Raw genomic sequence first — 113,474 nt, forward strand, 5'->3', positions numbered from 1 at the left:
TGGCGTCGTGGGCCAGGCCGATCGCGGCGAGGTACTCGCTGATCGCGTCCTGCGCGCTGCGCAGCGCGAACACGGCGTGCTCGGCGTGCTCGGTGGCGTTGGCCAGCTGCGGCACGCCCATCGGCTGGGAGGACGCCTGGCGGACCCAGACCAGCAGCTCGGACGCGACCCGCAGGCGCTCCAGCGCGGCGAGGACCAGCCCGACCGGGAGTTCGTCGTTGGTCGCGCGGATGCGCGCGCCCAGCTCTTCGAGCAGCGACATGGCGTCGGTGCTACAGCGTCGCCGTGTAGGTCTGCGCCTGTTCCACCGCGGCGAGCGTGGCGGTGTAGCAGTTCTCCAGATCCACGGTGGCCTGCTGCAACGACGCGTACGCCGCCTGGGTGGCCTGGTGGCCGGAGCCGTCCCATGCCGAAGCCAGACTCATCTGCGCCTCCGAGAGTTTCTCGTTGGCCGCGCTGATCGCCACCTGGGACTCGGTCACCTGCTGGATCGCGGCCTCGATGGCGGCGCGGACCTCAGCGACACTGGCCACTCGAACCCCTCCCCAACTTCTGCGGGAAGATCCTAACGGAGGCGGGTGTCCTCCGTGGAGCGCCCCGGCGTCTCGTAGGGACAATCGCCGGCGAATGTCGTGTATCGGGATAGCGCGACACTGCGTCTCCGTACCGTAACCACTCGTCACTTCGCTGCGCCACTCGAAACACGGCGAATAGTTGCTCACGCCGTCTTTCATTCATCGCACGGATCGTGAAACCTCAGCTTTGAGGCCTCATCGGACGGATCGCGGGCCGAGCACGCCCGCGCCCAGCGCGGTCACCCGCTCGCGCAGGCCACGGTCGGCGGTCACCACCACCACGGCCGGGTCCCCGGCGTCGCGCACCAGGTCGACGATGGTGTCGTCGCCGGAGCCGGGCGCGTCCACCACGGACACCCCGGGCGCGGCGCCGATGCCCTTCGCACGGCCCTCCACCACGAGCACCACATCCAGCGGCGGCGGCAGGCCGGGCAGTCCGGCGGCGGCGATCGGGCGCAGCCGCTCGCGCAGCCGCACGGCGGCCCCGGCGCGGTCGCGCCACCACCCGTCCGGCACCGAACCGACCACGTTCGCCCCGTCCACCACCAGCAACGTCATGCCAACGAGACTAGGCGCTCGTCGGCGCGCGCCGGGCCGTTGCCGCCCTGCACGCCGAGTCTCGGCTTGCCCGCCACCCACTCCAGGTACCGCGTGTTCCGCGCGACCGACTCCTGGTACGACGCCGTGGCCAGCTCCACCACCCGGTGCGCGAACCCGGCCGCGCCGCTCTCCGGGTGCCAGCCGACCAGGTGCCGCCAGCGCAGCGGCGTGCCGGCCAGCGGCACGGTCACCAGGCCCGGCGGCGGCCGGAACGTGGGCTGGCAGATGCCGATCGCGGCGCCGGACTCGACCATGTCGATCGCGGCCCGCACGTCGATCTCGAACACCTGGCGTGGCGTGAACCCGGCCCGTGCGCACGCCGCCGCGAAGCAGTCCGCGAAGCAGCCGTCGCCGGGCGCGGCCACCCAGTTGTCGTCCGCCAGGTCGCCGAGGGCCACCTCGTCCGCGCCGGCCGCCTTGTGGCTCTCCGGCAGCATCACGCACACGCCGTCCACCGCGACCGCGGCCCAGGCCAGCCCGTACTCCGCGGACGGCGACGAGTCGCCGCACATGCCGAGCAGCGCGAAGTCCAGCCGGCCGCCGGCCAGTTTCTCGTACAGCTCGTCCCGCAACCACGACGAGTACGTGGTGATCTGCGCCTGCGGCTGGTCCTCCGCGAGCCGGCGCAGCAACCCGCCCACGATCGGGCCCATCGTGGAGCCGATCCGGTACCGCGTCATGGCGCTGCCGTTGCCCGCCAGCCGCGCCGCCTCGTCCTGCAGCCCCTTCATCGCCGGCAGCAGCACCCGCGCGCGGGCCAGCACCAGCTCGCCGAGCGCGGTCGGCCGCGCCCCGCGCCGGTCCCGGTCGAACAGCGGGCCGCCGAGCGCGCGCTCGATGCGTTGCAGCTGCGCCGTCAGCGCGGGCTGGGCGAGCCCCAAGGTCGAGGCCGCCTTAGTGACACTCCCCGTTTCCGCAATCGTGCAGACCACCTTGAGATGCCGCAGCTCCAGGTTCATAGCGTGACGGTAGGACGCGCGGGGGAGTAAGCGAAAGAGTTTCAGGCAATGAAGTCCGGCCGAAAATATGAGCCGGAGTTCGCGGGCGCCCGTCGATCAGTTCACCGCCGCCTTGTGCTGCGGTAACCCGCCGGTACCGCGCGTCCCGGGGGCACCCTACGGTGCAGAACAAGGGAAACCCCGATCCCACCTGCTGATCCACTCAGGCCTTCGGGGTGCGCCGCCGCCTGCGGCTTTGTGGGTGATCGTCACCCGATCGGGGGCTTCCCACCGGCGCCGGGCGTACCCATTCGGATCGACTCGCACCGTTGCCGCGACAACCTCCGATGGCGCCGATCCGTTCACCATTTCTTCTCATCGCAATTCGGAGGGTTCAATAGTTGAAACAATCCCGTGCTGCCCCAAGGTCAACGCCTGCCGGGCGAGAATCCCACAGCTGGTGATCTTCGGTGACCCGCCACGGATCCGACCGGGAGGCCGGCCACGGCCGACCGGTGCCCGCTCCCGGCTTGCGGGCAGCGGCCACGCCGGAAGCGGGACGATCAAAAGGGTTCAGGAGTCCTTGAGGTCCGACGGGTACGTCGGCCGGCCGGTGACCGCGTCGAGGACCTTGTCGACGACGGCGACCGCGGGGTCGACGACCTTGTTCCACGGCGGCGTGGCCGGGGTGCCCGGGTGCGGGCGCGTGGGCGCGGCCTCCTCGGCGATCTGCACGCGGTTGCCGAGGCGGATCAGGTCGGCCTCGCTGGCGGCGTCCGCGAGGCCGGGGAGGAGCCGGCCGGTGGCGGTCTCCGCATGCCGGGCGAGTTGCCCGCAGATGGTGCCGGCGATGCGGTCGAAGTCCGGGTCGGCGGGCTTGATGGAGGAGAGCGACCGGAGCGTGAGCAGGATCTCGCGGTCCTCGGCGATCTCCCGCTCGGCCAGCGTGCGGCCGTCGTCCAGGGTGCCGGCGACGGCGGGGTAGAGGTACTGCTCCTCGGCGGAGAGGTGCCGGGTGACGGTGGCGATGACGACCTCGGCCACCCGGGCGCGCTCGTCCTCGGGCACGGACTCGTCGGTCAGCCGGGAGCAGAGCTCGGCGATGCGGCGGTGCTCGTCCGCGAGGACCTTGACGACCTCCTCACCGGCCGGCTTCCACGTCTCGTCGCCGGGGGTGCTGGGGAGCGGGGGAAGGGGGAGAGCCACGGAGTCCTCCTAGAGACGGGCTGGCGGACGCGTGATTCCCGGGGCGCTCGACCGGCAAACGCCCGCGCGGTCACGCGGCGAGCGCCGCGCCGTCAACGGGGGATGGTAAGAAAGGCGGATGAGCGACGCGGGTGAGGTTGTCGGGATCTGCCGGGACCTGCTGCGGATGGACACCAGCAACACGGGTGATCCGGAGACCAGCAAGGGTGAGCGGGTGGCCGCGGAGTACGTGGCGGAGAAGCTCTCGGCGGCCGGCATCGAGCCGGTCGTGCACGAGACGCTGCCCGGCCGGACCTCACTGGTGGCGCGCATCCCCGGCGCCGACCCCGGCCGCGGCGGCCTGCTGGTGCACGGGCACCTGGACGTGGTGCCGGCGGACGCGAGCGAGTGGTCGGTGGATCCGTTCGCGGGCGAGATCCGGGACGGCTACCTCTGGGGCCGCGGCGCGGTGGACATGAAGGACTTCGACGCGATGGTGCTGGCCGTGGTCGGGCAGTGGCATCGGGAGGGGTACGTGCCGCCGCGCGACATCGTGCTCGCGTTCACCGCGGACGAGGAGGCGGGCGGCCGGTACGGCGCGAAGGCGCTGGTCGAGGAGCGCGCGGAGCTGTTCGAGGGGGTGACCGAGGGGATCGGCGAGGTCGGCGGCTACTCCTTCACGGTCCACGACGACCTGCGCCTCTACCTGATCGAGACCGCGCAGAAGGGCATGGACTGGCTGCGCCTGCACGCCAAGGGCCGTCCGGGGCACGGCTCGATGGTGCACGACGACAACGCGGTGACCGCGCTCGCGGCGGCGGTGGCCCGGGTCGGCGCGCACAAGTTCCCGCTGACCGTGACTCCCACGGTGCGCACGTTCCTGGAGCAGACGACCGAACTGCTCGGCATCGAGCTGGACCTGGACGACCCGGAGAAGGCGATCGCGAAGCTCGGCCCGATCGCGAACATCATCGGCGCGACCGTGCGGAACACGGCGAACCCGACGCGCCTGGACGCGGGCTACAAGGACAACGTGATCCCGGGCCGGGCGTCGGCGACCATCGACTGCCGGACGCTGCCGGGCCAGCAGGAGCTGTTCTACGAGCAACTCCGCGAGCTGGTCGGGCCGGACATCGAGATCGAGTCGCGGGACCCGCAGGGGGCGCTGGAGACCTCGTTCGACGGCGCGCTGGTGGACGCGATGGCGTCCGCGCTGAAGGCGGAGGACCCGGGCGCCCGCGCCGTGCCGTACATGCTGTCCGCGGGCACCGACGCGAAGCACTTCAACCGGCTCGGCATCCGCTGTTTCGGCTTCGCGCCGCTGCGGTTGCCGGCCGACCTGAACTTCTCCGCGCTGTTCCACGGCATCGACGAGCGCGTTCCGGTGGAGGGTCTAGAGTTCGGCACGCGAGTGCTGGACCGATTCCTGCGCGGTTGCTGAGTACACCCCTAGATCTGAGGAACCTTCCATGACTGATGTGCAATCGACCGACCTCGACGCCGCGCTGGAGCGCGTGTTCGAGGCGGCGCGGGCCCACCTCGCGGCCGTCAAGGCGAGCGGCGGCGCGGTCGAGGACGACAACGTCGGCAAGGCGTACGTCGCGCTGAACAACGCCTCGTTCGAGTACGACGAGCTGCTGCTCGACGCGTTCAACGAGGTCACGCCGTGGGACGTCAAGCCGATCGACGAGGACGAGGCGGCGCACGACCACGAGCACGAGCACGAGCTCCCGACCGACCCGTACCCGAACGCGATCGCGGTCCGCCAACGCCGGGACTACCGGGTGCCGAGCGTCGCCGCGCTGATCCGGGTCGCCGAGTCCGCCCGCCGCGCCGCCGCCGGCCCGGACGCGGACGACAAGGAGCTGGGCGAGCCGATCACCTCGGTCGGCGAGGCCGTGCTGGAGCTGCTGCAGAGCGGCGACGGCTCGCTCGGCGAGCTGGACATCCCGGAGCTGGAGCCGCTCGACGGCCTGGTCACCGTGACCGAGGTCGCGGCGCCGCTGGACCTCGACGCGTTCGAGGAGGAGGACGGCGACGGCCCGTTCGCCCCCGGCCCGGAGGACCGGCTGCTGGGCCGGCTGGACGAGCACCCGTTCCTGGAGCTGCCCGAAGAGGAGCGCTAGGAGCGCTAGATCGACAGGCCCGGTTGCGGTTGCTCCCGGACCCGGCGGCGCAGCATCACCTGCCGCGTGCCGTCCCGGTAGAGCCGCACCCGGGCCAGCTCCCAGCCCGAGAACTCGGCCTGGATCGCCAGCTGCGCCGTGGCGGTCATCCGGTCGACATTCGGGGGCAACCGCAGCGGCGCGTATTCGTAGTCCATGGCGTATATCCTGCGCCGGTCGAGCGCCGAATTGCTAGTCGTCGCGCTCGGGGTAGCCGTAGCCGATGGCGGAGACGTCGTCGAGCGCGAGCGTTATCTCCGCGGGCAGCTCCACGTACTCGGACTGGAGCGCGCCGAGCAGCTGGCCCACCGTGCGTGCGCCCAGGATCGGCGCCACCACGCCGGGCTGGTCGCGGACCCAGGCGAGCGCCACCTCCAGCGGGGACACGCCGAGCCCGCCGGCCGCGGTGACGACCGCCTCCACGATGCTGGAGCTGCGCGGGTCGAGGTAGCTCTCCACGAACGCGGCGAAGTGCGGCGAGACCGCGCGCGAGTCGGCGGGGCGGCCGTTGCGGTACTTCCCGGTGAGCACGCCGCGGCCGAGCGGCGACCAGGGCAGCAGGCCCAGGCCGAGCGCCGCGCAGGCCGGGAGCACCTCGCGCTCGACGCCGCGCTCCAGCAGCGAGTACTCCATCTGGGTGGCGACCACCGGCGCGCGGCCCGGGTAGGCGGCCTGCCAGGTGGCGGCGCGCGCGGTCTGCCAGCCGGAGTAGTTGGACAGTCCGACGTAGCGCACCCGGCCGCTGTCCACGGCGTGGTCGAGCGCGGCCATGGTCTCCTCCAGCGGCGTGGCCGGGTCGTACCCGTGCACCTGGAAGAGGTCGACGTAGTCGGTGCCGAGCCGGCGCAGCGACGCGTCCAGGCTGCGCAGCAGGTGCCCGCGCGAGCAGTCGCGGCGGCGGCCGCTGCCCGGCCGTACCCCCGCCTTGGTGGCGATGAGCAGGTCCTCGCGCGGGACGAGGCCGCCCAGCAGAGAGCCGATCACCGCCTCGGCGTCGCCGTCGCCGTAGACGTCCGCGGTGTCGACCAGGTTGCCGCCGGCGTCCAGGTAACTCTTCAGCTGCGCGGCCGCGTCGTCGGCGTCGGTGTCCCGGCCCCACGTCATGGTGCCGAGCGCGAGCCGCGAAACCGCTAGCCCGCTTCGGCCGAGCGGTCGCTGTTGCATGGGTGAACCTTATTAAGAACAGCGCCGTACGGATATCCTCGTCGGCACTCTGACGTTACTCGTGGGTATCGAAAACCGGCTAAAGGGGTTGAACGCGTGAAACTCGGACTCAGCCTGGGGTATCAGACCGCGTGGAGCACGCCCGCGGACCACCTCGCGCTCGCGCAGGAGGCGGACCGGCTCGGCTACTCCGTCGTGTGGGCGGCCGAGGCGTACGGCTCGGACTCGGTCAGCATCCTGTCCTGGATCGCCGGGCAGACCTCGCGCATCGACGTCGGGTCCGCGGTCATGCAGATCCCCGCGCGCACGCCGGCCGCCACCGCGATGACCGCGGCCACCATCGACACGTTCTCCGGCGGCCGGTTCCGGCTCGGCCTCGGCGTCTCCGGCCCGCAGGTCTCCGAGGGCTGGCACGGCGTGCGGTTCGGCGCGCCGCTCGGCCGCACCCGGGAGTACGTGGACATCGTGCGGATGGCGCTGAGCCGCTCCCGGGTGGAGTACCGCGGCGAGCACTACACGCTGCCGCTGCCGGACGGGCCGGGCAAGGCGCTCAAGCTCAGCTTCCGGCCGCCGCGCGCGGACATCCCGATCTACCTGGCCGCGGTCGGCCCGAAGAACCTGGAACTGGCCGGCGAGATCACGGACGGCTGGCTGGCCATCTTCTACGCGCCCGACCTCGCGGACGGCTACCTCGCCTCGGTCGCGGCCGGGCGGGCGCGGGCCGGCCGCGAGCTCGCCGGTTTCGACGTGGTGGCCTCCGTGCCGGTGGCGACCGGCGACGACGAGGCCGCCTGCGCGGACCGGATCCGCCCGCACGCGGCGCTCTACGTCGGCGGCATGGGCAGCCGGAAGCAGAACTTCTACCACCAGATCGCGGTACGCATGGGGTACCCGGCGGAGGCCGCCGAGGTGCAGGAGCTCTACCTCACCGGGCGGCAGCGGGACGCGGCCGCGGCCGTACCGCACGACTTCATCGACCGCACCTCGCTGATCGGGCCGAAGAGCAAGATCAAGGACGGCATCCAGCGGTACGCCGAGAGCGGCGTCACCACGCTGTCGGCGCACCTGTTCACGCCCGACCTGCCCTCGTCCGTCGCCACGCTGCGCACGCTGGCCGAGGCCTACGAGGCGGCCGGGGTCGGGTGAGCGGCCCTGTAGTGTGAACCGCTGTGGCAACCGTCCTTCTCCTCCGGCACGGGCGGACCACCGCCAACGCCTCCGGCACGCTCGCCGGCCGACAGCCCGTCGAGCTGGACGACGCCGGCCGTGGCCAGGCCGCCGCGGTCGGCGCCCGGCTCGTCGGGCTGCCGCTGGCCGCGGTGGTCTCCAGTCCGCTGCTGCGCTGCCGGCAGACGGTCTCGCTCGCGCTGCCGGACGTGCTGCCGCAGCTGGAGGACGGCATCGTGGAGTGCGACTACGGCGCCTGGGAGGGCCAGCCGCTGAAGAAGCTGGCCAAGGACCCGCTCTGGCCGGTGGTGCAGCAGCACCCGAGCGCGGCCGTCTTCCCCGGCGGTGAGGGGATGGCCGCGATGGCGTCCCGGGCCGTGGCCGCGGTCCGCCGCTGGGACGAGAAGATCACGGCGGAGCACGGGCCGGAGGCGGTCTGGCTGGCGTGCAGCCACGGCGACGTGATCAAGGCGATCGCCGCGGACGCGCTCGGCCTGCACCTGGACCAGTTCCAGCGGATCGTGGCGGACCCGGCCTCGGTGACCGCGATCCGCTACACCGCGACCCGCCCGTTCGTGCTGCGCTCCAACGACACCGGCGGCGACCTGGCCTCGCTGGTCCCGCCGCCGGTCAAGAAGCACCGGGGCCGCCGCGCGACCGCGCCCGCGGAGTCGGACGCGGCCGTCGGCGGCGGTGCCGGTGGCGGCCAGTTGCCGTGACGTGATCCGCTGACGTTGTCAACGGCGTGATGATCAACACCTGGCATGTCCTGTGTGCCCGGAATCCGCCGATCGGTTCGGTCTCATTCGGCCCTGTGCGCTACGCGCGTGACCGTTCGGGCGGATAGGGTTCTCCGTATGACCCACCAGGTGCATGCGTTCGAGCCGCCGGACCGGTTCGTCGCCGGGACCGTGGGGACGCCCGGCGACCGGACGTTCTTCCTCCAGGCCCGGGGTGGCGGCCGAGTGGTCAGCGTGGCGCTGGAGAAGGTCCAGGTGTCCCTGCTCGCGGAGAAGCTTGAGGAATTGCTCGCCGAGGCGCACCGCCGCTTCGGCGTCGACCTGCCCGTGCTCGCCGCCGGCGCCGACCCCGACAACGACCCGCTCGACACCCCCGTCGACGAGGAGTTCCGGGTCGGCACGCTGGGCCTCGCGTTCGACGTGGACACCGCCACCGTCATCATCGAGGCGATCGCGGCCGGTGAGGGCGAGCAGGAGCTGATCGGCGACGACGACGACGCCGACGACGAGGCCGAGGAGCCCGACGACGACCTCGACCGGCTGCGCGTCCGGCTGACCCCGGAGGCCACCCGCGCGTTCATCGACCGGGCCCGCCGCGTGCTCTCCGCCGGCCGCCCGCCGTGCCCGCTCTGCGGCCAGCCGCTCGACCCGCGCGGCCACCTCTGCCCGCGCCACAACGGCTACCATCGCTGATCATGACCTGCGTACCGGGGGCCGCGTGACGTCCACCGAGACCGAGCGCGTGCTGGACGAGCCGGACGCGCTCCAACTGCTGCGCCGCGGCGAGCTCGAGCTGGAGGGCCGGCTCGTCGACGCGTCCAACACCACGCTGCGTGCGTTCGTGACGCTCGACGGGATCACCCGCCGGTGCGTCTACAAGCCGGTGCGCGGCGAGCGCCCGCTCTGGGACTTCCCGGACGGCACGCTCGCCGGGCGCGAGGTCTCCGCCTACCTGGTCTCGTCCTGGCTGGGCGAGCGGGACCCGGGCTTCGCGCTGATCCCGCCGACCATATTGCGCGACGGGCCGCTCGGCCCCGGCGCCTGCCAGCTCTGGATCGACGAGCCGGACGACGCCGAACAGGTGGTCGGCTTCGTCCCGGTCTGGGAGCTGCCGCCCGGCTGGTTCCGGGTCGCGTCCGCGGAGGACGAGGACGGTGAGCGATACGCGCTGGCCCACGCGGACGACGAGCGGCTGGCCCGGCTCGCCGTGCTGGACGCGGTGCTCAACAACGCGGACCGCAAGGGCGGGCACGTGCTGCTCGGCCCCGGCGGCCGGATCTACGGCGTCGACCACGGCATCTGCTTCCACACGGAGGAGAAGCTGCGGACCGTGCTGTGGGGCTGGTCCGGCAAGCGGCTGCCCGACTGGGCGCTGGCCGCGCTGGAGCAGTTGCGGGCCGGGCTGCGTGGCGACCTCGGCGAGGCGCTGGACGAGCACCTGACCACGGCCGAGGTCGACGCGGCGCGACGGCGGGTGGCGCGGCTCTACGCGCGCCGCAAGTTCCCCGACCCGCCGGAGGGCTGGCCGGCCGTACCGTGGCCGCCGATCTGATGCTTCCCGCGCCGCTCGGGTGAGCGCTTGATCACCCGATGGTACGGACCGAAGGCGCGGGCCGGTCGTTAGGCTTGCGCCATGGATGCATGGACCGGGCACGAGGTGCCGGGGCTGCCGGGTGACGGGCGGCCGCTGAGCTTGTACGACGCGTCCCGGCAGGGCGTCTTCCCGGTGACGGCGTCCGCCGGGCCCGCCTCGATGTACGTCTGCGGCATCACGCCATACGACGCGACGCACCTCGGTCACGCCGCCACGATGATCGCGTTCGACCTGGTCAACCGCGTCTGGCGGGACACCGGCCGGGACGTGAACTACGTGCAGAACGTGACCGACATCGATGACCCGCTGCTGGAGCGCGCCGCGCGCGACGGCGAGGACTGGGTCGTGCTCGCGATGCGCGAGACCGCGCTGTTCCGCGAGGACATGGAGGCGCTGCGAATCATCCCGCCGCGGCACTACGTGGGCGCCGTGGAGTCCATCCCGGAGATCGCGAGCCGGGTGGCCGGCCTGCTCGCCGACGGCTCCGCGTACCGCCTCGACGACGGCACCGGCGACGTCTACTTCGACCTCGCGGTCGCGGCACCCCGATTCGGGTACGAGTCCCGCCTGAGCCGCGAGGAGATGCTGCCGCTCTTCGCCGAACGCGGCGGCGACCCGGAACGCGCGGGCAAGAAGGACCCGCTGGACCCGCTGCTCTGGCGCGGCACCCGCGAGGGCGAGCCGGCCTGGGACGGCGGCGCACTCGGCCCCGGCCGCCCCGGCTGGCACATCGAGTGCGCGGTGATCGCGCTCGGCCTGCTCGGCGACCGGATCGACGTACAGGGCGGCGGCAACGACCTGATCTTCCCGCACCACGAGTGCTCCGCCGCGCACGCCGAGCGCCTCACCGGCGTCGCACCGTTCGCCGGCCACTACACGCACGCCGGCATGATCGGCCTCAACGGCGAGAAAATGTCCAAGTCCCGCGGCAACCTCGTCTTCGTGTCCCGCCTGCGCGCCGACCACGTCGACCCGATGGCGATCCGGCTGGCACTCATCGCCGACCACTACCGCGCCGATCGACAATGGACGGACGACCTCCTCAAGACCGCACAACAGCGCCTGTCCCGCTGGCGCGAGGCGATCGCCCGCAACGGCGGCCCATCCGGCACCGCGGTCCTGGAGGCGGTGCGCACCCGGCTGGCCGACGACCTCGACACGACCGGCGCACTGGCCGCCGTGGACGAGTGGGCCGCGGCCACGCTGGCCGGCGACCCGGCCGACCCGGACGCCCCCCGCCTGGTCGCGGACACCGTCGACGCACTCCTCGGCGTGCGCCTCTAACCTTCCCGCCACGGTCCCGGCCCGCCGGGTCCGGTCTGCCGGAATGCGGAATACCGCGGGGTTCCGGCCTGCCAGGGCCCCGGTGCGCCGGGACCTCGGCTGCCGCGGGGACCTCGGCTGCCGCGGGGACCTCGGCTGCCGCGGGGACCTCGGCTGCCGCGGGGACCTCGGCTGCCGCCGGGACCTCGGTCTGCCGCCGGGTTTCGGCCTGCCATGGGTTCGGCCTGCCGTCGCGTCCCGGCCTGCCGGGACGTCGGCTTGCCGCTGGGTCCTGGTCTGCCGCGATCTCGTCTGCCGAGGTTCGGTCTGCCGTGATCCCGGCTTGCTGGGACCTGCTCGGCCGGGACCTCCTCCGCCGGGGTCCCGGCTTGTCGAGACACCAGGTCCGCCGTGTTGGCACCCGGCGATCTCGGCCCCGCAGCGATCCCGGCCCCAGCGATCCTCCCGCTCGCCCCGGCGATGCCGCCCTCCGGGTCCCGGCCTCCCGGGTCCCGGCCTCCCGGGTCCCGGCCTCCCGGGTCCCGGCCTCCCGGGTCCCGGCCTCCCGGGTCCCGGCCTCCCGGGTCCCGGCCTCCCGGGTCCCGGCCTCCCGGGACCCGGTCTGCCGGAGTCCTGAGCGGCCGGGTGCCGATCTGCCGCGATCCCGGCCCGTCGTGACTCCCTGGCGCGTCGATCTAGGGCGGATTCCGGCGCGTCGATCTTCAAACGCGCGAATCCGCCCTAGATCGACGGCAACGCGCGGCGTGTGGTGCGGGCGCGGAGGCGGGAGGAGTGGCGGCGGGTTAGGCGAGGGTGAGGCCCGGGTCGGGGTCGGGGTCGGGTGTGGGGGCGGGGATCGTGTACTGCTCGGTGAGGGTGGTCTGCGGGCCGGGCCAGGTGGCCTGGGAGACCTCGATCGGCTTGTGCGCGGGGTCGAAGGCCACGTGCAGCAGGTGCAGCACGGGCGTGTCCGGGCGGATCTGGAGGATCATCGCCTCCTCGCGGGACGGCTGGCGTGCGCTGATCACGTCGCTGGCGGACGCGTACCGGCGGCCGATGACCTCCTCGGCCTCCTGGTAGAGCGGGCGGCCGAACGCCTCCATCCGCTCCAGGCTGGTGCCGGCGGCGTCCTGCACGCGGAACCACGCGGCGCCGACCTCGACGGGGGAGTCGTCCACCCGGACCAGGTGCCGCCGCACGATCAGGTCGGTGCCGTCCTTCACGCCGAACGCGTCCGCCACCTCGGCCGGCGCGGGCGCGCGGGTGACCTCGATGAGCTGTTGCCGGTAGCGGGCCGCGAGATCCGCGTGGTAGCCGCGGTGCCCGCCGTAGCGCCCCCGGGAGAGGCGGTTGAGCCGGCGGCGGGTGCCTCGCACGTACGTGCCGGAGCCCGGCTTGGTGATCAGCAGCCCTTCCACGCGCAGTTGGTCGATGGCGCGCTGCACGGTCTGCTTCGCCACGCCGTACTGCTCGGCGATGCCCGGGATCGACGGCAGGCGCTCGCCGGGCTGCCAGTCGCCACGGCGGATCTGCGTCCTGAGCTGGTCGGCGATCTGCCGGTGCGGGAACTCGGCGGCGCCGGGATTGATCTGGGCCATGCGCGGTGTGCCCTTCTCTTGCGGCTAGGTTCCTAGGATGCCGTACGGCGGGGGCGGCGCGCCACCGCGACACGCGATATCGTGGGCGGTGATGCTGCCGGAGTGGGAACGTCTGCGGATCCAGCGGGCCGAGGCGGAGTTCGCCTCGGTGCAGAAGCGCGCGCGGGTCGCCGTCGCGCTCTGGGTCGTGATGGGCGTGTTCGGCGGGCACCGGTTCTATCTCGGCGATACCGCGCAGTCCGCGGCCATGCTGTTCACGCTCGGCGGGCTCGGCGTGTGGACGCTGATCGACGGCTTCTTCCTGCTCCGCCGGGTGCGGGTGGTCAACGGCCGCCGGCGTGCCGCGATCATGGCCCGGCACGGCATCATCGAGCAGACCGCCTGACCGGAGCGACCGGTCATCGAAGCCGCGTGGCGACCCGTACCAGCGCGGCGACGTCCCGTGACCGGCTGTGCGCGGGCCAGACCAGGTGCACCGTGAGCGGCGCCGCGTCCGTGACCGGCACCGCCGCGACGCCGCGGGGCAGCGACGGCCGGGCCGACTCGGGCAGCACCGCGCAGGCCCGGCCGAGAGCGATCAGCTGGAACAGCTGCGCGCTGTCCAGGAACGCGGGGCCGGGACCGTCCGGGTAGCTGCCGTCCGTACGGGGCCAGCGCGGCCGCGGAAGGTCGGGCAGCTCGGCCAGGGTCAGTGCGGGCCGGGCCGCGAGCGGGTGCCCACCGGGCAACACCACGATCACGCCCTCGGTGGCGATGTCCTCCCGGTCGAGGCCGGTGGCGGGATCGTCGTCCGGCAGGTGCAGCAGCGCCACGTCGGCCCGGCCGTCGCGCAGCATCCGCTCCGGCTCGCCGATCTGCGCCGGCACCACGTCCACGGGCACCGCGCCCGGCTCCGCGGCGTACGCGTCGAGCAGCGCGGCCAGCAGGTCGACGGAGACGCCGGCCTTCGTCGCCAGCGCGATACCGGGCCGCTCCGCCTCCGCCCGCCCGGCGCGGCGGGTGCGGCGGTCGGCCGCCTCCACCGCGTCGAGCGCGTTGCGGCCCTCGCGCAGCAGCACCGAGCCGGCCGGGGTGAGACTGACCGTGCGGCCGGACCGGACGAACAGCGGGGTGCCGAGGCGGCGCTCCAGCTTCTGCACCGTGCGGGTCAGCGCCGGCTGCGCGATGCCGAGCCGCGCGGCCGCGCGCCCGTAGTGCGACTCCTCGGCGACGGCGACGAAATAGCGCAGTTCACGGGTCTCCACGCGGGGCAACGGTACTCCGGACGATAACGCGCCGGCATCGGTCGGTCCGCACTCGGCATTGGAGCACCGGGCGTGGTGGGCCGCAGGATCGAAGGGTCACCGACGCTCGATGGGAGTAACGCACATGGATCTGGAGCTGACGGGCAAGCGCGTCCTGGTCACCGGCGCCAGCAAGGGGCTCGGCCTGGGGATCGTCAGAGCCTTTCTCGGTGAGGGCGCCGAGGTGGTCGCGGTGGCCCGGCGCGGCACGGCCGAGCTGGACGCCACCGGCGCCACGTTCGTCGCCGCGGACCTGGCCCGGGCGGACGGGCCGCGACGGATGGTGGACGCCGTGCTCGCCGGCGACGGCCGGCTCGACGTCCTGGTCAACAACGCGGGCGGCGGCGAACTGCCGGACGACGCCTTCGGCGACACGTTCGACGGCGACGACGACGTCTGGTCCGAGGTGGTCGCGTTCAACCTCCTCTCGGTGGTACGCGTGACCAGGGCCGCGCTGCCGGCGCTGACCGCGTCGCGCGGGGCCGTGGTCAACATCGGGTCCAACTCGGCCCGGGTGCCCGGCGCCGCGCCGCTGCCGTACGCCGCCGCCAAGGCCGCGCTGGCCATGGTGTCGCGCGGACTGGCGGAACGGCTGGCGGCCTCGGGCGTACGGGTCAACACCGTGTCGCCGGCCGGCGTGCGCTCATACACGCACGAGGGCCCGGACGGCTACACCGCGCGGCTCGCCGCGCACCTCGGCATGGACCACGCCACGCTGCTGGAGGCGCTGCCGCGCCAGGGCGGCATGCTCACCGGACGGCTGGCCGAGCCGGACGAGATCGCCCGCGCCGTCCTGCTCCTCGCCTCCCCCACCCTCCCGAGCGCCATCGGCCAGAACTGGTCCATCGACGCCGGCGCCGTCAAAACCACCTAACCCCACCCCGCCCACCCCCTGCCGCGCCCACCCTTCCTGCCGCGCCCACCCCCTGCCGCGCCCACCCCTGCCGCGTCGAACCCCCTGCCGCGTCGATCTAGGGCGGATTCCGGTGAGTCGATCTCCGATCACGCGAATCCGGCCTAGATCGACGCGGGCGGGCAGCACGCGCGGGCAGGCAGCGCGGGCGGGCAGCGCGGGCGGGCAGCGCGCGCAGGCAGCACGCGCAGGCAGCACGCGCGGGCAGCGCGCGCAGGCAGCACGCGCAGGCAGCACGCGCAGGCAGCACGCGCAGGCAGCACGGCCAGGCAGCGCGCGCGGGCAGCGCGGGCACCGGGCCGGGGCGGCGGGTTACCAGGAGCCGGCGGTGGGGCCGGGGGAGCCGCCGCGGCGGCGCAGGTACTTCTCGAACTCCTTGGCGATCTCGTCGCCGGACAGGGGCTGGATGCCGGCGTCCTGGGAGCGTTCCTCCAGCTCGCGCACGTATTCGCCGAGTTCGGCGTCCTGCTCGGCGGCGGCGCGGACGCGCTCCTCCCACTCGGCGGTCTCCTCCTCCAGGTCGGCGGTGGGGACCGGGATGTCGAGCACGTCCTCGATGCGGTGCAGCAGCGCCAGCGTCGCCTTCGGGCAGGGCGGGTTGTTCGCGTAGTGCGGCACGTGCACCCAGAACGAGACCGCCTCCAGGTCGGCCCGGGTGGCCGCGTCGTGCAGCACGCCCACGATGCCGGTCGGCCCGTCGTAGCGGGTCGGGACCAGCTTGTAGCGCTCGGCCGCGCCGACCTCGGTGGCGCCGCCGCTGATCGGCAGTGGCCGCGAGTACGGCACGTCGGCCAGCAGCGCGCCGAGCAGCACCACCTTGTTGATCTCCATGCTGTGGCAGACCTCGAGGATCTGCTCGCAGAACGTGCGCCAGCGCATGCTCGGCTCGATGCCGCGGATCAGCACCACGTCGCGCTCCGCGCCGGGCGGGCTGGCCACCATGAACTTCGTGCTCGGCCACTCGATGCTGCGCGTCTCGCCCTCGGCCATGGTCACCGTCGGGCGGCTGACCTGGAAGTCGTAGAACTCCTCAGGATCGAGCTCGGTGACCTTGCGTGCGTCCCACACCTGTTCCAGGTGCTCGACGGCGGCCGTCGACGCGTCGGCCGCGTCGTTCCAACCCTCGAACGCCGCGACCGCCACCGGGGATCGCAGCATGGGCAGCCCGTCGAACTCCGTCACGCCATCACCCTTTCCATACTCACCTCAAGCAGCCTACGTCCCGGCGCCGGAACTGGCTTGTCGGCCGCGCCGCCGGGCCGAGTGCTGGGCGCATTGCGTACAATGGGGCTTTTGCCCTTAATGGACCGACGGTACGGGCCAGGTGGCGGCGAGCCGGATCGGGCCGCGGTGCAGCAGGTTCGCCGGGTACGACACCCGGAACCCGTCCGCGGCGCGCAGCCCGGGCAGCCGGGTGGCGAGCGTGCGCAGCGCGATGCGCGCCTCCACCCGGGCGAGCTGAGCCCCCACGCAGTAGTGGATGCCGCGCCCGAAGGCGAGGTGCGGCTCCGCGGACCCGTCGGGATCGTGGTTCGCCGCACCGAGCGCCGCGTAGAGCTGCGCGCCGGCCGGGATCGGCGCGCCGCCGAGCTCCGTGTCCGCCACGGTACGCCGGAACGTGCCCTGCACCGGCGGGTCCGCGCGCAGCGTCCGCTCGATCACGTCGTCCGGGTCGTCCGGCAGCCCCTCGGGCCGGGCGAGCGCGGCCAGCAGCGCGTTGCCGATCAGGTTCGTGGTGGTCTCGTGCCCGCCGAAGATCAGCGTGATCAGCAGGCTGATGATCTCCAGGTCGGTCAGGTCGCCGCGCAGGACGTCGGTGAGCAGGTCGTCGCGGCCGTGGGCGCGCCGCTGGGCGATCAGCGCGGCCAGGTACCGCTCGAACTCCACCGAGCCGTGCGCGGCCGCGACCTGCTCCGCGTCGCTCGCGCCGAACGAGGTCAGCACCTTCAGCTGCTCGATCCACCCGCGCACCCGGGGCGCGTCCGCGCGCGGGATGCCGATCAGTTCGCAGATCACCAGCAGCGGCAGCGGCAGCGCCAGCGACCGGATCAGATCGGCCGCGCCGTCCGCCGCGATCGCGTCCACCAGTTCGCCCGCCAGCCGCTCCACCCGCGGGGTGAGCGCGCGCACCCGGCGCGGCGAGAACGCGGCGGCGACCAGCGCGCGCACCCGGGTGTGCTCCGGCGGGTCCTGGTTGAGCAGCGCGAACACCTCGGGGTGCCCGGTGGCGAGGGTCTCGGCGACGCCCGGCGCCGGCGACATCGGCGTCCGGATCAGGAACTCCGACGAGAACCGGGCGGGGTCGCTGAGCACCGCCTTCACGTCCGCCCGCCGGGTCACCACCCACACGCCGAACGCGTCCGCGAAGAACGGCGGGCCCTCACGCAACCGCGCGTACAGCGGATACGGATCGTCGAGGTGCGGCGGCGCGAAACGGTCGAACTCCGGCATGCGGGCGCTCCTGTGAACCGGGGTACGACGCAGCGTAGGCGATCCCGGGCCGCCCGTGGGGGCGTGGTTCCTCCGGCGACCACCCACGGCTCCGGCAGGGAGGCCGCCCCGCGGCCGACCGGTGCCCGCGGGAGCATGCGGACGGGGACCCGCCGGAAGCGGGCAAATCCAGATCTTAAAGATCCTTCCGCGGTACGAGCAGCGTCGCCAGGTGCGGGACGTCGACGTCGGCGAGGGAACCGCGCAGGTGGATGCCGGTCTCGCCGTGCAGGTGGCTGAGGTCGAGCTCGCACGGGACCGCGAGCACGGTGGCGCCGGCCGCGCGGGCGGACGCGATGCCGGCCGGCGAGTCCTCGATCGCGACACACGCGGTGATGTCGACGCCGAGCGCGTCCGCGGCCGTCCGGTACGGGGCCGGGTCGGGCTTGTTCGCGCTGACCTCGTCGCCGCAGACCACGACGTCGAACGAGTCGCGGCCGAGCGTGTCCAGCGCGACCTCGACCAGCCGGCGGCGGGTGGAGGTGACCAGCGCGGTCGGGATGCCGGCGGCGCGGACCGCGGCCAGCAGCACCATGGCGCCGGGCCGCCAGACCAGGCCGGAGCGGAACAGCTCGACGACGCGGTCCTCCAGCGCCAGGGCGCCGGCGGCCGGGTCGCGCCACGGCTGGCCCAGGTCCCGGTGCATGATCCGCATGGACTCCTCCATCGCGGTGCCGACCATGGCGGCGCGCGCGGCCTCGGAGATCTCGCCGCCGTAGGAGCGGCCCAGCTCCACGATGGCGATCTCCCAGACCTTCTCGCTGTCGATCAGGGTGCCGTCCATGTCGAAGAGCACGGCGGCGGGGCGGAGGACGGCGGGGGACTGGGTCTCGGTACGCAGGTCACTCACCCGGCCCATTGTCCGGATCACCGCGCCCGGCTGCCACGGAGTGTGAGCGGATCCGCTCAGCCGGCGCGGTGCAATGCCGATGAGCGACACGGCCGGTGAAAGCGTTGTGAGCAGGTGACCGCCCCGGGAGGTTCTCCCGGGGCGGACTACTCAGCTGATGTCGCAGACGTCCAGGCCGCGTTCGTAGCCGCTGAAGAACGCGTTGGTCCGCTGCTCGGCGGTGCCGTGCGCGTTCGGCGCGAACCACGGCTGGCTGGGGTCGTCACCGACAGCGAGCAGGCCGGTGCGCAGCTCCTCCATGTCCCCGTCCTCGATCTGGAGCCGGCCGGCCTGGATCGAGCCGCCGAGGTAGGCGCCGGCCATGCAGTCGGCCTGGAGCTCCTGCTCGATCGTGTACTCGTACTGGAGCCCGAACCGGACCTGGACGCCGTGCGCGTACTCGTGGCCGAGCAGGTAGTAGACGAACGCGTCGCCGATCTGCCCGAACGCGCCGAACGCCCACTCGATGTCGTACGCGATGAAGTCGCCGGCCGAGCAGTAGACCGCGTTGCGCGCGGGGATCGGCTGCCGCGCGCAGGCGACCTCGCCGTCCTCCCGGTACGGGACGATCTCCCGAACCGGCTCGAAGGCGAGGCCGCTCTGCCGGAACACGTCGTTCCAGTACTGCTCCGCGACCGTGACCGCGGACTCGATGTCCGTGGCGAACTCGTCCTCGTTGCTGGCCCGGCCCGGGTTGTCGGCGGCGCCGGTCGTCCCGCCGCCGCCGACCCCGTCCCCGACGGCACAGCCGACCGCCAGCACCGCGCCCGCGATCAGCGCGGCCACCACGCGTCTTCTCACATCCTCGAGGGTACGGCCTCCACGGTGGACCCTCGATCACTCGTAGGCGATGGCGTCCAGGACGTTGAGCCGGGACGCCCGCCGGGCGGGCAGCACCGCGGCGAGCACGCCGGCCAGCGCGGCCGCCACCAGCAGGCCGGCGAGCTGCGCGTACGGGATGGTGACCACGGACAGCAGATCCTGCTGGCGCAGGGCCAGCGACGCGGACGCGCCCAGACCGACGCCGAGCGCGATGCCGAGCAGGCAGCCGTAGACCGCGATCAGCAGCGACTCCACCCGCACCATGCCGCGCACCTGGCGCCGCGTGGTACCGATCGCGCGGAGCAGGCCCAGCTCGCGGGTCCGCTCGTAGATGCTGAGCACCAGCGTGTTCACGATGCCGAGGAAGGCCACGATCACGGCCAGGGCCAGCAGCACGTAGAAGATCGCCAGCACGCCGTCGACCAGCGCGTTCTGCTGCGCGATGAACGACTCCTGATCGCCGACCGTCACCAGCGGGTAGTCCGCCATGATCCGTTCGACGCCGGCCACCACCGCGTCGGTGTCCGCGCCCTCGTCCAGCGCCACGAACCCCTGCATCGCCAGCGGCCCGGCGAACGTCTCCACCGCGGACTCCGGCAGCAGCAGCCCGGCCGTCAGCTGACTCTTGTAGATCCCCGCGATCGTGTACGTCCGCGGGCCGCCCTTCGCGCCCTCGACCGTGGCCGTCTCGCCGACCGTCAGCCCGAGCGTGCCGGCCGTGTTCGTGTCGATCAGCGCCTCGGTGGGACCGGACGGCGCGACCGTGCCGGACTCCTCCTCCAGCGCGAACATCGGCCCGGCCCGGCCCAGATCGGTGGCGGAGACGAACTGCTGCGGCTGCCCGTTCACCGTGGCCACGCTGAAGTGGTACGCGATCGACTCGCGCACGCCCGGCAGCGCGTCGACCTCGCGCAGCCGCGCCGGGTCGAAGCCCTCCCGGCCGTCCGGCAGCTGCTGCGAGTTGGTCAGGATCATCACCTCGGCACCGATGTCGTTCTCCACCAGGTCCCGTACGGTGGAGCGCAACGACGAGCCGATCACGGTGACCGTGCTGACCAGCGCCACGCCGATCATCAGCGCGACCGCGGTCACGGACGTGCGCCGCGGGTTGCGCAGCGCGTTGCGGCGGCCCAGGTCACCGGCCGTGCCCCAGGCGACCAGCCGGCCGATCGCGCCGGCCACCGGCCGGGTCAGCGCCGGCGACAGCAGCGCCACCCCGACGATCGACAGCAGCACGCCGGCGCCGATCAGCACCGCGGCCAGCGGCGCGCCGAACAGCGCCGCCGCGATCGCGGCCACGCCCAGCCCGGTGACGACCGAGCCGGCGACGGTCAGGCCGAGCATCGGCTTGTCCGGGCGGGTGACCTCGCGCATCGCCGCGATCGGCGGCACGGACGCGGCCCGGATCGCCGGGATCAGCGCGGCCGTCACCGTCATCAGCACGCCCAGCAGGTACGACACCACGATCGCGGTCACGCCGACGACCAGGTCACCCTCGGGCAGCGGCAGCCCGGCCGCGCCGGCCGCGGCCTGCAGCCCGTACGCCACGCCGATGCCGGCCAGCAGGCCCAGCGTGGAGGCGACGAAGCCGACCACCAGCGCCTCGATCAGCACGGACCCGGTGAGCTGGCCCCACCCGGCGCCGAGCGCGCGGAACAGCGCCAGCTCGCGGGCCCGCTGAGCGATGATGATGTTGAACGTGTTGAAGATCAGGAACATCCCGACCAACAGCGCCACCAGCGCGAACCCGAGGAAGAACCAGTTCACGAAGGTGAGCAGCTGCTTGAACGCGCTGGCCTGCTCCTCCGCGATCTCCGCCCCCGTCACGGCCTCGAACCCGGCCGGCACCACGGCCGCCACCCGGCTCTTGAGGTCGTCGTCGGAGATCGCGTCGGCGGCGGTCAGCGCGGCGCCGCCGTACACGCCGGTCTTGCCGTAGAACAGCCGCTGCGCCTCCGGCATCGTGAACGCGACCATGGTCTCGCCGGACAGCGACGGCCGGCCGCCGGAGTACTCCAGCACGCCGGTCACCGTGTACTCACGGGACTCGTAACGCGGTCCGATGTAGACCTTCAGCCGGTCGCCGACCCCGACGCCGGCCTGCTCGGCCGTGAACCGGGTCAGCGCCACCTCGGTGTCCGCGGCCGGCACCGCGCCCTCGGCCACCTGCAACAGGTCGCCGCCGCCGGCCCAGCCCACGCCGAGCTGCGGCGCGCCGGACGACGGCACCGCCTTGCCGTCCCGCGCCCGGAACGGCACGACGCCCTGCGCGGACGCGTCTCCCGACGCGCTCGCCACGCCGTCCACCTGGCTCAGCCGGGTGACGTCCGCGTCCGTGAGCAGCGGCGGCGACTCGGCGCCCGCCTCGGAGTCGGCCCGCACCTGCACGGCCGTCTCCTGGTTGACGGTCTGGAACAGCCGCTCGAAACGGCCGCCCAGCGAGTCCGTGAGCACGAACGCGCTGGACACGAACATGACGCCGAGCACGATCGCCAGTCCGGAGAGGACCAGGCGCAGCTTCCGGGCCAGCAGGCTCTTGATCGTCGCGCGCAGCATCAGCGCACCGGCTCGGTGTCGGGCTGGTTCTCCGGCAGGTCCAGGTGCTTGAGCTTGTCCAGCACCGCGTCCGCGGTCGGCGCGGACAGCTCGTCCACCATCCGGCCGTCGGCCAGGAAGACCACGTGATCCGCGTACGACGCCGCGACCGGGTCGTGCGTGACCATGATGATCGTCTGCCCGTGGTCGTGCACGCTGTTGCGCAGGAACGCCAGCACGTCCGCGCCCGCCCGGCTGTCCAGGTTGCCGGTCGGCTCGTCCGCGAAGATCACGTCCGGCCGGGCCAGCAGCGCCCGCGCGCACGCCACCCGCTGCTGCTGACCGCCGGACAGCTGCGTCGGCCGGTGGTGCAGCCGGTCCTTCAGCCCCACCGTGGTCACGATCGTCTCGAACCACGCCGGGTCCGCCTTGCGCCCCGCGATGGACAGCGGGAGCAGCATGTTCTCCTCCGCCGTCAGCGTCGGCAGCAGGTTGAACTGCTGGAAGATGAACCCGATCTTGCTACGCCGCAACTTGGTCAGCTGCGTGTCGTTCATGCCGGTCAGCGGCGTCTCCCCGATATGGATCATGCCGCGGGAGACCGTGTCCAGGCCCGCCAGGCAGTGCATCAGCGTCGACTTCCCGCTGCCGGACGGCCCCATGATCGCCGTGAAGCGGCCCTTCTCGAACCGCGTGGTGATCCCGGCCAGGGCGGTCACCTGCGCCTCCCCGCTCCCGTACACCTTCCACACATCCACGGCCGACACCGCCGCCGTGGCGGCCCCCACCGTGCCGATCCCGTCGTCCGACATTCCGACTCCCCGTCTATGCGACTCCCGCAAACCCGCACGGCCTGCCCACCTGACGGTACGGGTCGCATGCCGCCCGGCCGTCCATCGTTCGACTGGTCGTGCGGTCACCCACTGGACGGTCCCCCCGTCCTCCTCAGGTAGGAGACCCCCGCTCTCCGCCCCCCTCGCGTGCCTCCCTCTCCCGCCCCTCCCTCCCTCCCTCCCTCCCTCCCGCGTCGATCTAGGGCGGATTCGCGTGATTGGAGATCAAACCGCCGGAATCCGCCCTAGATCGGCGCGGCAGGGGTTAGGGGCGGGGGCGGACGAGGCCGGACTCGTAGGCGAGGACGACGGCCTGGACGCGGTCGCGGAGGCCGAGTTTGGTGAGGACGTGGCCGACGTGGGTCTTGATGGTGGTTTCGCTGACCGAGAGGGCGCGGGCGATCTCGGCGTTGGAGAGGCCCTTCGCGACCTGGACCAGGACCTCGCGCTCGCGTTCGGTGAGGGAGTCGAGGGTGCGGGGTGGGGTGGCGGCGAGGTCGGGGAGGACGACGGCGAAGCGGTCGAGGAGGCGCTTGAGGATGCGGGGGGCGACCACGGCCTCGCCGGCGGCGACCGTGCGGATGGCGGTGACCAGATCCTCCGCGGGTACGTCCTTGGCGAGGAATCCGCTGGCGCCGGCGCGGAGGGCGCCGACCACGTACTCGTCGAGGTCGAAGGTGGTCAGGATGAGCACCCGGACCGGGAGGCGGGCGTCGACGATGGCCTTGGTGGCGGCCACGCCGTCCAGGCGGGGCATGCGGATGTCCATCAGTACCACGTCGGGCTGGAGCCGCCGGGCCAGGTCGACGGCCTCGGCGCCGTCGCCGGCCTCGCCGACCACGTGCAGGTCGGCCTCGGCGCCGAGCACCATGCGGAAACCGGTCCGCAGCAGTGGCTGGTCGTCGGCGAGCAGGATGCGTACCGGTCGTCCGTCAGTCACGTGATCCCCCTTCAGTCCATGGGGATCTTCGCGTAGACGCGGAAGCCGCCGCCAGGGCGGGGGCCGACGCGCAGCGTGCCGCCGTAGAGCGCGACCCGTTCGCGCATGCCGACCAGGCCGTGGCCGGCGCCGTGCTCGGAGCCGGGGACCGGGCCGCGGCCGGTGTCGAAGACCTCGACGATCAGCCAGTAGACGCCGAAGCTGAGCCGGACCTGGGCGGTGGCGCGGCCGGCGTGCTTGAGCGCGTTGGTCAGCGCCTCCTGGACGATCCGGTAGACGGTGAGCGCCACGCCCGGCTCCAGCTCGGTGGGGGTGCCGTCGATCTTGAGGGTGACCGGGAGGCCGGCGTCGCGGACCTGGACGGCGAGCGCCTCCAGGCCCGCTATCCCGGGCTGGGGGGCCAGTTCGGCGGCGGGCTCGGCCTCGGTACGCAGTACGCCCAGCATGCGGCGCAGCTCGCGCATCGCGGTCCGGGACGTCTCCTCGATCGTGGTCAGCGCCTCGTCGGCGGCGTCCGCGTCGGTGCGCAGGACCCGCCGGGCGCCGGTGGCGAGCACGCCCATCACGCTGACGTTGTGCGCGACCACGTCGTGCAGTTCGCGCGCGATGCGGCGGCGCTCGTCCGCGACGGCCTGCTCGGCCAGCGCGCGCTGGTTGGACTCGGCGGCGAGCGCGCGCTCCTCCAGCGCGCGGGCGGTCACCCGGCGGCCGTGCACGGCGCGGCCGACCAGGAAGACGACCAGGCCGAGCAGCGCGTTGTTGACGGCGAGGTAGACCAGCGGTACGCCGTGCTGGCCGAGCCGGTCCGGGAGGATCAGCGGCGAGACCACCACGGGCAGCCAGATCAGCACCACGGCGATGATCGCGGCGCGCAGCGACAGCCGGGAGCCGGCCGTGTACGTCAGGATCGCGAACGCGATCGGCAGCGTGAGCGGCTGCGGGGTGTCGAGCAGCGGCGTGGCCACGGCCGGCAGCAGCATCAGCAGCGCCGGCCAGAGCAGGACCCGGCGCAGCACGATCGGCACCGCGAACCAGAGCGTCAGCAGCACCACGACGGCCGGGTGGCCGGTCAGCTCCTCCGGGCCGAGCAGCGCCACCAGCACGTCGGCCACCAGCACGGCCAGCGTCAGCGCGCAGTCCCAGGCGAGCGCGTGCCGTGGCCGCCGGCTCCGCCCCGCGGCGAGCCAGCTCCGCAGGGTCCTCATCCGGCGGCGGCCCGGTCGCGCACGATGTTCATCACCTCGGAACCTATCCGCCCGCGGCGCGCCGCGAATCGCCCGCGACGCCGACCCGGCCTCCTCCCACAGCAGGAGAACCGCCTATGACCTCCGGCACAGTGCTAAGGCCCCGGCCCCGGCTGCCGATCACTTCGCCACCGAATCGCACCGATACGGCACCACACCGCGAGCACCGCCGGAGGCGACCGAGATGGCACTGCGACTGCCCTGGAAACGGCGGATGCCGGAGCCCGAGGCCTTCGTCGACCTGCCGGACGACGCCGACCTGGTGACGCTGGTCATCGGCGAGCGGACGTACCGGGACCTCAGCGTCATCCGTACCCCGGACAGGGCCTGGAACTTCCGGCTGCCCGGCGGCCTGGAGGAGGGCGCGACCGTCGAGCTGGTCTGGACCGCGGACGGCCGGGGCGGCGAGGGCACCGGGTGCGTGGTGCGGGCCACGGACGCCACGGTCGGCATCCGGGCGACGCGCGTGCAGACCGGCATCCAGCGCCGGGGCAGCCTGCGGGTGCCGGCCACGGTGCCGCTGTCGCTGACCGGGCCGGACGGCGTCTCCTACTCGCTGACCACGCGGAACCTGTCGCTGGGCGGGGCGCTCGCGTTCGGCCGCGGGCCGGAGCCGGGGGAGCCGCTGCCCGGGCGCCTGGACCTGCCCGGCCAGTTCGTCACCGTGAACGCGCGGGTGCTGCCCGGCCCGGACCCGGTCAACGTGCACCGGCTGCTCTTCGTCGGGCTCACCACGCAGGCCGAGGACCTGATCGCGGACTACGTCGCCGCGCAGGAGCGGCGTCGCGCCTACGCCCGCTGATCCGCGGTCGGCTGCTGCGGCACCGGCTCCGGGTACGGCGGGGGCGTCCCACCGTACGCCGGGCAGAGCGCCTTGTGGTTGCACCAGCCGCACAGCTTGCTCGGCTGCGGCCGGAAGTCGCGGGTGGCCGTGGCCGTCTCGATCGCCTTGGCCAGCGCCAGCACGGTGCGCTCGAACCGCTCCAGCTCCTCCACGTCCGGCGAGTAGTCGCAGACCTCCACGTCCTTGAGGTAGATCAGGCGCAGCACCCGCGGCACCACGCCCCGGGTGCGCCACAGCACCAGCGCGTAGAACTTGAGCTGGAACAGCGCCTTCGCCTCGAACGCCGCACGCGGCGCGCCACCGGTCTTGTAGTCGACCACCCGGATCTGCCCGTCCGGCGAGACGTCCAGCCGGTCGACGAAGCCGCGCAGCCGCAGCCGGTCGTCGATCACCGTGGAGATCAGCTGCTCGCGCTCGGCCGGCTCCAGCCGGCGCGGGTCCTCCAGCGTGAAATAGCCCTTGACCAGGTCACGCGCGGACGCCAGGAAGTCCTCCACCCCGGTCACCGGCGTCTCGCCCGGCTGCACCTCGATCAGCACCTCCGCCCGCGCACCCTCGGGGACGGGTTGCTCGAACAGCGTGGCGAGCGCCGGGTCCTCCTCCAGGAGCCGCTCCCAGGACGGGGCGACCAGGCCGAAGGCGGCATCGGGGGTACGGTCGGCGGCCGGCAGATCGTAGAGACGCTCCAGGACCGCGTGCACCAGCGTGCCCCGCAGCTGATCGGCCGTGGGCTGCTCGGGGATGCGATCGATGGTGCGGAAGCGGAACAGCAGCGGGCAGGTCTTGAAGTCGCCGGCCCGGGAGGGGGAGAGTGACGGGCCGGTCCAGTCCGGCTCGGCCAGCTCGGCGGGCGTGGCGGTGGAACGGCCTGTCGGCAAGTGGGGCGCCTCCGTCTCCGTGGTCATGCCGCAAGGCTACGGGTACGGTATGACGGTTTCGGTGAGCGCACGCGGCCACCACAGTCACAGGCTTCCCACGTAGCATCGGCACGGTGGACAACGAGGCGCCCGAGCCGGGCCGTCGCGCCGGCGTCACGGTGGGGCGGATCTTCGGCGTCCCCGTCCACCTGAACGCGTCGATGCTGCTGCTGGCGCTCGCGGTCACCGTCATCTACGGCGAGTTCGTCCGCGGCACGCTGGAGCTGTCCCGCCCGGCCGGTTACGCGGTCGGTTTCGGTTTCGTCGTCTGCCTGCTCGGCTCCGTGCTGCTGCACGAGCTCGGCCACGCGCTGACCGCCCGCCGGTTCGGCATCGGCGTGCGCGGCATCACGCTGGAACTGCTCGGCGGCTACACCGAGATGGACCGCGACGCCCCCCGCCCGCGGGTCGACCTGCTGGTCTCGCTCGCCGGGCCGGCCGTGTCGCTGGTGCTCGGCGTGCTGGCCACCGTGGCCGCGCTGCTGCTGCGCGACGGCACGCTGGCCGACCAGGTCGCGTTCCAGCTCGCGGTCAGCAACGTGGTGGTGGCCGTCTTCAACTCGCTGCCCGGCCTGCCGCTGGACGGCGGGCGCGCGCTGCGGGCCGCGGTCTGGGCGGTGCACGGCGACCGGCACACCGCCACCGAGATCGCCGGCTGGTCCGGCCGCGCGCTGGCCGGCCTGACCGCGCTGGGCGTGCTCGTCACGTACCTGCTGGGCTGGTTGAGCGTCTTCGGTCTGGTCTTCATGCTGCTGGTCACGCTCACCCTGTGGCAGGGCGCGGGCCAGTCGATCCGGCTGGCGCGGATGAGCCGCCGCTTCCCGATGATCAACCTGTCGCACCTGGCCCGGCCGGTCTTCGCGGTCCCGGCCGGCACGCCGCTGGCCGAGGCGCAGCGGCGCGGCCGGGAGGCCGGCTCCGGCAACGCGGCGCTGGTGGTGGCGGACGCGTCCGGGCGGGTGGTCGCGCTGGTGGACGGCGCCCGCGCCGCCGCGGTCCCGGCCGAACGGCGGCCCTGGGTCAGCGTGGACACGGTCGCGCGCGGCGTCGAGGGGATTCCGGCGATGTCCGTGGACCTCACCGGTGAGCAGGTGGTGCGCGTGGTGCAGACTCACCCGGGCGCGCAGTACCTGGTGACCGCCGGCGAGGACGTGGTCGGCGTGCTGCACCTGATCGATCTGGCCGAGGTGCTCGAGCCACGCCGTGGCCGGGGCAACCCCGCCGTTTGAGCCCCGATACGGTGTTCGCGCCCGTATCAATAGAGATAGCAGGACCGAGGAAGAGGAACACCGTGACCGTACCGTCCACCGCCGTCGTCCCGACCGACCAGCCGGTGCCCGCGCGCCGCGGGCCGTTCCGGGCGGGCGACCGGGTCCAGCTCACCGACCCGAAGGGACGCATGCACACGGTGGTCCTCGAGCCCGGCAAGTCGTTCCACACGCACCGCGGCGCGCTCGACCACGACGACCTGATCGGCCTGCCCGAGGGCAGCGTGATCACCTCCGCGAACGGTACGGCGTACCTGGCGCTGCGCCCGCTGCTCTCCGACTACGTGCTGTCCATGCCCCGCGGCGCCCAGGTCATCTACCCGAAGGACGCCGCCCAGATCGTGCAGATGGGCGACATCTTCCCCGGCGCGAAGGTGCTGGAGGCCGGCGCCGGCTCCGGCGCGCTGAGCTGCTCGCTGCTGCGCGCGGTCGGCGACGGCGGCGAGCTGCACTCGTTCGAGCTGCGCGAGGACTTCGCGGTCATCGCCCGGAAGAACGTGGAGGCGTTCTTCGGCGCGCCGCACCCGGCCTGGCACCTGCACGTCGGCGACGTCGCGGAGAACCGGGAGACCGGGTTCGACCGGATCATCCTGGACATGCTCACGCCGTGGGAGGCGCTGGACATGGTGGAGCGCGCGCTGGTGCCCGGCGGCGTGTTCATCGGCTACGTGGCCACCACGCCGCAGCTGTCCGAGCTGGTGGAGGCGCTGCGCGAGCGCGGCGGCTGGACCGAGCCGCGCGCCTGGGAGTCGCTGGTGCGCGACTGGCACGCGGAGGGCCTCGCGGTCCGCCCCGACCACCGTATGATCGCGCACACCGCGTTCCTGGTCTCCGCGCGCAAGCTCGCGCCCGGCGTCACCGCGCCGCCGCGGCGGCGCAAGCCCTCCAAGGGCGCCGAGGCGTACGCGGTGCGCAAGGCCGCGATGCAGGGCACGGTCGTTCCGGAGCAGCCCGACGACTCCCCGGAGGTCGAGTGAGCCACAGCCTGGGTGGGGGAGGGGACCTGCCCGCGGTCTTCCCGGACTGGTCCCCCTACCACGACCTCGACTCGGCCGCCCGCGCCTACCTGCGCGACCCCGACGTGGCGCTGGAGTCGCTCGGCGGCGTGCTGCGCGGCGCCGACGTGCTGTGCTTCACGCTGGAGCGCTTCGTCAACGAGGTCAACGGCGTGTGGCAGGAGGTCGTCGTCTGCGACGGCAACCGGCTCATACTCTGGCACGGCGAGGACGTCCCGCTGGGCGAGGGCCCGCCCGGCTCGATGACCTCGTCGCTGCGCGTGGTGCCGCTCTCCACCGTCACCGAGGTCGGCTGCCGCCGCCAGCTCACCCGCACCCCCAGCGGTCAGGCCCAGGTCGGCAGCGTCGACGTGTACCTGCTGCTCAGCACCATGGACGAGGCCGCCCCCGGCGGCGGCGCGCTGGAGGACGGCGAGCGCCCGCCGGTCCGCCACGACGCGCTCCGCTTCGGCAAGACCATCGACGACGGCGGCGCCGGCCAGATCGCCCGCCTCGAGGAGTTCGCCCGGGTCATCGCCTCGCTGGTCGGCCGGCCGACGCTGTAGACCCGAAGACCGAACACGCTCCGGTCGATCGCGGACGAGACGGCACATGGCCGGGTGGACAAGGGGTTCCGGGCCGGGTGGAGGGCGGACGGGGTGGACACGGGCGCGTGAATCCGTGAATTGAGGGGTGGGAGGACTCACTCCGTACCGCTGATGTGGGTTGGTGTTCTTCGGGGGTTTTCGCGCCATCCGATGGAAGTTTTCGCACTCCGGGGGCATGTTCCGGCCCTGATGACCGGTTGTGATCGCATGGACACAACTGATCAAGCTTCGGTGACGAGGGTGTTGCGTGGGTTGGAATCCCGGCTTTTGCGGCTAGTGTTATCTCAAGACGTTCGAGCCCCCGGGGAGGTGGGACGTGGCACGTAGCGACGACGCGGACTCGCGCGCCGCACGGTGGGAGAAAGAGGCCCACGATCTCTCCACGCAGGTCGCGTTTCTTCAAGAGGAACTCGCTCTGGTGCGGCGCAAGCTGACCGAAAGCCCCCGTCACGTAAGGCAGCTCGAGGAGCGGCTCGCGGCAACGCAGGCGCAGCTCTCCCGGCTGTCGGAGAACAACGAGCGACTGGTGGCCACCCTCAAGGAGGCCCGCAGCCAGATCGTCACGCTGAAGGAGGAGATCGACCGCCTGGCGCAGCCGCCGAGCGGTTACGGTGTCTTCCTGACCCGCCATGAGGACGGCACCGTCGACGTCTTCACCGGTGGGCGCAAGCTGCGCGTGGCGGTGTCACCCTCTCTGGAGGTGGACGAGCTTCAGCGCGGGCAGGAGGTCCTGCTCAACGACGCGCTGAACGTCGTCGACGCGTTCGGCTTCGAGCGCGTGGGCGAGGTGGTGATGCTCAAGGAGATCCTGGAGTCGCCCACCGGCGGCCCGGGTGACCGTGCGCTCGTCATCTCGCACGCCGACGAGGAGCGCATCGTGCACCTCGCCGACACGCTCATCGGCTCCGCGCTGCGGGCCGGTGACTCGCTCATGATCGAGCCCCGTTCGGCCTACGCGTACGAGCGGATCCCGAAGAGCGAGGTCGAGGAGCTGGTCCTGGAGGAGGTGCCGGACGTCGGTTACTCCGACATCGGTGGCCTGCACTCCCAGATCGAGCAGATCCGCGACGCGGTCGAGCTGCCGTTCCTGCACGCCGACCTGTTCCGGGAGCACCAGTTGCGCCCGCCGAAGGGCATCCTGCTCTACGGCCCGCCCGGCTGCGGCAAGACCCTCATCGCCAAGGCCGTGGCGAACTCGCTGGCGAAGAAGATCGCCGAGCGGCAGGGCAAGGAGAAGCACACCAGCTTCTTCCTGAACATCAAGGGCCCGGAGCTGCTCAACAAGTACGTCGGCGAGACCGAGCGGCACATCCGGCTGATCTTCCAGCGCGCACGGGAGAAGGCCGGCGAGGGCACCCCGGTCATCGTGTTCTTCGACGAGATGGACTCCGTGTTCCGCACCCGCGGCACCGGCGTCTCGTCCGATGTGGAGAACACGATCGTCCCCCAGCTGCTGTCGGAGATCGACGGCGTGGAGGGCCTGGAGAACGTCATCGTCATCGGCGCCTCCAACCGCGAGGACATGATCGACCCGGCCATCCTGCGCCCGGGCCGGCTGGACGTGAAGATCAAGATTGAGCGTCCGGACGCCGAGGCGGCCAAGGACATCTTCAGTAAGTACATCCTCAGCGGCCTGCCGCTGCACGAGGACGACCTGGCCGAGCACGGCAACGACGCGGACGCCACGGTCGCCGCCATGATCGAGTCGGTCGTGCTCCGGATGTACTCGGAGACCGAGGAGAACCGGTTCCTCGAGGTCACCTACGCCAACGGTGACAAGGAGGTCCTGTACTTCAAGGACTTCAACTCCGGCGCCATGATCCAGAACATCGTCGATCGCGGCAAGAAGATGGCGATCAAGGAGTTCCTCTCCTCCGGACGCAAGGGCCTGCGCCTCCAGCACCTGCTGGACGCGTGCGTCGACGAGTTCCGGGAGAACGAGGACCTGCCGAACACGACGAACCCGGACGACTGGGCCCGGATCTCCGGCAAGAAGGGCGAGCGGATCGTCTACATCCGTACGCTCGTCTCCGGCGGCAAGGGCGCCGAGGCCGGCCGGTCCATCGAGACCGCGTCGAACACCGGTCAGTATCTGTAAGTGTCGTTGTGGAACGGGCGGCCCGCGGGGCCGCCCGTTTCTTTTTATCCATGTGCCGACACGTTTCGTCACCCCTCGTAGGGGCTAGGCTTCTCTCGACGGGTGATGGGGAGGTCTCTTTATGTCTGTTCGTCGGATCATGGGTACCGAGGTCGAGTACGGGATCTCCGTGCCCGGCCAGCCCGGCGCCAACCCGATGGTGACCTCCTCACAGGTGGTCAACGCCTACGGTGCACGGCCGGAGCTCAACCGCGGCGGGCGCACCCGCTGGGACTACGAGGAGGAGTCGCCGCTGCGGGACGCGCGCGGCTTCACCTACTCCGGCGCCGCCTACGACCCGGCGGAGGCGCTCGCCGACGAGGATCTGGGCCTGGCCAACGTCATCCTGACCAACGGCGCCCGGCTGTACGTCGACCACGCCCACCCGGAGTACTCCACGCCCGAGGTCACCAACCCGATGGACGTGGTGCGCTGGGACAAGGCCGGCGAGCGTGTGATGGCCGAGGCGGCCCGGCGCGCGGCCACCATCCCGGGCGCGCACCAGATCCACCTGTACAAGAACAACACCGACAACAAGGGCGCGTCGTACGGCGCCCACGAGAACTACCTGATGCGCCGCCAGACGCCGTTCGCGGACATCGTGGCGTACCTGACGCCGTTCTTCGTGACCCGGCAGATCGTCTGCGGCGCCGGCCGGGTCGGCATCGGCCAGGACGGCTCCGGCACCGGTTTCCAGATCTCCCAGCGCGCCGACTTCTTCGAGGTCGAGGTCGGGCTGGAGACCACGCTCAAGCGGCCGATCATCAACACCCGGGACGAGCCGCACGCGGACGCGGACAAGTACCGCCGGCTGCACGTCATCATCGGCGACGCGAACCTGTCCGAGATCTCCACGTACCTGAAGGTCGGCACCACCGCGCTGATCCTGTCCATGATCGAGGAGAAGGCGCTCACCGGCGAGCTCGGCATCGCCGACCCGGTCTCCGAACTGAAGAACATCTCGCACGACCCGTCGCTGCAACACCTGGTCCGGCTGCGCGACGGCCGCAAGCTGACCGCGCTCGACCTGCAGTGGGCCTTCTTCGAGCGGGCCAAGGCCTTCGTGGACGACCGGCTCGGCACCGACGCGGACGAGCCCACCACGGACGTGCTCAACCGCTGGGAGACCATCCTGGACAAGCTCGGCCGCGACCCGATGACCTGCGCGGACGAGCTGGACTGGGTGGCCAAGCTGCGGCTGCTGGAGGGGTACCGGGAGCGCGAGGGGCTCGGCTGGGCCTCGCACAAGCTCCAGCTCGTGGACCTGCAGTACTCGGACGTACGGCCGGAGAAGGGCCTCTACCACCGGCTGGTGGCGCGCGGCTCGATGAAGACGCTGCTCGACGAGCGCGAGACGTGGGACGCGATGGTGAACCCGCCGGAGGACACCCGGGCCTACTTCCGCGGCAAGTGCCTGGCGCAGTACGCGTCCGAGGTGGTCGCGGCCAGCTGGGACTCGGTGATCTTCGACATCGGGCGGGAGTCGCTGGTCCGGGTGCCGATGATGGAGCCCGAGCGCGGCACGAAGAAGCACGTCGGGGCGCTGTTCGAGCGCTGCGAGAGCGCCAAGGACCTGCTCGAGGCGCTGACCGGCGGGCAGAAGCCGACGACGTAGAAGCTCCACGCGTGACGGAAGGGCTCGGCTGAGCGCGAAACACGCGCTTGGGCGAGCCTTTTCGTCATAACGGCGGGGTAGGTTTTAGGTACCTGATGTTGCCGGGGCGGTCGAGCCCCGCGGCACGAGGCGAGGGAGGGACCGGGATGGCTACCAGGGACACCGGCGGACAGTCGCAATCCAGCAGGAGCAGCCAGCAGGACGAGGTCGACGAGGCCACTGTCGAGGCGAACCCGGAGACCGCCGAGCGCGTCGCCGAGCTCACCGAGGAGGTCGACGACCTCCTCGACGAGATCGACTCCGTCCTCGAGGAGAATGCCGAGGAATTCGTCAGGGGCTATGTGCAAAAGGGCGGCGAATAGGTAGCTATGTCCGTTTCGGGGGAGGGTGGAGACACCGGATTACGGCAGTGCCGCGATTGTGGCGCGGTAAAGCCGCTGACGGAGTTCCACGTGAGCCCGAAGGCCGCCCGCATTCCGGGCGGCCACCGGCACTGCCCCGACTGCGACGGGGTGGTTCCGCCGGAGGATTTTCCGCGCGACAAGCGCGGGAGAGCCGGCTACGGCAGCTACCGCAAGCCGTGTCACAACGCTCGCGGCCGCGAAAGCCGCGAGCGTTTGCACGGCGGCAGTCGTGAGTGCCACCTCCGGCGCCGCTACGGCATCGGGCAGGACGGGGTCTGTGCGATCTGTGACGCACCGGACCCCGAACACGTCGATCACGACCATCGCACCGGCGCGGTGCGCGGGATATTGTGCTTCAACTGCAACGGCGGCCTCGGCCAGTTCCGCGACAACATCGCGTACCTGGACAGGGCGATCACATATCTGAAGGGACACACGTGGCAACGGGTTTTGATCCATCCGGGCGTCTACCAGATGCGTTCACCAACCTGGGGACCTCCTCCTTCACCCAGTTCCTGAGTGTCGCCGCCCCCGATCTGCTGCCCGGCCGGCGCCCGCTGCCGCCCGGCCTCCACGCCGGCGAGGTGGCGCCGCACGGCACCACGATCGTGGCGATCTCGTTCGCGGGCGGCGTCGTGCTCGCCGGCGACCGGCGCGCGACCATGGGCAACATGATCGCCAGCCGGGACATCGAGAAGGTGCACCCCGCGGATGCGTACTCGCTGATCGGTATCGCGGGCACCGCCGGCGTCGGCATCGAGCTGATGCGGCTGTTCCAGGTCGAGCTGGAGCACTACGAGAAGATCGAGGGCGTCATGCTCTCCGTCGACGGCAAGGCCAACCGCCTGGCCGCGATGATCCGGCAGAACCTCGGCGCGGCGCTCCAGGGCCTCGCGGTCATCCCGCTGTTCGCCGGCTACGACCAGGCCGCGGCGGACCCGTCCCGGGTCGGCCGGATCTTCAGCTTCGACGTGGCGGGCGGCGTCTACGAGGAGACCGGCTACGACGCGATCGGGTCCGGCTCGCTGTTCGCCAAGGCCGCGCTGAAGAAGCGGTACCGTCCCGGCATCTCCGCCGACGAGGCGGCCCGGCTCGCCGTCGAGGCGCTCTACGACGCCGCGGACGACGACACCGCCACCGGTGGCCCGGACCTCATCCGCAAGATCTACCCGGTGGTCATGACGGCGTCCGCCGAGGGCACCCACCGGCTGACCGAGGAGCAGGTCTCCGCGCTCGCCGAGGCCGTCGTCAACGCCCGCCACGAGAACCCCGGCGGCTGAGAAGCGCTGTCCGTCCGCTTCTGAGCCCTGATTGATCGAAGGAGAGCCGCCGTGGCAATGCAGTTCTACGCCTCACCCGAGCAGATCATGCGCGACCGCTCCGAGCTGGCCCGCAAGGGCATCGCCCGGGGCCGCAGCGCGGTGGTCCTCAGCTACGCCGGTGGGGTCCTCCTCGTCGCGGAGAACGTGACGTCGCTGCGCAAGGTCAGCGAGATCTACGACCGGATCGGCTTCGCCGCCGTCGGCCGCTACAACGAGTTCGAGAACCTGCGCCGCGCCGGCGTGCGCAAGGCCGACATCGACGGCTACAGCTACGACCGCCGCGACGTCACCGGCCGCGCGATCGCCAGTACGTACACGCAGGTCCTCGGCGCGATCTTCACCGAACAGCAGAAGCCGTTCGAGGTCGAGCTGTGCGTGGCCCAGGTCGGCGCCGCCCCCGAGCAGGACGAGATCTACCGCATCATGTACGACGGCTCCGTCCAGGACGAGCCCGGCTTCATGGCGATGGGCGGCCAGGCCGAGGCCATCTCCAGCACGCTCAAGGACGGCCACGAGTTCACGCTGTCGCTCTCCGACGCGCTCAAGCTCGCGGTCAAGTCCCTGGCCAGCGTCGGTGGCGAGAACGGCTCCCCGCGGACCATCACCGCCAAGCAGCTCGAGGTCGCGGTCCTGGACCGCACCCGCAGGGGCCGCACCTTCCGCCGCATCACCGGCGAGGCGCTGACCGCGCTCCTGGAGGGCGGCGACCTCCCGGCCGATCCGGTCGAGAAGCCCGGCGCCCCGGCCACCGGCCCCGACACCCCCACGGTCTCGGCCGCGTCCGCGGACCTGGAGACGGCGGGCGAGTCCACCGCGGTGGACGACGAGGGACCGGCGGACACGTAGGCGTCGCCGTCGGCCGCCGGACCGCTGTCGTTCCGGCGGCCGTTTCGTTCTTTCCCGCTTCCGGCGCCCGGCGGCTGCGGTGGTCTGTGTCGGCGACTAAAGATACGTAGAGCACGTTATGAGGCCCGGATAACGTGCTCTACGTATCTTTAGTCAGTCGATCACGCAGTAGGTCGAGTCCATCGGCAGACCGGTGAGATCCTCCGTGGTCCGCTTTCCGGACATAACGAACCGGAGATCGCGACTAAGAGCGCGACGCGCCTGCCCGGTTCCCTCGGCGAGTTCAGAAGTAACCACGCTGAGACCGCCTCCGGGTGCTGAGACCGGCCGCGCCGGAAGGAATCTCGCGCCGGACCCGCACCCCGCGCGCCCGAACCGCAATGGAGGCCCTAAGAGCGCGCCGCCTTGGCGAGGTCGGCGAAGCCGGGCTCGCTCAGGGCGTGGTCGAGCTGCACCCGCCAGTCCGGCTGTACCGGGATGCCCGCCGCCGCCCACGCGTCATGGCCGAGCACGCTGTACGCCGGTCGCGCCGCCGGCCGGGCGAACGACTCCGCCGTGGTCGGCCGGATCCGGTCCGGGTCGAGGCCGGCCAGGTCGTACAGCGTCCGCGCCAGATCGTGCCAGGAGGCCTGCCCCGACGCGGTGCCGTGGTAGATCCCCGGCGCCGCCGTGCCCGCCAGCGCCGCGGTCCCCAGCTTGACCAGCTGCTCGGCGAGCGCGGCCGTCCAGGTGGGCTGGCCGATCTGGTCCGTGACCACGTCGACGCTCGGGCGGGAGGCGGCCAGCTTCAGCATGGTGGCGATGAAGTTCGGCCCGTGGTCGCCGTAGAGCCAGGCGGTGCGGACGACGTAACCGCCGGTGCGGAGCGCGAGCTGCTCGCCGAGGACCTTGCCGCGGCCGTACGCGTTGATCGGCGCGGTGGGGTGGGTCTCCGCGTACGGCTTCGTGGCCGTGCCGTCGAACACGTAGTCCGTGGAGATCTGGATCAGCTTGGCGCCGTTGACCGTGCAGGCGGCGGCGATGTTGTTCACCGCGCGGCCGTTGATGTCGGTGGCGACGTCCTCGTGGTCCTCGGCGGCGTCGACGTCGGTCCAGGCGGCAGCGTTGATCACGATGTCGTGACCGGCGACGGCGGAGGCGACCGCGGCGGCGTCGGTGACGTCGAGCATGTCGCGGGTGGCGGCGGTGATCTCGACGGGCGTGTCGCTGCGGCGGGCGTGCCGTCCGTACGGCGCGGTCGGCTCGGTCAGTGCGGCGACGAGGTCGCGTCCGAGCATCCCGCCCGCGCCGGTGATCAGCCAACGGGTCATGTGCCGGCCCCCCAGGTAAAACTCTGCGTGTGCTCCGCCCCAGGAGCGCAAGCCACGGTACCAGGGTGGGTACCGGCCACGGTGGTTCCATGGCTCGCGTCGATCACAGGTTGATTGCGAAGTGACTGCCGGTAGTGGTGTCACGTGAGTACTATTCGCCGGTGCGCGGGATCCTTTTAGCAGGTGGGACCGGGTCTCGGCTGTGGCCGATCACCCAGGCGGTGTCGAAGCAGCTGATGCCGGTCTTCGACAAGCCGATGATCTACTACCCGCTGACCACGCTCGTCACGGCGGGCGTGCGCGAGGTTCTGATCATCACGACGCCGGACGACCAGGCGCAGTTCCGCCGGTTGCTCGGTGACGGAGCGCAGTGGGGGCTGTCGCTGTCGTACGCGGTGCAGCCGCGCCCGGAGGGCATCGCGCAGGCCTTCCTGATCGGCGAGGAGTTCCTGGCCGGCGACGACGTGGCGCTGATCCTCGGCGACAACATCTTCCACGGCGGCGACCTGCCCAACCGGCTGAAGGAGAACGCGGCGCACGCCGGCGGGCGGGTCTTCGCGTACCCGGTGGCCGAGCCGTCCGCCTACGGCGTGGTCGAGTTCGACGAGTCCGGCCGGGTCATCTCGATCGAGGAGAAGCCCGAGAAGCCCAAGTCGCGCTACGCCGTCCCCGGCCTCTACTTCTACGACGCCGACGTGGTGCGGATCGCGAAGAGCCTGCGCCCGTCCGCCCGCGGCGAGCTGGAGATCACCGGCATCAACGACGCCTACCTGCGCCGCGGCGACCTCACCGTGACCGTGCTCGACCGCGGCACCGCCTGGCTCGACACCGGCACGTTCGCCGACCTGGTGCACGCCGCCGAGTACGTCCGCGTCATAGAGGCGCGCCAGGGCTTCAAGATCGGCTGCATCGAGGAGGCCGCCTGGCGCGCCGGCCGCATCGACGACGACCAGCTCCGCGCCCTGGCCGCCCCGCTGCGCCGCAGCGGCTACGGCGACTACCTCCTCCGCCTCCTCGACTGGGAACGCTAGCGGTCCTTCGCCCCGTCTCGGGCGGCCTTCCACCGACCAGGACCACGAGATCTCTCTTCCCGCTCCCGGCCCGGTGCGGTCCGCATGCTGCCGCGGGCACCGGTCGTCGCCGGCGCTCCTCCCTGCCGGTCCCGCACCCCGGCCGGGCAACGACCACGCGGCTTCCGCCGTGGGCGAGGATCCGTTGCGGCCCGGAACGGACGCCACGCGCGTCACGTGACGTGAGGGCCGCGCCCGTCGCGTGGGTTTCCCCGGCCGCGCTGGAACAGGCTCCGTCGCCGCGTGCGTAGCGGAGCGCCGGCGGAGTCGGAGCCCGCGGCGAGGTTTGCCCGCGGGAGCATGCGGCACCGGCCACGCCGGAAGCGGGAAAATCGGGGTCCGGGGCTGGGGTGGGAAGAGGAAGGGGCTTGTCCCCCGAAACGGACAAAAGGCTAGCCGGATGCAGGAATTTTTCGCGCATGGTCGCCGGGGCGGGTCACACAGGTGCCACGGAGGGGTCACGTGGGGCTAATGTTCGTTCATGGAGCGGCGAATCTTCGGTCTCGAGACCGAGTACGGCGTCACGTGCACCTATCGAGGTCAACGGCGTTTGTCACCGGACGAGGTGGCGCGCTACCTGTTCCGGCGGGTCGTCTCCTGGGGGCGGTCCAGCAACGTTTTCCTGCGTAACGGCGCCCGGCTCTACCTGGATGTGGGTTCGCACCCGGAGTACGCGACGCCCGAGTGCGACTCGGTGCTCGATCTGGTCGCGCACGACCGGGCCGGCGAGCGGATCCTGGAGGGGCTGCTGGTCGACGCGGAGAAGCGGCTGCACGACGAGGGGATCGCGGGGGAGATCTACCTCTTCAAGAACAATACGGACTCGGCCGGCAACTCCTACGGCTGCCACGAGAACTACCTGGTGTCCCGGCACGGCGAGTTCGGCCGGCTCGCGGACGTGCTCATCCCGTTCCTGGTCACCCGGCAGCTGATCTGCGGCGCGGGCAAGGTGCTGCAGACGCCGCGCGGTGCCGTGTACTGCCTGTCCCAGCGCGCGGAGCACATCTGGGAGGGCGTCTCGTCCGCCACCACGCGGTCGCGGCCGATCATCAACACCCGTGACGAGCCGCACGCGGACGCGGAGCGCTACCGCCGGCTGCACGTCATCGTCGGCGACTCGAACATGAACGAGGTCACCACGCTGCTGAAGGTGGGCAGCGCGGACATCGTGCTCCGCATGATCGAGGCGGGCGTGGTCATGCGCGACCTGTCGCTGGAGAACCCGATCCGGGCGATCCGGGAGGTCTCGCACGACATCACCGGCCGCCGCAAGGTGCGCCTCGCGTCGAACAAGGAGATCTCCGCGCTGGAGATCCAGCAGGAGTACCTGGCGAAGGCCACCGAGTTCGTGGAGCGGCGCGGCGGCGACGACACCGCCAAGCGCGTGGTGGAGCTGTGGGGCCGGGTGCTGGACGCGGTGGAGAGCGGCAACCTCGACCCGGTCTCCCGCGAGATCGACTGGGTCAGCAAGCTCAAGCTGATCGAGCGGTACCAGGCGAAGAACGACCTGCCGCTGTCGCACCCGCGGATCGCGCAGATGGACCTGGCCTACCACGACATCCGCCGGGGGCGCGGGCTGTACGGGCTGATGGAGCGGCGCAAGCAGGTCGACCGGGTCGCCGGTGACCTGGACATCTACGAGGCCAAGGAGACGCCGCCGCAGACCACCCGGGCGCGGCTGCGCGGCGAGTTCATCAAGCACGCGCAGGAGAAGCGGCGCGACTTCACGGTCGACTGGGTGCACCTCAAGCTGAACGACCAGGCGCAGCGCACCGTGCTGTGCAAGGACCCGTTCCGCGCGTACGACGAGCGCGTGGAGCGGCTGATCGCGAGCATGTGACCCGTGCCGGGGTCCCGGGGCGCGTTCCCGGGACCCCGTTTACGCTGGCAGGACTATGACGACTCCAGAGCATGAGCGGCCCGGCCTGAACCGCTTCGAGCGACGCCGGGAGCGGATCGTCGCGGAGGTGCAGGCCAACCGCCGCGGCGAGTACCGCGTGCCGACCTGGGTCTACGCCACCATCCTCGGCCTGATCGTGGCCGGCTGGGTGATCTTCGTCATCGTCGGCTGACGATCCCGTCGGCGATCCGCCGCAGCGCGCGCAGCACCGCCGGCCGGTCCGCCGGGTCGATGTGGTCGAGCACCCATCGGCGCGCGCTCGCCACGTGCGCCGGGTCCGCGCTCTCCGCCTTCTTCAGCCCCACGTCCGTGAGCGCGGCGACGGAGCCGCGCGCGTCGCTGGCGTGCCGCTCGCGGCTGACCATCCCGATCCGCGCGAGATCCCCCACGACGCGGGTGATCCGGCTCGGTGACAGCGCGGTGGCCGCGGCCAGCTCGACCATGCGCAGCCGGTGATCCGGCGCCTCGGAGAGCACGCGGAGGATGGCGAACTCGGTCATCGAGAGGCCCTCGGCGCGGCTCATGTCCTCGTCGAGCACGCGGGGGAGCTGGTGCACCACCTGCGCGAGGGTGCGCCAGACCGCGTCCTCGTCCTGTGTCAGCCGGTCCACCGGCCGATCCTGCCACGGCTTTGTGTGCGTGCGCAAGAAAGGTGCTGAGGGCGACTTTTTGTTGCGCACGCACGTTTCTCGGTGGAGTGTGGGGCTTCGTTCTAAACCGTGAAAGGCGTGATCATGAGTGCTGACCTGGAGCGTCGCGTCCGGCAGATCGAGGACCGGCAGGCGATCAGTGACACCGTCGTCCGGTACGCGGTGGCGATCGATCGCGGAGACTGGGAGCTGTTCGCGGGGTGCCTCACGGAGGTGGTGCACATCGACTTCTCGGACGCGGGGATGCCGGCGGCCGACCTCCCGCGGGAGGCGTTCGTGGCGTTCGCGCGGGAGGCGTTGAGCGGATTCACGGCGCGACAGCATCTCAGCCCCAATCACCTGGTCACGTTCGATCCGGAGGATGCTGACCGGGCGGTCTGCGAGTCGTACATGTACGCGCAGCACCATCTGGCCGGCGCGGAGGGCGGAGATTTCTTCCTGATGCGGGGGTCGTACACGAATCATCTGGTGCGCACGGCCGGCGGGTGGCGGATCGAGCGGCTCGTGCAGCACGTGAGCTGGCCGGAGGGGAACCTGGACCTGCCGAACATGGCGCGGGCACGGGTCGCGTCCTGAGCGGATCGGGTGCTCCGCGCCGGAAATCTCGCCGTATTGCCGTCGGGAACTGATCGTCATCGCGGCTCTGTGAGCCTCAGGCACCTCATTCGCGCGGAATAACGTGCCTGCGGCTCACACCGTGAGGTGATCGCGCGAGGTGCCGGGAATGGGCACGCGGGGTCGGTCATCACGCGGACGCGCGCATCAGCCGTTGAGGGCATGAGCCGTTGCCTGCCCAGGAGGAGAAGGGGCCGGCGGCGCCGATCCGACATCCCGGCCCGCCGTCGCAGATCAAGGACCCGGGACCAGGGAAGCGGCATGGCGGCCGGCGGCCGCGGCGGTGAGGAAGTACGCGTGGTCGGCGTCGAGGTCGCGGCCCATGGTGGACAGTGGCACCGGGCAGGCGCGCAGCGCGGCGTCGAGGCCGTCGGCGGGCACGCGCACGATCCGGTGCCGCCCGGCCAGCGCACGCAGGCCGGACTCGACCTCGTCCGCCACGGACGACGGCAGCGGGTCGGGCACCACCAGGTCGGCGGGCGTCAGGGCGACGCGGCCGTACGCGGTGAGGCTGTGGTGGGAGATGCCGTGGTGGCGGGGGCGCGGGTCGGCGTCGGAGATGCGCAGGGAGCCGACGGCGTGGCCGCCGAGCGTGTTGACGGCGTTGACGGCCTCGCCGACGGAGACGCCGGAGAACCCCCAGCGGGTGCCGGTGCCGAGGTTGCCGGGGCCCTGCGCGACGATCGTGACGTCGGCACCGAGGGCGTGGCGGGCGGCGAGCAGGCCGCTGTGCACGGTGGTCGCCTCGAGGTCGCCGCCGAAGGACTGGCCGGCGGTCACCGTACCGGCGAGGTGGGGTTTGAGGGCCGACAGCGTGCGGGAGAACCAGGCGGGGAGTGCGCCGCCGTCGGTCATCAGGTAGGCGACGCGCGCGCCGGGGCGGTGCGCGACGATGCCGGCCAGGATCGCGGGGAGCGCGGAGTGCAGGTCGGCCAGGACCACGGGCATGCCGTCCAGGTCGTCGGCCTCGGCGAGCACCGCACGGTACGGGGAGGCCTCCTCGTCCGCGCCCATCAGGATCGCCTGCAGCGGCGTGTAACGGGCCTTGACCAGGTGGCCGTGGTCGCGGCCGGACGTGAGGTCCGAGCCGGGGAGGTTGTCCGGCAGCGCGACGACCAGCGCGTACCCGCCGGTGCCGAGGCCCATCTCCAGCGCGCCCACGTTGAGCAGCACCCGGTCGCCGACCGCGGGCTCACCGACCAGCGGGGTGTAGGCCAGGGCCTTGACCGTCTCGCCGTCCACGGTCACGGACAGCTCGCTGGCGCCGTCCCAGGCGCGCCGGAGCGCCGCCACCGTCCCGGACCGCCACCGAATCATGAGGGAAGACCCTATACAGCGCCGCGGGTCGGGTCGAGGAAGACATACGCGATGGTGGGGTATCGCTCGCGGAGGCGGCGTTCGGCCAGGTCGGCGGCGGACTCGAGCTCCGCGCCGGTGGCGGTGTCGGTGAAGTCGACCTTCGCGTTCTCTGGAGGGGCTACGAGGGGCCCGCTTACCCGGATGACGGAAACCTAACCGGATGGGGGATGCCGCGGGGCGCGTCGTCCCGCGCGGCACTGCTACTTTTGCGGGCGTGTCGCGCATCCGCACCGAGCGGTTGGTCAACCTGGTCATCTGCCTCCTGTCCACGCGCCGGTTCCTGACCGCCGCGCAGATCGCCGCGACCGTGCCCGGGTACGAGCACGATCCGGAGGACCCGCGCGAGCACGAGGCGTTCCAGCGCAAGTTCGAGCGGGACAAGGCGGAGCTGCGAGAGCTCGGCGTGCCGCTGGAGACCGGGACGGAGAGCGTGTTCGACGCCGAGCCCGGCTACCGGATCGCCCACCGGGACTACGCGCTGCCGGACATCCCGCTCGAACCGGACGAGGCCGCGGCCGTCGGCATCGCGGGCCGGCTCTGGCAGCATCACGGGCTGGCCGCCGCCGCCTCCTCCGGCCTGGCGAAGCTGCGCGCCGCCGGCATCGACATGGACCCGCAGGCCACGCTGGGTGTGGAGCCGGTCGTCACGGTCGACCCGGCGTTCGCGCCGCTGACCACGGCCGCGCGCGAGCGCCGCGCGGTCGCGTTCGACTACCGGGCGCCCGAGGGCGACGAGCCGGCCACCCGCCGCCTGCAGCCGTGGGGCGTGGTGTGCTGGCGCGGCCGGTGGTACGTGGTCGGTCACGACCTCGACCGCCGCGCGGTGCGCTGCTTCCGGCTGTCCCGGATCGTCGGCAAGGTGCGCCCGTCCGGCCGGCCGGACGCGTTCACGCCGCCCGCGGACCTGGACCTGATCAGCCACGTCTCGCGCTTCTCCGGGCCGGTGGAGTGGACCGGCCGGGCCACGCTGCTGATCACGCCGGGCGTCGGCGCCGGGCTGCGCCGCTGGGCGCGGGTGGTCGAGCCGGGGCGGGGCGACGACCCCAAGGACAAGATCGTCATTCGGTACGCGGACACCGAGCGCCTGGCCGGCACGCTGGTCCGATACGGTCCCGAGGTGCAGGTGCTGGACCCGCCGGAGCTGCGCGACGCGGTCATCCAGCGGCTGAAGGAGTTCGTCGCCCGGACCGAGGAGGTGCCCGCGTGACCACCGCGCCGTCCGCGTCCCGCGCGTCCGCCGACCGGCTCGGCCGCGTGCTCAACCTGGTGCCCTACCTGCTGGCCCGCCCCGGCATCGCGATCGTGGAGGCCGCCGCCGACCTGGGCGTCTCGGAGAAGCAGCTGCGCGAGGACCTGGAGCTGCTCTGGGTCTGCGGCCTGCCCGGCTACGGCCCCGGCGACCTGATCGACATGGCGTTCGACGGCGACAACGTCACGATCACCTACGACGCGGGCATCGGCAAGCCGCTGCGGCTCACGCCGGACGAGGCGCTCGCGCTGGTCGTGGCGCTGCGCATGCTGGCCGAGACGCCGGGCATGGCGAACCGGGACGCGATCGAGCGCGCGCTGGCGAAGATCGAGTCGGCGGCCGGGGCGGACGCGGACGCGCCGGTCGCGGTCCGGATGACCGGCAACTCGAAGAAGGTCGACCGGGTGCGCGGCGCGGTCGAGCGCGGCCGGGCGCTGCGGATCACGTACTACACCGCGTCCCGGGACCAGACCACGGAGCGCGTGGTCGACCCGATCCGGGTGGTGAACGTGGGCGGCTGGGCCTACCTGGAGGCGTGGTGCCGCCGGGCCGAGGCGACGCGGCTGTTCCGGGTGGACCGGATCGACGACTGGACCGAGCTGGACGAGCCCGCCGCGCCGCCGGCCGAGGCGCGCCCGCACGACCTGAGCGCGGGCGTGTTCCGGCCCGGCGCCGAGCTGCCGCTGATCACGCTCCGGGTCGGCCGGTCCGAGCGGTGGATCACCGAGTACTACCCGTGCGAGAACGTGGAGCGCGGCACGTCCGGCGAGGACTGGCTGGTCACCATGCGGGTCACGGACCTGGACTGGGCACGCCGGCTGATCCTGGGCCTGGGCCCGGAGGTGACGGTGGTGAGCCCGCCCGAGCTGATCACCGGCATCCGGGAGCAGGCGGCCGCGGCGCTCGCTGCGTACTCCGTACCCGTTGACTAGGGTTTGGGTCATGGTGTTGTGGATCGTGATCGGTGTGGCGTTGTTCTCGGTGCTGGTGCTGGGGCTGGCCGTGCGCCCGGTGCTGGCGCGCGTGCCGGAGTTGCACCGCGCCGTGCGGCGGCTGCTGCTCAAGCAGGAGGCGCTGGAGCGGCTGCAGGTCCGGGCCGAGGCGCTGCAGGAGCGGACGCTGGCCGTGGCGGAGCAGGCGGGGAAGGCCGCCGACCGGGTCACGGCCATCAAGGCGGGCCTGCCGTAACCGGGCGGCGCTCCGCGATCCTGCCGTCCGGCGGCCTGTTGACGTGCGGTTGCGGGTGGCAGAGACTACGTCCAGCAAAAGGATTCTCACGTCATCCCTGTGCTTGCCCTGTGAAGCGTGCAGGCCTGGTGGCAACGGGCTGATCCGCACGTACGATGGGCACGGCGCCTGATGTCGACGGGCAGCCCTCGACACCGAGTTGGAGTCTGAAATGCAGTTCCTCAAGCCGTGGCACATCATCGTCCTCGTGGTGGTGCTCATCCTCCTCTTCGGCGCGAAGCGGCTGCCCGACGCGGCCCGCTCGCTCGGCCGCTCGATGCGCATCCTGAAGGCGGAGACCAAGAGCATGGTCGACGACGGCAAGGACGCGCCGGACGACCTGGCCGACAAGGCGGACGCGAAGAACGGGCGCGCGCCGCTCCAGGGTGACGTGATCACGCCGCAGACCACGCCCGCGGCCGATCACGTTCGCGACCGCTGATCTGAGCCGTGCGTCTCGCCCTGCCTCGCCGTGACAAGGGGCCGTCCAAGTTCGAGCAGGCGGCCAACGGCGAGATGACCCTGATCGAGCACTTCAGGGAGTTGCGGAGCAGGCTGTTCCGGGCCTCCCTGGCCGTGGTCGTCGGCTTCGGCGTCGGTTTCTGGCTCAGTGACTACGTCTTCGAGCTGCTCAAGCAGCCGTACTGCGACCTGCCCGGCATCCTGGAGCCGGACGGCGGCTGCCCGATGACCCAGCTCGGCCCGGCCGACGGCTTCCTGCTGAAGCTGAAGATCGCGCTCTGGGTCGGACTGATCGTCTCCGGACCGGTGTGGCTCTACCAGCTCTGGGCCTTCATCGCGCCGGGCCTGCACAAGCACGAGCGGGGGTACGCGTACGCGTTCGTCGCGATCGCCGCGCCGCTGTTCACCGGCGGTGCCGTGCTGGCCTACTTCGTGGTGGAGAAGGGCCTGCTGTTCCTGTTGCAGTCCGGCGTCACCGGCCTGGACACGCAGCTCGAGGTCACGCGGTACATCTCGTTCGTCACCAGCCTGATCCTGCTGTTCGGCGTCGCGTTCCTGTTCCCGCTGCTCGCGCTGATGCTGAACGTCGTCGGGATCACCAGCGGCAAGCGGCTGCTGTCCTGGTGGCGCATCGCGGTGTTCGCGTTCTTCCTGTTCGCGGCCGTCGTCACCCCCACGCCGGACCCGTTCGGCATGACCATCCTGGCCCTCGCCCTCTCCGTGCTGTACTTCATGGCGGTCGGCGTGGCCCTGCTCAACGACAAGCGCCGCGGCCGCGGCAAGTCGCTGTACGAGGGCCTCGACGACGACCAGGTGTCACCGCTCGACCTGGGCGACGCCGAGCCGGTCACCGCGGGCAGCCGGGTCGGCGCGAGCGAGCCGGTCACCGCCAGCGGCCCGGTGTCCGCCTCCGGCCCGATCGAGCCGATCGAGCCGGTCCGTCCGACGCCGATCGAACGGCGCTTCGACGACATGACCTGATCCGGCACCTTCCGCACGATGACGCGGCCGGCAGCGTTCCCGCTGCCGGCCGCGTCCGTGTGCGCACCGCGCGGGTCCGGGCCGGCCGGCGGTGAAGGTGTTACCGTCGAGAGAAGCCTCGGGCACACGAGGCGATGACGAAGGCCTCCGAGCCACCCGGCTCGGGGGCCTCCACCGTCTCAGGCGCCGGTCGGCGCGACCAGGTCGGTGAAGCCCAGCCGGGTCACGTTCTCGCGCATCGCGGCGAGCATGCGGGCCGAGATGCCGCCGCCGCGCAGGTCCGGCCGGATCGCGATCTCCAGCGCGGAGACGATCGTGGGCGTGCCGCCCCGGAGGCGGTCGTGGGCCGCGCGCAGGATCGCCCAGTCCCACCCGGTCTCGGGCAGCCCGTCCGCGAGGTCACCGTCGAACGAGAACGGCACGGAGAACCCGTGCGCGACCGGCTCGCCGGTGGCCCGGTCCACCGCGACCAGCGCATGCTCCGGGAACGCGTCCTTGCAGTCGGTGTAGTACAGCGCGGAGACCGGGTCGTGCCGCATGAACTCCGGCCACAGCCCTTCCAGGCGGTCGTCCAGCTCGCGGCGCGCGGGGTCGTCGGCGACGGAGGCGATGTCCAGGTCCAGGCTCATCGGCCGAGGTTAATTCGTCAGCGCCAGCGTGGCCCAGAGGCCGTTGGCGCGGCCCGGCTCGGCGGCCGGGAGGACCAGCGTGGCCAGGCCGGCCTTGACCGCGCCCGCGTCCGCGGCGGAGTCGCCGACCATCAGGGCGCGCTCCGGCGGGACGCCGATCATCTTGCAGGCCTTCTCGAAGATCTGCGGGTCCGGCTTGATCCGGCCGACCTCGTAGGACAGCACGAACGCGTCCACGTACCGGTCGAGGCCCCAGGCGGCGAAGTGCGGGCGGATGTCGAAGCCGATGTTGCTGACCACCGCGATCGGCACGCCGCGCTCGTGCAGCGCGGCCAGCGTGGCGGCGGCGTCCGAGTACGGCGCCCAGCCCGCCGGCACCAGCAGCCGCTCGTAGAGCGCCTCCGCGAAGCCGGCTATCCCGGAGTCCACAGTGTCGGCGAGCCCGGTGTACGCGGCCCGGTGGCAGTGCGCGTACAGGTCGCGCTCGGCCCACACCTCCGCGAGCTGCGGCGGGATGCGCCGGGGGAGCGGCCCGCCGGCCCGGCCCGCGGTGATCAGCCGGTCGGCCAGCGCGGTCGCGCGGCCCGGGTCGAGCGCCGCGCCGCACGCGCCCGCGGCCGCGAGGACCCAGTCGACCGGCGGCTCCACCTGGGCGAGCGTGCCGTGGAAGTCGAAGAGGATGCCCTCGATCGCTCGTGGCGGCTCCACCTCCGCCGGGCTCGTCCCGTTCGAACGCTCGTCGTGATCCGCCACGTCGTGAACCATATCTGGTGGTGCTCCACGGCCCTCCTCACGGTGCGTACCGCCATCGCGCCGCGCCGTGTGACCAGGCCCGCCGGAAAAGAGAAAAGCCAAGATCGTGGGGCCTCGGCTAATGTTGAGCACGTGACATCTCCCGCTGAGCGGTATGCGGCGTCTCGCCGGCGGGCCGCGGAGTCCGCGAAGTTCCCCCGTCTGGATGACTTCTCCACCGACCTGGGCTTCGACCTCGACGACTTCCAGCGGGAGGCGTGCCAGGCGCTGGAGCGCGGCAGCGGCGTGCTGGTCTGCGCCCCGACCGGCGCGGGCAAGACCGTGGTCGGCGAGTTCGCGGTGCACCTGGCGCTGACCGCGGACACCCGCAAGAAGTGCTTCTACACCACGCCGATCAAGGCGCTCTCCAACCAGAAGTACCACGACCTCGTCGACCGGTACGGCGCGGCGAACGTCGGCCTGCTGACCGGCGACAACGTCATCAACGGCGACGCGCAGGTGGTCGTGATGACCACCGAGGTCCTGCGGAACATGCTGTACGCCGGGTCCGCCGCGCTGGACGGCCTGGCGTACGTGGTGATGGACGAGGTGCACTACCTCGCCGACCGGTTCCGCGGCGCGGTCTGGGAAGAGGTGATCATCCACCTGCCCTCGACCGTCACGCTGGTGTCGCTGTCGGCCACCGTGTCCAACGCGGAGGAGTTCGCGGACTGGCTGGTCACCGTGCGGGGCCACACCGAGGTCGTGGTCTCCGAGCACCGCCCGGTCCCGCTCTGGCAGCACATGCTGGTCGGCCGCCGGATGTTCGACCTGTTCCACGACGCGGACGCGGCCCGCAAGCACGACGTGCACCCGGAGCTGCTGCGCTACACGCGTGAGCAACTGCGCCGGCTGGAGATGGGCGACCGTACGCACGGGCCCGGCTGGGGCGGCGGGCGCGGCGGGCGGAACAAGCGGTGGCAGCCGCCGCTGCGCTTCGACGTGATCGAGCGGCTCGAGCGCGCCGACCTGCTGCCCGCGATCATCTTCGTGTTCAGCCGGGCCGGGTGCGCCGCCGCCGTGCAGCAGTGCATGGCCGCCGGGCTGCGCCTGACCACGCCGGACGAGCGCGAGGAGATCCGGGCGATCGTCGAGGAGCGGATCACCGCGATCCCCGGCGAGGACCTGACCGTGCTCGGCTACTGGGAGTGGCTGGACGCGCTGGAGCGGGGCCTGGCAGCGCACCACGCCGGCATGCTGCCCGCGTTCAAGGAGGTCGTGGAGGAGCTGTTCGTCCGCGGCCTGGTCAAGGCGGTCTTCGCCACCGAGACGCTGGCGCTGGGCATCAACATGCCGGCCCGGTGCGTGGTGCTGGAGCGGCTGGTCAAGTACAACGGCGAGGCGCACGTCGACCTCACACCGGGGGAGTACACGCAGCTCACCGGCCGGGCCGGGCGCCGCGGCATCGACGTGGAGGGGCACGCGGTCGTCGTCTGGTCGCCGGAGGTCGACCCGAGGCACGTGGCCGGGCTGGCCTCCACCCGGACGTACCCGCTCAAGAGCTCGTTCCGCCCCTCCTACAACATGGCGGCGAACCTGGTCGGCAGCGTCGGCATCGCCCGGGCCCGCGAGCTGCTGGAGTCGTCGTTCGCGCAGTTCCAGGCGGACCGCTCGGTCGTCGGCCTGGCCCGCCAGGTGCAGAACAACGTCAAGACCATCCAGGGGTACGACGACGAGGTGCGCTGCCACCACGGCGACTTCAACGAGTACTTCGGGCTGCGGGTGGCCATCGCGGACCGGGAGCGCGCGATCGCCCGGCAGGGGCAGGCGCAGCGCCGCGCGGAGACCGCCGCGTCCCTGTCCAAGCTGCGGCCCGGCGACGTCATCCGCATCCCGTCCGGCCGGCGCGCCGGACTGGCCGTGGTGATCGACCCGGGCGTGGGCGGCTTCGGCGAGCCCAAGCCGATGGTGCTCACCCAGGACCGCTGGGCCGGCCGGGTGCCGGCCAGCGACTTCCCCGGCCTGGTCGAGGTGCTGGACCGGGTGCGGGTGCCGAAGAACTTCAACCCGCGCTCGCCCGCCGCCCGCCGCGACCTGGCCGCGGCCGTCACCGCGACCGGCCTGGACCGGCGCGAGGGCCGGCGCAATCGCACCCGCTCCGGCGCGGCCGACGACCACGAGCTGTCGCTGCTGCGCATCCAGATGCGCCAGCACGCCTGCCACCAGTGCCCGGACCGGGAGGAGCACGCGCGCTGGGCCGAGCGCCGGCACCGGCTGGAGCGGGACACCGACGCGCTGCGGGACAAGGTCGCGGGGCGGACCGGCTCGCTGGCCCGGACCTTCGACGCGGTCTGCGGCATGCTCACCGTGCGCGGATACCTCTCCGAGTCCGGCGAGGTCACCGACGCCGGGCGCATGCTGGCCCGGATCTGGACGGAGACGGACCTGCTGGTCGCGGAGTGCCTGCGGCGCGGCACCTGGGAGGGCCTGGCCCCGGCGGAGCTGGCCGCGGCCGTGTCGGTCGCGGTCTACGAGGCGCGGCGCGAGGGTGACGAACGCGCGTCGGTGCCGCGCGGCCCGGTGGCGGACGCGGTGGAGGCGACCACGAAGATCTGGGCCGAGCTGGAGGCCGAGGAGGCGTCCCGCGGTCTGGAGCTGACCCGCGAGCCCGACCTCGGCTTCGTCTGGCCGATCTACCGGTGGGCGCGCGGCGAGTCGCTGGAGCGCGTGCTGGCCAGCGGCCACAACCTGGACGGCGACATGCCGGCCGGCGACTTCGTCCGGTGGGCGCGCATGGTGGTGGACCTGCTCGGGCAGATCTCCCAGGCGGCCGGCGCGTCCGAGGACGTACGCACCACCGCCCGGCAGGCGATCGGCGTGGTCAACCGGGGGGTCCTGGCCTACAACGCGGTGTCCTGAGCGGGCTCGTCCGATCCGCGGGTCACCGTCCGGAGCCGCCGCTTCCGCCAGGTGCGGTGGCTCCGCCGTCACCGGCTTCGCGCCGAAGACCGGGTCGTAACCGGCGGCATCTGAAATCCCGGCCCGGGTTTCTGTACCGCCGTTATATAACGCTGATATTTTCCGGGCATGAGCCCACGGACCGCCGACCCCGCACTCCGCACCCGGCTGATCGAGACCGCCGCCCGGATCATCGCCGAGGAGGGCCCGGCCGCGCTCACCAGCCGCCGGCTCGCGGCCGAGGTCGGCGCCTCCACCATGGCCGTGTTCAGCCGATTCCCGAGCATGGCCGCGCTGCACCGGGCGGTCCGCGAGGAGGGCTTCGGCCGGCTCAACGCGCGGCTGGACGCGCTGCCCGTCTCGGCCGATCCCGTGGCCGACCTGGTCGCGGCCGGCGACGTGCTGTTCACCGACGGCGTGCGCAGTCCACACCTGCACCGCGCGATGTTCGTCGACCGCCCGCCGGAGGACGACGACCTCGGCGTGGGGACCTATCGCCGGCTGGTCGCGCTGGTCCGCCGGTGCGTCGCCGCCGGCCGGTTCCCGGAGGCCGGGCAGCTGCCCGCGGCGGCGGAGATGTGGGCCGCGCAGCTGTGGAGCATGCGGCAGGGCCTGGTCGCGATGGCCGTCGCCGGGCTGCTCCCGCTCGACCAGGTGCGCTTCGTGCTCGACGACATGACGCTGCGGCTGCTGGTCGGCTACGGCGACGATCCGGCCCGTGCGCGGGCATCGATGGCACCGGGAAGGACGAACGATGAGTAACCGATTCGACCAGCTGTGGGAGCGCACCGGTGGCTTCCCCGGCCTCGTGCAGTCGTCCCTGCCGCCGGTCGCGCTGGTCGCGGCCAACGGGCTGTGGGGGCTCTACCCGGCGCTCGCCACCGCGGTCGCCGTGGCCCTGGCGGTCGCGCTGTGGCGCGCGTACCGTGGCCAGTCGCTGCGCCCCGCCGCCGGCGGCCTGATCGGCGTGGCGGTCTCCGGCCTCCTGGCCGCGCGCAGCGGCGAGGCCCGCGACTTCTTCCTCGCCGACATCGCCTGGTACGGCGTGGCCGCACTGCTGCTGACGATCTCGATCCTGATCCGCCGGCCGCTGGTCGGCGTGGTCTGGAGCGCGATCCGCGGCGCCGGGCCGTCCTGGCGCCACGACCCGGCGTCGCTGCGCGGCTACGACCTCGCCACGGCGGTCCTGGCCGTCGTCTTCGCGATCCGGTTCATCGTGCTCCAGCGACTGTACGAACGGGACGAGGTGCTGTGGCTGACGGTCTCGAAGATCGCGATGAACTATCCGCTGTGGGCGCTGGCCCTGGTGGTCGCGGTGTGGGCGGCGCGGCGCTCTGACCGGCGGCTCGCCTATTGCACGGCGGGCTGAGCGGTGCGGGGCCCGGCCCGCCGACGTCTCGCGGCGCGGCCGGGCCTTCGCCGGGCGGCCTTCACCCCACCCGCGGTCGAACGGACTCGCCGGCGTCCGGAATTCCGGCGTTTCGGGTGTCTCCGGCGGGCCGGCGGTCTCGGTGGCGCCGGTCTCAGCGGCGGGTGAGGACGAAGACCGGGATCACGCGGTCGGTCTTGGTCTGGTAGGTGGCGTAGTCGGGCCAGGCGGCGCAGGCCCGTTCCCACCACTCCGCCCGCTCCTGGCCGTGGACCTCGCGGGCGTCGTAGTCGTGCCGGTCCGCGCCGTCCTGGAGTTCGACGTGGGGGTGGGCGATCAGGTTGTGGTACCAGACCGGGTGTTTCGGCGAGCCGCCCATCGAGGCGACCACCGCGTACCGGCCGTCGTGCTCGACGCGCATCAGCGGGGTCTTGCGCAGCTTGCCGGTCCGGGCGCCGACCGAGGTGAGCACGACGATCGGGCGGCCACGCAGGTCATTGCGTTCGGCCCCGGCCGTCGCCTCGAACGTGTCGGCCTGCTCACGTGCGAAACGGGCGGGGCTGGGAGCATAGTCACCGGTCAGAGGCATGATCCGATCGTAGTCAAAGCAGGGGACGGGATGGTTGCATGGAACGGATTCGGGTGCTGGTGTCGGGTCGCGTCCAGGGCGTCTCGTACCGTGACACCTGCCGCCGGGAGGCGGAGCGGCACGGCCTGACCGGCTGGGTCCGCAACCTGCCGGACGGGCGCGTGGAGGCGGTCTTCGAGGGCTCGCCCGACGCGGTGCGCCGCATGGCCGACTGGTGCCGCGGCGGGCCGCCGCACGCCTCGGTCACCGACGTCACCGAGATCGCGGAGGCCCCGGAGCACCTCACCGGCTTCGCGGTGGCCGGGTAGACGCTCACCGGCTTCGGCGTGCGTAGCGCGTCGCCGCCGCGGGTCGCCCGCGGTGCCGTCGCGCGTTCCCGGGCGTCTCCGGTGCTGTGATCGCGTCCGGGGAACGTCGATGACCCACCGGATCGGGTGGTGCGGCCACCACCCGCCCGGGCGGTGCGGTGTCGGGTCTTGGTCGCAGCGGGCCGGGAGCGGGGAGCCGCGGGTCATCGTGAGGGATGCGCACTCTTCGATTCATGATCACGGCGTTGGCCGGGGCGGCACTGCTGGTGCCCGGGTCCGCCGCCACCGGGTCCGAGCGGCCGGCCGCGGGGGCCGCGGCCGCTCAGACGGTCGCGCTGACGTTCGACGACGGACCGCACGCGACGTACACCCCGCAGATCCTCGACGTCCTCGCCGCCGAAGGCGTCACGGCCACGTTCTGCCTGGTCGGAACGCAGGCGCAGCGCAATCCCGCGCTGGTCCGGCGGATCGTGGCCGAGGGGCACCGGCTCTGCAACCACTCGATGCGGCACGACAACCTGTCCACCTGGACGGCCGCGCAGATCGAGGCCGACCTGCTGGCCGCGAACGCGGCGATCCGGGCCGCGGCGCCCGGCGCGCCGATCCCGTACTTCCGCGCGCCCTACGGCGCCTGGGGCCCGTCCGCGACCGTCGCCGCCGGCCTCGGCATGGCCCGGCTCGGCTGGACCGTCGACACCCGCGACTGGAGCCGCCCCGGCACCGACGCGATCGTGGCCGCGGTGCAGACCCAGCTACGCCCCGGCGGCATCGTCCTGATGCACGACGGCGGCGGCGACCGCTCCCACACCGTCCAGGCCCTCACCATCCTCATCCCACTCCTCCGCGACTCCGGCTGGACCTTCACGGTCCCACCGACCCTCGCCACCCTTTAGCGCCCGCCTGCACCCGCGGGTGCGGGTGTCCCGGTCACGGTGCCCGCGGGATTGCACGTTCGCGGTGCCGCTGGTGCTCGGGATTGAGACATGGGCGCTCCGCGCCCGAAATTTCGCTATGTCGCCGACGCGATGATCGTCCACTGTGGCGATGTGAGGCTCAGGCACGTTATTCGGGCCGAATAACGTGCCTGAGCCTCACAAGGTGGGCGATCGGCCCGGTCAGCGGGAAGATCACGACCCCGGCGATGGACACGAGTCCCGGGTCGTGCGGTCGGCGCGCCACGGATCGCGCCGAGTCCGGTCTCCGGTGGTGATTGCGGCGCGTCCCGGTTGCGCCGAGTCCGGCGTCTGATCGCGATCGCGGCGCGCCACGGTGTCGCGAGGGCGCGTCGGGGTTGGGGTGACCAGCGGCGGGACCGGAAGGGAGGAGCGCCAGCGACGACCGGGGCCCGCGGGAGCATGCGGACCGCGGCCACGCCGGAAGCGGGAATATGAAGGTCCTGAAAAAGATCGTCAGGCGCCGACCAGGCGTGCCGTGGGCAGCAGGTTGAGGTCGCGGATGGCGTTGCGCAGGTCGTCGGGCCAGAGCCAGAGGCGGTACTCGGGGGTGACGCGGAAGTAGTCCTCGGGGCCGAAGAGTTCGCGGGTGCGCATGTCGGCGCAGTAGCGTTCGCGCCAGGCGCGGGGGCTGCCGGTCAGGTCGCGGCCCTCGACCAGGGTGCGGGTGATCTGGAAGAGGCGTTCCATCGAGCGGTACTCGTAGGCGAGCAGCGTCTCGGCGGATTCCCAGATGCCGCGTGCGGCGGTGCGGGCCTCGGTGGCGGCCTCGATCAGCAGGGCCAGGTCGGCGGCGCCGGGGATGGAGGGGTGGATCACGAACGGGGCGGCCCAGCCGGCGCGGACCAGGTCGAGGTTGAACGTGGAGCGCTGCTCGCGGGTCATGGTGCGGCGCTCGGCGGCGGAGTAGTCCGGCGCGACGTAGGCGAGCAGCCGGTGGTTGGTGTCGAACGGCGCGTCCGCGGTGCGCACGAACAGGTTGCGCCGGGTGCCGTCCGGCCTGGTCAGACGGGTCATGATGTTGTTCTTGCTGAACTCGGACGCGGCCTTGCCCTGGGTGAAGTGCAGCGTGCCGGCGTGCCCGGTCTCCAGCCGCGGCTTCAGGTGGTCGGCGAGCGCGTCGTCGATCGGCGCGCGGCCCTCGTCCATCCAGGCCGCGAGCTGCTTGAAGTTCTGATCGATCGCGGCGGCCCGGTCCTCCGACCGCGCGGTCACCTCCGGCGTGTCGACGCTGAGCATACGGACCGGCATCCGGAGGTTCGGGGTGTCACCGTCGGTGACGTCGACGAGCGCCTTGGCGCCCAGGTTCGGCATCGAGGCGCCGTCCGGCGCCCAGAGGATCTGCACGGGGTCCATGGTGGGTTCGCCTGCCTGCGGAAGGGATGCTGTCGCCCCAGTGCAGCACCGGCCGCGCTCGCCCGGCAGCCACCTGCCGAAAGCCGACCCGATCGGGTCCCATTTGAAGACATTGTGCATTCCCGCTTCCGGCGGGTCCGGTTCCGCATGCTCCCGCGGGCACCGGTCGTCGCTGGCGCTCCTCCCTTCCGGCTCCGTGGCGGGCCGGGGCGAGCCGCGCGATCCGTGATCACGCAGCGTGAGTGCCGCGGCGCCGGTCCGGCGGCGCGCACGCGAAGGCCCCCTACCGATGCGCCGGAAGGGGGCCTTCGTCGTACGGCGAGAGGGGATCAGTTCTCGCCGACGGGGTTGCCGTTCGCGTCGTACGCGGCGCCCTCGGCATCGGCGTCCTCCGCGGCGGCCTCGTCCTCCGCACCGGCCTCGGCCTCATCCTCGGCACCGGCCTCGCCCTCGGCACCGGCCTCGGCGCCCGCGTCACCGGCGTCCTCGGCGCCGACGCCCGCGGCGGCCTTGGCCTCGGCCAGCGCCAGGCACGCCTCGAAGAAGACGGTCTGCGCGTCCGCGACGGCCTGCTCGGCCGCGGCGGCGTCCTCGGCGGCGGCGTCCTCACCCGCGGCCTCGTCCTCGGCGGCGTCCTCCGCGCCCGCGCTCGCCTCGGCGCCCGCGCTCGCCTCCGCTTCGGCCTCCTCCTCGGCCTCGGCCTTGGCGGCCCAGCCGGCGGCCATCTCCGCGGACTTCTTCGCCGACTTCGTGGCGGCGGCGATCTCCTTCTCCGCCTGCTCCTTGGCGGCGGCGTCCTCGGCGGACTCGCTCTCCTCGGGGGCCGCGGTCTCCTCGGCGGCGGCGTCACCCTCGCCCGCCACCTCCTCCTGCGCGTCCTGCAACGCGGCCGCGAAGACGTCGCACGACTCGTCCAGCGCGGTGGCCGCGGCCTGAGCCGCCTCCACCGCGTCGCCGCCGCCCTCCGGCGCGAGTTCCTCGCCGTCACAGAGCACCACGCCGCCGTTGATCTCGACCGCGGCGCAGTCGGAGACGTCGAACTGCTGCCCCTCGACGTTGATCACGTGTGCGGCGGCGGCCGCGTTCTTGTTCTCACCGGCATTGGCGAGGCCGAGGCCCGTGACGCCGGCCACCACGATCGCGCCCGCGACGGCAGCCGCGCCGATCGCCTTGCGGTTCTTCAGGGTGCCGTATCGCCATTGCATCTCTTCCACCACTCCCAGCGGGCTCGGATTCATGAACGTGCGCGCACCGGGTCCTACGCGGCCCGCGGCCCGGACGGTTCAGGGCCGGCCGGAATCAGCGCCGATTCACCCATACGGGGGCGTATGCATCTGGCAGATCATGGTCGTTGACCGAGGAGACATCGATGTATAGGGTCTGGCGGTCACCGGCAGAGGAGAGGGATGTCCGTCACACCACTGTCCCTGCCGAGCCCGCCGGACCGCGCGCCCGAGTTCGGCCAGGACGCGCTCATCGTGTGCGAGAGCCTGGTCCGCATCTACCAGACCGGCTCGATCGAGGTGCAGGCGCTGCAGGGCCTCGACCTGACCGTGGAGCCGGGGGAGATGGTCGCGGTCGTCGGCGCGTCCGGCTCCGGCAAGTCCACCCTGCTGTCCATCCTCGCCGGTATCGACGCGCCCACCGCGGGCCGCGCCCGGGTCGACACGTGGAACCTGCTGGACATGTCCCGCGCGGACCGGGTGCGCTACCGGCGGCACACGGTCGGGTTCGTGCGGCAGCAGACCGCCAGCAACCTGGTGCCGTACCTGACGGCGCGCCAGATGGTGGACCTGCCGATGACCGCGGCGCGCACGCCCGCCCGCGAACGGAAGGCGCGCGCCGCGGAGCTGCTGGACATGCTCGGCGTGGGGGACCTGGCCGACCGGCGCCCCGCGCAGCTCTCCGGCGGGCAGCAGATGCGGGTGGCGATCGCGGTCGCGCTGGCGAACCGGCCGCGCGTGCTGCTGGCCGACGAGCCCACCGGCGAGTTGGACACCGCCACCTCGGCCGAGGTCTTCGGCGCGCTGCGCGACGTCAACCGCGCGCTCGGCGTCACGATCGTGGTGGTCACGCACGACCCGGAGGTCAGCGGCCAGGTGGAGCGCACGGTCGCGATCCGGGACGGGCGGACCAGCAGCGAGGTGCTGCGCCGCGCCGCCGTGAACGGCGACGGCGACAGCGAGGTGATCGCGGAGGAGTACGCGGTGATGGACCGCGCCGGACGCGTGCAGGTGCCACGCGAATACCGCGAGGCGCTGGCGCTCACCCGCCGCGTCCGCCTCGCCCTGGAGTCCGACCACGTCTCTATCAAGCGGGACGATTCATGAGCGAGATTTCGAGCGAATCATTGGCTCAGCGCCGACCACGCCGGAACCGCGGCGCCGAGGTGGGTCCGGCATGACCATTTTGACGGTACGGAACGTCAGCCGGCGGTTCGGCAGCGGTGAGGGCGTGGTGCACGCGCTGCGGGACGTGTCCTTCGACGTCGAGCCCGGCACCATGGTGGCGCTGGTCGGCCGCTCCGGGTCCGGCAAGACCACGCTGCTCAACGTGATCGGTGGGCTGGATCGGCCGGACGAGGGCACGGTGCACGTCGACGGCGTGGAGGTCACCGCGCTGGACGAGGACGGCCTGGCCCACCTGCGGCGGGAGCGCGTGGCGTACGTGTTCCAGACGTTCGGCCTGATCCCGGTGCTGTCCGCGGCCGAGAACGTGGGCGCGCCGCTGCGGCTGGCCCGCACCCCCGCCGCGGAGCGGGAGAGCCGCGTCGCGCTGCTGCTGGAGCTGGTCGGGCTGGCCGGCCACGCGGCGCAGCGGCCCGGCGAGCTGTCCGGCGGCCAGCAGCAGCGCGTCGCGATCGCCCGCGCGCTGGCGGCGAGCCCCCGGCTGCTGATCGCGGACGAGCCGACCGGCCAGCTCGACGCGGAGACCGGCCTGGCCGTGATGGCGCTGCTGCGCGGCATCGTCGAGTCCGAGGGCGTGACCGCGCTGGTCTCCACGCACGACCCGGTGATGATGGCGCTGGCCGACCGTGTCATCAACATCCACGATGGCCGAGTGGAATGACGTTCCTCGTCAGGCGCGCCCGCGCGCAGTGGCCGCTGCTGGCCGCGCTGCTGGCCGTGGTCACGGTGGGCGTCACGCTGCTGGGCGTCTGCGCGCTCCTGATCACCCGTACCGGTGAGCGCGCGGTGGAGACCGCGGCGGCGCGCGCCGTCGCGGAGGAGACGGACGTGACCGCGTACACGGTGACCGTGGGCGGGCCGGACGCGCGGTCGGTCATCGAGGACACCGGCGGCGTGCTGACCGACGCGCTGGCGCCGCTGCCGGCCACGCTCTCCACCCGCGCGTCCACGCTGCTGCGGCCGCTGCCGAGCGTGCCGAAGGGCGGCGACTTCCCGTCCCAGGGCTACCTGTCCGCGGTCTCCGACCTGGCGTCGCGGGTCGAGGTGGTGGAGGGCCGGCTGCCCGCCGCCGGGTACGAGACCGCGGTCTTCACCAGCACCGCCACCCAGCTCGGCATCGACGTCGGGGACCGGCTGCCGTTCGGCGTGGAGACCTCCCCGGCGCGCCCGGCCGGGTTCGAGGTCACCGTGGTCGGCGTCGTCGCGCCGCTGCCCGGCACCGGCTGGGACCGCGACCCGCTGGCCGCCGCCGGGTTCAACCCCGCCTACAACGACGGGCGGTTCCAGCGTCCGCTCGCCACGTACGGCCCGTTCCTGGTCGGCCTGGAGACTTTGCTGGGCACCGGTTCCTCGCTGGACCGGCTGGACGTCACCGCGCACCCGGACCTGTCCGGTGCGGACCGGCGCGACCTGGACGCCGTCGAGGCCCGGGTGCGCGCCGCGGACCGGCGGCTCGGCGGCGTGCTCGGCGACCGCGTCGAGATCGAGCGGATCGCCACGAACCTGCCCCGCACGCTCGCCGCCGCGGACGAGCAGCAGCAGGTCACCACGGCCACGGTCGCGTCCGTCGCGATTCTCGGTTCGGTGCTGACCGCGACCGCGCTGGCGCTGGCCGGGCGGCTGACCGCGGGCGTCCGTACCGTGGAGACCTCGCTCCTGACCGCGCTCGGCTTCAGCCGGCGGCAGCTGGCGGCCACCGCGGTCACCGAGTCGCTGCTGATCGCCGGGCTGGCGGTGGCGATCGGCGTGCCCGCGTCGTCCGGGCTGCACGCGAGCCTGACCCAGCTGCCCGCGCTGCGTGACGCCGGGCTGGCGGAACGCCCGGCCGTCACCGTGATCCAGGTGCTGGCGGTCGCCGGCGGCGCGCTCGCGCTGACCGCGGTGCTGGTGTCGCTGGCGCTGCGCCCGGTCACCGAGGTCCGCGCCCGCCGCGGCCGGGCTGAGCTGCTGGCCCGCTCCGGCGCGGACGTGCTGCTGGTCGCCTTCGCCGGGATCGGGCTGTGGCAGCTGTGGTCGCAGCCGGCCGAGGCCGAGGGCGGTCAGGACGCGGTACGCGTCCTCGCCCCCGCGCTGCTCCTGCTCGCCGGCGCCGCGCTCGCGCTCCGGCTGGTTCCGCCCGCGCTCGCGCTCGCGGACCGGCTGGCCCGGCGCGCCCGCGGTTTCGTCGTCCCGCTCGCCGCGTTCGAGGCCGCGCGCCGGCCGCAGGCGGTCGCGGCCGGGCTGCTGGTGGGGCTGGCCTGCGCGGCCGGCACGTTCGGCGTCGGGTTCGACGCCACCTGGCAGCGGTCCCAGCACGATCAGGCCGCGCTCGGCGTCGGCACCGACCTGGCGATCACGCTGGACTCCCGGGCCGCGCCCGGTCAGGGCGCCGCCGTGGTGGCCGCGACCGGCGGCACCGCGGCCGCGGTCACGGACCGGCCGGTCTCGGTCGGGCAGTGGCTCGGCAGCGGCGGCGACGCGCCCCGGCTGGTCGCGGTCGACACCGCGCACGCCGGTGAGCTGCTGCGCGGCCGGCTCGACGGCGGGCGCACCTGGGGCGACGTCGGCGCCGCGCTGACGCCGCCGCCCGCGCCCGCGGGCGTGCCGGTGCCGGCCGGCACCGCGATCTCGCTGCGCGGCACGAACACCAGCTCGACGCCGGTCTCGGTCACGCCGCGGCTGATCTTCCAGGACCGGTCCGGGGTACGCGTGCCGTGCCTCGCCGACCCGGTCCCGCTGGACGGCGCCGAGCACCCGCTGCCCGGCTGCGTGCCCACCGACGGCCTCACGCTGGTCGCGGTCGCGCTGCCGGTCAAGGCCGCCTGGGAGTCCGTGTTCGAGGGCCTGACCGGCGCGGGCGGCGACGCGGACGCCGGGACGATCGCGGTCGAGCTGACGCTCCCCGGTGTCACCGGCGCGGCCGGGGCGCCGTGGCGGGCGCACTCGGCCGGCCCGGTGCCGGAGATGCTCAGCGGCCAGACCGCGACGTTCGCCGGCGAGGTGCTCCGGCTGGGCGCGGAGGTGTCGCTGGCCGGCGCGCCGGACGCGGCGCGGACGCTGGTCGCCGCCGTGTTCGACGCGCCCGCGCCCGTGCCGGTCGCGATCTCCGCCCGGTTCGCGGACGAACTGGGCGTCGGGCCGGGCGACCCGCTCTCCGTCACGGTCGGCATCACGCCGGTGAGCGTGCGGGTGGTGGACGTCGTACCGACCGTGCCGTCCGCGCCGGGCGCCGGCGCGCTGCTGGCGGACGCGGACTGGCTCTCCCGCGCGCTGGTCGTGCACAGCGGCGAGGCGACGCCGCCGGTGGACGCGTGGTGGGCCGGCGGCGTCACGCCCGGCGCGGCCGAGCGGGCCGCGGCGCTGCACCTCGGCGCGGTGCTCACCCGGGACGGCGAGGCCGCGCGGCTCACCGGCGGGCCGCTGCGCGCCGGGCTGCCGGCCACGCTGCGGCTGCTGGTACCCGCGGCGGCGTTGCTGCTGCTGGCCGGCGTGATCCTGCACGTCACCTGCGACCTTCAGGTGCGGGCGCTGGAGGTGGCGCGGTTGCGCGGGCTCGGCATGACCCGGCGGGAGATCCGGCGCGTGCTGCTCGGCCAGCACGCGGGCGTCCTGACGCCGCTGATCGTGGCCGGGACACTGGTCGGCGCGCTGGCCACGGTGCTGGTCGCGCCGCCGCTGGTGCGCTCGGACACCGGCGCCGCGCCGACCCCGGCGGCGCTGCCGTACTGGCCGTGGCTCGCCGAGGCCGCGCTGTTCACCGCGCTGCTGGCCGCATGCCTGCTGGCGGTGGCCGTGGTGGTCGCGGTGCAGGCCCGGCGCGCGGACGCGGCCCACCTGCGGGTGGCGTCGTGAGGCCGGCTCCGCACTGGCCGAGCGTCGCCGGCCGGGCGCGCGCCGACGCCGGTCCGCTCGCGCTGGTCGCGGTGGTGGTCGCGGTCGCGGCGCTGCTGACCGGCGCGGTGCCGCCGCTGGTGCGGGCCACGGCGGACGCCGCGGTCCGGGACGCGGTGCGCCGCGCCGGCACCGAGGCGACCATCCGCGTGCAGGCCGGGTGGGAGCCGGACGACGGCCCGACCGGCCGGGTCCGCCAGCCGGAGCTGAGCGCGGACGTGGACTCGGTCCGCCGGCTGACCGTGGCCGGCCTGAGCCCGGACGTGGAGGAGCTGGTCAAGCCGCCGATCGCGTCCGTGATCAGCGACAGCCTGACGATCAAGGGCGGCACCGAGCCGCGCACGGTCCAGCTCGTCTATCTGGCGAACACGCCGGAGGCCGGGGGCGGGCCCGAGGTCACCTGGATCGCCGGCGCCGCGCCCGCCGCCACCGCGGAGGGCGTCGCGGACGTGCGGTACAACGAGGAGTGGACGGTCCAGGCCGGGCTGTCCGAGTCGGCCGCCGCCGCGCTCGGCGTCCGTCCCGGTGACCGGATCGAGGCCCAGGACACCGACTCCAACCGCAAGGAGATCCTGGTCAGCGGCGTCTTCCGGCCGGTCGACCGGAACGATCCGGCGTGGCGGCTGGCGCCGGCCGCGCTCGACCCGGTGGCGGGTGCGGACGGTGTCGGCATCACCCGGTACGGCGCGCTGCTCTCCCGCGACTCGCTGCCGGACGCCCGGCTCGCGCTCACCGCCGAACAGCTCAACCGGACGATCTGGCTCACCCCGGACACGGACACGCTCACCTGGGCCGCGGCCGAGCGGCTCGCCGCCGCCGTGATCACGCTCAAGGCCCGGTCGGACAGCTCCGGCGCGCGCGGCGAGACGATCCGCTGGGAGACCCAGCTGGACGCCGTGCTGCGTGACGCCCGGGGCGCGGTCGACGCCGCCGTCACCCAGGCGTCCGTGCTGCTCATCGGCGTACTCACGGCCGCGGTCCTGGTGCTGCTGCTGGCCGCGGACCTGCTGGCCCGCCGCCGCGCCGGCGCGCTGACCGCGGCCCGGCAGCGCGGCGCCTCCCTGCCCGACCTCGCGGTCGAGCTGCTCGCCGAGTCCGTACCGGTGGCGCTGCTGGCCGCCGCGGCCGGGCTGGCGCTGGCCCGGGTGGTCGCGCCCGGCGTCGCCTGGACCTGGGCGTTGCCCGTGGTGATCGCCGCGATGGTCGCCGGCCCCGCGTTCGGCACCGCGACCGCCGCGCGCGCCACCCGCAACCGGCGTGCGCCCGCGAACCGCTCCGCCCGCCGCTGGGCCGCCCGGACCGCCGAACTGCGCCGGATCACACTGGAGGCGGCGATCGTGCTCGCCGCCGCGGGCGCTTTCGTGTCGCTGCGCCAGCGCGGCATCGTGGCCGGCGACGACGGGCTCCCGGCCAGCGCGCCCGGGCTCGCCGCGGTCGCGGCCGGGCTGCTGGTGCTGCGCCTGATGCCGGTCGGCACCGGCCTCGCGCTGCGCCGGTCCCTGCGCTCGCGCCGGCCGCTCGCGGTCTTCGGCGCCGCACGTGCCGCCGCCACGTCCGGCCGCGCGTTGCCGCTGCTGGCCATGGTCACGGGTACGGCACTGGCCACGTTCGCGCTCACGCTGGACGCCACCACGGCCCGCGGCCTGGCCGACGGCGCCTGGCGCACGACCGGCGCGGACGCCCGCCTGGACGTCGCCCCGGGTGCCAGCGGCTCCACGGCGGACCTGGCGGCCCGGATCGCGGCGGCGCCCGGCGTACGTCACGTGGTGGCGGGGCAGGTGCTGGACGGGGTAGGCGTGATCGCGGACGGATCGGCGGTGACGACGCGGCTGATCGCGGTGGACGCGGCGGCGTTCCGGGACCTGCTGCGGGACACGCCGATTCCGCAAGCGGGGGAGCTGGACCGGCTCGGGGGCGCGGCGCCGGGCCCGGAACCCGGTGGGGTCCGGGATTCCGCTCCCGGGCCGGCCCCGACGGCTGGTACCGCGCAAAGCCCGGCCCCGGATTCCGGCTCGGTCCCGGGTTCGGGCCCGGTATCGGCGGGCGCGCCGGGCGGCGGTTCCGCCTCGGCGTCCGCGTCCGCGGGCGCCGGGTCGGCCGCGACCGCGAGTCCCGGTCCGGGGTCGGCAACCGTGCCCGGCGGCGGTTCGGTGCCCGTCCTGGTGCGGTCCGGTGCCGGCCTGATCAGACCGGGCATGCGGCTTGAGCTGCGGCGGGAGGGCCTTCCCGGCGTGCCGCTGGCCGCGGTCGGGGAGGCGCCGCCGACCGGGGACGCGCCCGACCTGATCATCGCGGACGCCGCCGCGCTGGCCGCCGCCGGAGTGTCGGCGACGCCGGACACGATCTGGGTCACCGGGCCCGGCGCGGCCGACGCGGTACGCGGCGCCGACGTCGCCGCCACCGCGGTGCTCCGGGAGGAGGTGCTCGACGGCCGCCGCGCCGCCCCGCTCACCGCCGGCATGCTGCTGCTCACCCGGGCCGCCGCGATCACGCTGGTCGCGCTGGGACTGCTCGGCCTGCTGCTCGGCGCCGCCGCGGACGCGCCGGAACGCTGGCGGACGCTGAGCCGCCTGCGCACGCTCGGCCTGCGCCCGCGCGACACCCGCCGGGTCGCGGCCGGCGAGCTGCTGCCGCCCGCGCTGGCCGCCGCGATCGCCGGGCCGCTGGCCGGTCTCGCGCTGGCCTGGCTGGCCCGCGAGCCGCTGACGCTGCGGCTGCTGACCGCGCAGCAGTCCGACCCGGCGCTCGTGTTCCCGTGGTGGCAGCTCGCGCTGCTGGTCGCGGTGCTGCCGGTGGCGGCCGCCGTGGTCGCGCCGGTCGAGGCGGCCGTGCGCCGCCGCCGCAACCTGGCGGAGGTCCTCCGAATCGGTGGGTGACTTGCCGGGCACTGTTAGTGTTCTGACGCCGAATTCTCGCCAGTGCCGGGAGCGCGCATGCCTCCAGAGAGAAGCGCCAGGACCGCGGCGACCGCACTCCTCGAGTCGATCACCGACCCGGGCGGTGATCAGTGGATTCACGACCTCGAGGCGCATCGCGCGGCCGTGATCGTCCGGGGTGCCGCGCTGGTCCTGGGCAGCATCCTGGACCACGTCAACGATCACGAACTCGCCGGTCGTACCCCCGGGTTCATCGAGTCCTGCGAGCGCGCCGGGCAGCGAGCGGCGGCCCGTCCCGGCGACTCCGCGCAGCTCGCGGCCGGTCTGCTGTTCTTCATCTCGGTCAATGTGGAGCTGCTCCGGCGGCGCTTCGATCCGCCGTCCCCGGCCGAGCAGCGCGCCTCCGACGACACGTGCCGGCGACTGATCGCCCGGCCGCAGACCCGGCGCGCGATCCACGCGCTCTACGCGCCCGAGGGATTCACCAGGGCGGCACGCCCGGGGGAGCGGCCCGAGTCCGCGATCTGGCGGCACCTCGACGTGGACTCGATGGCGTACTTCAAGGCCGGCACCACGTCGCTGATCCTGACCGTGCGGGAGCAGGGCGAGACCGGCCCGCCCGCGTGGGTGCTCAAGTGCGTGCTGTTCCCGTGGGGCAACATGTCCGCGATCGCGAACGCCACCGCGGCCTACGCGTCCGTCTACGGCCGGGCACCCGATCCGATCGTACGGCCGCGCGCCTCCACCACCCGCTGGGTGCTGATGCCGCGGCAGGAGGGCGACACGCTGCGCGAGCGGATCGACCGGTGCCGGGCCGCGGGCGAACTCGACCGGGCCGGGGACCGGATCGCGTTCGCCCGGACCGTCGCTGCGGAGATCATCGCGGCGCTGCGGGTGGTCACGGACGCGCGCTACCAGCACCTGGACCTGTCGCCCAGCAACATCATCCTGACCGGCACCGGCGCGGTGAAGCTGATCGACCTGGGGCGCAACCACCTGTACAGCCGGCAGGTCGGCATCGCGGAGCACGACGACTCCGTCTACATCGCGCCCGAGGTGAAGAACCGCGGCGACTCACCCACGTCCGACGTGTACTCACTGGGGATCATCGTCCTGGAGATCCTGTCCGGCGGGCCGCCGCGCGACGGCCGGGTGCCGGACGCGATCTACGAGATGAGCCCGGTGCTCGGCCGCGCCATGGACGACCTGATCGAGGAGCGGCCGGCGCACCGGCTGCTGCTGATGGAGACCGGCACCGATCCGGTGTACGCGCGGCTGGGCGCGTTCCTGGCCGAGGCGTTCTCGCTGGCCGAGGCGGAGCCGTCCGCGTCGCCGAGCGCGGCCGGTCGCGCGTACGCCCGGTTCGCGCCCGCGTCCCGCGAACTGCTCACCCAGGTGCGCAAATGGCGTCAGGCTCGCGGCAGCCCGATCCGCCACAGCGGCTACCTGCTGTTCTTCGCGCTGCTGGCCAGCGCGGTCTGGTGGTTCGTCTTCACCCGCACGGCCGTACCGCAGCTCGCCGACGTGATCAAGGAGTTCCCGCGGCTGCCCAAGGCGCCCACCGCCGCCGCGATCATCGCGTTCGCCCAGGGCCTGGTGAGCGCGAAGTTCTACCAGACCATCCTGGCGCGGCTCACCGCGCGCGGCATCCCCGGCGCACTGCCGCTGGCCACCGAGATCGCCATGCGGTCGATGCCCCTCCTCGCGCTGCCCACCACGATCGTCGCGGTCGGCTGGAAGCCACACCTGTGGGCGTGGTCGGTCGCGGCGGGCGCGCTGCTGGTGGCGCTGACCAACCTGCTCTGCCTGCTGCTCGCGCGGCGCCTCTTCGCATCCGGCCGCGGCCACGACCTGTCCACCGTGCCGGACCCGGGCGTACCGCTGCCCCGCGGCTTCGAGCAGTGGTGGTGGACCATGCTGCTCTACGCCGCCATCCTGACGATCATCGCGTACGGCCTCCAGGTTCGCTGGCTGCACGACGAGACCGCGATCGTGCTCGGCCTGATGGTCATCAACCTCGGCATCCACTACATCTCGAAGTGCGCCCTCGCCGGGCCGGCGATCCGTGGAGGGCTGGCGCGCGCTTTCGTCATCGGCGAGAAGGTCACCGCGCTCACCCGGACCCCGCGCCGGCGCGGCTGACCAGCGCGGGCCGACGCCGGCGGCCCGCCCGGGCCGCCACCCGGTGCGGTGACTGTGCGGCTTGCGTTGGTGGTTCGGCTGCGTGGGAGGGGTTGCGGTTCGGTGTGGTGATCGTGCGGCTTGCGGTGGTGGTTCGGCCGCTTGCGCGGGGGTCTGGTGCGGTGACTGTGCGGCTTGCGTTGGTGGTTCGGCTGTGTGGAGGGGGTTGCGGTTCGGTGTGGTGATCGTGCGGCTCGTGTTGGTGGTTCGGCCGCTTGCGCGGGGGTCTGGTGCGGTGACTGTGCGGCTCGCGGTGGTGGTTCGGCTGGGGCGGGGGCTGTGGGCTCGTGCAGTTGCTTGCGCGACTCGCGTCAGTGATCCATCTGATTTCGCGAGACGTGAGCGTCGACGCGTGATCGAGCTAGTGACCGCGTCGGCGAGGGCCGCGATCTTTCGTGAAATCCGATTGATCCCCCACTTTGTGAGGCTCAGGCACGTTATTCCGCGCGAATAACGTGCCTGAGCCTCACAAAGTCATCCCGGTGATCAATTCCGGTCCCCCATATGCCGAAATTTCGGGCGCGAAGCGCCCGATCTCAGCCTCTGCCCGCCTCGAGCTCGGTCGCCTTTCGCGTTGGGTGGCGAGTGCTTCGCTGACGGTGTCGTGAGGTGGTGCGGCGTTTGCGTCTGGTGCGGTGTGTCGGCGGTGGTGTGGTGCGGCCTGTGCGGTCGGTGGTGCGGCGTTTGCGTGTGGTGGCGGTTGTCGCGGGTGGTGTGGTGCGGCCTGTGCGGTCGGTGGTGCGGCGTTTGCGTCTGGTGCGGTGTGTTGCCGGTGGTGTGGTGCGGCCTGTGCGGTCGGCGGTGCGGCGTTGCGTTGGTGCGGTGTGTCGCCGGTGGTGTCGTGCGGCCCGTGCGGTCGGTGGTGCGGCATTTGCGTCTGGTGGCGGTGGGTCGCCCGTGGTGTCATGCGGGTGTGCGGTCGGTAGTGCGGCGTTTGCGCCTGGTGGCACTGGCGGTGTGCTGCGGCATGTGCGGTCGGTGCTGAAGTTGCGCTGGTGGTGGTGCGAGGCGGTGCGGCGTCGGCGGCGGGGGCGCGTGTCGTGGCTGCTGGTGCCGTGTGGGTCACGCGGGCTTCGCCGTGGTCGGGGAGGTGAGGTCGCGGCCGCCGAGCGGGGCGTGACGTGAGCAGGGCGCGGAGGCCGCGCGGTGCGCCGGGGGCCGCCGGACGTGCGGTCAGACCGTCATCGTGACCGTGACCGTGTAGCCGTCCGGGCCGTGGCGTTCGGTGACCGCGTCGCAGCATTGGTGGGTGACCCAGAGGCCCAGGCCGCCGCGGGCGCCGTCGCCGGTCGGGAGGAGGCCGGCGAACGGGTCGGTGGGGCCGCGACCGCCGTCGGTGACCGATATGACGGTGCGGTCGGGCAGGGCCCACATGCGGAGGCGGATCGGGGGTGTGCCGTGGCGGTGGGCGTTGGTGACGGTCTCGCTGACGGCGACCGCCAGGTCGTCGAGCCGGTCGGGGGCGAGGCGGCCGCCGTCGACGGCGCTGACCATGCGGCGGGCCTCGGACGGGGACGGGGCGTGCAGCTCGACGTGGGGCGGTGGCATCGGGCCGGTGGGGCGGAGGCGGATGCCGGGGAGGAAGACCTCCGGCGGTACGTAACACGCGTGCGGCAGGTGGGTGCCGCCGGGCGCGGCGGTGCGCGGGTGGGTGCGGGCCACGTCGTCGAGCACGTGCGCGGGCGTGCGCAGCCGGTCGTAGGCGCACATGCCCCAGACCGGGAACTCGTCGTACGCGTGGTTGATCGCGGACTCGTAGCGCGCCCACCACTCCCAGCCGGGTCCGAACGTGGCGGGCGGCAGCTCGCCGGCCACGCGGATCTGGGTGGCGCCGGCCTCGACGTGTCCGGCGAACAGCGCGCGGAACTCGCGGATGGTGGACGCGGGCCGGGTGTAGCGGGCGCCGGCCTGCACGAAGTCGACCTTGACGTCGGCCGGCAGCGCGTCCCGGACCAGTGATGCGTGCGCCTCGCCGAACACCACCAGCGTGGGCTCGCCCGCGGCCACGCCGTCCAGCAGGAACGGCATCACGATGGCCAGCAGTTCGTCGGGGCCGGAGTAGAACGCGGCCTCGTGGAAGTAGCCCCGGTGCCCGGCCGCCGCGCCCGTGCGCGCCGGGGAGGGGAGGCGGGCGGGGATGTCCACGCCCTCCAGTCTATGCCCGCGCCACCCGCCGTCCACCAGTGCCGAAAAACCGCATAAATGGGTAAAAACCCGCCCGGGGGATCGTTTTCCCAGCCGTACCCCCGGGCGGGTTGGATCTAGAGGGACCAGTCCCGGACCTCGGGCATGTCCTCCAGGTGCTCGACCACGTAGGCCTCGTGCTCGGCGAGCTTCTGCTTGCACCAGTCCTTCAGGTCCGCCGCGCCGCGCGGCAGCCGGGTGGCGTTGTTGATCGCGTCCATCACGAGGTGGTAGCGCGACGCCCGGTTCCGTACCGTCATGTCGAACGGCGTGGTGGTGGTGCCCTCCTCGACGAAGCCGCGCACCCGGAACCGGTCCGCGTCCGGCCGGCCGTGGATGAGCTGGTGGATCGCGCCCGGGTAGCCGTGGAACGCGAAGACCACGTCGACCGTGTCGGTGAACAGCTCCGTGAACCGGGTCTCGCTCATGCCGTGCGGGTGGTCCTTCGGCCGGACCAGGCCCATCAGGTCGACCACGTTGACCACGCGCACGGAGAGCTGCGGCAGCCGCTCCTTGAGGATCTGCGCCGCGGCCACGGTCTCCATGGTCACCACGTCGCCGGCGCAGGCCAGCACGATGTCCGGGTCGCGGCTGCCGTCGTCGGTGCCGGCCCAGGCCCAGATGCCGGCGCCGCGCGCGGCGTGCTCGACCGCCTCGTCCATGGTCAGCCACTGCGGCTGCGGCTGCTTGTCGATCACGATCAGGTTGATGTACGACCGCGACCGCAGGCAGTGGTCCGCCACGCTGAGCAGCGTGTTGGCGTCCGGCGGCAGGTAGACCCGGGCGATGTCGCCGCGCTGGGTGAGCACCACCTGGATCAGGCCGGGGCCCTGGTGCGAGAAGCCGTTGTGGTCGTTGCGCCAGGCCGTGGACGTTAGCAGGATGTTCAGGCTCGGCACCTTGGCCCGCCAGTCCAGCCGGCGCGACTCCTGCAGCCACTTGCCGTGCTGCACGGTCTGCGACGCGGAGACCATGGCGAACGCCTCGTAGGTGGCGAACATGCCGTGCCGGCCGGTCAGGTTGTAGCCCTCCAGCCAGCCGTGGCAGTTGTGCTCGGAGAGCACCTCCATCACGCGGCCGTCCCGGCTGATCGCGGTGTCGTGCTCGAACGTCTGCTCCATGAACCCGCGGTCGGACGCCTCGAAGACCGCGCCGAGCCGGTTGCTGTTCGTCTCGTCCGGGCAGAACAGCCGGAACCGGTCGTCGTTCGCGCGGTAGACGTCGCGCAGCAGCTCGCCGAGCTTGCGGGTGGACTCCGCCTTGATCGTCGCGGGCGCCGGCACGTCGATCGCGTACCGCCGGAAGTCCGGGATGTCCAGGTCCTTGGTGAGCAGGCCGCCGTTCGCGTGCGGGTTCGCGCTCATCCGCAGCGTGCCGCCCGGGTTCAGCCGGGTGACCAGCTCGACCGGCCGGCCGTTGTCGTCGAACAGTTCCTCCGGCCGGTACGACCGCATCCACTCCTCGAGCATGCGCAGGTGGTCCGCGTTCTCCCGGACGCCGGAGAGCGGCACCTGGTGCGACCGCCAGGTGCCGGCGACCTGCGTGCCGTCCACCTCGTCCGGGCCGGTCCAGCCCTTCGGCGTACGCATGATGATCAGCGGCCAGCGGGGGCGGGAGCCGTCCCAGCCGCCGCCGCGCGCGCTCTCCTGGATCGCCCGGATCCGGCCCCACGCGTCGGCCAGCGCGGCCGCGAACCGCTTGTGCATGCCGGGCAGGTCCGCGCCGGAGACCTCGATGACGTCGTAGCCGTGCCCCTCCAGCAGCGCGTGCACCTCCTGCGGGCTCTTGCGCGCCAGCACGGTCGGGCCGGCGATCTTGGCGCCGTTGAGGTGCAGGATCGGCAGCACCGCGCCGTCGCGGGCCGGGTTGATGAACGAGACGCCCTTCCAGGAGCCCTCCAGCGGGCCGGTCTCCGCCTCGCCGTCGCCGACCACCGCGATCGACAGCAGGTCGGGGTTGTCCATCACCGAGCCGAACGCGTGCACCAGCACGTAGCCCAGCTCGCCACCCTCGTGGATCGAGCCCGGCGTGGTGACGGAGACGTGACTCGGGATGCCGCCCGGCGCGGAGAACTGGCGGAACAGCCGCGTCATGCCGGCCTCGTCCAGCGACACCCGCGGGTAGACCTCGGAGTACGTGCCCTCCAGGTAGCCGGCCGCGACCAGCGCGGGGCCGCCGTGGCCGGGGCCGGCGAGGTAGATCGCCTCCTGCCCGGTCCGCTGGATCAGCCGGGAGACGTGCGCGTAGATGAACGACAGGCCGGGGCTGGTGCCCCAGTGCCCGAGCAGCCGCGGCTTGATGTGCTCGGCCGTGAGCGGCTCCCGCAGCAGCGCGTTCGCCCGCAGGTAGATCTGGCCGACGGTCAAATAGTTGTTGGCCCGCCACCAGGCGTCCAGGCTGGCGATCTCGTCCTCGCCCGGCTCGCCGAGCGTCTGCAGCAGGTTCTCGTCGACGGTGGTCACAGTCACCGCGTACCCCCTCATGCGATCTCTCTCGCGCTCCAGCCTGACGGAACCGGGACGCGCTCGCAGGGGGACGCGGACCTCCCCGGCCCGGGTCTTTGGTCCCTTACCCCGCCTTGCGCCGCGCCTCCAGATGCCGCTTCCACTGGTCGCGCGCCTCCTGCGTGCAGCCCTGGAGCGCGTCGCCGGAGATCGTGGCCGGACCGAAGATCTTGGACAGCTGCCGCCAGACCCAACCGCTGACCCGGGTGATCGAGGCCGCGTCGCGGGCCTGATCCTCGCCGAAACCGGCCCGCTCGCAACCCGCGCGGCGTTCACTGGAGCCCACGTCGCTTCGACAGGGGAGGCCGCCATGCTCAGCTACTCCACCGGCCCCGGTGACCTGGACCGGATGGTCGCGGACGGGCACGCCGTCGTGGAACGCCAGCTCCAGCACCTGGCCGCGGGCCGCGGGGACCGTCGCGTGCTGGCCGACCAGGTCTCGTACGAGCTGGCCCGGCAGACCGACGCGGAGGAGCGGGTGCTCTGCCCCGCGCTGGCCCGGACCGGTGCGGCCGAGGAGGCCCGCCACCTGCGCGACGAGAACCGGCGGCTCAAGGAACTGCTCGTGGTGATCCAGCAGAGCGAGCCCGGCGATCCCGAGTTCGAGGAGGCGGTCACCGAGCTGATCACGGACGTCCGTCAGCACGCGGCCGAGGAGGAGGACGAGTACCTGCCGCGGCTGCGGCACCGGCTCGGCCCGGAGCGCATGCCCGAGCTCGGCCGCGACTGGCTGGCCGCGATGCGTGCCGCGCCGGCCCGCCCGCACCCGTACGGCCCGGCGGGCGCGCTCGGCCACCGGCTCACCGACCCGGCGGCCGCGGTCGTCGACCGGCTCCGCGACCGCGTCTCCGGCCGCCGGGACGTGCTCGCCACCGACCCGTCCGGCCTGCTCGACCCGCAGGCGCAGCGCCTGATGGACGCGTTCGCCGCGCTGCACCCGGCGCCGCTGGAGACGCTCACCGTGGGCCGGGCGCGCCGCCGCCCGGGGCTGGCCGCCGCGGTCCGCGCGCTGGTGCCGGACCACGTGCCGGAGCCGGTCGGCGACGTCCGGACCGTGCCGATGCACGGCGGCCCGCCGCTGCGCGTCTACCACCCGTCCGGTGGCCAGGCCGAGCGGTTGCCGGTGATCGTGTGGGCGCACGGCGGCGGCTGGGTGCTGCCCGAGACGGCCGAGACGGACACGATCTGCCGCGCGCTCACCAACCGTACCGGCGCGATCGTGGTCTGCCCCGAGTACCGGCTCGCGCCGGAGAATCCGTTCCCGGCCGCGTTCGAGGACGTCCGGGGTACGTACCACTGGCTGGAGCGGCACGCCCAGGTGCTGGGCGGGGACCCGGGGCGGATAGCCCTGGCCGGCGAGTCGACCGGCGCCACCATGGCCGCCGCCACCGCCTGGAACCTGCGCCTCACCCACGGCACGCTGCCCGTCGCGCTGCTGCTGGTGCACCCGCTGGCCACGATCGCGCCGCACGGCGACAGCATGATCTCCGAGGCGGACGCGAAGCCGCTGACCCGTACCGCGCTGTCCTGGATGCTGGCGCACGCCGTGCCCCCGGACGCCGGCTCCGACCCGTGGCTGGACCTGCTCTCGCTCCCGGCGGAGACGCTCACCGGCCTGCCGCCCACGCTGCTGGTCACGGCGGACCGCGACGTCCTCCGCGACCAGGCCGAGGCGCTGGGCCACCATCTCGCCACCGCGGGCGTGCCGGTCACCACCACCCGGTACCCCGGCGTCATGCACGGTTTCCTGGCGGCGATTCCGCTGCTCGACGCCGCCCAGCGGGCCGTGGCCGAGTGCGCCGCGCACCTCCGCCGCGCCTTCGCCGCGCTGCCCACCACCCCCTGATCGATTCCGCGCGGCGAGGCCTTGACCATAGGTTGATCATTTATCTATGGTGGGCGGCGTGAAAGCGATGAGGGAACCGACGTTCTTGATCCTCACCGCGCTGGCCGAGGGGCCGCGGCACGGTTACGGCATCCTCCAGGAGGTCGCGGAGCTGAGCGGCGGGCGGGTGCGGCTGCTCACCGGGACGCTCTACACCGCGCTGGACCGGCTCACCGCGGAGGGCATGGTCACGCTGGACCGGGAGGCGGTGGTGGACGGGCGCCTCCGGCGGTACTTCCGGCTCACCGAGGCGGGCCGGGCCGCGGTCACGGCGGAGACCGCGCGGCTGCGCGACCTGGCCACCGCGGCGGAGCGCCGGCTCGGCACGGCGCGGCGATCGGTGCGGCCGGCATGAGCGACGGCGACCGCCTCCTGCGGCGGCTGATGATCTGTTACCCGCGGGACTATCGGCGGGAGCGCGGCGAGGATCTGCTGGCCACCATGGTGCAGGCGGCCGGCGGGCGCACGCGGCCGACCGCGCGGGAGGCGCTCAACCTGGTCGCGCACGGCCTGCGGGCCCGGATCGGCCGGCCGGCCAGCCGGACCGTGGTCGCGTGGGTGCTGGTCGCGGCCGTGATCGGTGGGCTGTACGCCGGGTCGTTCGGTGCGTGGCGCACGACGTACGCCGGGCCGGGGGCGCCGGCCGGCCAGGTCCTGATCGAGGAGAGCGTGCCCGGGGTGGAGATCTCCGCCGTGGACACGCGGGACGACCGCACCCTCCTGGGCTGGGTGCCGCCGGTCAGCACGGCCGACCGTCGGCCGATGGCGGCGCTGACCGTGAGGACCGACCTGGACTCGCTCGCGGCGGGCCTGCGCGCCGACGGCTGGACCGTGCGGTCGTCGGAAACGGTGCTGGCCACCCGCGACGGGCTGGCGCTCACCGCGACCCGGACCGGGACCGACGGGGTGACGGACGTGCGGATCGACGCGGCGACGGCGTGGCTGGCGTGGCCGGCCGGGATCGCGAGCGGGCTGCTCGGGGGCGTGCTCGCCTTCCTGGCGGTGGCGTGGGCCGCGCGCCGGACCGGGCCCGGGCACCCGATGCGCGTGGTGGTCAACGTCTTCTTCGGGATCGCGATGGCGGTGTGGTGGGCGCCGGTGCTGGCCGGCGTGTCGCGCCGGTTCGGCGGGGAGGCGTGGATCGCGCGCGTGTTCCAGGACTGGCCGAGCCCGCCGGAGGCGGCCATGCTCGGCGTGGTGGGCGCGGCGGCGGCGCTGGGCGGGCTGGCGCTGGCTACCATTCCGCCCCGTGCGGAGCAGCGACGGGCCGGCGCATGAGGTGCGGCGGCTCTACCGGGATCGGGCGGCGGAGGCCGGCGGGCGCTGGCATGCGCTGATCACGCATCGCGGGACGCCGGTGGTGGACGACGACGCGGACGCGGTGCTGCGCGGATACAGCGTGCAGAAGCTGGCGGTCGCGGTGGCGGTGCTGGACGCGGTCGACCGGGGCCGGTTCGGGCTGGACCACCTGGTCGACGTGCCGGCCGGGATCGTGCTGCCGGGCAGCGGGATCTACGCGTTGCAGACCGTGTGGGGCGACCGGGTCACGGTGGCGAACGTGCTCACCGCGATGCTGCTGGTCTCGGACAACACCGCGGTACGGCTGTGCGGCCGGCTGGTCCCGGCGCGGGAGATCAACGAGATCCTGGCGGCCAAGGGCTTCGCCCGCACGCGGGTCGAGCCGGTCGAGGACCCGCACCGGTTCTTCCTGGGCGTGACCACGCCGCGGGAGACGCACGACCTGCTCACCCGGCTCGCCGGGGGCACGCTGCTGTCGCCGGCCGGCTCCGCGTTCATGCTGGGCGTGCTGCGCGGGCTGAGCGGATACCACGACGGCGTACGGCGGGAGATGTCGTCCGAGCAGCGGTCCCGGGTGGCGAGCAAGTACGGCGCGGACTGGGAGGACGGCTTCGCCTCCCGGCACGAGGCGGGCGTGGTGTTCGACCGGTCGGGCCGGCCCGCGCTGGTGTTCAGCCTGTTCGCGGACCGGCTCGGCGACGTGCTCAACTACGGCGGCACGCACCCGGCCGTGCGGGCGCACGCGGCGCTGGGGCCGGCGCTCATGCGCCTCGCCGACTGACCGCGTCCACCAGCCGCTGGCAGGGGCCGGCCAGGTTCCACTTCTCGGCCAGCGCGAAGAGCGCGTCCGCGTCGACCGGCGCCGGCGGCAGCGCGAACGAGGAGGACGGCAGCGGCACGTCCGTCGCGACCCGCACCACCGGGCCGGCGGCCCGCAGGTAGTCGCGGGCGGCGGCGAGCTTGGTGCGCAGGCCCGCGGCGAACCCGGCGGCCGGGTCGTCCAGCGCGGCCAGGATGTCCTCGATGCCGCCGTAGCGCTCGACGAGCCGCGCCGCGGTCTTCTCGCCGACGCCGGCCACGCCGGGCAGGCCGTCGCTCGGGTCGCCGCGCAGCGCCGCGAAGTCCGCGTACCGCTGGGGTGACACGCCGTACTTGGCGCGCACCAGCTCCTCGTCCGCGTCGTCCAGCTTGGCCACGCCGCGGCCGCAGTAGAGCAGCCGGGTGCCGCGCGCGTCGTCGACCAGCTGGAACAGGTCGCGGTCGCCGGAGACCACCTCGACCGGACCCGGCTGGGTGACCGCGAGCGTGCCGAGCACGTCGTCGGCCTCGTAGCCGTCCACCCCGAACGCCGGGATGCCGACCGCGGCCAGCAGTTCGAGGATGACCGGGATCTGCGGCACGAGCGTGTCCGGCACCTCCTCGACGGACGGCGCGACCGCGACCCGGTGCGCCTTGTACGACGGGATCAGCGCCACCCGCCACTCCGGCCGCCAGGACGCGTCCAGCGCGCAGACCACCCGGTCCGGCCGGCGCGTGCGGATCAGCGTGGCCAGCATGTCGGTGAAGCCGCGCACCGCGTTGACCGGGCTGCCGTCCGGCGCGCGGGCGGCCGACTCCGGGATGCCGAAGTAGGCGCGGAAGTACAGGCTGGGCGCGTCGACGGCGAGCAGCGGTGGCTGGTTCACACCCGTCACACTAGCCAACATGGGAAGGTGATCCTCAGGAGGATGGAAAGCGTATCAACGGTTGTCGTTAGATGAATGGACAGTGACGTTGCGGCATCTCCAGGGCGAAAGCTTCTCACACAAAGGCCCCCCGGTCGCCACGGTGGAACCGAGCCAACCTATTGTCTGCGGGTGTCCCCGCCTCCTACCTCTCGGGCCGTTACCGTGACCGCGAACAGCGCCGCAGAAGCCCCGCAGACCGACCGACGGCCGCTGCGCATCGGCATGATCGTGATCAGTCAGTACGAGTCCGATCCCCGCGTCCGCCGTCAGGCCGAGGCGCTGGTCGCCCGCGGCGACGAGGTGACCGTGCTCGCCCTGCACGCCGAGGGCCGTCCGCGTGAGGACGTGGTCGAGGGCGTGCGCGTGATCCACCTCCCGGTGAAGAAGTACCGCGGCTCGTCCGCCAAGGCCTACCTCGGGCTGTACGGCTCGTTCGGCGCCCGCGCCACCGCCTGGCTGACCCGGCACCCGCGCCGCTTCGACGTGCTCCAGGCGCACTCGATGCCGGAGGCGCTGGTCTTCGCGGGCATGGCGCAGCGGCTGGCCGGCGTGCCGCTGCTGCTCGACGTGCACGACCTGACCAGCAAGCTGTTCGCGGCCAAGTTCGAGGGCAAGAGCGCGATCATGTCCGGCGTGCGGCTCTCCGAGCGCGCCGCGCTGCGCTTCGCCACCGAGGTCATGACCGTGCACGAGGAGTACGCGGACCTGGTCCGCGCGGACACGAGGAAGCCGGTCTCGGTGGTGATGAACTGCCCCGACGAGCGCCTCTTCAGGCCGCGCCCGGAGCCGCTGCGCTGGGACCCGGACGGCGAGGTCGTCTTCAGCTACCACGGCCTGATCGCGCCGCGGCACGGCCTGGTCAACGTGGTCAAGGCGCTCAAGGACGTGCGCGAGTCGATGCCCGGCGCGCGCGTGCAGATACGGGGCGGCGGCGACGGCATCGACGAGGTGGCCGCCACCGCGCGGGAGCTGGGCGTCGAGGACGCGGTGGACCTGCCCACCGGGCTCTACTCGATGACCGAGATCGTCGGCGAGCTGGCGAACGTGCACATCGGCCTGGTCCCGAGCATGCTGGACCCGTGGACCGAGGGCGTGCTCCCCACCAAGCTGCTGGAGTACTCCGCGCTCGGCGTCCCGTGCATCACGTTCCGGAACCCGGTGATCGAGCGGTACTTCCCGGAGGACGCGGTCACCTACGTCGACCCGGCCACGCCGGAGACGCTGCGCGAGGCCATGATCGCGCTGGCCAAGGACCCGGACCGCGCGCTGGCGCAGGCCGCCCGCGCCGCGACGGTGATGGAAGGGCTGCGCTGGAGCGCGCAGAAGGAGATCTACTTCAGCGTCATCGATCGGCTGGCGGCCCGGAAGAACCGTGGTTGAGCAGGCGACCGAGGAGCGGCCGGCGGCGGCCCCCCGGATGATGCGCAGCGGGGCGGCCAGCCTCGCCGCGCTCGTCGCGCTGGGGCTCACCCGGCTCGTCCACGGCGCGCTGGTCGCGCGGGCCACCGAGCCGGAGACGTACGGCCTGGTCGGCTCGCTGGTCGCGGTCAGCACGATCGCCAGCCTGCTGCTGCCGGCCGGCCTGGCCAGCGCCGCGTCCCGGTTCATCCCGTTCCAGCAGGGCCGGGGCGACCAGGGCGCGGTCGGCGCGGTCGACCGGATGCTCTCCCGCCTGGGCCTGGCCGGCGCGGCCGTCCTCGGCGCCGGCGCGGGCGCGGTCGCCGCGTTCGTCTACGACCTCGGTGCGCTGGACGTGCTGCAGGTCGTGCTGCTCTGCGTGACGTTCTGCGCGTACACCGTGCAGAAGGCCACGCTCTACGCGTTCGGCGAGGTCGCGCACTACGCGAAGCTGGAGCTGGCTTCCTCGGTGCTGGCCGTCGGCAGCACCGTGGCGGTGGTCCTGGCCGGCGTGCCGCTCTACCTGCTCCCGCTCGCGCTCGGCTACGGCCTCTTCGGCCTGGCCGGCTGGGCCCGGCTGCGCAGAACCAGATCCGAGATCCGCCGGGGGTACGGCCGGGGCGCCGTCCCGGACCGCCGGGAGATCTGGATCTACATCGCGCTCGCCTGCGTCGGCACGGTCTGCGCGAGCGGCTTCCTCCAGGGCACGCAACTGCTGGCCGGCGCGTTCGCCTCGCGCGAGGCGGTGGCCTACTTCGCCGCCTCGGTCACACTGGTCGCGCCGTTCTACTTCCTGCCCCGCGCGCTCGGCATGGTGCTGTTCCCGGCGATGGCCAGGGCGCACGGCGCCGGCGACGCGGAGGCGGTGCGCGCCCAGGCGGACATCTCCACCCGCGCGCTGCTGGCCGCGCTCGCACCGCTCTTCGTGGGCGCGATCCTGCTCGCGCCGGAGGTGCTCACGATCTACGGCTCGGGGGTGTACGCGGACGGCGCGCCGATCCTGCGCCTGATGCTGGCCGGTACGTACCTCGCGGTCGTCCCGGTCGCCGCGGTCAACTCGCTGTCCAGCGGCGAGCACGTCCGGGTGCCGACGCTGGCGGCGGTGGCCGGCGCCAGCACCGGACTGGTCGCGGTAGCGCTGTTGTCCGGCCCGTTCGGCGCCACCGGCGTCGCCGGCGGGTACGTGCTGGGCACCGCGATCACGGCCGGCATCCCGCTGGTCACCGCCTGGCGGTTGCTCCGGATGTCCTGGTTCGGCCCGGTCCTTCGTGCACTCAGCGTAGTCGGGTCGGCACTTGTTCTCGCGGCCGTCCTGGACCACCTCGACGTGGGTGCCGTCCTGGACGTCACGGCCGCTCTGCTAGGCGCTGCAATAGGTGCGTCGGTGCTGGCGGGAGACCTCCGCAAGCTCTGGCGCGACGGTCGCGGCAGGCCCGCCACCCCGGGTAGCGGTGACGCAGCGTGAAGGGTAGCCTTCTGGCGGACGTTGGTTGCATGTCAACTTCCGCTAACCGTAGATTTGGCCGGAGACCGTTCGATGGGCCGGTGCGGCCCGAGGTCGCCGCCACTGTCCTTGTCCGACGGCGTTCGGCCCCCGCGGGGCCGACTATGACCGCCACCGGCTCGGTGGCGGCGGGAAGAGTTCAGGTTGTCTTCGATGGTCCTCGCGCGTGACGCCGAGCGGGATGACGCGGCGCCGACGGCGCGACGTCAGATCCCCCGCTGGTTGTCCGGAGTCCTGCTCGTCCTGCTGTCCTTCCTCCTCGTCGAGGTCGTGCTCGAGGCGTGGATCCAGGTGCTGTTCAGCAGCACCACGATCGACGCCCAGTACCGGGTCGTGGAAGACCTGCCGACCTGGCCCAAGACCCTCAAGAACGCCATCTACCTCAGCCTCCTGGCGATCAGCGCGCTCGTGGTGCTCGTCGAGCGGCGCTGGCGGGAGTTCACCACCAAGGCCGACCTGGCGCTGCTCGTGCTGGGCGTGGTGCTGATCCTCGCGGGCCTGGTCAACGGCTCCGAGATCTCGCTGATCGGCCAGGCCGGCTACGTCTACCTGCGCGGCGTGATCGTCTTCTACGCGTGGCGGGTCGCCTTCCCGTCGCAGACCGCGATCCGCTGGGCGCTGGTCCCGGTCGGCGTGCTGGTCGTGATCAACGCGATCGTCGCGATCTGGCAGACGCTGGCCGGCTACGCGGCCTTCCAGGCGGTCGGCTGGAACAACATGACCTGGGCCCGGATCAACCGGGCGCACGGGCTGATGGACCACCCGAACCACCTGGGTCACTTCATCACGCTCGCGCTGCTCGGCCTGCTCTGCTGGTTCCTCGTGAAGAAGCGGGTCGGCTGGCAGTGGTGGCTGCTGTTCGGCTTCGTCGCGCTGGCCGGCTCCGCCACCCAGTCCCGCGAGTCCGCGCTCGGCTTCGTCGGCGCCGCGATCGTGCTGGCGATCCTCCGCCGCGGCAAGTACGTGGTGATCGCGGTCGCCACCGCGATGGTGCTCGCGTTCGCGGTCGGCCAGGTCGCGATCTCCCCGGAGAACCGCGCCGAGCTGGCCCGCCGCCTCCAGGGCGTGTCCAGCGCGCTGGACCTGCCCAGCGGCGCGGAGCAGGAGGGCTTCTGCGTCGAGGGCAACCGCGGCTGCGAGGAGGAGAACAGCATCCCGCAGCGCGAGGTGCGTGTGCTCTACGCGCAGCAGGGCGTCAAGCTGTTCTTCAAGCGCCCCATCCTCGGGTACGGCATCGGCCAGTTCGGCGGCATCGCGGCCTACACCGCGGACCCGGAGTGGTACAAGGACACCCGCTTCGGCCCGGAGGGCTTCGAGCTGTACGGCTCCAACGAGAAGCAGGTCGACTCGTTCTGGCTGCACCTGCTGGTGGAGACCGGTCTGCTCGGCGTCCTGGCGTACCTCACCTGGATCTTCTTCCTGGCCTGGCCGCTGCTGCGCAGTTCCTGGGCGGACCGCCGCGAGCGGTGGAAGGAGCACCGGGCCGGCCCGACCACGCTCTGGGGCATCGCGGCACTGGTCTTCGCGGGCCTGGTCGCCGCGCTCGCACCGTCCCTGGAGGACCCGGTCTTCCCGGCACTGCTCTTCTCCGTGCTGGGCATCTCCTGGGTGATGCTGTCCCGCGCCGGCGCCCGGACCCCGGCCGCCGTCACCGAGACCGCCGCACCCGCCGACGAGCCGACCGCTCGCCGTACCGACGAGGAAAGCTAGGGGGCGACCATGAGTGGAGTCGCGCTGATCGGGTTCGGTTACTGGGGACCGAACCTGGCACGTAACCTGCAGAACCACGCCGGCCAGCGCTGGCGTTACCTGGTGGAGCTGTCGCCCGAGCGCGCCGCGCGCGCCCGGGAGCTGTACCCGCAGGTGCAGGTGGTCAGCGACCTCGACGTGGTGCTGAACGACCCCGACGTGACCTCCGCGATCGTCGCCACGCCGGCCGCCACGCACACGCCGCTGACCCGGCGTCTGCTGGAGGCCGGCAAGCACGTGATGGTGGAGAAGCCGCTGGCGCTCAGCACCGAGGACGCCACCGCGCTGGCCACCCAGGCGGACGCGGCGAACCGCGTGCTGATGGTCGGCCACGTCTTCGAGTACGTGCCCGCGGTCCTCGAGATGAAGAAGATCATCGAGGCCGGCGAGATCGGCGACCTGCTCTACCTGCACTCGCAGCGCCTCAACCTGGGCCGCATCCAGAGCGACGTGAACGCGTTCACCTCGATCGGCCCGCACGACGTGTCGATCGCGAACTTCCTGGTCGGCAAGGGTGCGGAGTGGGTGTCCGCGCGCGGGGCCCGCTACCTCAACGAGAACGTCGAGGACGTCGTCTTCGTGACGGTCGGCTACCCGGGCGGCGTGCTGGCCCACATGCACGTCAGCTGGCTCGACCCGTCCAAGACCCGCAAGACCACGGTGGTCGGCTCGCAGAAGATGATGGTCTTCGACGACGTCGACTCCGAGACCAAGCTCCGGGTGTACGACAAGGGCGCGGACCGGCTCGACCCCGACTCCTACGGCGCCTGGCAGTACAAGCTGCGTGACGGCGCCATGCGGGTGCCCAGCCTGCCGATGGCCGAGCCGCTCGGCGCGGAGCTCAGGCACTTCCTGGAGTGCGTCGACACCGGCGCCCGCCCGCGCACCGACGGGTGGAACGGCGTGGAGGTCGTCGCCGTGCTGGAGGCGGTCGAGGAGTCGCTGCGCAAGAACGGCGAGCAGGTCGGGGTCGACACCCACCGGCCGGGCAAGTGATGACGGCCGTCATCAGCCCGCTCTCCGTCGTCGCCGACGGCGTCCAGCTGGGGGAGGGGAGCGTCGTCGAGGAGTTCTGCGTCATCGGCCGCTCCGGCCCGGCGGACCAGAAGACGGTCATCGGTGACGGCGCGACGCTGCGCACGCACACCGTGCTCTACGCGGGCAACACGATCGGGCCGAGGTTCGCGACCGGCCACCACGCGCTGGTCCGCGAGTCGAACACGATCGGTGAGAACGTGTCGATCGGCTCGCTCTCGGTCGTCGAGCACCACGTGACGCTCGGCGACCGGGTGCGGATCCACTCGCAGTGCTTCATCCCGGAGTTCTCGGTGATCGAGGAGGACGCGTGGATCGGCCCGCGCGTCACGCTCACCAACGCGCCGTTCCCGCGCTGCCCTTCCGTCTCCACCTGCATGAAGGGCGTACACATCGAGCGCGGCGCCAAGATCGGCGCGAATGCCACCATCCTGCCGGGCGTGCGGATCGGGGCAGGCGCGATCATCGGCTCCGGCACGGTCGTCACGCGTGACGTCGCGCCCGGTGCCGTGGTGGTCGGCAACCCCGGCCGCCAGACCAAGACCACGGACGAGCTGACCTGTCCGGCCGGTCTCGATCACCGTCCCTACCCACCCCTCGAGTCCATCGGAGCGAGCGCATGACGATTCCCCTGGTTGATCTCAAGGCCTCCTACGAGCGCCACAAGGCGGGCATCGACGCCGCTATGGCCGAGGTCATCACGAACACCCGGTTCATCGGGGGCAAGGAGCTCGTCGAGTTCGAGGAGGCGTTCGCGGCGTTCTGCGGCGCCCGCTTCGCGATCGGTGTCGGCTCCGGCACCGCCGCGCTGCACCTCGCGATGACCGCGCTCGAGGTGGGCCCGGGCGACGTCGTCGCCGTGCCGGGGCACACGTTCATCGCCACCGCGGAGCCGGTCGCCTGGCTGGGCGCCACGCCGCGGTTCGTGGACATCGAGCCGGAGACCGGCTGCATGGACCCGGCCGCGCTGAAGGCCGCGCTCGCCCCCGGCGACGTCAAGGCCGTCGTGCCGGTGCACATCCACGGCCAGCCGGTCGACCTGGCCGCGATCGGCGCGATCTGCGAGGACGCGGGCGTGCCGATCATCGAGGACGCCGCGCAGGCGCACGGCTCGTCGTTCACGCTGCCGAACGGCGACGTGGTGCGCGCCGGTTCGTACGGTGCGATCTCCTGCTTCTCGTTCTACCCGGGCAAGAACCTGGGCGCGTTCGGTGACGCGGGTGCGCTCACCACGAACGACCCGGAGTTGGCCCAGAAGCTGAAGAAGCTGCGCGACCACGGCCGCCTCAGCAAGTACGAGCACGACATCGTCGGCTACGCGCACCGGCTGGACACGCTGCAGGCCGCGATCCTGAGCGTCAAGCTGACCACGCTGGACGCGGACAACGACCGCCGCCGCGAGATCGCCGCCGGGTTCCTGGCCGGTCTGGAGGGCGTCGGCGACCTGACGTTCGTGACCGAGGCGCCGAACCGGCGCAGCGTGTACCACCACTTCGTGATCCACACGGCGAACCGGGACGCGCTGCTGGCGCACCTGAAGCAGGCCGGCATCGGCGCGGGCATCCACTTCCCGCTGCCGCTGCACCTGCAGCCCGCGTTCGCGTACCTCGGTGGCAAGCGCGGCGACCTGCCGAACACCGAGAAGTTCGAGTCGACCTGCCTGTCGCTCCCGATCTACCCGGAGCTGACGGACGCGCAGCGCGACGAGATCATCGCAGCGGTCCGCTCGTACTTCGACGGGAACTGATGTCCGAGTCCTTCGCGGCGGCGGGCGGGTCTGCGGACCCCCCGCCGTCGCTGCGCATCCTGGCGGTCACCAACCTGTGGCCGTCCCCCGGCGGGTTCCGGGGCGTCTTCGTCCGTGACCAGGTCGAGTCGCTGCGCGCGGCCGGCCACCACGTGGACGTCGAGGTCGTCGCGCAGCAGCGCGGCAAGTCCGACTACCTGACCGCCGCGCCCCGCGTGCGCGCCCGCGCCGCGGCCGGCGGCTACCACCTGGTGCACGTCCACTACGGCCTCACCGCGCTCGCGTCGCGGCTGGTCAAGGGCGTGCCGAGGGTCCTGTCGCTGTACGGCAGCGACGTCAACGAGCCGTGGCAGCGCCGCATCACCCGGGCCACCACCGGCACGGTCGCGGCCACGATCTACCCGTCGAAGCGGCTCGCGGCCGCGGCCGGCGACCCGGACGGCTTCGTGGTGCCGAACGCGGTGGACTTCGGCCTGTTCACGCCGCCGGCCACCACCCAGGAGCGGGAGAAGATCCGGGCCGGGTTCGGCATCGCCCCCGGCGACCAGGTCGTGCTCTTCGGCGCGCTCCCGGAGAACCAGGTCAAGGGGTACGACGTGTTCCGCGCCGTCCTCGACAAGCTCTCCGCCACCGGCCGCCCGGTCCGCGAGTTGGTGCTGGCCGAGGCCGGCCAGGAGCGCGACGCCGTGGTCCGCAAGTTCGCCGCGTCGGACGCGCTGCTGCTCACGTCGCGGCGCGGCACCGAGAGCGGCCCGCTGGTGGTCAAGGAGGCCGCGGTGATGGGCGTGCCGGTCGTGACCGTGGACGTCGGCGACACCTCGGAGATCCTGGACGGCGTCAGCCCGTCCGCCGTGGTGCCGTTCCCGGACCCGTGGGGCACGGCCGCGGCCACGGACGAGTTGGTCACCCGCCTGGCGGACGCGCTCGCGCCGATCCTGGACGCGGCCGGCGTGCGGGCGAACGGCCGCGAGCGACTGCGCCGGCTCGCGCCGGACGCGGTCACCGCCACGCTGGTCGACGTGTACCGGCGGGTCCTCGCCGGGACGGCGGGCGCGCGATGACCGCTCCCGCGCCGGTGTCGCCGCCCGCGTCCGAGGCAGAGGCGCCGGCCACGCCGCCGTCCGCGTCGTGGGCGCGCCGGTGGCTGGCCGACCTGGGCCCGGCCGTGCTGGCGTACCTGGTGCTGCGCCTGGTCTGCCTGGCCGTGCTGGCCGTCTTCGCGCGGCTGGCCGGCTCGCCGCTGAGCCCGCTGCTGACCGACTTCGACGCCGGCTGGTACGCGGGCATCGCCACCGGCGGCTACGACACGGCGATCCCGCTCAAGCCGGACGGCTCGTTCGCCACCACGAACCTCGCGTTCTTCCCGCTCTTCCCATCGCTGATCGCGCTGTTCGACCCGCTGATCCCGGGCCGCGCCGCGATCGCCGGCGTGGTCGTCTCCTGGCTGGCCGGCCTGTTCGCGGCCGCCGGGCTGGGCGCGATCGGGTCGCACCTGCGCGACCGCCGCACCGGCATCGCGCTGGCCGCGGTCTGGGCCGTCCTGCCGCACGCGCTGGTCCAGTCCATGGGCTACAGCGAGACGCTGTTCACCGCGCTCGCGGCCTGGTCGCTGTGGGCGCTGCTGCGCCGGCACTGGCTGACCGCGGCGCTGCTCTGCGTGCTGGCCGGCCTCACCCGGCCGACCGGCGGCGCGCTCGCCGCGGCCGTCGGGCTGGCCGCGCTGGTCGCGGTGATCGGCAACCGGGGCCGGTTAACCGGCGGCGGCTGGCGGCCCTGGCTGGCCGGCGCGCTGTCGCCGCTGGGCATGCTGAGCTTCATCGCCTGGGTCGGATTCCGGCTCGGCGAGGCGGACGGCTACTTCCGCGTGCAGGGCGACGCCTGGGGCATGGCCTTCGACGGCGGCGTCTACACGCTGAAGACGCTGAAGGCCATCCTGACCGGCGCGCAGCCGCTGGCGCTCTACATGGCCACGGCCGTGCTCGCGGTCGCCGTGCTGCTGCTGGTGCTGGCCGTCACCGAGCGGCTGCCGTGGCCGCTGCTGGTCTACGCGGCGCTGGTCCTGGCGCTGGCGCTGGGCGGCGAGGGCTACTACCACTCCAAGTCGCGGCTGCTGGTGCCCGCGTTCCCGCTGCTGCTGCCGGTGGCGTACGCGCTGGCCCGGGCGCGGCTGCCGCAGGCCGGCGTGGTGATCGCGGCGCTGACCGCACTGTCCGCCTGGTACGGCTCGTACCTCGCGCTGGTCTGGGAGTACTCGCCCTGACGACGCCGGGGGCCCGGTTCCACGGTGGAGCCGGGCCCCGTCGCGGTCAGGCCGTCCAGCGCCACGACGACTGCTCGTAGACCGGCCGGAACCCGGTCGCCAGCATGTTGTCCAGCGACGGGTTCTTCTGTCCCTCCGCCGGGATCCAGGTGGTCGCGCAGACGTGCGTGCAGCCGCGCCGGGCCGCCTCGGAGACGCGCGCGGCGAGCAGCGCGGTCTGCCCGCCGCGTCCGCGGTGCTCCGGCAGCGTCCCGGCGCCGTTCATGAACGCCCACGAGCCGGAGACCGCCAGCAGCGCCGCGGACACGATCGTGTCGCCGTCCCGGGCCGCGTACCCGGTGAAGAGGCCCTCGGCCATCGCGCCGCGCATCAGGTCGGCGACGTCCCGCTCGTCCCAGCCGAAGCCGCGCGCCAGCACCGCCATCGACTCCGCGGCCTCCTCCGCGCCGATCGGCGAGATCGACAGCGACGTGCCGGGCGTCGGCAGCTCCTCCGCGGCCCGGACCAGCTTGACCAGCGCGGGCCCGGGGGTGAGCCGGTGCGCCGCGGCCACGTCCGCCCAGTCCGGTGGCATCAGCGGCGGCGCGAGGTGCAGCGAGGCGGCCGGCACGTCGTGCGCGCGGTACCAGTCCAGCACCTCGCCGACGACGTCCGGCGTGGCCGGTGCGGTGGCGCCCAGGCCGACCGTGCGCGTCCAGAACGTCGGCCTGGCCCGGGGCGCGCCGATCACGGTCGCGCCGCCGATGGTGGCGCCGGCCAGGCCCAGCCGCGCGGTGACGTCCGGCGGCGCGGCGGCGTAGACGGCCCGGAACGCGTGCGCCTCGACGGTCTCGGCCGCGACGGCGAGATCCTTGTGCATGGCCGGGACACTACGCGACGTCAGGAAGACCCGTCGAGCAGCGCGCGACCGATCGCGGTGACCTGGTGCAGCACCAGATTCGCGTGCCGGCGGCTGGTGATCAGACCGGCCTCGCGCAGCACGGTGGCGTGGTGGCTGGCGGTGGCGGGGGAGATGCCGACCCGGCGGGAGATCTCGCCGGTGGTGGCCGCGTCCGCGACCGCGCGGAGCACCGCGAGCCGGGTGGTGCCGATCAGCGGGCCGAGCCGTCGGCCGCCGTCCGGCGCGCCGACGGCCGGGGCCGGGCGCTGCCGGTGCGCCGGGTAGACCAGCATCGGCGGCAGCTCCGGGTTGGCCAGCGCTATCGGGTCCTGCCAGCAGAAGTACGACGGCACCAGCAGCAGCCCGCGACCGTCCAGGTACATGTCCCGATCCATCGGGTAGCCGTGGATGGACAGCACCGGCGCGTTCCACTCGCAGCGCGGGCCGAGGTCGTCGAGGAGGTGGCCGGCGCCGTGGTCGAGCATCAGCGTGCCGCGCAGCGCGCGGTCGTCCGCGACCACGCCGGAGATCTCCGTCCAGTACGGCGCGACCGCGACCTCGAAGTACCGGCGCAGGCCGTCGCCGAGCTCGTGCATGGCGCCCGTGCGGCCGGAGGCGAGGTCGTCCAGCCAGACGTTCGCGCCGGACGGATCCGGGATCATCCGGATCTCCTCCTTCACGCGCGCGGCATCGGTGTTCTGCACCGCGTCGATGCCCTGGTCCAGCGCGGTGATGTCACCGGGCGTGAGGAAGTCCGGGAAGTACCGGCCGAGCGGCGAGATCGGCAGCAGCTTGCCGCGCAGCAGCCCGGACATGTTGTGCCGGCCCAGGTCCTGGCGCACCTGGCGATGCCAGTTCTCGTACGTCGCGTAGCCCCGCCGGGTCTGCAGCCGGTGCAGGCTGCACACTATCTCCCACAGTGGATCGGGACGCCGCGCCAGCCGGGTGCGGCCCACGTCCTCGGCCGTGAAGTGGATCGACAGGGTGCCCATCGTCTGAGTGTCCACACGGGTGATCCGGGACGCAATCGATCGCACGGCAGGCCGCGATGATAGGGAGGACGGCGACCCCCCGTCTGCCGCCGTCCACGCACCTAGAGTGATGCCCGCCGGACTTCCCGGCCATGGACCTTCGACGACCGTCGAAAATCGGACTTGCTTTGGCCGATCGGGATCGATTTGATGGCTGCCATGTCGTCTCGGCTCCGGCGCTTCCGGTCCGTCCTGGTCGCCGGTGCCGGTGCCCTGCTGCTGACCGCCGTCGCGGCGGCGGCCCCGCTGATCGCCGCGGTCTACGGCACCGGGCCGCAGCAGACGTTCGCGGACGACCTCGACGCGTACGGCATGCCCTACGGCGTCGCCGGTGGCGTGTCCACCGTGCACTGGCTGGGCCTGGAGCCGGGCCTCGGCCGCGACCTGCTGATCCAGATCGTCTACGGCATGCGGACGTCACTGGCCGTGGCCGGGCCGGCCGTGCTGCTGGCCACGCTGCTCGGCACCGTGATCGGCGGGCTCGCCGGGATACTCGGCGGCTGGGTCGACGCGCTGCTCACCTGGGTCACCGACGTGGCGATCGCGCTGCCGATGCTGCTCTGCGCGATCGCCGTGATCCGCCCGCTGGAGCTGGCGTTCTACGGCCCGCGCGACGCGGTCCCCGGCTGGTTCCGGATGGTCACGCTGATCGGCCTGTTCACGGTGCTCGGCTGGACCGGCGTGGCGCGGCTGGTCCGCACGCAGGTGCGGGCGCTGCGCGAGCGGGACTTCGTCACCGCCGCGGTCGCGCTCGGCGCCCGCCCCGGCCGCATCCTCGGCCGCGAGGTGCTGCCGCATCTCGGGCCGCCGATCGTGGCCGGCGCGTCGCTGCTGCTGCCCATGTTCACCTCCGCCGGCGCCGCGCTCAGCTTCCTGGGGCTGGGAGTGCTGGAGCCCACGCCGGACCTCGGGCGCACGATCCAGCGCAGCCTCGGCTACCTGCAGACCGATCCGGCGTACGTGCTGTTCCCCGGCCTGGCCCTGGTCTGCATGGTGTTCGTGTTCACCGCGCTGGGCGAGTCGGTGCGGCGGGCGTGCGACCCGGGGCCGGGCCGGTGATCCGGCGGCTGCTGCGCCGGTGCCTGCTCGGGCTGCTGACCCTGGCCGGAGTGAGCGTGCTCGCGTTCCTGCTGCTGTTCGCGGTCCCTCGGGACCCGGCGGCGGCGATGTGCCCGAAGAACTGCGACGCCGCGCGCCTGGAGCGGATTCGCGCCGAGTGGGGCCTCACCGACCCGGTGCCGGTGCAGTACTGGTCCTTCGCCACGCGACTGGTGTCCGGCGCGGACGGCTGCCCGGCGCCGTGCCTGGGCCGGTCCTACGCCAGCGGCGAGCCGGTCACCGCGATGCTGGCCCGCGCGCTGCCGGTGACCGTGAGCCTGGTGCTGCCGGCCGCGGTGCTGTGGGTGACCTCCGGCGTGCTGCTCGGCACGGTCGCGGCGGCCCGCCCCGGCTCGGCGGCCGACCGGCTGGTCGGCGTGCTCTCGCTGACCGGGCTGGCGCTGCCGCTCTACCTGGTCGGTGCCGTGCTGCTGCTGGTCCTGGTGTACGGCACCGGCACGCTCGGCCCGCCCGGCTGGACGCCGCCGAGCGAGAGCCCGGCGCGGTGGGCGGCCGGCCTGCTGCTGCCCTGGGTGACGCTCGGCGCGATGCTCGCCCCCGGCTACACCCGGCTGGCCCGCGCGCAGGTCGGCGACGCGCTCTCCGCCGACTTCGTGCGCACCGCGGCCGCGAAGGGCCTGCCCGGGCGCGCGGTGGTCGGCCGGCACGCGCTGCGCGCCGCCGCCGGCCCGCTGGCCACGCTGGCCGCGCTGGACGTCGGCGCCGCACTCGGCGGCACCGTGATCACCGAGGTCACGTTCGGCCTGCACGGGCTGGGCCGCACCGTGATCGAGGCGGTACGCGCGGACGACCTGCCGGTCGTGCTCGGCGCCGTGCTGCTCGGCGCCGTGTTCGTGATCGGCGCCAACACCATCGTCGACGGCCTCCAGGCCGCGATCGACCCCCGCATGCGCAGATAGGAGCTCGATGAGGAGAGCGGTGTCCCTGGCCCTGGCGGTGGTGCTGGCGGCCGGCACGGCCTGCACCGACAACCCCCGCGACGACGGCACGCCGGAGCGGGAGGAGGTCCGCCAGCGCAGCGGCGTGATCGCCACCGACCCGGCGGCCTCCCGCGGCCCGGCGCCCGAGGTGCCCGGCGCGACCGCGGGCGGGACCGTCACCGTGTTCCGGGAGACGCCGCTGGCCCGGCTCGACCCGCAGCGGATCTACACGTTCCTGAGCCTGAGCGTCTCCCAGCTGTACGCGCGGCGGCTGACCACCTACGCGGACGACGGCAAGGGCGCGCTCACGCTGGTCGGGGACATCGCGGAGACGCCCGGCACGGACGTGGACGGCGACTGCCGCACCTGGGAGTTCCGGATCAAGGAGAACATCCGGTTCGAGACCGGCGCGACCGTCACCGCGCGGGACGTGGCGTACGGCATCGCCCGCTCGTTCGACCTGTCGCTCGGCGGCGGTCCCACCTACATCCAGGAGTGGCTGGCGGGCACGCCGGCCTACGACACGGTGTTCGACTTCGCGGCGGACCGGACCGCGCTGCCGCCCGGCGTCGAGGTGCCGGACGACCGCACGCTGCGGTTGCGCTTCCCGAAGCCGCACTGCGACCTGCCGTTCGCGGCCGCGCTGCCGGCGACCGCGCCGGTGCCGGCCGCGGCGGACACCGGGCTGGACTACGACAGGAAGCCGGTCGCGACCGGGCCGTACCGGATCGAGGGCCGCACCGGCGACACCGCGCTGCGCCTGGTCCGCAACCCGCAGTGGGACCCGGCCACGGACGCGACCCGGCACGCGTACCCGGACGCGTTCGAGCTGGCGTTCGGCGCGGAGCCGGTCACCCAGACCAACCGCATCCTCGCCGCCCAGGGCGCGGACGCGGCGGCGATCTCGTTCGACGGCGTGCCCCCGGCCCTGATCGCGCGGGTCACCGGCGACGCGCTGCTGCGCTCGCCGACGTCGCGGCTCACCGTGCTCAGCATCAACACCCGGCGCGTCACCGACCTGGCCGTCCGCCGCGCGCTGAACGCGGCCATCGACCGGGACGACCTGGTCAAGGCGGTCGGCGGCGCGGCCGTGGCGCGGCCGGTCACCACGCTGCTGCCGCCGTCGACCATCGGCTGGCGGGACTACGACGCGTACCCCTCACCGCTGCCGATCCCGTCCGGCGTGCCCGAGCTGGTGCTGGCCCACCCGGACGACGCGGAGGGACAGATCGAGGGCACCGCGCTGGCCAGCGGCCTGCGCGAGGCCGGCTTCCGCATCCTGACCAAGCCGGTACCGGCCGGTGACTTCCTGGCCGAGATCAAGCGCGCGGACAACCCGTGGGACCTCTACCCGGACACCTGGGCGCCGGACTGGCCGAGCGGTGCGGCCGTGTTGCCCGCGCTCTACGACGGCCGCGCGATCAAGCCGTCCGGCAGCAACAACGGCACGTCCTACCTGGACGCCCGCCCGCTGGACGCGGAGTTCGACCGGATCTTGGCGCTGCCGGCCGACCGGCAGGGCCCGGAGTGGGCCGCGCTCGACGAACGGATCATGCGGGAGTACGCGCCGGTCGTGCCGCTGTACGTGGAGCTGACCTGCACGGCCCAGGGCCCGCGGCTGGGCGGCGTGTTCGTCGACGGGGTCTTCGGCAGCCCGGCGTTCGTGAACGCGTACGTCCGGCCGTAGCGGCCCCGTCCCGGCGACGAGACCCCCGGGCGGGTGACCACCGCGTGGTTCCGCGCGTTGTGCTCCTCGGATTCGCCAACCGAGGAGTGGGAGTGCAGCGATGTTCATGGTGACCGGGAACGCGGCGGAGGTGATCCGCCGGCTCGCGGAGCGGGAGCGGGCGCCGGCCGGAGCGGGGCTGCGGATCGCGGCGGACCCACGGGCCGGCGAGCTGACCGTCGGCCTGTCACCGCGGCCCAGCCAGGGCGACACGGTGTTGCAGGCGGGCGGCGCCTACCTGTTCCTCTGCCCGGTGGCGCTGCGGGCGCTGGACGACAAGGCGTTGGACGCGACCATGACGGAGGACGGCGAGTTCGACTTCATCATGGCCGAACAGCCGCGCTAGAACGCGGGAGGGGCCGGGGAGAACCCCGGCCCCTCCCGTTCGCTCAGCCGTTGCTGAGGGTGATCATGTCCTCGCGCGGCACGACCTTGATCCGCTTGCGGCCGTGCGGCTCGCCCAGCTTGATCTCGTGCGCGTCGAGCAGCTGCCAGCCGGCCCAGGTGGTGTACGTGACGCCCTTGCGCCGCAGGTACGAGACGACCGCCTCCGGCTCCCGCTGCGTCGCCTCCGGCATCGCCTCGACGTCCGCGAGCAGGCTGGTGACGGTCTCGTTCGCGTCGCCCTTGGTGTGGCCGATCAGGCCGACCGGGCCACGCTTGATCCAGCCGGTGACGTACACGCCCGGGATGTGGTTGCCGTCCATGTCCAGCACGCGGCCGGCCTCGTGCGGCACCGTGCCGGTGCGGGTGTCGAACGGCAGGTCCGCCAGCGGCTTGCTGAGGTAGCCGATCGCCCGGTAGACCGCCTGCACGTCCCAGTCGGTGAACTCGCCGGTGCCGCGCACGTTGCCGTCGCCGGTCAGCTCCTGCGTCTCGGTGCGCAGGCCGGTCACGCCCTCCTCCGGGGTGCCGAGGATTTCGGCCGGCGCCTGCAGGAAGTGCAGGTGCAGGCGGCGCTTGCGGTCCTCGCGCGGGTCGCGCATCGCCCAGTTCTGCAGGATGTCGACGCACATCTTGACGTGCCGGGTCTTGCGCATCTCCTCGAGGCTGCCCTCGTCGAACTCGATGCCCTCGGGGTGCACGATCACGTCGACGTTGGGGGAGTGGTCCAGCTCGCGCAGCTCCATCGGCGTGAACTTGACCTGCGCCGGGCCGCGCCGGGAGAACACGTGCACGTCGGTCACCGGGCTGGCCAGCAGGCCGCGGTAGACGTTGTCCGGGATCTCCGTCTCCAGCAGCTCGTCCGCGGTCTTGGCGAGCACCCGGGCGACGTCGACGGCCACGTTCCCGGCACCGATCACGGCGACCTTGGTGGCGGTCAGCGGCCACTCGCGCGGCACGTCCGGGTGTCCGTCGTACCAGCTCACGAAGTCCGCGGCGCCGAAGCTGCCCGGCAGGTCGACGCCCGGGATGTTGAGCACCCGGTCCTTGTCCGCGCCGGTCGCGAAGATCGCGGCGTCGTAGAACGGCCGCAGCTCCTCCAACTTGACGTCGACGCCGTAGTCGACGTTTCCGATGAACCGGATCCGCGGGTTGTCCAGCACCTTGTGCAGGGCGTTGATGATCTCCTTGATCCGCGGGTGGTCGGGGGCGACACCGTACCGGATCAGGCCGTACGGGGTGGGGAGCCGGTCGAAGACGTCGACGGTCGCTGTCGGGTGGTTCTTCGACAGGATGTCGGCCGCGTAGATCCCGGCCGGACCGGCGCCGATGACGGCGACCCGCAGTGGGCGCTGCTCCTCCATGGTGAGTTTTCCCTCGCTCGATCGCGCGTAAGTCTGACCGCCCAGGTTAGGCCAGCCTTAGTAGCAGTCCCCGCAAGAACGGGTGTGAGCCTGATCATGTTGGGCTGTTTTCCCAGCTCAGAGCCGTGAGTTGCCGCTGGGTTTCTGCTCAGTTCGCGGGACGGTACGCCGAACGAGGCGCCATGAGGTTCGAGTCCATCGACGACGGCTACCAGGTCGAGCACTGGACCCGGCAGATCCGGATGGGCTGCTGGATCGCCATCGTGATCTCGACGGTGGGCGCCGTGCGGGTCTTCCTGGACTGGCCGCAGTCGTCGCGCTGGCTGGTCTTCGTTCTCGGCGCGGCGGTGGTCGCGCAGGCCGGCCTGCTCGTCCTGCCCTGGGCCCGGATCATCCGCCGCCGGTACGCCCGCGAGCTGCTGTTCGCGTGGTGGCTGCTCGAACTGCCGCTGCTCTACCTGTTCGCCCGCGGGGACCAGGCCGCGCTCGCGATCTTCCCGGCCGGCGCGATCGTCATCATGGTCACCGCCGCCGTGCTCTACCCGCCGAGCGCGATCGGCACGCTCGGTGCGCTCTCCATCGGCGGATTCCTGCTGCTGGTCCAGGGGCAGCCGGACGCGCAGCCGACCATGATCGCCGGGCTGCTGGCCGTGCTCGGCGCGGTGGTCGCCACCTGCGCACTGACCGCGCAGAGCCGGCTGGCCCAGGACGCGCGCCGGCGGGCCGCGGAGGACCGCGTCGAGGCGCTGCTGGAGAACGCGTCCGATCTGGTGCTGGCCGTGTGCCCGGACGGCGAGGTCACGTACGCCAGCCCGTCCGCGCGGGACCTGCTGGGCCGCGACCCGTCCTGGCTCACCCGCGAGCGGATCGGCCAGATGCTGCACCCGGAGGACCTGCCGCTGGCGCGGGAGTTCATGGCCACGCTGTTCGCGGCCGCGCCGGACCACGCCGGGCGGATCGAGGTCCGGCTGCGGCACGGCGACGGGACCTGGGTCTACGCGGAGGCGATCGGGGTGAACCGGCTCGCCGACCCGAACCTGCGCGCGGCCGTGCTCAGCATCCGGGACGTGGGCGCGCGCAAGTACATGGAGGCGGAGCTGACCCGCCAGGCGTTCACCGACTCGCTGACCGGACTGCCGAACCGCGCGCTGTTCCACGACCGGGTGACGCACGCCGCCGCGCGCAACCGCCGCGACGCCGGCCGGATCACCCTCATGCTGATCGACCTGGATGACTTCAAGCTGGTCAACGACGGTCTCGGGCACACCGCCGGCGACCAACTGCTGCGCGTCATCGCCCAGCGGCTCTCCGCGCAGCTGCGCCCGGCGGACACGCTGGCCCGGCTCGGCGGCGACGAGTTCGCGGTGCTGGTCGAGGACCTGACCGAGCTGGAGGCCGCGGAGCTGGCCGACCGGCTGGTCCGCGCGGTCCGCGAGCCGGTCACGCTCGGCGTCCGCGACGTGATCTGCACCGCCAGCATCGGCATCTCGGTGATCAAGGCGGGCGTGCACGACCTGGGTGAGGCCGACGAGTTGCTGCGTGACGCCGACCTGGCGATGTACGCGGCGAAGGCGGCCGGCCGGGACGGCTACGCGGTCTTCGACCCGTCCCGGCACGCGGACGTGCTGGCCGAGGCGGAGCAGCGCGCCGCGCTGGAGCGCGCGCTGCTGGAGGAGCAGTTCGTGGTCCACTACCAGCCGATCGTGGAGCTGCCCGCGCGCGAGCTGATCGGCTTCGAGGCGCTGGTCCGGTGGAACCACCCGGAGGACGGCCTGGTCGGCCCGGTCGGGTTCATCCCGCTCGCGGAGGCCACCGGGCTGATCGTGCCGCTCGGCCGCTGGGTGCTCGACCAGGCCTGCCGCCAGCTGGCCGCGTGGATCGCGGAGCACCCGGAGGCGGCGACGCTGCGGATGAGCGTGAACCTCTCGCCGCGGCAGTTCCAGCACTCCGGGCTGGTCGGCGAGGTCGCGGGCATCCTGGAGCGCACCGGCGTGCCGGCCGACCGGCTGGTCCTGGAGATCACCGAGTCGCTGCTGATGAAGGACACCGAGGTCACCGTCCGTACCCTCGAGGCACTGAAGGCCCTGGGCGTGCGCCTGGCGGTCGACGACTTCGGCACCGGTTACTCCTCGCTGAGCTACCTGAAGCGGTTCCCGGTCGACATCCTCAAGATCGACCGTTCGTTCGTGGACGGGATCACCGCGGACTCCGGGGACGCCACGCTGGCCGAGGCGGTCGTGCAGCTCGGCCGCACGCTGCGGCTGCAGACCGTGGCCGAGGGCATCGAGACCGCCGACCAGTGGTCCACGCTGCGCGAGCTGGGCTGCGAGTACGGTCAGGGCTTCCTCTTCGCGCGGCCGGTCACGGCGGAGGAGATCGTGCCGCTGATCCGCGCCCGCCCCGCCAGCCCCGCCCACCCCATAGGGGAATAAACGCCTCAGGTCGGGCCGTGTCCGGCCGATGAGGGCACCGATGGACCAGACCTTCCGTCCGCTGATGGACGCGCTGAAGCGGCGAGGCGTCGACCCGCAGATGGTCGACTACGCCGCCGAGGAGGCCGAGCGCAGCGGGCGCTCGATCCGCGCGGTGCTGATCAACGACCAGATCGTCACCGAGCAGGAGCTGACCGCCGCGGCCGCGGACGCGTACGGTGTACAGACCGTCGACCTCGTCGGCTACCCGATCGAGCAGGCCGCGCTCACCAAGATCCCGCTGGCGCTGGTCACCCGGCACCGCGTCATCGGCATCTCGCTCGACGGCAACGAGCTGACCGTCGGCATCACCGACCCGGCCGACGTGGTGGCGCTGGACGACGTGCGCGCCGCCACCGGCATGATCATCCGTCCGGTCGTGGTCGCGCGCACCGAGGTCCGGAAGGTCATCGAGAAGCTCCAGCGCGAGGGAAGCGACCTCGGCGACATGGCCGAGAGCCTGCGCGTCGAGCAGCCGTCCGCGATGACCGCGGTCACCCAGGGCGACGACGACGCGCCCATCGTCCGGTACGTGAACTCGCTGCTCGAACAGGCGATCATGAACCGCGCGTCCGACCTGCACCTCGAACCCACCGAGACCGACCTGCGGGTCCGTTACCGGATCGACGGCGTGCTGCACGAGGTCGACACCGTGCCGCAGGCCGTGCAGAGCGCGCTGATCTCCCGCCTGAAGATCATGTCGAACGTCGACATCACCGAGCGCCGCATCCCGCAGAACGGCCGGATCACGATGCAGCTCAACAACCGCAAGGTCGACCTGCGTGCCGCCACGCTCCCCACGGTCTGGGGCGAGAAGATCGTCCTCCGCGTGCTCGACACCGGCGGCATCAACCTCGACCTAGCCGGCTTCGGCTTCACCGAGGACAACTACGAGCGGTTCTCCGCGTCGTTCGCCAAGCCGCACGGCATGCTGCTGGTCACCGGCCCCACCGGCTCCGGAAAATCCACCACGCTGTACGCCACGCTCGCGAAGATCAGCAAGCCCACCGTCAACATCATCACGGTCGAGGACCCGGTCGAGTACCGCCTGCCCGGCATCAACCAGGTCCAGGTCAACGTGAAGGCCGGCCTGACGTTCGCCGCCGTCCTCCCCGCGATCCTGCGCTCCGACCCCGACGTGGTGCTGATCGGCGAGATCCGCGACGGCACCACCGCCCAGTTCGCCGTCGAGGCCGCGCTCACCGGCCACCTCGTGCTCTCCACGCTGCACACCAACGACGCCCCCAGCGCCATCGTCCGCCTCACCGAGATGGGCATCGAGCCGTTCCTGGTCGGCTCCTCCGTCGACTGCGTACTCGCCCAGCGCCTCGCCCGCCGCCTCTGCGACTGGTGCAAGACCGAGTACTACCCGCCCGACGACGAACTCGAGGCCGCCCGCTGGCCCTTCGACCAGTGGGACCCGCCCGCCCAGCTCTGGAAACCGGTCGGCTGCCGCAGCTGCGCCGGCACGGGCTACAAGGGCCGCCTCGCCGTGCACGAGGTCATGCCCGTCACCGAGGAGATCGAGAAGCTGGCCGTGGCCCGCGCCCCCGCCAGCGACATCCACGCCGTGGCCCAGGCCCAGGGCATGTTCGACCTGCGCATCGACGGCCTCCTCAAGGCCGCCAACGGCCAGACCTCCATCGCCGAAGTCCTCCGCGTCGCCATCTGACCCCGCCGTTCCCCGGCGTCGCGTCTCCCGGCGCCGGCCCGGTGCGCGGGCGCTGTTCACCGGGACGACCCGGGAAAACCGGGGTTCGGGGTCCGCATGCTCCCGCGGGCACACCTCGCGCCGGCTCCGCCGCCGCTCCGCCGCCGCTCCGCCGTCGCGCCGAGCCGGTCGCGCACGAAGCGGCCGGCGGGACGTGGCCACGCCGGAAGCGGGAGGGGCCGGGGCGTGGGAGGGCGGAAGACTACGCCGGCGCGGCTAAGGTCCGCTGCGTTTCTGCCGAAGTCAACGGTGTCCCGCTCGACGGCGGGGTCCCCCCGTTCGACCTCGAAGGAGCCGCGGTGATCGTAGAGCAGACGCTCGACGACCTGGTGGCGGGCGGTGACCGGAACGACAACCGGGATTCCCTGGACGCCATGCTGCAGTCGCTGATCCAGGCGCAGGGCTCGGATCTGCACCTGACGGTCGGCGCGCCGCCGACGATCCGGGTGCACGGTGCGCTCAATTACCTGCCCGACTACGAGCGGATGAGTCAGATCGACGTCGCCATGCTGGCCCGGGCCGCGACCACGGACGAGCAGTGGGCGATCTTCCGGGACCACAGCGAACTGGACTTCGCGTACAGCGTGCCGCACGTGGGGCGGTTCCGGGTCAACCTGTACCAGCAGCGTGGCTCCGTGGGCGCGGCGTTCCGGGCGATCGCGCAGCGGATCAAGCCGCTGGACGAACTGGGTGTGCCGGAGGCGGTCGGCCGGTTCGCGTCGCTGCACCGCGGGCTGGTGCTGGTCACCGGGCCGACCGGGTCCGGCAAGACCACCACGCTGGCGGCGCTGCTGGACCTGGCCAACCGGACCCGCGCGTCGCACATCGTGACGATCGAGGACCCGATCGAGTTCCTGCACCCGCACAAGAAGAGCCTGGTCAACCAGCGCGAGGTGGGCGCGGACACCAAGGACTTCTCGACCGCGCTGAAGCACGCGCTGCGCCAGGACCCGGACATCATCCTGGTCGGTGAGCTTCGCGACCTGGAGACCACGCAGACCGCGCTGACCGCGGCCGAGACCGGTCACCTGGTGCTGGCCACGCTGCACACGCAGAGCGCCACCCAGACGATCGACCGCATCATCGACATCTTCCCGCCGCACCAGCAGCAGCAGATCCGCGCGCAGCTCTCGATGGCGCTGCAGGGCGTGGTCACGCAGGCGCTGTGCGCGCGGGCGGACGGCACCGGCCGGACCATCATCACCGAGATCATGACGGCGACGCCGGCCATCCGGTCGCTGATCCGCGAGGGCAAGACGCACCAGATCCCGTCGTTCATGCAGGCCGGCAGCGCGGACGGCATGTTGTCGTTCGACCAGCACCTGGCCGAGCGGGTACGGCACCAGATCATCACGTTCGAGCAGGCCGCGGACCTCTGTCACTCGGTCGAGGAACTGCGCCGCCTGACAGGACGGATGTGACACCGTGGCAGCCACCAAGACGTACGACTACAGCAGCGTCGACGCGACCGGCAAGCGCAGCAAGGGCAAGATCGATGCCTCGAACGAGGCGGCGGCCGCCCAACTGCTGCGCCAGCGCGGCATCGTGCCGCTCTCCATCGAGCAGGCCGGGCAGGGCCTCAACCGGGAGCTGAGCATCCCGGGCCTGAGCGGCCGGGTCACGCTCAAGGACCTGTCGGTGTTCTCCCGGCAGTTCGCGACGCTGACCGGTTCCGGCATGTCGCTGCTGCGGACGCTGGCCGTGCTCGAGGAGCAGACGGTCAAGCCGCCGCTGCGCAAGGCGATCGCGGACATCCGCACGGACGTCGCCGCCGGTGTCGCGCTGTCCGCGGCGATGGGCAAGCACGACCGGATCTTCCCGACGCTCATGATCGCGATGATCCGCGCCGGTGAGGCCGGCGGTTTCATCGACGAGGCGCTGGAACGGATCGCGGTCAACTTCGAGAAGGACGCGGCGCTCCGCGGCAAGATCAAGAGTGCGCTGACGTACCCGGTGATCGTGCTGCTCTTCAGCTTCGTGCTGATCGCCGGCGTCCTGATCTTCATCGTGCCGGTCTTCGAGAACATGTTCACGCAGCTCGGCGGCGAGTTGCCGCTGCCGACGAAGATCATCGTTGATGCCAGTCACAGCCTGGTCTGGTCCGGGCCGCTGACCATCGGCGTGGTCCTCGCGGTGGTGTTCGGCTTCCGGTACGCGCTGCGCAGCAAACCCGAGGTCCGGCTCTGGTTCGACCGGGCCAAGCTGCGCATGCCCGTCTTCGGCGGCCTGCTGCGGAAGATGGCCATCAGCCGGTTCTCCCGCAACCTCAGCACGCTGCTCTCCGCCGGCGTGCCCGTGCTCCAGGCGCTCGACGTCGTGGGCGCCACCACGGGCAACACCGTGGTCACCGAGGCGATGAAGGACCTCCAGGCCGCGATCCGGGACGGGCAGCCCATGTCCGCGCCGCTGCGCAAGCACTCGATCTTCCCGCAGATGGTCACGCAGATGATCGAGGTCGGCGAAGAGAGCGGCCAAATCAGTCAGATGCTCGGCAAGATTGCCGACTTTTATGACCGTGAGGTCGACGACGCCGCGGAGGCGCTCACGGCCTCGATCGAGCCGCTCATGGTCGTCTTCATGGGCGTCGCGGTCGGCTCGATGGTCGTCTGCCTCTACCTGCCGATGTTCTCGGTCTACCAGAACATCGGCGGGACCTCCTGAGAAACACGAAACCCGCATCACCCAGGTCAAGGACGACCGACTCTCTCCCCCTCACCCCGAGCGCCACAGGAGGCACTCAATGCAGCACCTCATCGCCAAGTCCCAGCAGAAGCGGGCGGAAAGCGACAAGGGTTTCACCCTGATCGAGCTGCTGGTGGTCGTCGTGATCATCGGCATCCTGGTCGCCATCGCGGTTCCGGTGTACCTGAACTACCGCAAGGGCGCGTCGAACAAGTCGGCCCAGTCCGACGTGCGCGCCGCGATCAGCGCGGTCGAGCAGTTCTACACCGAGAACGGCAACAAGTACCCGGTCGACGCCTCCGCCACGGCCCCGACCGCACTCGCCCTCCAGGCGACCGCGGGCACCGCCGGCCCGCGCGACCAGAAGGCGAACCTGTCCAGCGGCAACGAGATGCAGTACGACCTGCTCAGCGCGACCAACTACGTGATCTGCGCGCGGAACGTGGACGGCGGTCAGATCTACGTCTACAACAACGCGACCGGTGGCTCCGTCCGTGAGTCCAGCGCCGCCGACCTGGCCGCCTGCATCACGGCCGGCTGACACCTCCGCCGGAGGCGGGGCAGTGGCGCGAGCCGCTGCCCCGCACCCGCATCCCCACCCCGCCCGAATCCCTGCGAGCCGAAAGGACCGGCCCGTGATGACCCCGCTGCTCGTACTCGCCGCCGTCCTCGGCCTCGCGATCGGCTCCTTCCTCAACGTCGTGATCTACCGGGTGCCGCGCGGCGAGTCGCTGATCCGCCCCGGCTCCCACTGCCCCGGCTGCGGCGACGCGATCCGGCCCCGGCACAACGTGCCGGTGCTCGGCTGGCTGGCGCTGCGCGGCCGGTGCGCGACCTGCCAGGCCCGGATCAGCGTCCGCTACCCGCTGGTCGAGGCCGGCACCGCGCTGCTGTTCGTGGCGATCACCGCCCGGTTCGGGCTCTCGCCGGACCTGCCCGCCTACCTCTACCTGGCCTCGATCGCGGTGGCGCTGGCGATGATCGACCTGGACGTGCGGCGCCTGCCGAACGTGATCGTGCTCCCGTCGTACCTGGTCGGCCTGATCCTCCTGGCGCCCGCGGTGATCGCGAGCGGCGACTGGGGACAGGCGGTACGCGCGCTGGCCGCGATGGCCGCGCTCTGGCTCTTCTACAGGCTGCTCACCGTCGTCCGCCCGGGCGGCATGGGCCTGGGCGACGTGAAACTCGCCGGCCTGCTCGGCCTCTACCTCGGCTGGCTCGGCTGGGACGCGCTGCTGGTCGGCGCGTTCGCCGGGTTCCTCATCGGTGGCCTGGCCGGCGCCGCGCTGCTGACCGCCCGCCGCGCCACCGGCAAGACCGCGGTCCCGTTCGGCCCGTTCATGCTGCTCGGCGCGCTGCTCGCGATCTTCGCGGCCGGCCCGGTCGCCGGCTGGTATCTCTCGCTTCTCCCGTCCGCCTGACCCCGAGTTACGACCGCACGAAAGGACGCTCGATGGCTGCCACCAACCTCATCGGCCTCGACATCGGATCGATGTCCGTGCGCGCCGTCGAGACGACGCGCACCAAGGAGGGCCTGGGCATCCTGAACTACGCGCAGGCCCCGCTGCCGGCGGGTGCGGTGGTCAGCGGCGTGGTCCGGGACGACCTCGCGGTCACCGCCGCGCTCAAGGAGCTGTGGACCACCACGAAGTTCCGCAGCCGGCACGTCACGCTCGGCGTCACCAACCCGCAGGCGGTCGTGCGCGAGATGTCGGTGGCGAAGCTGCCGAGGAACCAGCTGAAGAAGTCGCTGCCGTTCCAGGTCCGGGACATGCTCCCGCTGGCCGTGGAGCGCGCGCTGCTCGACTTCTACCCGCTGGAGGAGCCGTCCGGCGACACCGTCCGCGGCCTGCTCATCGCGGCGCCGAAGGACGCGGTGCTGACCGCGGTGCAGGCGGTCGAGCGGGCCGGGCTGCACGTCGACCGCGTGGACCTGGCGTCGTTCGCGCTGCTGCGCTCCGCGTCGTGGCTGGACACCGCGGTGGAGGCGATCGTCGACATCGGCGCGCAGGCGACCAGCGTGGTGGTGCACGCGGACGGCGAGCCGCTGATCGTGCGTACCGTCCCGCGCGGCGGCCAGGAGCTCACCGAGGTGCTGGCCGGCCGGCTCGGCATCGGAGTCACCGAGGCCGAGGCCGTCAAGTGCTGGGTCGGCCTGCGGCGCGAGGAGGGCCCCGAGGTGGCCGACATCCTGCGCGACGCGCTCCGCCCGCTGGTCGCCGAGATCCGCAGCTCGTTCACCTACCTCAGCTCCAGCGAGCGGCCCACGCAGGTGCAGCGGCTGGCGCTGTCCGGCGGCGGCTCGCTGCTGCCCGGGCTGGCCGAGTCGCTGGCCCGCGATCTGGGCGTGCCCGTGGTGATCGCGGACCCGATGAGCCGGCTGCGCGCCGCCGACCGCGGCCAGCACGACAACCTGGAGCGGTTCCGCTCCTCCGCGGCCGTCTCCATCGGCCTCACTCTCGGAGCGGCCTGATGAGCATCGACATGTACCCCGCCGAGTCCGGCTTCACCGCGCAGCTGCCGGTCCCGCAGCAGGACCCGCTGCGCCCGCTGCGGATCGCGGCGAACCTGCTGCCGGACGAGGTCCAGAGCGGTCGGCGCGCCCGGCGTACCCGGGCCGTGGCCGTCACCGGCGTGGGCGCGGTGGTGCTGGCGCTGGCCGGCTGGTACGCCACCACGGTCGTGAAGGCCCAGGACGCGCAGGACGAGCTGGTCCGCGCGGAGGCGCAGGCCGCGGCCGTCCAGCAGGACCAGCGCGAGTACAGCGAGCTGACCGGCGTGAAGTCGGAGCTGAACACGGCCAAGGAGCGGCTCGGCGCGCTGATGGCGAACGACTCGCAGTGGCAGCAGCTGATCGCCGACATCCGCGCCGCCGCGCCGCGCGACGTGTCGATCGTGCAGCTCGGCGCCGGGATCAGCAACCAGGACCTGACCGGGCAGACCGGGGAGACCGGGCTGCCGTCCGAGGTCACGGACAAGCTGGTGGGCACCATCACGCTGGGCGGGACGGCCAAGGACAAGGACCAGGTCGCGGACTTCGTCGACAACCTCCGTGAGGTGACCGGCCTGGCCAATCCGCTGCCGGTCACCATCACCACGTCGGACGGCTCGGAGAACTTCACCATCGAGATCGACATCACCCAGGCCGCGCTCGGCGGCCGGTTCACGCCCGAGGCGACGGAGACGCCGGTGCCCGGCTCCACCACGGGAGGCAACTGATGCGCGCCCACGCGGACAAGCTCTGGATCGCCGGCGGCGCGCTGGTCGCGGTCCTGCTGTTCCTGCTCACCTGGACGCTGCTGGTGATGCCGAAGAACGACGAGGCGGAGACCATCCGGATGGCCGTGGCCGAGGCGGACGGCAAGGCCGACCAGCAGCGCCAGGCGCTGAAGGAGCTGGAAGCGGACAACGTGAACCTGCCGGCCTACAAGGCCGAGCTGGAGAAGTACCAGAACGCGCTGCCCGCCACGAACGAGTTCCCGGACCTGCTCCGGTCGCTGCGCGAGCTCGCCGCGGACCATCACGTCGAGGTCAGCGCGCTCGCCGTGGCCGGCTCGACCAAGATCGAAGGCACCACGCCGAGCATCTACGACATGCCGCTCACGATGACCGTGGTCGGCGACATCGACGACGTTCAGGGCTTCCTGAACGCGCTCCAGCAGGAGCAGGCCCGCGCGGTGCTGATCGACTCGGTCACCGTCTCCGACGACGGCGGCTCGCTCGGCGCCGGCGACGCGACCGCCTCGCTCGCGCTGCACGTGTTCGTCTCCGGCGACGGCCCGCCGGCCGTCGAGGGCCAGCAGGCCGTCAGCTGAATCACCACCGGCGGGATTCTCAGGGATCCCGCCGGTTCGCCGATCCAGATCAGGACCATCCCCGGGTACGAGAGGAGGTGCGCGATGCGCGCCGTCACGCACCGACGCACCAGGCCGCCCGCACCCGCGGCCGACGCGGGCTTCACGCTCGTCGAGACGATCGTCGCGATCGGCATCGTCGGCGTGGTGATGACGGCGCTGGGCACGTTCTTCGTCAGCTCCATGCGCACCACCTCGAACCAGGCCGGCACGCAGGCCGCGGTCCAGGTGGCCAGCGACGCGATGGAGCGGGTGCGCTCGCTGATGCCCACGAAGCTGGCGAACAACCGGGACCAGCAGAGCTCCACCCAGCAGTGGGCGAGCCCGGTCGCGGGCGTCGCGCCCTGGCTGGCCGGCATGGAGATGGCCTACGACGCCACCGCCGCCGCGGGCGACGGCGCGTCCGCGCCGATGCCGACGTCGCCGCTCACGGTCACGCTGGCCGGCGTCCAGTACCGGCAGAACTTCTACCTGGGCCGGTGCTGGCAGGTCGCCCGGACCGGCGGCGCCTGCACGACGACCAAGCCGGCCGACCCCGTCGAGTTCTTCCGCGTGGTCGTGGGCGTCACCTGGCCGGATCACGGCTGCGCGAACGGGACCTGCTCGTACGTCACCACGACGCTGATCAGCAACAGCGAGCTGGAACCCAACTTCGACACCAACGACCAGGCGATCCCGCCGCAGATCGTGGCGCCGGGCGGCCAGGCCGACGACGTGAACACCGCGGTCAGCCTCCAGTTGCAGGCCAACGGCGGTACCGCGCCGCTGAACTGGGTGTCCGCGGAGGGGTTGCCGCCGACGATGAGCATGAACTCGTCCGGCTTGATAACCGGCACGACGCCGGCCACGCCCGGCACCCACACGATCACCGTGACCGTGCAGGACGACTACGACCTGATCAACACCGGCACGTTCACCTGGACCGTGAACCCGCTGCCCACCGTGCAGCCGCAGGCCGACCTGAACAGCCAGGGCGGCGTGGCGATCACGCCGCTGACGCTGCGGGTGAACAACGGCACCGCGGCGTACTCGTGGGCGGCCACCGGGCTCCCGCCCGGACTCTCGCTCAGCGCCTCGACCGGCGTCATCTCCGGCACGCCGAACCGGGTCGGCGTGTACACCGTGGTCACCACCGTCACGGACAAGAACGGCAACACGGCCACGGACACGTTCGTCTGGACGGTGCCGCCGCTGACCGTCGTCACGCCGGGCGCCCTGGTGCTGGTCCGCGGTCAGACCATGACCCCGGTGACCGTGACCGCGAGCGGCGGCGTGCAGAACAGCAGCAGGCAGTACGCCTGGACGGCGACCGGGCTGCCGCTCGGCGTCACGCTCAACGCCACCACCGGTGTGATCAGCGGCCGGCCGTCGACCGCCGGCACGTACCGGATCGTCGTGACCGTCCGCGACTCGCAGCTCCCGCAGAACACCGCCAGCACGAACGAGTTCACCTGGAGGGTGCAATGAGAGCGGCGGTGGCACGGCTGCGCGCCGGCGAGCAGCGGGACGCCGGCATCACGCTGATCGAGGTGATCGTCGGCATGGCGATCATGTCGGTGCTGATGGTGCTGTTCACCACCGCCATCACGCAGGTCTACCGCACCTTCAACAAGGTGGACGCCACCACGCAGGCACAGTCGCAGGTGAACACCGTGTTCCTGCGCCTGGACCGGGAGATCCGGTACTCCACCGGCATCACCGCCGGCCTCCGGAGCGGGGCGACCAGCGTGATCGAGTACCAGGTCTACCTGAACAACGTGAAGAGCTGCGTGCAGCTGCGGGTCCGGTCCGACACCGGCCTGCTCCAGCGGCGGGAGTGGGCCACCGACGCCGCCCCGCCGGCCACCTGGACCACGCTGCTCAGCGGCGTACGCCTGGTCCCGGCCGCGCAGGCGACGCCGAGCCTGGCCGGCGGCGCGACCGCGGCGCCGCCGGTGTCCCGGCCGGCGGGCACCTCCACCCAGGACTTCCAGCGGCTGCGGCTGTACTTCATCACCACGGGCGGCGGTGGGGCGGCCTCCACCGAGCGGCTCACCGACGTGACGTTCACGGCGCTGAACACCACGGCCTCGGCCATCACCGACGACCTGTGCAAAGAGGGAAGGAACGGGCTGTGACCAGGATGTGGCGCCTCCCGTCGCCCAGCGGCGACCGCGGGTCGATCCCGCTCGCGATGATGGTCGTGGTGGTCGGCTCGATGATCGGCGCGCTGGTCGGCACGCTGGTGCTCAGCCAGTTCGCCGCCACCCGGGTGGACCTGCGCCGGGTGCACGCGCTGCACGCGGCGCAGGCCGGGCTGGACGTGGCGTCGGCGCACATCCGCGCGATCGCCAGCGCGTCCGGCTCGGACCGGACCAAGCTGCCGTGCGGCCCGCTCACCGGCTCGCTCGGCGGCGGCAGCACCGCGGTCTACCGGGTGACCGTGCGCTACTACCTCAGCGACCCGCAGAACCGGGCGGAGGACTGGCTGACCACCAACAAGGTGCGGTGCAACGCCAGCAGCGGCCTGGGCGTGGTGCCGGCGTACGCGTACCTGGTCTCGACCGGCGCGGACCAGCCCACCACCACGTTCACCGACGTGCCGACGCGCGTGCTGAACGGCACCTACACCTTCAAGATCGACAATACCAACGTGGTCGGCGGTCTGATCCACGTGAGCAACAACGGCGGTGCCGACCTGTGCATGGACGCGGGCTCGGGCACGCCGCCGCAGGACCGCGTGCTGGAGATGCAGCGCTGCGAGCCGGGCAAGGTCTCGCAGATGTTCGCCTACAACGACAACCTGACGATCAGCCTGGTGTCGTCGCGCAGCGGCAGCGAGCCGCTCGGCATGTGTCTCGACGTCGACTCGGTCACCGACGGCAAGCCGGTCGTCTTCCGAAGCTGCGCGTCGCCGACCCGGCAGTCGCAGCGGTGGAGCTTCGACGACAACTCGCAGTTCCGCCCGACCAACAGCAACGGCACCATGAACACCTCCCTGTGCATCTACGTGCTGACGGCGAGGTCGGTGGGCAGCCAGGTGAGCATCAAGCCCTGCTCGGGCGACGCGACGCAGATCGTGTTCCGCCAGGACTCCGGCGTCGGCGCGGGCGCGGCCGGCGCCACGACCGGGCAGCTCATCAACTACCGCCAGTTCGGCCGGTGCCTGGACGTCACGAACGCGGTCGACAACGCGCCCTACCTGATCGCCTGGCCGTGCAAGACGCGCCCGAACCAGGCGGACGTCAAGTGGAACCAGAGGTTCACGCTGCCGACCGTGCCGAACGGGCCGCACTCCGAGATGTCGACCAACCACTCGCAGGTCGGGGTGATCCGCAGTGGTTCCAACAACAACTACTGCATGAGCAGCCCGGGTTCCACGACCACCGGTGCCTACGTGCGGTTCAACATCGCCTGCCCGGTCGGGCCCATCCCGAGGAACCAGCAGTGGACGGTGTACGGCAAGACCGACTCCTACAGCACCAGCTACCAGATCAAGGACGGCTGGGGGTACTGCCTGCAGCCGCAGGACCAGAACGCGGCGAACCCCGACTACTTCAACGCGACCAACAAGGTCATGAAGATCTTCGTCGGCCCGTGCGACGGTTCCACGCTCCAGAAGTGGAACGCCGAGGTCAACAAGCTGGACCCGGTGAGGTTGAAGGACGTCAACGAGAAGTGACGGGGTAGAACTCGTCGACGAAACGCTCGAGGAAGCGGATCGTGTCGTTCGGCTGGAGCGCCTCCACGCAGAGGCGCTCCATCGCCGCCGCGTAGTGGTCCACGTCCTCGCGCTTGTCCAGGTAGAGCGCGCTGGTCAGCTGCTCCATGTAGACCACGTCCGGCAGTTCCTGGTCGTGGAAGCGGAGGATGCTGAAGGCGCCGCCGGCCGCGGCGTGGCCGCCCGCCTCGAACGGGATGACCTGGAGCGTGATGTTGGGCAGCTTGGCCAGCTCCAGCAGGTGGAGGATCTGCGCGCGCATCACGTCGGTGCCGCCGATCGGGCGGCGCAGCGCGGCCTCGTCGAGCAGGCCCCAGAAGCGGGGCGCGTCCGCGCGGCTGAGCACCTGCTGGCGGGCCATCCGCAGCTTGACGCGGCTCTCGATCTCGTCGGTGGGGGCGAGATTGTGGCCGAGCAGGATCACGCCGCGCGCGTAGTCCGCGGACTGGAGCAGACCGGGAACGTACTGCACCTCGTAATTGCGGATGATCGTGGCGGTCGCCTCCAGGCCCAGGTACGCCTGGAACCAGTTCGGCAGGACGTCACTGTGCTTGTGCCACCAGCCAGGCGTGTTGGCCTCCCGTGCCAGGGCCAGCAGGCTGGCCCGCTCCTGCTCGTCGTCGACGCCGTAGAGGGTCAGCAGATCCGCGACGTCGCGCTCCTTGAAGCCGACGCGGCCGAGCTCCATCCGGCTGATCTTCGACTCCGAGGAGCGGATCTCCCAGCCGGCCTTCTCCCGGGTGACGCCCTTGGCCTCACGGAGCTTGCGAAGCTGGGAACCCAGCAGCATCCGGAGGACGGTCGGGCTGCCCGCCGTGCCACCGTCTTTGTCTGCCGTGCTCACCGTCGTCAGCCTCCGCCTGCTGAACCGAGTCCCCCGCCGCCATGGTCCAGGGCATGCGGAAGTTCCACGGCATGCCATGAGCCGCCGCTCAGCCTAGCGCCTCGGGCAGGGTTCTCTTCCAGTCCCGGGGGTCGGACTTTCGGCTGGAAACCGGTGCGCGCCCGCGGGAGGGCGGCGCGCACCGGTCCGTCGAGAACTACAGCGCGAGGTGGTCGAACTCGCCGTCGCGGGCGCCGAGGATGAACGCCTCGATCTCCGCCGGGGTGTAGATCAGCGCGGGGCCCTCGGGGTCCCGGCTGTTTCGCATGGCCACGCCGCCACCCGGCAACTGGGCCAGTTCCACACAGTTGCCACTGGGGTTGCTGAAGCTGCTCTTCTGCCAGGTGACCGGCAGCTGTCCGGCGGGTACGCCGTTGTATGTCGTCGGCTGCATCGATTGTTCTCTCTACTGGTTGGGTTGGGGGACGTGACCGCTGGTGCCGACCGCCCCCAAGTGGGCCGGCGACGCGGCTCAACCAAACCTCCCCGCCGTGCCGTTGCACGCCGTGGATGCACGTGCATCGGCTCTTGCGTCTGCACCGCATACCGAGGATGATAGCTCATGTGCATAAGCACATACTCGTTCACTCTCTGTGATCGGAAATCGGATTTCTGGTGGCGAATCAGACATTTTCTCCCGGTGGCGTAGCCGCAACTGACACACTGAGTGATCGGTCAGTCAGCGGCTTCGCCCGGCGCCGGCCGCCCGCGTGCGGGTCGGGCGGACGTGCACGGGGCTGCTTCGCCACCAACCCGGCTCAGCGTCGGGGGTCGGGCCCGTGGACGTGACGCTCCTGCTCGGCGGCCTGCTCCTCGCGGGCACGGCCGGGCTCGCCCGGCGGGCGCACCGCCGGGCACGACGTGCTGAAGCCGAGGCGGCCGGTCTTCGCCTCGCCCTCGACGCCGAGCGCCGCGCCGCCCACCGCGACCCCCTCACCGGCCTGCCGAATCGGCGGGCCTTTCAGCGGCTCGGTGCCGATCTCGTCGCCGACCGCCACCGCCCGGCGATGGCCGCGGTCGTGGTGGACCTCGACGACTTCCCTCGGATCAACGACGAGTACGGCCACGCGGCCGGAGACGCGGTGCTGCGCACCGTGGCCCGGCGGCTGGCCGACTACGCCGGTGACGACCTGGTGGCCCGGCTGGACGGCGACGAGTTCGCCGCGCTGCTGACCGGAGCCGCGATCGACGTCGCCCGCGGATGCCCCGCCACCCGCCTCTCCACCGTGCTGTCCACGCCGATCCCGCTCGGGGGCCCGATCCCCGCGCCCGGGACGGCGGACGGCGCCTTCGTCACGGTCACCGCCTCGATCGGCCTCGCCCCGGTGCCACCCGGCGCGAGCCTCGCCGAGGCGCTGGCCCGGGCGGACCGGGAGAGGTGCGACGCGAGGGGCGTCCGCTGCCGCGAGCCCCAGGCCGCGCCGGCTCACCGACCACCGGACACCGCGAGTCCGGGACTTCCCAGGCAGCCGGCCGAACTGGCGCGTTCCAAGGCAGGAGGGTCATGAACATGTCCGCCCCCACCATCGATCCCGATCGGCGAGACCCGGCCTCGGTGGCCCCGACCGACACCTACCACCCGTCCGACCGCGTGTGGGTGTACCGGGGCGGCGCCTGGCGCGCCGGGATCGTCGAGGTCGCCTCGCGCGACGCGGCGACCGTGACGTACCGCCCGAGCAGTTCCCGGGGGACCGGGGTGGACACGCTGACCGCGCGGTTCATGCAGCCGCGCTCCGAGATCGACCCGATGCTGGACAAGAAGATCGTGCTGCCGGAGACCCGAACGGCCTGATCAGCCCGCGGCGCACGCGAGGCCGCGGGGACATAGAAAGAAGCGGTGGTGGCCGGTCCTCGGCCACCACCGCGCACGCTCAGCGCTTGCGGGCCACGCCCGCCCAGTAGTACGCCGCGTTCGGGTCCTCCGGCGGAACCGGCGGGTGCCACGCCATCACCGGGACCAGGCCCGGCTCGACCATCTCCCAGCCCGGCACCGCGAAGAACGCCTCCACGTCCGCCCGCCAGCGCGGCACGAACGTCATCTGGCCCTCGGTGATCGCGACCAGCTTCTCCACCGCGGGCGGATCGAAGTCGTACGCCGGGTGGGTGATCACCACGAAGCTGCCGGGCGGCAGCGCGTCCATCAGCTCCCGCACCGCGCGGACCGGCTCGTCCGCGTCCGCGATCAGCATCAGCACCGCGATCAGCGTCAGCGCGACCGGCCGGGTCAGGTCGAGCGTGCGGGTCAGCGCCGGGTCGCCGAGCAGCCCGGCGGCGTCGCGCATGTCCGCGTGGATGTACTCCGTGGCGCCCTCGGCGCTGCTCACCAGCAGCGCCCGCGCGTGCACCAGCACGATGGGGTCGTTGTCCACGTAGACCACCCGGCAGCGCGGGTCGATGGCCTGCGCCACCTCGTGCAGGTTCGGGCTGGTCGGGATGCCGGTGCCGACGTCCAGGAACTGGGTGACGCCGACGTCGCGAACCAGGTATTCCACCACGCGGTGGATGAAGTCGCGGTTCTCCTTCGCCATCGCGCGGATGGTCGGGATGGTGTTCAGGAACGCCTGGCCGACCGCGCGGTCGACCGCGAAGTTGTCCTTGCCGCCCAGCCACCAGTCATAGATCCGCGCCGAGTGCGGCGTGCTGGTGTCCACCCCGGGTGGCGCATGCTCGCTGTTCTCCGCGGACACGGCTGGTCCTCCTGTGCGTCATCGACGATCGACACAGGGTAGCGCTCACCGCGGCGCCGCGGGAGTCTCCGCGTCCGGCTGTGGACGGTCGGCTCAGAGCTCGCGGACCACGACGTCGAGCGCGCCGGGGGAGGGCTCCTCCACCGTGTACTTCAGGTCGCGCAGCGCCGTGACCAGCGCGGGCACCGACCGCGGCGCGGCGCCGGCCAGCAGCAGATCGCGGACCAGCCGGCCCTTGGTGGCCTTGTTGAAGTGGCTGACCACGGACCGTTTCGGCGCGCCGCCGACGATCCGCTCGTGCAGCACCCGTACCGTGGCGACGGTCTTGCTCCGGTCGGCGGCCGGTCGCCAGGCCGCCGCGTAGGACGAGGAGCGCAGGTCCAGGATCGGGCCGCCCAGGCCGGCCAGCGCGGCCGGGAGCGCGCGGCGCCAGTGCGCGCTCACCGCACCGAGCGCCGGGAGCCGCACATCCATGCCGCACCGGTACGCCGGGAGGCGGTCGCCGAGCCGGGAGACGCCGAACAGCCCCGAGAAGATCAGGATCTGGCCCGACGCCCGGCGCTTCGCCGCCGGCGGGAGCGTGGCCAGGTCGAGCGCGTCGTAGAGCACGCCGGTGTAGAGCCTCGCGGCCGGGGTGGCCGGCGCGGTCCGCAGCAGCGCGTTGCGGCGCACCTCGTCCCGCTGCCCGTCCGACAGCCCCAGCGCCGCGAGCGCCGCGTCCTCGTCGCCCGCGCACAGCGTGACCAGCGCGTCCAGCACCGCCTCGCGGGCCGGCGTCAGCTCCGGGAAGGCCAGCGACGACGGGTCGAGCGCGGCGCCGCGGGCCGGACGGGCCTTGCCCTCGGACGGGGGGAGCAGGATGTGCACCGCTGGAGGTTACCCAAGCCCTTCCGTGTGTCCGCTGCCACCTGCCAGAATGTCGGTCGTGCGGTCATTCATCGATGTTCTTCGTGGTAATGGGTGGTGGATCGTCCCCGAGGTGGTGCTCGCGGTCGGCCTGGTCGCCGGTGGTGTCTACTACAACGCGGTCGCGCCGCGGCTGACCGAGCCGGAGCTGCGGGCGGCGGCCACCGAGCGGCTCGCGGTCGAGCTGGAGCAGGCGACCGTGGAGGAGCACGCCAAGCACGGCCACCAGCTCTCCGCGCAGGACCGCATGCTCTGCGAGGTCGAGGTCTTCGGCGTCGACCCGGCCGGGCCCGGGCGGGAGCGGCACCTGCGCACGGCGTACGGCTACTACCTCTGCGCGGCGGGCAAGCCCGGCACGCCGTTCCTGGCCGCGCTGATGAACGCGGGGCCGGTCACGCTGCACCTGGACGCGGAGCGGCCGGAGGACCGGGTGCGGACCGTGGCGTTCGCGCAGGACTTCGACGCCCAGTTGACCGAGATCATGCCGGAGCCGTACCGGGCGCAGGCGAAGAAGGGCTTCACCACGGCGGATCCGCCGCGCGAGCTGAAGGAGCGGTTCGAGCGCGAGATCACGAACGTGACATAGCCTGGATCGTGTGGAAGACGGCATATCTCGGCTGTCCGCGCTGGTCGCGGACGGTGACGTGGTGGTGCTGAGCGGCGCGGGGCTCTCCACCGAGTCGGGCATCCCGGACTACCGGGGGCCCAGCGGGGTGGCCCGGGCGCGGGCGCCGATGACGTACCAGGCGTTCACCCGCGAGCCGGACGCGCGCCGCCGCTACTGGGCGCGCAGCCACGTCGGCTGGCGCACCATCGCGCGCGCCGCGCCGAACGCGGGGCATGCCGCGGTGGCGGCGCTGGAGCAGGCCGGGCTGCTGACCGGCATCATCACGCAGAACGTGGACGGGCTGCACCAGG

Annotated in this window: 107 protein-coding genes (2 of these 107 running past the window's edge); 70 read left to right on the top strand and 37 right to left on the bottom strand. The window is 72.7% G+C overall.

Features of this window, described 5'->3' with window-relative positions:
* From J2S41_RS06600 to J2S41_RS06620, 5 genes are all read right to left on the bottom strand, one after another.
* A protein-coding gene (locus tag J2S41_RS06600; RefSeq protein ID WP_310364374.1) for a hypothetical protein crosses the window boundary here: on the bottom strand, positions 1-262 show its 5' end (the start). Its footprint begins 743 nt before the window's first position; only the first 262 of its 1,005 coding nucleotides appear in the window; the start codon lies at positions 260-262; its stop codon lies beyond the left edge, outside the window.
* Positions 263-272: 10 nt separating this feature from the next.
* On the bottom strand, positions 273-533 hold the full coding sequence (locus J2S41_RS06605) for a hypothetical protein (RefSeq protein WP_310364376.1): 261 nt from the start codon (positions 531-533) through the stop codon (positions 273-275).
* A 237-nt stretch (positions 534-770) separates the two neighbouring features.
* Entirely contained in the window at positions 771-1,133 is a 363-nt protein-coding gene (locus J2S41_RS06610; protein WP_310364378.1) for a hypothetical protein, read from the bottom strand.
* Entirely contained in the window at positions 1,130-2,134 is a 1,005-nt protein-coding gene (locus J2S41_RS06615; RefSeq protein WP_310364381.1) for a LysR family transcriptional regulator, read from the bottom strand. The genes J2S41_RS06610 and J2S41_RS06615 overlap by 4 nt, the downstream gene beginning before the upstream one ends.
* 552 nt (positions 2,135-2,686) lie before the next feature.
* Positions 2,687-3,319 (bottom strand): hemerythrin domain-containing protein, encoded by a 633-nt coding sequence (locus J2S41_RS06620; protein WP_310364384.1) that lies wholly within the window; start codon positions 3,317-3,319, stop codon positions 2,687-2,689.
* 118 nt (positions 3,320-3,437) lie between these two features.
* Between J2S41_RS06620 and J2S41_RS06625 the strand changes: the two genes are divergently transcribed.
* Both J2S41_RS06625 and J2S41_RS06630 read left to right on the top strand, forming a co-directional pair.
* Positions 3,438-4,739 carry a M20/M25/M40 family metallo-hydrolase gene (locus J2S41_RS06625; protein WP_310364387.1) on the top strand — a complete coding sequence of 434 codons (1,302 nt, stop codon included), beginning with the start codon at positions 3,438-3,440 and terminating at the stop codon, positions 4,737-4,739.
* A 28-nt stretch (positions 4,740-4,767) separates the two neighbouring features.
* Positions 4,768-5,424, top strand: a complete 657-nt coding sequence (locus J2S41_RS06630) for a hypothetical protein (RefSeq protein WP_310364389.1) — start codon at positions 4,768-4,770, stop codon at positions 5,422-5,424.
* Positions 5,425-5,429: 5 nt separating this feature from the next.
* Here J2S41_RS06630 and J2S41_RS06635 read toward each other — a convergent pair whose 3' ends face one another.
* Positions 5,430-5,621 (bottom strand): DUF5703 family protein, encoded by a 192-nt coding sequence (locus tag J2S41_RS06635; RefSeq protein WP_310364390.1) that lies wholly within the window; start codon positions 5,619-5,621, stop codon positions 5,430-5,432.
* A gap of 34 nt (positions 5,622-5,655) precedes the next feature.
* The gene (locus J2S41_RS06640) at positions 5,656-6,627 is read right to left on the bottom strand and encodes an aldo/keto reductase (protein ID WP_310364391.1); all 972 of its coding nucleotides are present in this window, start codon (positions 6,625-6,627) and stop codon (positions 5,656-5,658) included.
* A gap of 96 nt (positions 6,628-6,723) precedes the next feature.
* Between J2S41_RS06640 and J2S41_RS06645 the strand changes: the two genes are divergently transcribed.
* The 5 genes from J2S41_RS06645 (at position 6,724) to mshC (ending at position 11,412) form a co-directional block, all read left to right on the top strand.
* Positions 6,724-7,773, top strand: a complete 1,050-nt coding sequence (locus tag J2S41_RS06645) for an LLM class F420-dependent oxidoreductase (protein WP_310364393.1) — start codon at positions 6,724-6,726, stop codon at positions 7,771-7,773.
* A 23-nt stretch (positions 7,774-7,796) separates the two neighbouring features.
* Positions 7,797-8,513 carry an Rv2135c family putative phosphatase gene (locus J2S41_RS06650; protein ID WP_310364398.1) on the top strand — a complete coding sequence of 239 codons (717 nt, stop codon included), beginning with the start codon at positions 7,797-7,799 and terminating at the stop codon, positions 8,511-8,513.
* A gap of 138 nt (positions 8,514-8,651) precedes the next feature.
* On the top strand, positions 8,652-9,227 hold the full coding sequence (locus J2S41_RS06655; protein WP_310364400.1) for an Rv2134c family protein: 576 nt from the start codon (positions 8,652-8,654) through the stop codon (positions 9,225-9,227).
* 25 nt (positions 9,228-9,252) lie between these two features.
* On the top strand, positions 9,253-10,086 hold the full coding sequence (locus J2S41_RS06660) for an Rv2133c family protein (RefSeq protein ID WP_310364403.1): 834 nt from the start codon (positions 9,253-9,255) through the stop codon (positions 10,084-10,086).
* Between the two features lie 81 nt (positions 10,087-10,167).
* Positions 10,168-11,412 carry a cysteine--1-D-myo-inosityl 2-amino-2-deoxy-alpha-D-glucopyranoside ligase gene (gene mshC / locus J2S41_RS06665; RefSeq protein ID WP_310364406.1) on the top strand — a complete coding sequence of 415 codons (1,245 nt, stop codon included), beginning with the start codon at positions 10,168-10,170 and terminating at the stop codon, positions 11,410-11,412.
* Positions 11,413-12,194: 782 nt separating this feature from the next.
* On the opposite strand, the gene J2S41_RS06670 is transcribed toward mshC, so the two are convergent.
* Positions 12,195-12,989: a GntR family transcriptional regulator gene (locus J2S41_RS06670; protein ID WP_310364408.1), complete on the bottom strand. Its 795-nt coding sequence runs from the start codon at positions 12,987-12,989 to the stop codon at positions 12,195-12,197.
* Between the two features lie 37 nt (positions 12,990-13,026).
* Here J2S41_RS06670 and J2S41_RS06675 point away from each other — a divergent pair, with 37 nt between their 5' ends.
* Positions 13,027-13,374, top strand: coding sequence for a TM2 domain-containing protein (locus J2S41_RS06675; RefSeq protein ID WP_310364410.1), 348 nt, complete (start codon positions 13,027-13,029; stop codon positions 13,372-13,374).
* Between the two features lie 13 nt (positions 13,375-13,387).
* On the opposite strand, the gene J2S41_RS06680 is transcribed toward J2S41_RS06675, so the two are convergent.
* The gene (locus J2S41_RS06680; RefSeq protein ID WP_310364413.1) at positions 13,388-14,233 is read right to left on the bottom strand and encodes a LysR family transcriptional regulator; all 846 of its coding nucleotides are present in this window, start codon (positions 14,231-14,233) and stop codon (positions 13,388-13,390) included.
* Positions 14,234-14,357: 124 nt separating this feature from the next.
* On the opposite strand from J2S41_RS06680, the gene J2S41_RS06685 reads away from it, so the two are divergent.
* The gene (locus J2S41_RS06685; RefSeq protein ID WP_310364415.1) at positions 14,358-15,146 is read left to right on the top strand and encodes an SDR family NAD(P)-dependent oxidoreductase; all 789 of its coding nucleotides are present in this window, start codon (positions 14,358-14,360) and stop codon (positions 15,144-15,146) included.
* A 351-nt stretch (positions 15,147-15,497) separates the two neighbouring features.
* Here the strand turns inward: J2S41_RS06685 and J2S41_RS06690 are convergent, their stop codons facing one another.
* The 8 genes from J2S41_RS06690 to J2S41_RS06725 form a co-directional block, all read right to left on the bottom strand.
* Complete coding sequence (locus tag J2S41_RS06690) at positions 15,498-16,367, bottom strand: PAC2 family protein (RefSeq protein ID WP_310364417.1); 870 nt, start codon at positions 16,365-16,367, stop codon at positions 15,498-15,500.
* Between the two features lie 117 nt (positions 16,368-16,484).
* On the bottom strand, positions 16,485-17,636 hold the full coding sequence (locus J2S41_RS06695; RefSeq protein WP_310364420.1) for a cytochrome P450 family protein: 1,152 nt from the start codon (positions 17,634-17,636) through the stop codon (positions 16,485-16,487).
* A 175-nt stretch (positions 17,637-17,811) separates the two neighbouring features.
* Complete coding sequence (locus tag J2S41_RS06700; protein WP_310376310.1) at positions 17,812-18,471, bottom strand: HAD family hydrolase; 660 nt, start codon at positions 18,469-18,471, stop codon at positions 17,812-17,814.
* Between the two features lie 204 nt (positions 18,472-18,675).
* Entirely contained in the window at positions 18,676-19,365 is a 690-nt protein-coding gene (locus J2S41_RS06705) for a neutral zinc metallopeptidase (protein WP_310364421.1), read from the bottom strand.
* A gap of 36 nt (positions 19,366-19,401) precedes the next feature.
* Positions 19,402-21,942, bottom strand: a complete 2,541-nt coding sequence (locus J2S41_RS06710; protein ID WP_310364423.1) for an ABC transporter permease — start codon at positions 21,940-21,942, stop codon at positions 19,402-19,404.
* Positions 21,942-22,733, bottom strand: a complete 792-nt coding sequence (locus tag J2S41_RS06715; RefSeq protein ID WP_310364426.1) for an ABC transporter ATP-binding protein — start codon at positions 22,731-22,733, stop codon at positions 21,942-21,944. The genes J2S41_RS06710 and J2S41_RS06715 overlap by 1 nt, the downstream gene beginning before the upstream one ends.
* 286 nt (positions 22,734-23,019) lie before the next feature.
* Positions 23,020-23,694: a response regulator gene (locus tag J2S41_RS06720; RefSeq protein ID WP_310364427.1), complete on the bottom strand. Its 675-nt coding sequence runs from the start codon at positions 23,692-23,694 to the stop codon at positions 23,020-23,022.
* A gap of 11 nt (positions 23,695-23,705) precedes the next feature.
* The gene (locus J2S41_RS06725; RefSeq protein ID WP_310364431.1) at positions 23,706-24,899 is read right to left on the bottom strand and encodes a sensor histidine kinase; all 1,194 of its coding nucleotides are present in this window, start codon (positions 24,897-24,899) and stop codon (positions 23,706-23,708) included.
* Positions 24,900-25,122: 223 nt separating this feature from the next.
* Between J2S41_RS06725 and J2S41_RS06730 the strand changes: the two genes are divergently transcribed.
* Positions 25,123-25,740 (top strand): PilZ domain-containing protein, encoded by a 618-nt coding sequence (locus tag J2S41_RS06730; RefSeq protein ID WP_310364434.1) that lies wholly within the window; start codon positions 25,123-25,125, stop codon positions 25,738-25,740.
* Here the strand turns inward: J2S41_RS06730 and J2S41_RS06735 are convergent.
* Positions 25,728-26,687: a RecB family exonuclease gene (locus J2S41_RS06735; RefSeq protein WP_310364435.1), complete on the bottom strand. Its 960-nt coding sequence runs from the start codon at positions 26,685-26,687 to the stop codon at positions 25,728-25,730. The genes J2S41_RS06730 and J2S41_RS06735 overlap by 13 nt on opposite strands.
* Positions 26,688-26,860: 173 nt before the next feature.
* Here J2S41_RS06735 and J2S41_RS06740 point away from each other — a divergent pair, with 173 nt between their 5' ends.
* The 9 genes from J2S41_RS06740 to prcA all read left to right on the top strand — a co-directional run bounded on the left by J2S41_RS06740 (position 26,861) and on the right by prcA (position 35,894).
* Entirely contained in the window at positions 26,861-27,928 is a 1,068-nt protein-coding gene (locus J2S41_RS06740; RefSeq protein ID WP_310376311.1) for a M50 family metallopeptidase, read from the top strand.
* Positions 27,929-27,990: 62 nt separating this feature from the next.
* Positions 27,991-28,944 (top strand): tRNA (adenine-N1)-methyltransferase, encoded by a 954-nt coding sequence (locus J2S41_RS06745; RefSeq protein WP_310364436.1) that lies wholly within the window; start codon positions 27,991-27,993, stop codon positions 28,942-28,944.
* Entirely contained in the window at positions 28,941-29,528 is a 588-nt protein-coding gene (locus J2S41_RS06750) for a hypothetical protein (RefSeq protein ID WP_310364438.1), read from the top strand. The genes J2S41_RS06745 and J2S41_RS06750 overlap by 4 nt, the downstream gene beginning before the upstream one ends.
* Positions 29,529-29,886: 358 nt before the next feature.
* The gene (arc, locus tag J2S41_RS06755; RefSeq protein ID WP_310364441.1) at positions 29,887-31,668 is read left to right on the top strand and encodes a proteasome ATPase; all 1,782 of its coding nucleotides are present in this window, start codon (positions 29,887-29,889) and stop codon (positions 31,666-31,668) included.
* Between the two features lie 121 nt (positions 31,669-31,789).
* Entirely contained in the window at positions 31,790-33,322 is a 1,533-nt protein-coding gene (gene dop, locus J2S41_RS06760; protein ID WP_374728113.1) for a depupylase/deamidase Dop, read from the top strand.
* Positions 33,323-33,468: 146 nt separating this feature from the next.
* A complete protein-coding gene (locus J2S41_RS06765; protein WP_310364447.1) occupies positions 33,469-33,684 on the top strand; it encodes a ubiquitin-like protein Pup in 216 nt (71 codons plus the stop codon).
* 90 nt (positions 33,685-33,774) lie between these two features.
* Positions 33,775-34,245 carry an endonuclease VII domain-containing protein gene (locus J2S41_RS06770; RefSeq protein ID WP_310364448.1) on the top strand — a complete coding sequence of 157 codons (471 nt, stop codon included), beginning with the start codon at positions 33,775-33,777 and terminating at the stop codon, positions 34,243-34,245.
* Positions 34,164-35,006 (top strand): proteasome subunit beta, encoded by an 843-nt coding sequence (prcB, locus tag J2S41_RS06775; RefSeq protein ID WP_310364450.1) that lies wholly within the window; start codon positions 34,164-34,166, stop codon positions 35,004-35,006. The genes J2S41_RS06770 and prcB overlap by 82 nt, the downstream gene beginning before the upstream one ends.
* Positions 35,007-35,057: 51 nt before the next feature.
* Positions 35,058-35,894 (top strand): proteasome subunit alpha, encoded by an 837-nt coding sequence (prcA, locus tag J2S41_RS06780; RefSeq protein WP_310364453.1) that lies wholly within the window; start codon positions 35,058-35,060, stop codon positions 35,892-35,894.
* Between the two features lie 389 nt (positions 35,895-36,283).
* Here prcA and rfbD read toward each other — a convergent pair whose 3' ends face one another.
* Entirely contained in the window at positions 36,284-37,204 is a 921-nt protein-coding gene (gene rfbD / locus J2S41_RS06785) for a dTDP-4-dehydrorhamnose reductase (protein WP_310364454.1), read from the bottom strand.
* Between the two features lie 161 nt (positions 37,205-37,365).
* Here rfbD and rfbA point away from each other — a divergent pair, with 161 nt between their 5' ends.
* The 3 genes from rfbA (at position 37,366) to J2S41_RS06800 (ending at position 40,346) form a co-directional block, all read left to right on the top strand.
* Positions 37,366-38,235, top strand: coding sequence for a glucose-1-phosphate thymidylyltransferase RfbA (gene rfbA, locus J2S41_RS06790; protein WP_310364456.1), 870 nt, complete (start codon positions 37,366-37,368; stop codon positions 38,233-38,235).
* A gap of 520 nt (positions 38,236-38,755) precedes the next feature.
* Complete coding sequence (gene pafA, locus J2S41_RS06795) at positions 38,756-40,114, top strand: Pup--protein ligase (protein WP_310364459.1); 1,359 nt, start codon at positions 38,756-38,758, stop codon at positions 40,112-40,114.
* Positions 40,115-40,169: 55 nt separating this feature from the next.
* A complete protein-coding gene (locus tag J2S41_RS06800; protein ID WP_310364462.1) occupies positions 40,170-40,346 on the top strand; it encodes a hypothetical protein in 177 nt (58 codons plus the stop codon).
* Here J2S41_RS06800 and J2S41_RS06805 read toward each other — a convergent pair.
* Positions 40,333-40,785, bottom strand: coding sequence for a MarR family winged helix-turn-helix transcriptional regulator (locus tag J2S41_RS06805; RefSeq protein ID WP_310364465.1), 453 nt, complete (start codon positions 40,783-40,785; stop codon positions 40,333-40,335). The genes J2S41_RS06800 and J2S41_RS06805 overlap by 14 nt on opposite strands.
* Before the next feature lie 123 nt (positions 40,786-40,908).
* Between J2S41_RS06805 and J2S41_RS06810 the strand changes: the two genes are divergently transcribed.
* Complete coding sequence (locus J2S41_RS06810; protein ID WP_310364467.1) at positions 40,909-41,400, top strand: nuclear transport factor 2 family protein; 492 nt, start codon at positions 40,909-40,911, stop codon at positions 41,398-41,400.
* A 273-nt stretch (positions 41,401-41,673) separates the two neighbouring features.
* Here J2S41_RS06810 and J2S41_RS06815 read toward each other — a convergent pair whose 3' ends face one another.
* Positions 41,674-42,756, bottom strand: a complete 1,083-nt coding sequence (locus J2S41_RS06815) for a DUF3866 family protein (protein WP_310364469.1) — start codon at positions 42,754-42,756, stop codon at positions 41,674-41,676.
* A gap of 256 nt (positions 42,757-43,012) precedes the next feature.
* On the opposite strand from J2S41_RS06815, the gene J2S41_RS06820 reads away from it, so the two are divergent.
* From J2S41_RS06820 to tatC, 5 genes are all read left to right on the top strand, one after another.
* Positions 43,013-44,005, top strand: coding sequence for a helix-turn-helix transcriptional regulator (locus J2S41_RS06820; protein ID WP_310364471.1), 993 nt, complete (start codon positions 43,013-43,015; stop codon positions 44,003-44,005).
* Entirely contained in the window at positions 44,002-44,979 is a 978-nt protein-coding gene (locus J2S41_RS06825) for a helix-turn-helix transcriptional regulator (RefSeq protein ID WP_310364475.1), read from the top strand. The genes J2S41_RS06820 and J2S41_RS06825 overlap by 4 nt, the downstream gene beginning before the upstream one ends.
* Before the next feature lie 10 nt (positions 44,980-44,989).
* Entirely contained in the window at positions 44,990-45,235 is a 246-nt protein-coding gene (locus tag J2S41_RS06830; RefSeq protein WP_310364476.1) for a hypothetical protein, read from the top strand.
* 211 nt (positions 45,236-45,446) lie between these two features.
* On the top strand, positions 45,447-45,716 hold the full coding sequence (gene tatA / locus J2S41_RS06835; RefSeq protein WP_310364477.1) for a Sec-independent protein translocase subunit TatA: 270 nt from the start codon (positions 45,447-45,449) through the stop codon (positions 45,714-45,716).
* Between the two features lie 74 nt (positions 45,717-45,790).
* Complete coding sequence (tatC, locus tag J2S41_RS06840) at positions 45,791-46,717, top strand: twin-arginine translocase subunit TatC (RefSeq protein WP_310376312.1); 927 nt, start codon at positions 45,791-45,793, stop codon at positions 46,715-46,717.
* Between the two features lie 179 nt (positions 46,718-46,896).
* On the opposite strand, the gene J2S41_RS06845 is transcribed toward tatC, so the two are convergent.
* Entirely contained in the window at positions 46,897-47,346 is a 450-nt protein-coding gene (locus J2S41_RS06845) for a hypothetical protein (protein WP_310364480.1), read from the bottom strand.
* A 9-nt stretch (positions 47,347-47,355) separates the two neighbouring features.
* Positions 47,356-48,111, bottom strand: a complete 756-nt coding sequence (locus J2S41_RS06850) for an HAD family hydrolase (protein WP_374728114.1) — start codon at positions 48,109-48,111, stop codon at positions 47,356-47,358.
* 120 nt (positions 48,112-48,231) lie between these two features.
* Here J2S41_RS06850 and J2S41_RS06855 point away from each other — a divergent pair, with 120 nt between their 5' ends.
* From J2S41_RS06855 to J2S41_RS06865, 3 genes are all read left to right on the top strand, one after another.
* A complete protein-coding gene (locus tag J2S41_RS06855; RefSeq protein ID WP_310364483.1) occupies positions 48,232-50,997 on the top strand; it encodes a DEAD/DEAH box helicase in 2,766 nt (921 codons plus the stop codon).
* Between the two features lie 168 nt (positions 50,998-51,165).
* On the top strand, positions 51,166-51,798 hold the full coding sequence (locus tag J2S41_RS06860; RefSeq protein ID WP_310364484.1) for a TetR/AcrR family transcriptional regulator: 633 nt from the start codon (positions 51,166-51,168) through the stop codon (positions 51,796-51,798).
* On the top strand, positions 51,791-52,405 hold the full coding sequence (locus J2S41_RS06865) for a DUF3159 domain-containing protein (RefSeq protein ID WP_310364486.1): 615 nt from the start codon (positions 51,791-51,793) through the stop codon (positions 52,403-52,405). Before J2S41_RS06860 ends, J2S41_RS06865 begins: the two co-directional genes overlap by 8 nt.
* A gap of 154 nt (positions 52,406-52,559) precedes the next feature.
* On the opposite strand, the gene J2S41_RS06870 is transcribed toward J2S41_RS06865, so the two are convergent.
* Positions 52,560-52,994: a nitroreductase family deazaflavin-dependent oxidoreductase gene (locus J2S41_RS06870; protein WP_310364488.1), complete on the bottom strand. Its 435-nt coding sequence runs from the start codon at positions 52,992-52,994 to the stop codon at positions 52,560-52,562.
* A 38-nt stretch (positions 52,995-53,032) separates the two neighbouring features.
* Between J2S41_RS06870 and J2S41_RS06875 the strand changes: the two genes are divergently transcribed.
* The gene (locus J2S41_RS06875) at positions 53,033-53,302 is read left to right on the top strand and encodes an acylphosphatase (RefSeq protein WP_310364492.1); all 270 of its coding nucleotides are present in this window, start codon (positions 53,033-53,035) and stop codon (positions 53,300-53,302) included.
* 233 nt (positions 53,303-53,535) lie between these two features.
* Positions 53,536-54,195, top strand: a complete 660-nt coding sequence (locus J2S41_RS06880; protein ID WP_310364494.1) for a polysaccharide deacetylase family protein — start codon at positions 53,536-53,538, stop codon at positions 54,193-54,195.
* A 516-nt stretch (positions 54,196-54,711) separates the two neighbouring features.
* Here J2S41_RS06880 and J2S41_RS06885 read toward each other — a convergent pair.
* Both J2S41_RS06885 and J2S41_RS06890 read right to left on the bottom strand, forming a co-directional pair.
* Positions 54,712-55,602 (bottom strand): thermonuclease family protein, encoded by an 891-nt coding sequence (locus J2S41_RS06885; protein ID WP_310364495.1) that lies wholly within the window; start codon positions 55,600-55,602, stop codon positions 54,712-54,714.
* A 338-nt stretch (positions 55,603-55,940) separates the two neighbouring features.
* Positions 55,941-56,816, bottom strand: a complete 876-nt coding sequence (locus J2S41_RS06890; protein ID WP_310364496.1) for a hypothetical protein — start codon at positions 56,814-56,816, stop codon at positions 55,941-55,943.
* A 201-nt stretch (positions 56,817-57,017) separates the two neighbouring features.
* Between J2S41_RS06890 and J2S41_RS06895 the strand changes: the two genes are divergently transcribed.
* From J2S41_RS06895 to J2S41_RS06915, 5 genes are all read left to right on the top strand, one after another.
* Entirely contained in the window at positions 57,018-57,941 is a 924-nt protein-coding gene (locus J2S41_RS06895) for an ABC transporter ATP-binding protein (RefSeq protein ID WP_310364500.1), read from the top strand.
* Between the two features lie 70 nt (positions 57,942-58,011).
* A complete protein-coding gene (locus J2S41_RS06900; protein WP_310364503.1) occupies positions 58,012-58,680 on the top strand; it encodes an ABC transporter ATP-binding protein in 669 nt (222 codons plus the stop codon).
* Positions 58,677-61,850: an FtsX-like permease family protein gene (locus J2S41_RS06905; RefSeq protein WP_310364506.1), complete on the top strand. Its 3,174-nt coding sequence runs from the start codon at positions 58,677-58,679 to the stop codon at positions 61,848-61,850. The genes J2S41_RS06900 and J2S41_RS06905 overlap by 4 nt, the downstream gene beginning before the upstream one ends.
* Complete coding sequence (locus J2S41_RS06910) at positions 61,847-64,765, top strand: FtsX-like permease family protein (RefSeq protein WP_310364509.1); 2,919 nt, start codon at positions 61,847-61,849, stop codon at positions 64,763-64,765. The genes J2S41_RS06905 and J2S41_RS06910 overlap by 4 nt, the downstream gene beginning before the upstream one ends.
* Positions 64,766-64,822: 57 nt before the next feature.
* Positions 64,823-66,907, top strand: coding sequence for a protein kinase domain-containing protein (locus J2S41_RS06915; RefSeq protein ID WP_310364512.1), 2,085 nt, complete (start codon positions 64,823-64,825; stop codon positions 66,905-66,907).
* 1,212 nt (positions 66,908-68,119) lie between these two features.
* Here J2S41_RS06915 and J2S41_RS06920 read toward each other — a convergent pair.
* The 3 genes from J2S41_RS06920 to J2S41_RS06930 form a co-directional block, all read right to left on the bottom strand.
* Positions 68,120-69,091: an anti-sigma factor RsbA family regulatory protein gene (locus tag J2S41_RS06920; protein WP_310364514.1), complete on the bottom strand. Its 972-nt coding sequence runs from the start codon at positions 69,089-69,091 to the stop codon at positions 68,120-68,122.
* Positions 69,092-69,207: 116 nt separating this feature from the next.
* The gene (locus J2S41_RS06925; RefSeq protein ID WP_374728115.1) at positions 69,208-71,598 is read right to left on the bottom strand and encodes a phosphoketolase family protein; all 2,391 of its coding nucleotides are present in this window, start codon (positions 71,596-71,598) and stop codon (positions 69,208-69,210) included.
* Between the two features lie 100 nt (positions 71,599-71,698).
* A complete protein-coding gene (locus J2S41_RS06930; RefSeq protein ID WP_310364516.1) occupies positions 71,699-71,920 on the bottom strand; it encodes a hypothetical protein in 222 nt (73 codons plus the stop codon).
* Between the two features lie 24 nt (positions 71,921-71,944).
* Between J2S41_RS06930 and J2S41_RS06935 the strand changes: the two genes are divergently transcribed.
* The 4 genes from J2S41_RS06935 to J2S41_RS06950 all read left to right on the top strand — a co-directional run bounded on the left by J2S41_RS06935 (position 71,945) and on the right by J2S41_RS06950 (position 75,599).
* A complete protein-coding gene (locus J2S41_RS06935; RefSeq protein WP_310364517.1) occupies positions 71,945-73,480 on the top strand; it encodes an alpha/beta hydrolase fold domain-containing protein in 1,536 nt (511 codons plus the stop codon).
* Between the two features lie 67 nt (positions 73,481-73,547).
* Positions 73,548-73,874 carry a PadR family transcriptional regulator gene (locus J2S41_RS06940; protein ID WP_310376315.1) on the top strand — a complete coding sequence of 109 codons (327 nt, stop codon included), beginning with the start codon at positions 73,548-73,550 and terminating at the stop codon, positions 73,872-73,874.
* Positions 73,871-74,797: a hypothetical protein gene (locus J2S41_RS06945; RefSeq protein ID WP_310364520.1), complete on the top strand. Its 927-nt coding sequence runs from the start codon at positions 73,871-73,873 to the stop codon at positions 74,795-74,797. The genes J2S41_RS06940 and J2S41_RS06945 overlap by 4 nt, the downstream gene beginning before the upstream one ends.
* Positions 74,769-75,599 carry a serine hydrolase gene (locus tag J2S41_RS06950; RefSeq protein WP_310364523.1) on the top strand — a complete coding sequence of 277 codons (831 nt, stop codon included), beginning with the start codon at positions 74,769-74,771 and terminating at the stop codon, positions 75,597-75,599. The genes J2S41_RS06945 and J2S41_RS06950 overlap by 29 nt, the downstream gene beginning before the upstream one ends.
* Here J2S41_RS06950 and J2S41_RS06955 read toward each other — a convergent pair.
* Entirely contained in the window at positions 75,580-76,524 is a 945-nt protein-coding gene (locus J2S41_RS06955; RefSeq protein WP_310364528.1) for a 5'-3' exonuclease, read from the bottom strand. The two genes, J2S41_RS06950 and J2S41_RS06955, sit on opposite strands and share 20 nt — an antisense overlap.
* A gap of 150 nt (positions 76,525-76,674) precedes the next feature.
* On the opposite strand from J2S41_RS06955, the gene J2S41_RS06960 reads away from it, so the two are divergent.
* From J2S41_RS06960 to J2S41_RS06995, 8 genes are all read left to right on the top strand, one after another.
* The gene (locus J2S41_RS06960; protein ID WP_310364531.1) at positions 76,675-77,925 is read left to right on the top strand and encodes a glycosyltransferase; all 1,251 of its coding nucleotides are present in this window, start codon (positions 76,675-76,677) and stop codon (positions 77,923-77,925) included.
* Positions 77,918-79,408 (top strand): lipopolysaccharide biosynthesis protein, encoded by a 1,491-nt coding sequence (locus tag J2S41_RS06965; RefSeq protein WP_310364535.1) that lies wholly within the window; start codon positions 77,918-77,920, stop codon positions 79,406-79,408. Before J2S41_RS06960 ends, J2S41_RS06965 begins: the two co-directional genes overlap by 8 nt.
* A 192-nt stretch (positions 79,409-79,600) precedes the next feature.
* Positions 79,601-81,157: an O-antigen ligase family protein gene (locus tag J2S41_RS06970; RefSeq protein ID WP_310364537.1), complete on the top strand. Its 1,557-nt coding sequence runs from the start codon at positions 79,601-79,603 to the stop codon at positions 81,155-81,157.
* Between the two features lie 9 nt (positions 81,158-81,166).
* Complete coding sequence (locus tag J2S41_RS06975; protein WP_310364540.1) at positions 81,167-82,192, top strand: Gfo/Idh/MocA family protein; 1,026 nt, start codon at positions 81,167-81,169, stop codon at positions 82,190-82,192.
* Complete coding sequence (locus J2S41_RS06980) at positions 82,192-82,854, top strand: acyltransferase (protein ID WP_310364542.1); 663 nt, start codon at positions 82,192-82,194, stop codon at positions 82,852-82,854. The genes J2S41_RS06975 and J2S41_RS06980 overlap by 1 nt, the downstream gene beginning before the upstream one ends.
* The gene (locus J2S41_RS06985; protein WP_310364544.1) at positions 82,851-83,978 is read left to right on the top strand and encodes a DegT/DnrJ/EryC1/StrS family aminotransferase; all 1,128 of its coding nucleotides are present in this window, start codon (positions 82,851-82,853) and stop codon (positions 83,976-83,978) included. The genes J2S41_RS06980 and J2S41_RS06985 overlap by 4 nt, the downstream gene beginning before the upstream one ends.
* Complete coding sequence (locus J2S41_RS06990) at positions 83,978-85,039, top strand: glycosyltransferase family 4 protein (protein WP_310364546.1); 1,062 nt, start codon at positions 83,978-83,980, stop codon at positions 85,037-85,039. The genes J2S41_RS06985 and J2S41_RS06990 overlap by 1 nt, the downstream gene beginning before the upstream one ends.
* Complete coding sequence (locus tag J2S41_RS06995; RefSeq protein ID WP_310364548.1) at positions 85,036-86,238, top strand: hypothetical protein; 1,203 nt, start codon at positions 85,036-85,038, stop codon at positions 86,236-86,238. Before J2S41_RS06990 ends, J2S41_RS06995 begins: the two co-directional genes overlap by 4 nt.
* Before the next feature lie 46 nt (positions 86,239-86,284).
* Here the strand turns inward: J2S41_RS06995 and J2S41_RS07000 are convergent, their stop codons facing one another.
* Together J2S41_RS07000 and J2S41_RS07005 are read right to left on the bottom strand one after the other, a co-directional pair.
* Positions 86,285-87,097: a GNAT family N-acetyltransferase gene (locus J2S41_RS07000; RefSeq protein ID WP_310364551.1), complete on the bottom strand. Its 813-nt coding sequence runs from the start codon at positions 87,095-87,097 to the stop codon at positions 86,285-86,287.
* A gap of 20 nt (positions 87,098-87,117) precedes the next feature.
* Positions 87,118-88,110, bottom strand: a complete 993-nt coding sequence (locus J2S41_RS07005) for an ArsR/SmtB family transcription factor (RefSeq protein ID WP_310364554.1) — start codon at positions 88,108-88,110, stop codon at positions 87,118-87,120.
* Positions 88,111-88,308: 198 nt separating this feature from the next.
* Between J2S41_RS07005 and J2S41_RS07010 the strand changes: the two genes are divergently transcribed.
* The 4 genes from J2S41_RS07010 (at position 88,309) to J2S41_RS07025 (ending at position 92,260) form a co-directional block, all read left to right on the top strand.
* A complete protein-coding gene (locus J2S41_RS07010; RefSeq protein WP_310364556.1) occupies positions 88,309-89,208 on the top strand; it encodes an ABC transporter permease in 900 nt (299 codons plus the stop codon).
* On the top strand, positions 89,184-90,167 hold the full coding sequence (locus J2S41_RS07015; protein ID WP_310364559.1) for an ABC transporter permease: 984 nt from the start codon (positions 89,184-89,186) through the stop codon (positions 90,165-90,167). Before J2S41_RS07010 ends, J2S41_RS07015 begins: the two co-directional genes overlap by 25 nt.
* 19 nt (positions 90,168-90,186) lie before the next feature.
* Positions 90,187-91,875: an ABC transporter substrate-binding protein gene (locus tag J2S41_RS07020; RefSeq protein WP_310364561.1), complete on the top strand. Its 1,689-nt coding sequence runs from the start codon at positions 90,187-90,189 to the stop codon at positions 91,873-91,875.
* Between the two features lie 100 nt (positions 91,876-91,975).
* On the top strand, positions 91,976-92,260 hold the full coding sequence (locus J2S41_RS07025) for an adhesin (protein WP_310364563.1): 285 nt from the start codon (positions 91,976-91,978) through the stop codon (positions 92,258-92,260).
* 43 nt (positions 92,261-92,303) lie between these two features.
* On the opposite strand, the gene J2S41_RS07030 is transcribed toward J2S41_RS07025, so the two are convergent.
* A complete protein-coding gene (locus J2S41_RS07030; protein WP_310364565.1) occupies positions 92,304-93,662 on the bottom strand; it encodes an FAD-dependent oxidoreductase in 1,359 nt (452 codons plus the stop codon).
* Between the two features lie 182 nt (positions 93,663-93,844).
* On the opposite strand from J2S41_RS07030, the gene J2S41_RS07035 reads away from it, so the two are divergent.
* The 12 genes from J2S41_RS07035 (at position 93,845) to J2S41_RS07090 (ending at position 108,041) form a co-directional block, all read left to right on the top strand.
* Positions 93,845-96,094 carry a putative bifunctional diguanylate cyclase/phosphodiesterase gene (locus J2S41_RS07035; protein ID WP_310364568.1) on the top strand — a complete coding sequence of 750 codons (2,250 nt, stop codon included), beginning with the start codon at positions 93,845-93,847 and terminating at the stop codon, positions 96,092-96,094.
* 40 nt (positions 96,095-96,134) lie between these two features.
* The gene (locus J2S41_RS07040; protein ID WP_310364569.1) at positions 96,135-97,805 is read left to right on the top strand and encodes a GspE/PulE family protein; all 1,671 of its coding nucleotides are present in this window, start codon (positions 96,135-96,137) and stop codon (positions 97,803-97,805) included.
* A gap of 338 nt (positions 97,806-98,143) precedes the next feature.
* Complete coding sequence (locus J2S41_RS07045; protein WP_310364572.1) at positions 98,144-99,265, top strand: type IV pilus twitching motility protein PilT; 1,122 nt, start codon at positions 98,144-98,146, stop codon at positions 99,263-99,265.
* Between the two features lie 4 nt (positions 99,266-99,269).
* Complete coding sequence (locus J2S41_RS07050; protein ID WP_310364574.1) at positions 99,270-100,505, top strand: type II secretion system F family protein; 1,236 nt, start codon at positions 99,270-99,272, stop codon at positions 100,503-100,505.
* Between the two features lie 79 nt (positions 100,506-100,584).
* A complete protein-coding gene (locus J2S41_RS07055) occupies positions 100,585-101,067 on the top strand; it encodes a prepilin-type N-terminal cleavage/methylation domain-containing protein (RefSeq protein WP_310364576.1) in 483 nt (160 codons plus the stop codon).
* A gap of 97 nt (positions 101,068-101,164) precedes the next feature.
* Positions 101,165-101,947 carry a prepilin peptidase gene (locus J2S41_RS07060; RefSeq protein WP_310364577.1) on the top strand — a complete coding sequence of 261 codons (783 nt, stop codon included), beginning with the start codon at positions 101,165-101,167 and terminating at the stop codon, positions 101,945-101,947.
* Positions 101,948-101,979: 32 nt separating this feature from the next.
* Positions 101,980-102,999, top strand: a complete 1,020-nt coding sequence (gene pilM, locus J2S41_RS07065; RefSeq protein ID WP_310364579.1) for a type IV pilus assembly protein PilM — start codon at positions 101,980-101,982, stop codon at positions 102,997-102,999.
* A complete protein-coding gene (locus tag J2S41_RS07070) occupies positions 102,999-103,745 on the top strand; it encodes a PilN domain-containing protein (RefSeq protein WP_310364582.1) in 747 nt (248 codons plus the stop codon). Before pilM ends, J2S41_RS07070 begins: the two co-directional genes overlap by 1 nt.
* Positions 103,745-104,341: a type 4a pilus biogenesis protein PilO gene (locus J2S41_RS07075; RefSeq protein WP_310364585.1), complete on the top strand. Its 597-nt coding sequence runs from the start codon at positions 103,745-103,747 to the stop codon at positions 104,339-104,341. The genes J2S41_RS07070 and J2S41_RS07075 overlap by 1 nt, the downstream gene beginning before the upstream one ends.
* An 84-nt stretch (positions 104,342-104,425) precedes the next feature.
* A complete protein-coding gene (locus J2S41_RS07080) occupies positions 104,426-105,847 on the top strand; it encodes a putative Ig domain-containing protein (protein ID WP_310364587.1) in 1,422 nt (473 codons plus the stop codon).
* An 8-nt stretch (positions 105,848-105,855) separates the two neighbouring features.
* Positions 105,856-106,497, top strand: coding sequence for a prepilin-type N-terminal cleavage/methylation domain-containing protein (locus J2S41_RS07085; RefSeq protein WP_310364589.1), 642 nt, complete (start codon positions 105,856-105,858; stop codon positions 106,495-106,497).
* Positions 106,498-106,502: 5 nt separating this feature from the next.
* Positions 106,503-108,041: a ricin-type beta-trefoil lectin domain protein gene (locus J2S41_RS07090; protein WP_310376316.1), complete on the top strand. Its 1,539-nt coding sequence runs from the start codon at positions 106,503-106,505 to the stop codon at positions 108,039-108,041.
* On the opposite strand, the gene J2S41_RS07095 is transcribed toward J2S41_RS07090, so the two are convergent.
* Together J2S41_RS07095 and J2S41_RS07100 are read right to left on the bottom strand one after the other, a co-directional pair.
* Entirely contained in the window at positions 108,028-108,924 is an 897-nt protein-coding gene (locus J2S41_RS07095; RefSeq protein ID WP_310364591.1) for a Sco1979 family transcriptional regulator, read from the bottom strand. The genes J2S41_RS07090 and J2S41_RS07095 overlap by 14 nt on opposite strands.
* Positions 108,925-109,120: 196 nt before the next feature.
* Positions 109,121-109,357: a DUF397 domain-containing protein gene (locus J2S41_RS07100; protein WP_310364593.1), complete on the bottom strand. Its 237-nt coding sequence runs from the start codon at positions 109,355-109,357 to the stop codon at positions 109,121-109,123.
* A gap of 385 nt (positions 109,358-109,742) precedes the next feature.
* Here J2S41_RS07100 and J2S41_RS07105 point away from each other — a divergent pair, with 385 nt between their 5' ends.
* Both J2S41_RS07105 and J2S41_RS07110 read left to right on the top strand, forming a co-directional pair.
* A complete protein-coding gene (locus J2S41_RS07105) occupies positions 109,743-110,471 on the top strand; it encodes a GGDEF domain-containing protein (RefSeq protein WP_310364595.1) in 729 nt (242 codons plus the stop codon).
* A 2-nt stretch (positions 110,472-110,473) separates the two neighbouring features.
* On the top strand, positions 110,474-110,755 hold the full coding sequence (locus tag J2S41_RS07110) for a hypothetical protein (protein ID WP_310364597.1): 282 nt from the start codon (positions 110,474-110,476) through the stop codon (positions 110,753-110,755).
* Positions 110,756-110,834: 79 nt separating this feature from the next.
* Here J2S41_RS07110 and J2S41_RS07115 read toward each other — a convergent pair whose 3' ends face one another.
* Together J2S41_RS07115 and yaaA are read right to left on the bottom strand one after the other, a co-directional pair.
* Complete coding sequence (locus J2S41_RS07115; RefSeq protein WP_310364600.1) at positions 110,835-111,650, bottom strand: SAM-dependent methyltransferase; 816 nt, start codon at positions 111,648-111,650, stop codon at positions 110,835-110,837.
* 93 nt (positions 111,651-111,743) lie between these two features.
* Entirely contained in the window at positions 111,744-112,517 is a 774-nt protein-coding gene (yaaA, locus tag J2S41_RS07120) for a peroxide stress protein YaaA (protein WP_310364603.1), read from the bottom strand.
* A gap of 58 nt (positions 112,518-112,575) precedes the next feature.
* Here yaaA and J2S41_RS07125 point away from each other — a divergent pair, with 58 nt between their 5' ends.
* Together J2S41_RS07125 and J2S41_RS07130 are read left to right on the top strand one after the other, a co-directional pair.
* Complete coding sequence (locus J2S41_RS07125) at positions 112,576-113,142, top strand: hypothetical protein (RefSeq protein ID WP_310364606.1); 567 nt, start codon at positions 112,576-112,578, stop codon at positions 113,140-113,142.
* A 1-nt stretch (position 113,143) separates the two neighbouring features.
* Positions 113,144-113,474: the start of an NAD-dependent protein deacetylase gene (locus J2S41_RS07130; protein WP_374728248.1), read on the top strand. It continues 506 nt past the right edge of the window; only the first 331 of its 837 coding nucleotides appear in the window; the start codon lies at positions 113,144-113,146; the stop codon falls past the right edge of the window.

The sequence above is a fragment of the Catenuloplanes atrovinosus genome (genome assembly GCF_031458235.1).
GTDB classification, from domain to species: Bacteria; Actinomycetota; Actinomycetes; order Mycobacteriales; family Micromonosporaceae; genus Catenuloplanes; species Catenuloplanes atrovinosus.

What these genes read in the sequence shown, in the direction of transcription:
- pafA (WP_310364459.1), top strand. Translation starts at nt 38,756, where the DNA reads ATGGAGCGGCGAATCTTCGGTCTCGAGACCGAGTACGGCGTCACGTGC.
- J2S41_RS06860 (WP_310364484.1), top strand. Translation starts at nt 51,166, where the DNA reads ATGAGCCCACGGACCGCCGACCCCGCACTCCGCACCCGGCTGATCGAG.
- J2S41_RS06870 (WP_310364488.1), bottom strand. Translation starts at nt 52,994, where the DNA reads ATGCCTCTGACCGGTGACTATGCTCCCAGCCCCGCCCGTTTCGCACGT.
- J2S41_RS06815 (WP_310364469.1), bottom strand. Translation starts at nt 42,756, where the DNA reads ATGATTCGGTGGCGGTCCGGGACGGTGGCGGCGCTCCGGCGCGCCTGG.
- J2S41_RS06725 (WP_310364431.1), bottom strand. Translation starts at nt 24,899, where the DNA reads ATGAGGACCCTGCGGAGCTGGCTCGCCGCGGGGCGGAGCCGGCGGCCA.
- J2S41_RS07025 (WP_310364563.1), top strand. Translation starts at nt 91,976, where the DNA reads ATGTTCATGGTGACCGGGAACGCGGCGGAGGTGATCCGCCGGCTCGCG.
- J2S41_RS06655 (WP_310364400.1), top strand. Translation starts at nt 8,652, where the DNA reads ATGACCCACCAGGTGCATGCGTTCGAGCCGCCGGACCGGTTCGTCGCC.
- J2S41_RS06710 (WP_310364423.1), bottom strand. Translation starts at nt 21,942, where the DNA reads ATGCTGCGCGCGACGATCAAGAGCCTGCTGGCCCGGAAGCTGCGCCTG.
- J2S41_RS06640 (WP_310364391.1), bottom strand. Translation starts at nt 6,627, where the DNA reads ATGCAACAGCGACCGCTCGGCCGAAGCGGGCTAGCGGTTTCGCGGCTC.
- mshC (WP_310364406.1), top strand. Translation starts at nt 10,168, where the DNA reads ATGGATGCATGGACCGGGCACGAGGTGCCGGGGCTGCCGGGTGACGGG.
- J2S41_RS07075 (WP_310364585.1), top strand. Translation starts at nt 103,745, where the DNA reads ATGCGCGCCCACGCGGACAAGCTCTGGATCGCCGGCGGCGCGCTGGTC.
- J2S41_RS06765 (WP_310364447.1), top strand. Translation starts at nt 33,469, where the DNA reads ATGGCTACCAGGGACACCGGCGGACAGTCGCAATCCAGCAGGAGCAGC.
- J2S41_RS06730 (WP_310364434.1), top strand. Translation starts at nt 25,123, where the DNA reads ATGGCACTGCGACTGCCCTGGAAACGGCGGATGCCGGAGCCCGAGGCC.
- J2S41_RS06695 (WP_310364420.1), bottom strand. Translation starts at nt 17,636, where the DNA reads ATGCCGGAGTTCGACCGTTTCGCGCCGCCGCACCTCGACGATCCGTAT.
- J2S41_RS06955 (WP_310364528.1), bottom strand. Translation starts at nt 76,524, where the DNA reads ATGTTGGCTAGTGTGACGGGTGTGAACCAGCCACCGCTGCTCGCCGTC.
- J2S41_RS07100 (WP_310364593.1), bottom strand. Translation starts at nt 109,357, where the DNA reads ATGCAGCCGACGACATACAACGGCGTACCCGCCGGACAGCTGCCGGTC.
- J2S41_RS06875 (WP_310364492.1), top strand. Translation starts at nt 53,033, where the DNA reads ATGGAACGGATTCGGGTGCTGGTGTCGGGTCGCGTCCAGGGCGTCTCG.
- J2S41_RS06975 (WP_310364540.1), top strand. Translation starts at nt 81,167, where the DNA reads ATGAGTGGAGTCGCGCTGATCGGGTTCGGTTACTGGGGACCGAACCTG.
- J2S41_RS06880 (WP_310364494.1), top strand. Translation starts at nt 53,536, where the DNA reads ATGATCACGGCGTTGGCCGGGGCGGCACTGCTGGTGCCCGGGTCCGCC.
- J2S41_RS06735 (WP_310364435.1), bottom strand. Translation starts at nt 26,687, where the DNA reads ATGACCACGGAGACGGAGGCGCCCCACTTGCCGACAGGCCGTTCCACC.
- J2S41_RS07090 (WP_310376316.1), top strand. Translation starts at nt 106,503, where the DNA reads ATGTGGCGCCTCCCGTCGCCCAGCGGCGACCGCGGGTCGATCCCGCTC.
- J2S41_RS07060 (WP_310364577.1), top strand. Translation starts at nt 101,165, where the DNA reads ATGACCCCGCTGCTCGTACTCGCCGCCGTCCTCGGCCTCGCGATCGGC.
- J2S41_RS07010 (WP_310364556.1), top strand. Translation starts at nt 88,309, where the DNA reads ATGTCGTCTCGGCTCCGGCGCTTCCGGTCCGTCCTGGTCGCCGGTGCC.
- J2S41_RS06970 (WP_310364537.1), top strand. Translation starts at nt 79,601, where the DNA reads ATGGTCCTCGCGCGTGACGCCGAGCGGGATGACGCGGCGCCGACGGCG.
- tatC (WP_310376312.1), top strand. Translation starts at nt 45,791, where the DNA reads ATGACCCTGATCGAGCACTTCAGGGAGTTGCGGAGCAGGCTGTTCCGG.
- J2S41_RS06740 (WP_310376311.1), top strand. Translation starts at nt 26,861, where the DNA reads ATGCTGCTGCTGGCGCTCGCGGTCACCGTCATCTACGGCGAGTTCGTC.
- J2S41_RS06685 (WP_310364415.1), top strand. Translation starts at nt 14,358, where the DNA reads ATGGATCTGGAGCTGACGGGCAAGCGCGTCCTGGTCACCGGCGCCAGC.
- J2S41_RS07030 (WP_310364565.1), bottom strand. Translation starts at nt 93,662, where the DNA reads ATGGAGGAGCAGCGCCCACTGCGGGTCGCCGTCATCGGCGCCGGTCCG.
- J2S41_RS07080 (WP_310364587.1), top strand. Translation starts at nt 104,426, where the DNA reads ATGCGCGCCGTCACGCACCGACGCACCAGGCCGCCCGCACCCGCGGCC.
- J2S41_RS07035 (WP_310364568.1), top strand. Translation starts at nt 93,845, where the DNA reads ATGAGGTTCGAGTCCATCGACGACGGCTACCAGGTCGAGCACTGGACC.
- J2S41_RS06980 (WP_310364542.1), top strand. Translation starts at nt 82,192, where the DNA reads ATGACGGCCGTCATCAGCCCGCTCTCCGTCGTCGCCGACGGCGTCCAG.
- J2S41_RS06945 (WP_310364520.1), top strand. Translation starts at nt 73,871, where the DNA reads ATGAGCGACGGCGACCGCCTCCTGCGGCGGCTGATGATCTGTTACCCG.
- J2S41_RS06675 (WP_310364410.1), top strand. Translation starts at nt 13,027, where the DNA reads ATGCCGTACGGCGGGGGCGGCGCGCCACCGCGACACGCGATATCGTGG.
- J2S41_RS07000 (WP_310364551.1), bottom strand. Translation starts at nt 87,097, where the DNA reads ATGCACAAGGATCTCGCCGTCGCGGCCGAGACCGTCGAGGCGCACGCG.
- J2S41_RS06865 (WP_310364486.1), top strand. Translation starts at nt 51,791, where the DNA reads ATGAGTAACCGATTCGACCAGCTGTGGGAGCGCACCGGTGGCTTCCCC.
- J2S41_RS06810 (WP_310364467.1), top strand. Translation starts at nt 40,909, where the DNA reads ATGAGTGCTGACCTGGAGCGTCGCGTCCGGCAGATCGAGGACCGGCAG.
- rfbD (WP_310364454.1), bottom strand. Translation starts at nt 37,204, where the DNA reads ATGACCCGTTGGCTGATCACCGGCGCGGGCGGGATGCTCGGACGCGAC.
- J2S41_RS07110 (WP_310364597.1), top strand. Translation starts at nt 110,474, where the DNA reads ATGTCCGCCCCCACCATCGATCCCGATCGGCGAGACCCGGCCTCGGTG.
- pilM (WP_310364579.1), top strand. Translation starts at nt 101,980, where the DNA reads ATGGCTGCCACCAACCTCATCGGCCTCGACATCGGATCGATGTCCGTG.
- J2S41_RS07005 (WP_310364554.1), bottom strand. Translation starts at nt 88,110, where the DNA reads ATGGGCACCCTGTCGATCCACTTCACGGCCGAGGACGTGGGCCGCACC.
- J2S41_RS06845 (WP_310364480.1), bottom strand. Translation starts at nt 47,346, where the DNA reads ATGAGCCTGGACCTGGACATCGCCTCCGTCGCCGACGACCCCGCGCGC.
- J2S41_RS06940 (WP_310376315.1), top strand. Translation starts at nt 73,548, where the DNA reads ATGAGGGAACCGACGTTCTTGATCCTCACCGCGCTGGCCGAGGGGCCG.
- J2S41_RS06995 (WP_310364548.1), top strand. Translation starts at nt 85,036, where the DNA reads ATGACCGCTCCCGCGCCGGTGTCGCCGCCCGCGTCCGAGGCAGAGGCG.
- J2S41_RS06850 (WP_374728114.1), bottom strand. Translation starts at nt 48,111, where the DNA reads ATGGTTCACGACGTGGCGGATCACGACGAGCGTTCGAACGGGACGAGC.
- tatA (WP_310364477.1), top strand. Translation starts at nt 45,447, where the DNA reads ATGCAGTTCCTCAAGCCGTGGCACATCATCGTCCTCGTGGTGGTGCTC.
- J2S41_RS06830 (WP_310364476.1), top strand. Translation starts at nt 44,990, where the DNA reads ATGGTGTTGTGGATCGTGATCGGTGTGGCGTTGTTCTCGGTGCTGGTG.
- J2S41_RS06900 (WP_310364503.1), top strand. Translation starts at nt 58,012, where the DNA reads ATGACCATTTTGACGGTACGGAACGTCAGCCGGCGGTTCGGCAGCGGT.
- J2S41_RS06990 (WP_310364546.1), top strand. Translation starts at nt 83,978, where the DNA reads ATGTCCGAGTCCTTCGCGGCGGCGGGCGGGTCTGCGGACCCCCCGCCG.
- J2S41_RS06615 (WP_310364381.1), bottom strand. Translation starts at nt 2,134, where the DNA reads ATGAACCTGGAGCTGCGGCATCTCAAGGTGGTCTGCACGATTGCGGAA.
- J2S41_RS06935 (WP_310364517.1), top strand. Translation starts at nt 71,945, where the DNA reads ATGCTCAGCTACTCCACCGGCCCCGGTGACCTGGACCGGATGGTCGCG.
- J2S41_RS06625 (WP_310364387.1), top strand. Translation starts at nt 3,438, where the DNA reads ATGAGCGACGCGGGTGAGGTTGTCGGGATCTGCCGGGACCTGCTGCGG.
- J2S41_RS06895 (WP_310364500.1), top strand. Translation starts at nt 57,018, where the DNA reads ATGTCCGTCACACCACTGTCCCTGCCGAGCCCGCCGGACCGCGCGCCC.
- J2S41_RS07040 (WP_310364569.1), top strand. Translation starts at nt 96,135, where the DNA reads ATGGACCAGACCTTCCGTCCGCTGATGGACGCGCTGAAGCGGCGAGGC.
- J2S41_RS06890 (WP_310364496.1), bottom strand. Translation starts at nt 56,816, where the DNA reads ATGCAATGGCGATACGGCACCCTGAAGAACCGCAAGGCGATCGGCGCG.
- J2S41_RS06985 (WP_310364544.1), top strand. Translation starts at nt 82,851, where the DNA reads ATGACGATTCCCCTGGTTGATCTCAAGGCCTCCTACGAGCGCCACAAG.
- J2S41_RS07070 (WP_310364582.1), top strand. Translation starts at nt 102,999, where the DNA reads ATGAGCATCGACATGTACCCCGCCGAGTCCGGCTTCACCGCGCAGCTG.
- J2S41_RS06800 (WP_310364462.1), top strand. Translation starts at nt 40,170, where the DNA reads ATGACGACTCCAGAGCATGAGCGGCCCGGCCTGAACCGCTTCGAGCGA.
- J2S41_RS06905 (WP_310364506.1), top strand. Translation starts at nt 58,677, where the DNA reads ATGACGTTCCTCGTCAGGCGCGCCCGCGCGCAGTGGCCGCTGCTGGCC.
- J2S41_RS06915 (WP_310364512.1), top strand. Translation starts at nt 64,823, where the DNA reads ATGCCTCCAGAGAGAAGCGCCAGGACCGCGGCGACCGCACTCCTCGAG.
- J2S41_RS07055 (WP_310364576.1), top strand. Translation starts at nt 100,585, where the DNA reads ATGCAGCACCTCATCGCCAAGTCCCAGCAGAAGCGGGCGGAAAGCGAC.
- J2S41_RS06610 (WP_310364378.1), bottom strand. Translation starts at nt 1,133, where the DNA reads ATGACGTTGCTGGTGGTGGACGGGGCGAACGTGGTCGGTTCGGTGCCG.
- J2S41_RS06635 (WP_310364390.1), bottom strand. Translation starts at nt 5,621, where the DNA reads ATGGACTACGAATACGCGCCGCTGCGGTTGCCCCCGAATGTCGACCGG.
- J2S41_RS06715 (WP_310364426.1), bottom strand. Translation starts at nt 22,733, where the DNA reads ATGTCGGACGACGGGATCGGCACGGTGGGGGCCGCCACGGCGGCGGTG.
- J2S41_RS06670 (WP_310364408.1), bottom strand. Translation starts at nt 12,989, where the DNA reads ATGGCCCAGATCAATCCCGGCGCCGCCGAGTTCCCGCACCGGCAGATC.
- J2S41_RS06630 (WP_310364389.1), top strand. Translation starts at nt 4,768, where the DNA reads ATGACTGATGTGCAATCGACCGACCTCGACGCCGCGCTGGAGCGCGTG.
- dop (WP_374728113.1), top strand. Translation starts at nt 31,790, where the DNA reads ATGTCTGTTCGTCGGATCATGGGTACCGAGGTCGAGTACGGGATCTCC.